This window comes from Rhizobium sp. Root1212 (genome assembly GCF_001424985.1).
In the GTDB taxonomy this organism is placed as follows: domain Bacteria; phylum Pseudomonadota; class Alphaproteobacteria; order Rhizobiales; family Rhizobiaceae; genus Pararhizobium.
Genome location: NZ_LMDA01000007.1, coordinates 1 through 90,484 on the forward strand (window position 1 = coordinate 1; position 90,484 = coordinate 90,484).

88 protein-coding genes, 1 tRNA gene and 2 pseudogenes are annotated in these 90,484 nt (G+C 58.2%); 39 read left to right on the top strand and 52 right to left on the bottom strand.

The window, feature by feature from the left end; translation table 11 throughout:
• The first annotated feature begins 167 nt into the window (after positions 1-167).
• Positions 168-2,468, top strand: a complete 2,301-nt coding sequence (locus tag ASC86_RS09850; RefSeq protein ID WP_056319898.1) for a hypothetical protein — start codon at positions 168-170, stop codon at positions 2,466-2,468.
• Between the two features lie 5 nt (positions 2,469-2,473).
• Here the strand turns inward: ASC86_RS09850 and ASC86_RS09855 are convergent, their stop codons facing one another.
• Entirely contained in the window at positions 2,474-3,961 is a 1,488-nt protein-coding gene (locus tag ASC86_RS09855) for a DUF6035 family protein (RefSeq protein WP_056319900.1), read from the bottom strand.
• Between the two features lie 103 nt (positions 3,962-4,064).
• Between ASC86_RS09855 and ASC86_RS09860 the strand changes: the two genes are divergently transcribed.
• The 3 genes from ASC86_RS09860 to ASC86_RS09870 all read left to right on the top strand — a co-directional run bounded on the left by ASC86_RS09860 (position 4,065) and on the right by ASC86_RS09870 (position 8,898).
• The gene (locus tag ASC86_RS09860) at positions 4,065-4,853 is read left to right on the top strand and encodes a hypothetical protein (protein WP_056319903.1); all 789 of its coding nucleotides are present in this window, start codon (positions 4,065-4,067) and stop codon (positions 4,851-4,853) included.
• 104 nt (positions 4,854-4,957) lie between these two features.
• The gene (locus tag ASC86_RS09865; protein WP_056320110.1) at positions 4,958-7,093 is read left to right on the top strand and encodes an AAA family ATPase; all 2,136 of its coding nucleotides are present in this window, start codon (positions 4,958-4,960) and stop codon (positions 7,091-7,093) included.
• Positions 7,093-8,898 carry an ATP-dependent helicase gene (locus tag ASC86_RS09870; protein ID WP_200943796.1) on the top strand — a complete coding sequence of 602 codons (1,806 nt, stop codon included), beginning with the start codon at positions 7,093-7,095 and terminating at the stop codon, positions 8,896-8,898. Before ASC86_RS09865 ends, ASC86_RS09870 begins: the two co-directional genes overlap by 1 nt.
• 37 nt (positions 8,899-8,935) lie before the next feature.
• On the opposite strand, the gene ASC86_RS09875 is transcribed toward ASC86_RS09870, so the two are convergent.
• Entirely contained in the window at positions 8,936-10,075 is a 1,140-nt protein-coding gene (locus tag ASC86_RS09875) for an RHE_PE00001 family protein (RefSeq protein ID WP_056319905.1), read from the bottom strand.
• A 179-nt stretch (positions 10,076-10,254) separates the two neighbouring features.
• Here ASC86_RS09875 and ASC86_RS09880 point away from each other — a divergent pair, with 179 nt between their 5' ends.
• From ASC86_RS09880 to ASC86_RS09890, 3 genes are all read left to right on the top strand, one after another.
• On the top strand, positions 10,255-10,548 hold the full coding sequence (locus ASC86_RS09880) for a type II toxin-antitoxin system prevent-host-death family antitoxin (RefSeq protein ID WP_056319908.1): 294 nt from the start codon (positions 10,255-10,257) through the stop codon (positions 10,546-10,548).
• Positions 10,545-10,922, top strand: a complete 378-nt coding sequence (locus tag ASC86_RS09885) for a type II toxin-antitoxin system VapC family toxin (RefSeq protein ID WP_056319910.1) — start codon at positions 10,545-10,547, stop codon at positions 10,920-10,922. Before ASC86_RS09880 ends, ASC86_RS09885 begins: the two co-directional genes overlap by 4 nt.
• A gap of 107 nt (positions 10,923-11,029) precedes the next feature.
• Entirely contained in the window at positions 11,030-12,172 is a 1,143-nt protein-coding gene (locus ASC86_RS09890) for a site-specific integrase (RefSeq protein ID WP_056319912.1), read from the top strand.
• A 131-nt stretch (positions 12,173-12,303) separates the two neighbouring features.
• On the opposite strand, the gene ASC86_RS09895 is transcribed toward ASC86_RS09890, so the two are convergent.
• Both ASC86_RS09895 and ASC86_RS09900 read right to left on the bottom strand, forming a co-directional pair.
• Entirely contained in the window at positions 12,304-12,663 is a 360-nt protein-coding gene (locus ASC86_RS09895) for a hypothetical protein (protein ID WP_112840516.1), read from the bottom strand.
• Between the two features lie 167 nt (positions 12,664-12,830).
• Complete coding sequence (locus tag ASC86_RS09900) at positions 12,831-13,103, bottom strand: helix-turn-helix transcriptional regulator (RefSeq protein WP_056319919.1); 273 nt, start codon at positions 13,101-13,103, stop codon at positions 12,831-12,833.
• Positions 13,104-13,150: 47 nt separating this feature from the next.
• Here ASC86_RS09900 and ASC86_RS09905 point away from each other — a divergent pair, with 47 nt between their 5' ends.
• From ASC86_RS09905 to ASC86_RS09915, 3 genes are all read left to right on the top strand, one after another.
• A complete protein-coding gene (locus ASC86_RS09905; RefSeq protein ID WP_082510020.1) occupies positions 13,151-13,666 on the top strand; it encodes a hypothetical protein in 516 nt (171 codons plus the stop codon).
• A 33-nt stretch (positions 13,667-13,699) separates the two neighbouring features.
• The gene (locus tag ASC86_RS09910; protein WP_056319921.1) at positions 13,700-14,017 is read left to right on the top strand and encodes a single-stranded DNA-binding protein; all 318 of its coding nucleotides are present in this window, start codon (positions 13,700-13,702) and stop codon (positions 14,015-14,017) included.
• A gap of 430 nt (positions 14,018-14,447) precedes the next feature.
• Entirely contained in the window at positions 14,448-15,296 is an 849-nt protein-coding gene (locus tag ASC86_RS09915) for a DUF932 domain-containing protein (protein ID WP_056319922.1), read from the top strand.
• A gap of 658 nt (positions 15,297-15,954) precedes the next feature.
• Here the strand turns inward: ASC86_RS09915 and ASC86_RS09920 are convergent.
• Positions 15,955-16,356, bottom strand: coding sequence for a type II toxin-antitoxin system VapC family toxin (locus ASC86_RS09920; RefSeq protein ID WP_056319926.1), 402 nt, complete (start codon positions 16,354-16,356; stop codon positions 15,955-15,957).
• Positions 16,356-16,592, bottom strand: coding sequence for a type II toxin-antitoxin system VapB family antitoxin (vapB, locus tag ASC86_RS09925; protein WP_056319928.1), 237 nt, complete (start codon positions 16,590-16,592; stop codon positions 16,356-16,358). Before vapB ends, ASC86_RS09920 begins: the two co-directional genes overlap by 1 nt.
• 578 nt (positions 16,593-17,170) lie before the next feature.
• On the opposite strand from vapB, the gene ASC86_RS09930 reads away from it, so the two are divergent.
• From ASC86_RS09930 to repC, 5 genes are all read left to right on the top strand, one after another.
• A complete protein-coding gene (locus ASC86_RS09930; RefSeq protein WP_056319931.1) occupies positions 17,171-19,090 on the top strand; it encodes a ParB/RepB/Spo0J family partition protein in 1,920 nt (639 codons plus the stop codon).
• Between the two features lie 934 nt (positions 19,091-20,024).
• Positions 20,025-20,342, top strand: a complete 318-nt coding sequence (locus ASC86_RS09935) for a DUF736 family protein (RefSeq protein WP_056319933.1) — start codon at positions 20,025-20,027, stop codon at positions 20,340-20,342.
• Positions 20,343-20,637: 295 nt separating this feature from the next.
• Complete coding sequence (repA, locus tag ASC86_RS09940; RefSeq protein WP_056319937.1) at positions 20,638-21,852, top strand: plasmid partitioning protein RepA; 1,215 nt, start codon at positions 20,638-20,640, stop codon at positions 21,850-21,852.
• The gene (repB, locus tag ASC86_RS09945) at positions 21,849-22,853 is read left to right on the top strand and encodes a plasmid partitioning protein RepB (protein WP_056319940.1); all 1,005 of its coding nucleotides are present in this window, start codon (positions 21,849-21,851) and stop codon (positions 22,851-22,853) included. Before repA ends, repB begins: the two co-directional genes overlap by 4 nt.
• A 199-nt stretch (positions 22,854-23,052) precedes the next feature.
• Entirely contained in the window at positions 23,053-24,267 is a 1,215-nt protein-coding gene (repC, locus tag ASC86_RS09950; protein ID WP_056319942.1) for a plasmid replication protein RepC, read from the top strand.
• A gap of 20 nt (positions 24,268-24,287) precedes the next feature.
• Here the strand turns inward: repC and ASC86_RS09955 are convergent, their stop codons facing one another.
• Positions 24,288-24,668: a hypothetical protein gene (locus ASC86_RS09955; RefSeq protein WP_046612393.1), complete on the bottom strand. Its 381-nt coding sequence runs from the start codon at positions 24,666-24,668 to the stop codon at positions 24,288-24,290.
• A complete protein-coding gene (locus ASC86_RS09960; RefSeq protein ID WP_156386977.1) occupies positions 24,665-25,543 on the bottom strand; it encodes an AAA family ATPase in 879 nt (292 codons plus the stop codon). The genes ASC86_RS09955 and ASC86_RS09960 overlap by 4 nt, the downstream gene beginning before the upstream one ends.
• 315 nt (positions 25,544-25,858) lie before the next feature.
• Here ASC86_RS09960 and ASC86_RS09965 point away from each other — a divergent pair, with 315 nt between their 5' ends.
• From ASC86_RS09965 to ASC86_RS09980, 4 genes are all read left to right on the top strand, one after another.
• A complete protein-coding gene (locus ASC86_RS09965; RefSeq protein WP_156386978.1) occupies positions 25,859-26,200 on the top strand; it encodes a hypothetical protein in 342 nt (113 codons plus the stop codon).
• Entirely contained in the window at positions 26,190-28,751 is a 2,562-nt protein-coding gene (locus tag ASC86_RS09970) for a relaxase/mobilization nuclease domain-containing protein (protein ID WP_056319950.1), read from the top strand. The genes ASC86_RS09965 and ASC86_RS09970 overlap by 11 nt, the downstream gene beginning before the upstream one ends.
• 215 nt (positions 28,752-28,966) lie before the next feature.
• Positions 28,967-29,263: a hypothetical protein gene (locus ASC86_RS09975; RefSeq protein ID WP_056319951.1), complete on the top strand. Its 297-nt coding sequence runs from the start codon at positions 28,967-28,969 to the stop codon at positions 29,261-29,263.
• A 134-nt stretch (positions 29,264-29,397) separates the two neighbouring features.
• Positions 29,398-30,123, top strand: a complete 726-nt coding sequence (locus tag ASC86_RS09980) for an LssY C-terminal domain-containing protein (RefSeq protein WP_056320120.1) — start codon at positions 29,398-29,400, stop codon at positions 30,121-30,123.
• A 42-nt stretch (positions 30,124-30,165) separates the two neighbouring features.
• On the opposite strand, the gene ASC86_RS09985 is transcribed toward ASC86_RS09980, so the two are convergent.
• The 7 genes and pseudogenes from ASC86_RS09985 to ASC86_RS10015 all read right to left on the bottom strand — a co-directional run bounded on the left by ASC86_RS09985 (position 30,166) and on the right by ASC86_RS10015 (position 39,010).
• Positions 30,166-30,933 carry a transporter gene (locus ASC86_RS09985; protein WP_244477579.1) on the bottom strand — a complete coding sequence of 256 codons (768 nt, stop codon included), beginning with the start codon at positions 30,931-30,933 and terminating at the stop codon, positions 30,166-30,168.
• A 69-nt stretch (positions 30,934-31,002) separates the two neighbouring features.
• Positions 31,003-31,794 (bottom strand): annotated as a pseudogene (locus ASC86_RS09990) (hypothetical protein).
• A 45-nt stretch (positions 31,795-31,839) separates the two neighbouring features.
• Positions 31,840-33,066: an alpha/beta hydrolase gene (locus ASC86_RS09995; RefSeq protein ID WP_056320122.1), complete on the bottom strand. Its 1,227-nt coding sequence runs from the start codon at positions 33,064-33,066 to the stop codon at positions 31,840-31,842.
• 80 nt (positions 33,067-33,146) lie between these two features.
• Complete coding sequence (locus ASC86_RS10000) at positions 33,147-35,384, bottom strand: tetratricopeptide repeat protein (RefSeq protein WP_056320125.1); 2,238 nt, start codon at positions 35,382-35,384, stop codon at positions 33,147-33,149.
• 92 nt (positions 35,385-35,476) lie between these two features.
• Complete coding sequence (locus ASC86_RS10005) at positions 35,477-36,220, bottom strand: hypothetical protein (RefSeq protein WP_056319953.1); 744 nt, start codon at positions 36,218-36,220, stop codon at positions 35,477-35,479.
• A 28-nt stretch (positions 36,221-36,248) separates the two neighbouring features.
• A complete protein-coding gene (locus tag ASC86_RS10010; protein ID WP_056319954.1) occupies positions 36,249-37,262 on the bottom strand; it encodes an HAD family hydrolase in 1,014 nt (337 codons plus the stop codon).
• Between the two features lie 83 nt (positions 37,263-37,345).
• Positions 37,346-39,010, bottom strand: coding sequence for an arylsulfatase (locus ASC86_RS10015; protein ID WP_056319956.1), 1,665 nt, complete (start codon positions 39,008-39,010; stop codon positions 37,346-37,348).
• Between the two features lie 317 nt (positions 39,011-39,327).
• On the opposite strand from ASC86_RS10015, the gene ASC86_RS10020 reads away from it, so the two are divergent.
• The 5 genes from ASC86_RS10020 to ASC86_RS26220 all read left to right on the top strand — a co-directional run bounded on the left by ASC86_RS10020 (position 39,328) and on the right by ASC86_RS26220 (position 43,338).
• Positions 39,328-41,211, top strand: coding sequence for an ATP-binding protein (locus ASC86_RS10020; RefSeq protein ID WP_082510026.1), 1,884 nt, complete (start codon positions 39,328-39,330; stop codon positions 41,209-41,211).
• Positions 41,208-41,843 (top strand): response regulator, encoded by a 636-nt coding sequence (locus ASC86_RS10025; RefSeq protein WP_056319959.1) that lies wholly within the window; start codon positions 41,208-41,210, stop codon positions 41,841-41,843. The genes ASC86_RS10020 and ASC86_RS10025 overlap by 4 nt, the downstream gene beginning before the upstream one ends.
• Before the next feature lie 94 nt (positions 41,844-41,937).
• The gene (locus ASC86_RS10030) at positions 41,938-42,327 is read left to right on the top strand and encodes a response regulator (protein ID WP_056319962.1); all 390 of its coding nucleotides are present in this window, start codon (positions 41,938-41,940) and stop codon (positions 42,325-42,327) included.
• A gap of 143 nt (positions 42,328-42,470) precedes the next feature.
• A complete protein-coding gene (locus ASC86_RS10035; RefSeq protein ID WP_056319974.1) occupies positions 42,471-42,896 on the top strand; it encodes a cysteine rich repeat-containing protein in 426 nt (141 codons plus the stop codon).
• A gap of 25 nt (positions 42,897-42,921) precedes the next feature.
• Positions 42,922-43,338 carry a hypothetical protein gene (locus ASC86_RS26220; RefSeq protein ID WP_200943797.1) on the top strand — a complete coding sequence of 139 codons (417 nt, stop codon included), beginning with the start codon at positions 42,922-42,924 and terminating at the stop codon, positions 43,336-43,338.
• 167 nt (positions 43,339-43,505) lie between these two features.
• On the opposite strand, the gene ASC86_RS10045 is transcribed toward ASC86_RS26220, so the two are convergent.
• The 15 genes from ASC86_RS10045 to ASC86_RS10110 form a co-directional block, all read right to left on the bottom strand.
• Positions 43,506-45,593: a type IV secretory system conjugative DNA transfer family protein gene (locus tag ASC86_RS10045; protein ID WP_056319976.1), complete on the bottom strand. Its 2,088-nt coding sequence runs from the start codon at positions 45,591-45,593 to the stop codon at positions 43,506-43,508.
• Positions 45,590-46,588 carry a P-type DNA transfer ATPase VirB11 gene (gene virB11, locus ASC86_RS10050; protein WP_056319978.1) on the bottom strand — a complete coding sequence of 333 codons (999 nt, stop codon included), beginning with the start codon at positions 46,586-46,588 and terminating at the stop codon, positions 45,590-45,592. Before virB11 ends, ASC86_RS10045 begins: the two co-directional genes overlap by 4 nt.
• Positions 46,585-48,009 carry a type IV secretion system protein VirB10 gene (gene virB10 / locus ASC86_RS10055; protein WP_056319981.1) on the bottom strand — a complete coding sequence of 475 codons (1,425 nt, stop codon included), beginning with the start codon at positions 48,007-48,009 and terminating at the stop codon, positions 46,585-46,587. The genes virB11 and virB10 overlap by 4 nt, the downstream gene beginning before the upstream one ends.
• The gene (locus ASC86_RS10060; protein ID WP_056319983.1) at positions 48,006-48,788 is read right to left on the bottom strand and encodes a TrbG/VirB9 family P-type conjugative transfer protein; all 783 of its coding nucleotides are present in this window, start codon (positions 48,786-48,788) and stop codon (positions 48,006-48,008) included. Before ASC86_RS10060 ends, virB10 begins: the two co-directional genes overlap by 4 nt.
• Positions 48,788-49,522: a VirB8/TrbF family protein gene (locus ASC86_RS10065; protein WP_056319984.1), complete on the bottom strand. Its 735-nt coding sequence runs from the start codon at positions 49,520-49,522 to the stop codon at positions 48,788-48,790. The genes ASC86_RS10060 and ASC86_RS10065 overlap by 1 nt, the downstream gene beginning before the upstream one ends.
• Positions 49,523-49,696: 174 nt before the next feature.
• Entirely contained in the window at positions 49,697-50,068 is a 372-nt protein-coding gene (locus tag ASC86_RS10070; RefSeq protein ID WP_156386979.1) for a hypothetical protein, read from the bottom strand.
• Positions 50,069-50,083: 15 nt separating this feature from the next.
• Complete coding sequence (locus ASC86_RS10075) at positions 50,084-50,317, bottom strand: hypothetical protein (protein ID WP_156386980.1); 234 nt, start codon at positions 50,315-50,317, stop codon at positions 50,084-50,086.
• Between the two features lie 54 nt (positions 50,318-50,371).
• Positions 50,372-51,391 carry a type IV secretion system protein gene (locus tag ASC86_RS10080; RefSeq protein WP_056319994.1) on the bottom strand — a complete coding sequence of 340 codons (1,020 nt, stop codon included), beginning with the start codon at positions 51,389-51,391 and terminating at the stop codon, positions 50,372-50,374.
• Between the two features lie 4 nt (positions 51,392-51,395).
• Positions 51,396-51,569 (bottom strand): hypothetical protein, encoded by a 174-nt coding sequence (locus ASC86_RS25685; RefSeq protein ID WP_156386981.1) that lies wholly within the window; start codon positions 51,567-51,569, stop codon positions 51,396-51,398.
• A gap of 6 nt (positions 51,570-51,575) precedes the next feature.
• Positions 51,576-52,352 carry a type IV secretion system protein gene (locus ASC86_RS10085; protein WP_162244990.1) on the bottom strand — a complete coding sequence of 259 codons (777 nt, stop codon included), beginning with the start codon at positions 52,350-52,352 and terminating at the stop codon, positions 51,576-51,578.
• The gene (locus ASC86_RS10090) at positions 52,303-53,466 is read right to left on the bottom strand and encodes a transglycosylase SLT domain-containing protein (RefSeq protein ID WP_056320001.1); all 1,164 of its coding nucleotides are present in this window, start codon (positions 53,464-53,466) and stop codon (positions 52,303-52,305) included. Before ASC86_RS10090 ends, ASC86_RS10085 begins: the two co-directional genes overlap by 50 nt.
• Positions 53,459-55,870, bottom strand: a complete 2,412-nt coding sequence (locus ASC86_RS10095) for a VirB4 family type IV secretion/conjugal transfer ATPase (RefSeq protein WP_056320004.1) — start codon at positions 55,868-55,870, stop codon at positions 53,459-53,461. Before ASC86_RS10095 ends, ASC86_RS10090 begins: the two co-directional genes overlap by 8 nt.
• A complete protein-coding gene (locus ASC86_RS10100; protein WP_056320007.1) occupies positions 55,867-56,157 on the bottom strand; it encodes a VirB3 family type IV secretion system protein in 291 nt (96 codons plus the stop codon). The genes ASC86_RS10095 and ASC86_RS10100 overlap by 4 nt, the downstream gene beginning before the upstream one ends.
• Before the next feature lies 1 nt (position 56,158).
• Entirely contained in the window at positions 56,159-56,482 is a 324-nt protein-coding gene (locus ASC86_RS25055; protein WP_162244991.1) for a TrbC/VirB2 family protein, read from the bottom strand.
• Between the two features lie 46 nt (positions 56,483-56,528).
• A complete protein-coding gene (locus tag ASC86_RS10110; RefSeq protein WP_056320013.1) occupies positions 56,529-57,086 on the bottom strand; it encodes a lytic transglycosylase domain-containing protein in 558 nt (185 codons plus the stop codon).
• Positions 57,087-57,173: 87 nt separating this feature from the next.
• Between ASC86_RS10110 and ASC86_RS10115 the strand changes: the two genes are divergently transcribed.
• Positions 57,174-57,791, top strand: coding sequence for a hypothetical protein (locus ASC86_RS10115; RefSeq protein WP_056320021.1), 618 nt, complete (start codon positions 57,174-57,176; stop codon positions 57,789-57,791).
• Positions 57,781-58,290: a hypothetical protein gene (locus tag ASC86_RS10120; protein WP_056320024.1), complete on the top strand. Its 510-nt coding sequence runs from the start codon at positions 57,781-57,783 to the stop codon at positions 58,288-58,290. The genes ASC86_RS10115 and ASC86_RS10120 overlap by 11 nt, the downstream gene beginning before the upstream one ends.
• Here ASC86_RS10120 and ASC86_RS10125 read toward each other — a convergent pair.
• Together ASC86_RS10125 and ASC86_RS10140 are read right to left on the bottom strand one after the other, a co-directional pair.
• A complete protein-coding gene (locus ASC86_RS10125; protein WP_056320026.1) occupies positions 58,276-58,497 on the bottom strand; it encodes a hypothetical protein in 222 nt (73 codons plus the stop codon). The genes ASC86_RS10120 and ASC86_RS10125 overlap by 15 nt on opposite strands.
• Before the next feature lie 1,684 nt (positions 58,498-60,181).
• Positions 60,182-60,258: transfer RNA gene (locus tag ASC86_RS10140), tRNA-Ile, on the bottom strand.
• A 357-nt stretch (positions 60,259-60,615) separates the two neighbouring features.
• On the opposite strand from ASC86_RS10140, the gene ASC86_RS10145 reads away from it, so the two are divergent.
• The gene (locus tag ASC86_RS10145; protein ID WP_056320034.1) at positions 60,616-60,816 is read left to right on the top strand and encodes a hypothetical protein; all 201 of its coding nucleotides are present in this window, start codon (positions 60,616-60,618) and stop codon (positions 60,814-60,816) included.
• A gap of 279 nt (positions 60,817-61,095) precedes the next feature.
• On the opposite strand, the gene ASC86_RS10150 is transcribed toward ASC86_RS10145, so the two are convergent.
• Positions 61,096-61,467, bottom strand: coding sequence for a hypothetical protein (locus ASC86_RS10150; protein WP_056320037.1), 372 nt, complete (start codon positions 61,465-61,467; stop codon positions 61,096-61,098).
• Positions 61,468-61,577: 110 nt separating this feature from the next.
• Positions 61,578-61,973, bottom strand: a complete 396-nt coding sequence (locus tag ASC86_RS10155; RefSeq protein ID WP_156386983.1) for a response regulator — start codon at positions 61,971-61,973, stop codon at positions 61,578-61,580.
• A gap of 225 nt (positions 61,974-62,198) precedes the next feature.
• Here ASC86_RS10155 and ASC86_RS25060 point away from each other — a divergent pair, with 225 nt between their 5' ends.
• The 7 genes from ASC86_RS25060 to ASC86_RS10185 all read left to right on the top strand — a co-directional run bounded on the left by ASC86_RS25060 (position 62,199) and on the right by ASC86_RS10185 (position 69,969).
• Positions 62,199-62,558: a BA14K family protein gene (locus ASC86_RS25060; protein WP_244477577.1), complete on the top strand. Its 360-nt coding sequence runs from the start codon at positions 62,199-62,201 to the stop codon at positions 62,556-62,558.
• 319 nt (positions 62,559-62,877) lie between these two features.
• Positions 62,878-63,636, top strand: coding sequence for an ImuA family protein (locus ASC86_RS10160; protein WP_056320041.1), 759 nt, complete (start codon positions 62,878-62,880; stop codon positions 63,634-63,636).
• Positions 63,554-65,068: a DNA polymerase Y family protein gene (locus ASC86_RS10165; protein WP_200943798.1), complete on the top strand. Its 1,515-nt coding sequence runs from the start codon at positions 63,554-63,556 to the stop codon at positions 65,066-65,068. Before ASC86_RS10160 ends, ASC86_RS10165 begins: the two co-directional genes overlap by 83 nt.
• Positions 65,065-68,325, top strand: coding sequence for an error-prone DNA polymerase (locus ASC86_RS10170; RefSeq protein ID WP_056320047.1), 3,261 nt, complete (start codon positions 65,065-65,067; stop codon positions 68,323-68,325). Before ASC86_RS10165 ends, ASC86_RS10170 begins: the two co-directional genes overlap by 4 nt.
• Complete coding sequence (locus ASC86_RS10175; protein ID WP_056320051.1) at positions 68,322-68,636, top strand: hypothetical protein; 315 nt, start codon at positions 68,322-68,324, stop codon at positions 68,634-68,636. The genes ASC86_RS10170 and ASC86_RS10175 overlap by 4 nt, the downstream gene beginning before the upstream one ends.
• A gap of 6 nt (positions 68,637-68,642) precedes the next feature.
• On the top strand, positions 68,643-69,296 hold the full coding sequence (locus tag ASC86_RS10180; protein WP_056320054.1) for an SOS response-associated peptidase family protein: 654 nt from the start codon (positions 68,643-68,645) through the stop codon (positions 69,294-69,296).
• Positions 69,297-69,324: 28 nt separating this feature from the next.
• Positions 69,325-69,969: an SOS response-associated peptidase family protein gene (locus ASC86_RS10185; RefSeq protein WP_056320059.1), complete on the top strand. Its 645-nt coding sequence runs from the start codon at positions 69,325-69,327 to the stop codon at positions 69,967-69,969.
• An 80-nt stretch (positions 69,970-70,049) separates the two neighbouring features.
• Here ASC86_RS10185 and ASC86_RS10190 read toward each other — a convergent pair whose 3' ends face one another.
• Both ASC86_RS10190 and ASC86_RS25065 read right to left on the bottom strand, forming a co-directional pair.
• Entirely contained in the window at positions 70,050-70,679 is a 630-nt protein-coding gene (locus ASC86_RS10190) for a hypothetical protein (protein ID WP_056320062.1), read from the bottom strand.
• A 94-nt stretch (positions 70,680-70,773) separates the two neighbouring features.
• Complete coding sequence (locus ASC86_RS25065; RefSeq protein ID WP_082510036.1) at positions 70,774-71,103, bottom strand: hypothetical protein; 330 nt, start codon at positions 71,101-71,103, stop codon at positions 70,774-70,776.
• A 172-nt stretch (positions 71,104-71,275) separates the two neighbouring features.
• Between ASC86_RS25065 and ASC86_RS10195 the strand changes: the two genes are divergently transcribed.
• From ASC86_RS10195 to ASC86_RS10210, 4 genes are all read left to right on the top strand, one after another.
• A complete protein-coding gene (locus tag ASC86_RS10195) occupies positions 71,276-71,497 on the top strand; it encodes a hypothetical protein (RefSeq protein ID WP_056320064.1) in 222 nt (73 codons plus the stop codon).
• 156 nt (positions 71,498-71,653) lie between these two features.
• Positions 71,654-71,833 carry a hypothetical protein gene (locus ASC86_RS10200; RefSeq protein WP_056320065.1) on the top strand — a complete coding sequence of 60 codons (180 nt, stop codon included), beginning with the start codon at positions 71,654-71,656 and terminating at the stop codon, positions 71,831-71,833.
• Positions 71,830-72,636, top strand: coding sequence for an exodeoxyribonuclease III (xth, locus tag ASC86_RS10205; protein ID WP_056320069.1), 807 nt, complete (start codon positions 71,830-71,832; stop codon positions 72,634-72,636). The genes ASC86_RS10200 and xth overlap by 4 nt, the downstream gene beginning before the upstream one ends.
• Complete coding sequence (locus ASC86_RS10210; protein WP_056320071.1) at positions 72,626-72,838, top strand: hypothetical protein; 213 nt, start codon at positions 72,626-72,628, stop codon at positions 72,836-72,838. Before xth ends, ASC86_RS10210 begins: the two co-directional genes overlap by 11 nt.
• A 648-nt stretch (positions 72,839-73,486) precedes the next feature.
• Here the strand turns inward: ASC86_RS10210 and ASC86_RS10215 are convergent.
• The 16 genes and pseudogenes from ASC86_RS10215 to ASC86_RS10280 form a co-directional block, all read right to left on the bottom strand.
• Entirely contained in the window at positions 73,487-73,792 is a 306-nt protein-coding gene (locus ASC86_RS10215; protein ID WP_056320074.1) for a hypothetical protein, read from the bottom strand.
• A complete protein-coding gene (cysG, locus tag ASC86_RS10220; protein WP_056320077.1) occupies positions 73,792-75,276 on the bottom strand; it encodes a siroheme synthase CysG in 1,485 nt (494 codons plus the stop codon). The genes ASC86_RS10215 and cysG overlap by 1 nt, the downstream gene beginning before the upstream one ends.
• A complete protein-coding gene (locus ASC86_RS10225) occupies positions 75,248-77,902 on the bottom strand; it encodes a nitrate reductase (RefSeq protein WP_156386985.1) in 2,655 nt (884 codons plus the stop codon). Before ASC86_RS10225 ends, cysG begins: the two co-directional genes overlap by 29 nt.
• 215 nt (positions 77,903-78,117) lie before the next feature.
• A complete protein-coding gene (nirD, locus tag ASC86_RS10230) occupies positions 78,118-78,447 on the bottom strand; it encodes a nitrite reductase small subunit NirD (protein ID WP_056320080.1) in 330 nt (109 codons plus the stop codon).
• Positions 78,448-78,475: 28 nt separating this feature from the next.
• A complete protein-coding gene (gene nirB, locus ASC86_RS10235; protein WP_056320083.1) occupies positions 78,476-80,926 on the bottom strand; it encodes a nitrite reductase large subunit NirB in 2,451 nt (816 codons plus the stop codon).
• A 14-nt stretch (positions 80,927-80,940) separates the two neighbouring features.
• Positions 80,941-82,194, bottom strand: a complete 1,254-nt coding sequence (locus ASC86_RS10240; protein ID WP_056320085.1) for a nitrate/nitrite transporter — start codon at positions 82,192-82,194, stop codon at positions 80,941-80,943.
• A gap of 311 nt (positions 82,195-82,505) precedes the next feature.
• Complete coding sequence (locus ASC86_RS10245) at positions 82,506-83,720, bottom strand: CmpA/NrtA family ABC transporter substrate-binding protein (RefSeq protein ID WP_056320088.1); 1,215 nt, start codon at positions 83,718-83,720, stop codon at positions 82,506-82,508.
• Positions 83,717-84,319 carry an ANTAR domain-containing response regulator gene (locus ASC86_RS10250; RefSeq protein ID WP_056320090.1) on the bottom strand — a complete coding sequence of 201 codons (603 nt, stop codon included), beginning with the start codon at positions 84,317-84,319 and terminating at the stop codon, positions 83,717-83,719. The genes ASC86_RS10245 and ASC86_RS10250 overlap by 4 nt, the downstream gene beginning before the upstream one ends.
• A 167-nt stretch (positions 84,320-84,486) precedes the next feature.
• Positions 84,487-84,990 carry an ATP-binding protein gene (locus ASC86_RS10255; protein ID WP_056320093.1) on the bottom strand — a complete coding sequence of 168 codons (504 nt, stop codon included), beginning with the start codon at positions 84,988-84,990 and terminating at the stop codon, positions 84,487-84,489.
• 159 nt (positions 84,991-85,149) lie between these two features.
• Complete coding sequence (locus ASC86_RS10260; protein ID WP_056320096.1) at positions 85,150-85,668, bottom strand: DUF4142 domain-containing protein; 519 nt, start codon at positions 85,666-85,668, stop codon at positions 85,150-85,152.
• 142 nt (positions 85,669-85,810) lie between these two features.
• On the bottom strand, positions 85,811-86,506 hold the full coding sequence (locus ASC86_RS10265) for an FAD-dependent oxidoreductase (RefSeq protein WP_244477578.1): 696 nt from the start codon (positions 86,504-86,506) through the stop codon (positions 85,811-85,813).
• 49 nt (positions 86,507-86,555) lie between these two features.
• Complete coding sequence (locus tag ASC86_RS26225) at positions 86,556-86,717, bottom strand: hypothetical protein (RefSeq protein ID WP_200943799.1); 162 nt, start codon at positions 86,715-86,717, stop codon at positions 86,556-86,558.
• Positions 86,710-87,192, bottom strand: a complete 483-nt coding sequence (locus tag ASC86_RS10270; protein ID WP_056320098.1) for a DUF2243 domain-containing protein — start codon at positions 87,190-87,192, stop codon at positions 86,710-86,712. Before ASC86_RS10270 ends, ASC86_RS26225 begins: the two co-directional genes overlap by 8 nt.
• A pseudogene (locus tag ASC86_RS26560) lies at positions 87,189-87,290 on the bottom strand (DUF982 domain-containing protein); the annotation flags it as partial. The pseudogene ASC86_RS26560 and the gene ASC86_RS10270, both read right to left, overlap by 4 nt.
• A 136-nt stretch (positions 87,291-87,426) precedes the next feature.
• Positions 87,427-87,837, bottom strand: a complete 411-nt coding sequence (locus ASC86_RS10275) for a hypothetical protein (RefSeq protein WP_056320101.1) — start codon at positions 87,835-87,837, stop codon at positions 87,427-87,429.
• 194 nt (positions 87,838-88,031) lie between these two features.
• Entirely contained in the window at positions 88,032-89,057 is a 1,026-nt protein-coding gene (locus tag ASC86_RS10280; protein ID WP_244477580.1) for a YihY/virulence factor BrkB family protein, read from the bottom strand.
• Between the two features lie 232 nt (positions 89,058-89,289).
• Between ASC86_RS10280 and ASC86_RS10285 the strand changes: the two genes are divergently transcribed.
• Positions 89,290-90,099: a mechanosensitive ion channel domain-containing protein gene (locus ASC86_RS10285; RefSeq protein WP_056320108.1), complete on the top strand. Its 810-nt coding sequence runs from the start codon at positions 89,290-89,292 to the stop codon at positions 90,097-90,099.
• The last annotated feature ends 385 nt before the right edge of the window (positions 90,100-90,484 follow it).

The window sequence follows — 90,484 nt, forward strand, 5'->3', positions numbered from 1 at the left end:
GCGGACGCGGACTTCAGGAGAAAATTTGTTCGTCGTTTTGCTTGTCATAGACCCTACTTCTCACGAGTTGGGGTCTCCGGCAAAGCCGGGGCGGTTCAAAGCTGAAACCCGCAGGCTCCTCTCTCCGAGATAAAGTAGCTGGCCTCTTAAAATGCATCCACGCTGACGTGGAGCTCGAAAAAGGTCTCGCAGTTACCACTGCAGACGTCTTCTTCATTGATGAAAGCAGTCAGCTTTTTCCCAAGAAAATCGCCGTTGAGTGCAAAGACTGGAAGAAAGGTCTCGCCTCTTCTGACATCGCGGAAATTTATAATCTCTACAGGCCGTCACTCGACAGCGGTGAAATCGATAATTTACTGATCATCGGGGACAAGGAGCTTTCACAACAGCCATCAAGGTCGACCTCAGCATTGCGTGATGTGACGTACGTCTCATTTGAGCGGTTTGTCACGACACTGATGAATTTTAGCTATGTTCTTCAGGACAACATTGCGGCTTATCACAATCACGATTCCTCGAAGAACTTGATCCACACCAACGTAAAAGGGCAAAACAAGAGCTTGGAGCAAGCAGCTCTCGATTGGCTCGCATCAGACGAGAATATCCTGCTGACTTATGGTGGATACGGCGTCGGGAAGACCAGTTTTAGCCTATATTTCTGCAAATTGATGACCAAACGGCACCGATCGGGGGAATTCGATAGGATACCAATCCGGCTGACGCTTGGGGACCTGTTCACCAAACAAGACCTCAAAGGTGTCATATGCTCAGCGTTGACCGGCGCCGATGGGGGCGCCGCCGTCCAAAACTTTTCCTACAATCTCTTCCTTCAGATGAACCGTGAGGGATATTTCCTTCTGATCTTGGACGGCTTCGACGAGATGCGTCACGCCATGACGCTCGACGATTTCAAGTTCATATTCGAGGATATGGCCCTTCTTTTCGAAGGCAATTCCAAAACAATTATACTTGGCAGACCGGACTCCTTCTTCTCGGCGGAGGAAGAGAATGCTGTCATCGACGCGATCTTAACGAATGTGCTCGGTGATTTGCGCCGCCTTCGAAAAGTGGAAGTTGACCTGTCGCGCAGGGATCAAGTAGCCACTTACCTCGACAACTTTCTCGCACGGAAAGCCGCTGATCCAAACATCAGCCGGCTAAGGCAATTCAAAGACCGCGCGCTGGAAGACGAGCTCGACATTCTGTCGAGGCCCGTCCAGCTGAATATGTTCACGACAATCATGAGCAGTGCCGCAGCGCCGGAGGGCAAATTCAGCCGATATGATCTCTATTTTCAATTCATCTACCGTTTTGTCCATCGTGAGCATTCGAAGGCGAGCCGCAAGCTAACTGTTGATCAGCTGGGGGATTCATCCATTGGATACAGCGACCCCCGTACAATATTCATGCAGAGGTTGGCGTGGTGGCTTCTAACCGAGAAAAAGGAAAACCGATTTAGAGCTAGTGAAGTGCCGGCTGATTTCGTCCCGCAATCAATACGAAATTCGCGCAGCAGCGACGCAGCACTCAGAGAGATCATCGTCGGATCTGTGGTGGAGCACGTTGGCGAGCCCACCGTACTTGGGACGAAGGGGCCGCGGATCTACTATTTCCCCCACAAGAGCTACGTCGAGTTCCTGGTCGCAGAATTCTTCTGTCGAGAAAAATTCAGCATCGAAATGTACACTACCTTCTTCCGCTACATGAATAGCGAGATCCTGTCGTTCATTGCGGAAGGCCCAGCAGAGGCAGTTTCGAACATGCGCTCCGGGCTTGAACACGCCAAAGGCACGATCAGTCAAGAGGTCCTCATGATAACTGCGCGGGACCCGGCGATCGAGCAGGAAGAGAAGACACTGGCGGAGGGCAATACAACGCCTGGCCGCCTGTACGTCTATTACCAGTACCTTATGAAGAATGGGAGAGCTCAGCAGGAGATCGAAAGCTTCATATTCAACACTTTTTCGAGGGCGACTCCCGTAAACCGAGTGGGCGTAGCTTACGCGCTATCCGCCGACTACCTTGGACGATCAAAATGCGAGCCTTTATTGGAACGTCTCATTGCTTTCATTTTCAACAAGGTCGGGATCTTCAAGCTCAGGGAGATGCTGGCGGGTGGTTCGTCGATTTACTCCGTCGATGGGCCGGCCGCGCACATGATCTTTCTTTCGACATGCGTTTCGATTGAAAGAGGGGCAGTCTCAGTGGATTTGCGTGAGATGAAGCGATTCGCCCGGGATGCCTGCCAGAAAACCCTGTATGTTAGCGGTTACGACGCCGCACCAAGCAAAGACACAAAAATCTACACCTTGAAACTCGGCTCCATCAGAGGGCTCTCCGCCGAAATAAGAGAATTTCTTCACTCGTTACCCCCCAAAACTTTGCACAGGTTCACCGCACAGGTGCACGGTAGGGCTGACGAACCTCTGGCGGGTGCTTCGGACACGTTTCGACCGATGAGAAACTGACCCCATCAGAGCATGATCTCTGTCCTCTGGGGTAGGTTTTCCGTCGTTGCGATGGCGCCGACATCGACCTCAAAAGTTCGACTGGGCGAGCCGCGGGGCAAGGAATCGCTCGATCTTTTCACCACCTCGGGAAACATAAATTTCAAAAATGGCAGTGTATCCTGATCAGGCAGATAGCGCTGATCACCGGCGCGGATTGCCTCCTTCAATAAGCGGGCGCGCTTATCCCACTTCTTGCTCTTGTCTTGAGACACCAACAATTCTTCGCACCCGTATATGCGAAGCGCGAAACCCATCGCCAACGCATGCTCGGGATAGCCGTCACATATTCGGTGTGCCACCTCGACGAGGTGCTTGAAGTCCCAGCCGACCGGCTCTTTCTCGCGAGCGCTTAGAATTCCGTTCATGAGACCGGTTACTGCTCGATCATATCTCTCGTTGGCCGGGGGCGTTACGCCCCGGGCCGACAATTCTCCAATCAAACTGCGCCAAGCTTCCTCGGTCGACACGCCGCCAGGCGTGTGGTGGTTCCTCCCGATCCAAAGGGAACAAAACCGTTGGCGCAAGTCGTCGTCGCGCCTCTCAGCGCTTTCCTTCTCCTGCTTTAGCAGCTGTTCCGACTGGCCTGAGTAGTCAAAGGCCCATGCCGTCTGTGTGTCGAGATTGGCGGTGAGGTCCCGAAAGGCTATGAATTCTGACTTCCATCGGTCTTGTATGGCGCCTGAAACAATTTCCGGGACGCGAAAATGCGCCCGAAGATAAAATGTCCCGGTGCTTTCAGAGAGAGCCGTAGTTTCCTCATCGACCACAAGGATGTTCGAGTTGTTGGGAAACAACAAATCATCCGTCGTCAGCCGGCGGTAATCAGGGTCGAATTCGGCCATTATCCAAACAAGCAGTGCGCCTTCGTCGCGGTAGAAGGTTCGCCGACCAGCGACGACGTCCAGAAAGGTTGTTGAAAGTTGTGCCTCGAACGCAACGCGCCCGTGCACGGTGATGGCTTGGACATCAGGTTGCCGTCGGCTTGCTGGATCTCGTATGGAGCGCCAATGCTTTTCGACCAGGATCTTTTCGTTGGACGGGTCCGCGGATAGACTTCGCACGATCCGCTCCTTCACCACTCGATGGGCAAGGCTCTCCCGCTGGCCTCGATATTTCAGAGCTTTGATATCATCCCGGCTCAATAGAGATCTGGTAACGGACGGACAGGACCCATCCTCGCGACTGTGCCGGAAAAAAAAGCGTTTCTCTCGTGAAGCTACGAGATAGACCGGAGTCACACACAGAGCGCACCCATACCTCGGCGCGTTGGCGAGACTTTCGCTAATCGACACCCTCTCGGAAATGAGGCGGTCATATCGGCGCCCTGAGATGAACGAGACAACATCGACGAAAGCGCCAGTTTCGAGATCGATGAGCTCGCTGATTTCGGGATCCTTCACAGGCTCGGCGAAAGCGAGAGGATCGAACGTAACGTTTCCTTGCACTGCCATGACCTTCAACTTGGAATCTCTGCGAGACTACGGAGATTCGGTTGCATTTTCGAACGCAAAATGAGCAAATCCACTGGTCGAATTGCGTTGTTGCGGAGGGGAAATGGAACGATCCTTTTCAGATAGGCACGGCTACAGCGGAGCCGAGCCGGACATTTCCATTCGGGAAGATGCACCCGACTTTCTCCGTTTTCAGGTCGCCAGCATCGCGGAAAAATGCGACCTCAGGCCCAGCGAAATTCGGTCCATCGTTTGCAACGTCCTCTTGGAGGTACCGGATTCCAGGAATTGGAGTGAATATCCGAACATTTGGGACGAGGTTCTTGGGCTCCTCCAGCACTGCGATTGGTATAAAGTTTATGACGTCGCCGAAGCCATCTGGCGGTCTCTCGATCGCCGACCTGATCAGCAAACTCGATTTGGAAGCGAACTAAACCGCGTATTTCGTGAGAAAGGCATCGGGTGGGAGCTGAAGCATCCGGACGGTATTGTCTTTCGAGGCGGCCAAACGTTCAAGGTTGCCACCGAGGAGGCCGTCGCCACCTTTGCAAAGAGTGGGAGATATACGGCAGCAGGGGAGATCCGCGAAGCCTTAAAGGATATTTCACGCCGACCCGAACCCGATCGCACCGGCGCAATCCAGCACTCTATGGCAGCGCTCGAATGTGTCGCTCGGGACCTATCCAACGCCCCAAACATGAACCTGGGTCAGCTCATCAATGGCCTCGCCCTCACGGCCCCGTTGGGCGAGGCGTTACACAAGCTCTGGGGATATGCTTCGCAAAATGGTCGACATGTACAGGAAGGGCGCGATGCAAGTGCTGCCGAGGCTGAGCTCGTTGTCAGCGTTGCGTGCAGCATCGCCGTCTTTCTCCTGAAGCGATCAGTATAGCACGCTACCCTTCAAAGGTACGCGGCCAAAAAGATTGGAAGCAACGGCTCTTCACGGTCCATATCAAATTCGTACGCCTTATGGCGATTCACAAAGGGTTCCCGATGCATATCTCGCGCGTTCAGCTCGTTAACTATCGAAACTTCGAGCGCGCAAGTTTTCATTTCAACAAAGGCATAAACACCGTCATCGGTGAAAACGGATCGGGCAAGACCAATCTGTTCCGCGCGATGCGTCTCATGCTGGACGACGATTTCCTTCGCTGGGCCTATCGCATGGAGGAAAGCGATTTTCATCGCGGGATCGGCAACTGGCGCGGTCATTGGATCATCATCAACATAGAATTTGGGGAGGTGTCTCAGGACGAAGCCGTACAAGCACTTTTCCTGCATGGGACCGGAGTTATCGAAGACGAAGCGATTGCTCGGGGAACCTACAATCTAATTTTCCGACCGAATGCCGCGATCCGGACGCGTTTGGCGCAACTCGATCAAGACGATCATGCGGGTTTGGCTGCGATCTTGAATGCGGTCACATTGGACGACTACGAGACCGTCTTCACCGGCAAAAGCACCGCGGACTTTTCTGATCCAGCCGTGTACCAGGAACTCGTCGGAAATTTCGAGACCGTGCAGTTTCCGGCAGAGCTTCATCCCGCGACCCTCGGAGGAAGAGTTCCAGGCATAATGTCGGTCAGCAAGGAGGTTTGCTTCACCTTCATCCAAGCCCTTCGTGACGTAGTCAGTGAGTTCCAAGGCCAGAGAACAAATCCCCTTTTGACGCTCCTCCGCAGCAAAAGCGGGGATCTGGATCCAGCGGTGCTTGCGCCGATCACTGATCGGGTGAACCAACTGAATAGTGAAATCGAAGCAATTCCCGACGTCGGAGAAATCCGGGCCGACATCCGCCAAACGATCCGGGATGCTGCCGGCGAAACTTACTCGCCAGCGAGCCTCGCAGTGCGATCGGCTGTCCCGGGTGAAGCGGATCGGCTTTTCCAATCTCTAAAATTGTTTGTTGGCGAGACCGATGATGAATACGAGGGAGCCATCAACGAGCTGAGTCTCGGCGGCGCCAACCTCATATTTCTCAGCCTCAAACTTCTCGAGTTCAAGTATCAGAAAGCAAAGCAAGCCTGCGCGAACTTCCTAGTCATTGAAGAACCCGAGGCCCACATTCACACCCATATTCAGAAGACCCTTTTCGACAGATTGAATTACCCCGACACCCAGGTGATATACTCCACGCACTCAACCCAAATTTCCGAAGTTAGCAACATTGAGAATGTCAACATCTTGGGCCGGAGCGGTTCGCGCTGCGAAGCGTTCCAGCCGAGTGCTGGCCTGGAAGCACCAAAAATCCGTAGCATTCAGCGCTATCTTGACGCCGTCCGCAGCAATCTACTGTTCGCGAAAAGCGTGATCCTGGTAGAGGGCGACGCCGAAGAAATCCTCGTGCCGGTGCTGGTGAAAGAGGTGCTGGGTGTGAGCCTCGACGAACTGGGCATAAGTCTGATCAACATCCGCAGCACTGGCTTCGAGAACGTCGCAGTTTTGTTTCACGATGATCGTATTCGTCGACGTTGCGCAATCGTGACGGATCTGGACGCCACCTTTTTCAACACTGACCCGCATCCGGACGATCCTGATACGTTGAAGAGTGCCAAAGAGAAGGCGCTTGGCTCGCAGGCAGCTGGTGTCGCACGACGCACTCGTCTGACGGCCTTCAAGGATGGAAACGACTGGATTTCGGTCCACTACGCGCCGCGCACGTTCGAAGTCGATTTCGTTGCAGCCGGGAACGTCGAGCTGACAGTTTCGGTGCTCAACTCCGTCTACAGCGACGCCGCAACCATTGTTGCTGCGACCGAGGAGCTGCGGTCCGGCGATGTGGCAATCTACGGAAAGCGAATCCTCGCAATGGCGAGCTATGCCAAGAAGGGCTGGCTGGCAATTCAGGTTGCTAAAGTGGTGACAGGGACAACGCGAATCCCCAGCTACCTGGTTGAAGCGATTTTTACCGCACACAAACCACTGAGCCGACGAGTGCTAGCGAACATGATTGAGCACCGGCTGAAATTCCACACGGATCCGGCCGTTATTTCCGAGGCGCAGGTTTTGGCGTTGCGTACGCAAGTCGAGGCATTCCGTGTCGGCGATTTGGAGATCGAACCGCTTCGAGAAGCGATCATCGTCGCAATGGCAGGAGACGTCATCATCGACGTTCTGGGGTACGCTTGATGGTGTTTGTCTGGGAAGACGGCGACCTCAATGAAGAGCAGGTTGACGCCATTGAGCACGACGGAAGCGTGTACCTTGCCGCCTGCCCCGGAAGCGGCAAGACCAGAGCATTGACCGATAAAATCGCTTTGGAGTTATCCAAGCTCGAAAGCAAACGTCATTGGGTGATTGCCATCACCTACACACACCGCGCGGCCGAGGAAATCTCCGAGCGGATCGAGCGATTAGGCGTGGGAACGGACCAGCTCTGGATCGGCACAATCCACTCGTTTTGTCTTGACTGGATCTTGCGGCCTTACTCCGTCTATCACGAAAAACTGCAAAACGGATTTCGCGTGGTGGACCAGCATGAAACCGAAGCAGTTCTGGACCAACTATGCCATCAGTCACCGTATCAAGTTCGAGCACTCGATTGCAGATATTATTACTCGACAGCCGGGTGTCAGCTGGAAAATGCGAACCCGAACAGGCGCCTGGCTGCGCTTTCCGTGTTGAACGGATACTGGCACCATTTGGAAGAGAACCGGCTGATTGATTTTGAGATGATTTTAGGGTGCGCTTATGACCTCATCGTCGCCCAACCCTCTATTCCCATCCTGCTCGGCAAGCTGTTCAGATACATCCTGATAGACGAGTATCAGGATACAAAGGAAATCCAGTACGCGATCGTCGCTGCGATACTCAGCGCCTCGGCTGGGAATACAGAGACGTTCATCGTTGGCGATCCTAATCAGGCCATCTACGGATCGCTAGGCGGCTTCGCCATGGGCCGCTTGGACTTCGCCGCTCTGGCAGGCATTGCACTTGCCGACAAAAGCCTTTTGAGCAACTACCGCTCCTCGGACAGGATCGTCGACTACTTTTCCAATTATTGCGTCGTCCCAGCGGTCATCGAAGCTGTCGGTCCTGACAAAGAATATCCGAGCGTGGTCTCGTTCAATCAGGAAATCAATCAGCAGGAGCTGGACGACGAAATCGTCCGGCTCATCCGCTACAATATCGAGACGCTTGGCATTCCCCCTCACGAAATCTGCGTGGTTGGACCGCAGTGGATCCAGCTCGCTGCCGTCACGAGGCGCCTGGTTGCAGCGCTTCCAGAGTATAGCTTCGATGGCCCCGGCATGGCCCCTTTCTCTCGTGACCAAGACAACATCTGGTTCAGGATTTCACGTCTCGCCCTGACCCGTCCAGATCCTCAGCTCTTCGTCCGACGCACACGATGGGCCAAAGAGATTTTGGATCACCTCAGATCCGCGGGTGTCGACGTTTCAAAAATCTCGCCGCGTGATCTGCTGCGCCATTGCAATAGCATCGAGATCGCTGTGGAAGATGGGCTGGAGTATCTGGAGTTGTTCTTCGCGGAACTGCTGTTCGTACTCGACATTGAGATCGATCTTTTCCCACCACTCCAGGAGCACCACGTCGCCTTTTTCGAACGGTCCCGGGTTCAAATCCAACGACTGGAGAATGCCGGCGTTCAAGGCGTATCGAGCATTGCCATGTTCAGACGTGTGTTCGCCACCCGAGCTGGCATAACGGTTTCGACGATTCACGGCGTGAAGGGAGCAGAGTTCGATACAGTGATTGCCTTCGCTTTGCTTGAGGGAATGGTTCCGCACTTCTCAGAACCGAACGCGGCAGAGAGCGCCAGCAAACTGCTCTATGTTGTTGCCTCTCGCCCCCGAAAAAACCTGCACCTTATCGCTGAAACCGGCCGGATCAGCGGGATTGGCGTGCCTTATGAAACCACTCAGGTACTTGCTGAGCACGGCTTTGCTTATGATCTTATAGATGGTCCCGGCTAGCCAAAGGTAGTCTGGCTTGAACAAGGTCGCGCCTCCATCACAACACCCCCCATGCCCGAAACCTCCCCCTCCCGGTCATCTCGCGCAGGCCCAGCTCCAAAACAATCCGCCGCGCCGCCTGCGGCGTGACTTCCAGAGTCTTGGCCACCATCCCGGCCGACACCAACGGCTTGGCCATCACCAACTCAACCAGTTCCGGCAGTTTTGAAGATGTCCGGCGCCCCTCCAGCTTTCGCTCCATCAGTGTTCGAGCCAGCGCCAGCCTGTCATGCTCCTTGAGTCCGGTCTCCGCGGCCGCAAGCAGGCCATGGGCGATGGCAAGCAGCCGGGTCTCCCGGTCGCGATGCCGTCGGCGATCGACGGGAATGGTTTTTAGGCCAAGGTTGATAGCGGCCAGATGGGTGCCGGTGGTAACGCCGGCCTGGCGCAGGATCGAGGCGGCCAGTAGCCGGCCAAGCCAGGGTGCATGCTGCAGGACGGCCAGCTCGTTCCAGGCATCGAGGGCGACGATCGCCTGCAGCACCGCCGGTAAGTTTTCGGCCTGCCGCAACACAGCGCGCCATTCCTCGAGCCGGGCACCCTCGTCCCAGTCAAGATCATAGACCAACGGATCCTTTTCCGCCGCGCCGCCACGGTCGGGCCGTGTTGCGTTCTCGATCGCCGCTTCCGATCGGGCCAGAACCGCATCGATGGCGGCGTAATCGACACCGGGGAGATTCTCGATGTCGTCGACATCTTCCCCCTGCCCTTCCGGATCGATCGCAACCGCCGGCCTCATAACTCCGGCCGTCGTCGCCTCGTCCCCGCCGCCCGACCCGATCTCCGAGGCTTTCCTCAGCGAGCGGATGCCCTCGGCAGAGAGCGCCCAATCCGGGGATTGGCCGGCGATCCGCCGACGAGTGCGCAGGACGTCGCGGGCGATGGTCAGCTCGTGGGTGGGTGTGCGAATATCGCGGGTATGGTCGTGGAGGACAAGGTCTTCGAGATGGACGAGTTCGCCGTCGATCCACAGCGAGGCACAGGCATCGGTGAATTGGCTGCGCTCGATAAAGCCCTGCCCGACCGGTGACCGGGCGATACGCTCGTCGAGACGCGTCAGGGCGAGACCGGCGTCGAAAGCCGGCCGCATCAGGGCTGTCATGCTGATTTTCGCGAGATCGTAAGCCATTGAAAGCATGGTAAATGATTTGCTAAAAGAACTCCATATGAATATTGCAGTTCGCTACATGGTATGACTGGCTGTTGACCCTCTAACCATCGATAAGTGATGCTTATCGGAAGGTATATGTACGCGCGGCTTGTACGCACCTGAAACTGGTGATACGGTGCACTTCACGGCCAAATTCGGAGCTTACGATGCCCCAGACTAGCTACAAGATCAGCGAAGCCCGCAAGAATTTCGCAGAAGTCCTCGAACGCGCCAACCAGGGCGAGGAAATCGTCATCATGCGCGGCAACGAGGTTTATGCTCGTATCGGCCCTGCGGCCGACGGCGGCAAGCGCCCTTTCGGCCTCTTGCGCCAGCGTGGCCTGCCCGACGACCTGTTCGACACGACCGACGCAGAACAGGCCGCGATCGACGCCGGCGATTGGAATGACGACACCGGCATCTGGCAAGGCAAACCCGGCGACAGCGACAGCACGCAATGAAGATCCTACTCGACAGCCATGCAATCTACTGGTGGACCATCGGCAGCGATCGGCTCTCCACGAGGGCACGAACGTTGATCGAGGACAAGGCCAACAGTGTCCTCGTCAGCGCAGTGTCGTTCTATGAGCTGGACAATAAGATGCGCCTGAACAAGCTCGACCTCAAGCCGCAGGAACTGCGAGCAGCCGTCACAGCCAGCGGACTGCAGACCCTTGCCATCTCGGATCTGCATGCCGAGCTCGCAGCCGCGTTCGATTGGGATCACCGCGATCCGTGGGACCGCATTCTTGCGGCCCAGGTGCGGCTGGAGCATTGCACCTTCATCTCGACCGATCTGGCGTTCGACGCGATTCTGCACGAAAGGGTCTGGTGAAGGGCAACAGCGTTGGAGATATTGATTGAGATGGCCGTGGGAACACCTGCGAATAGTGACCAGACTTCGAACCACAAAGAATTTTATGACGAGAACGGACTGCCGAAATGACCAGATCGTCGCCACGTTCGATCGAAAAACGCACCGAAACGTTGGACACCATCGCAGCCGTTCTGCCGCTCGAGCGGCGCGATGAGCTTGCGGAGCTATTGACCGACCAGGATGTCGAGACGCTTCGCCATCTCGTGAATGAGGGTATGGGCGAAAACACGCTGCGCGCTCTGACTTCTGACCTTGCTTACCTACAGGCATGGTCGCTCGCCACGACGAAAAACTCTCTCCCCTGGCCGGCGCCTGAAGCGCTGCTCCTGAAATTCGTCGCCCATCACCTGTGGCAGCCACGACAGCGGGACGCTGATCCTGACCACGGCATGCCGGCCGGAGTCGAGGAGAGCCTGCGTGACCAAGGGTTTCTCCGCACTACCGGACCACACGCGCCCGATACAGTACGCCGGCGTCTGGCCACCTGGTCGACGTTGACGAAATGGCGTGGGCTGGCCGGTTCCTTCTCCTCGCCTGCTCTGAAATCGGCAATCCGGCTGGCCGTACGCGCAACACCGAGACCACGCAAGCGCAAGAGTGCCAAAGCCGTAACCGGGGATGTGCTGGCCAAACTGCTCGCTACATGTGCCAGCGAAAATCTTCGCGATCTCCGCGACCGGGCCATTCTCATGGTCGGTTTTGCCTCTGGAGGTAGACGCCGCAGCGAGATCGCCGGTCTGCGCAGGGAGCAATTGACCATTGAGGCTCCGGTGACTGCCGAAGGCGGATCTTCGCTCCCCTCTCTGTCGATCCATCTCGGCAGAACCAAAACCAGCGGTGCCCAGGATGATGAGGTCGTCTATCTGACCGGCAGGCCGGTTGATGCGCTCAATGCCTGGCTTGTTGCCGCGAGAATTGAGAGCGGCACTGTGTTTCGGGCGATCGATCGCTGGGGCAACGTTTCGAAGCGCGCTATCGATCCGAAAGCGATCAACGATATTGTCAAACAGCGGGCTGCCATGGCCGGGCTGGAAGCATCGGAGTTTTCTGCACATGGGCTGCGCTCGGGATATCTAACCGAGGCGGCAAACCGCGGCATTCCCCTCCCCGAGGCGATGGAGCAGTCGCGACACCGGTCGGTACAGCAGGCGTCGAGCTATTACAATAATGCCACGCGGCGAACGGGACGCGCTGCGAGAATGCTCTAGCTGAGCCATAGACATCCAGTGATGTTAAATTGTCCGCCTCTTGGATCAGGATGACGACAAGCCTAATAGTCGTAAAAAACCTAGACTTCGGTGCGAAAGACGCTGCGCCACCACCAGCTTAGACTTGGCCGTCACTTTTCTGGCGCGCAGATCAATGGCCGTAGCTCCTGCACGATCACACCGACCCCCGGCGAAACCATGGCCCCGGTCCAGTTGTCGGAAAAGGTCCCTCCCCCGTCGGCGGCCGAAAGCCAGACTACTTCGTTTGTCGCCAGTTCGATTTTCACTTCGCTGCCGATCGGACTGCCCGCGACCGTCTGGACATAGTGACGCTTGATGGGATGGCTTCGCCCCGTTTGATCGACAAGACTGTTTTCTTGGTAGTTCAGGTTTATCGTACCGTGATCCGGATGGGAGGTGCAGTCGGTCGATCGTTCACAGCGAATGGCCGACGAGAACGTGCATGTCCATAGCAAGCCGCTGCGCCACATGGGATTATCCGCGGCGCTTGCGGTTGTTGTCGCCAGCAGTAGGACGGCGATAAGCGGGTGCTTTGAGGCCACGGTCACTCCCATCATTGTCCGGATGAACCGCATCCGAAGCGGACAGATGGAAGGAGTAATTATAGTTTCTTAAGATCGCAAGGCAGAATGATCGATCAGTCCACTTTGACTTCGGCTTTTTGCCCCATCATCAGCGCTTGCAAGGGGATCTTCAGATTTGTGCTGATCCGCGTGATGACCTGCAGCGACGGGTTGGCGGAACCGTCGAGAATCTGCAGATAGTAAGGCGAGGTGATCTCGCACAAGCTCGCCATTTCCTTTTTATTGAGGCCGCGCTTCTCCCTCTCGCGCTCCATGGTCATCGCCATGTTTCGCAGGATCATCGTTCCCAGATCAGTATCGGTCTTCTTACGCTTGCTCGTTGCCATCGGATTAATTATATTTAATTGTCCATTGTGTGATGTGAGAGGTGCCCATGTTGGTCAAAGTCAAACGAATGAACGTCGTCATTGGAATTCTTCTGTCTGTATCGGCAACTGTGTTCGCTGCTCCGGCAGCGGGGAGCGAATGGGGCTGCGAAGTGTTGCTGTGCGCAGCGTCGTCCAATCCGTCGTGGCGGGGCGTTGCCTCCTGCCATCCGCCAATGAAGCGGCTGATCTCGGCGATGAAGAAGCCCGGCTTCGATTGGCCAACCTGCCCGGCAGCAGGCACAGGCTCCCCCGGCTTTGAGCGTTATGCTGCATGCCCGAAGGGATATCAGGTGGGAAGTCGGCAGGATCGGAACGGTTTTGGCAGAGAGCAGAACCTCTGCGTAAAGACAGTGAACATGTGCCAGGACAGGACGCACGGCTTCTATAACTCTGATCGACAGCAAGGCTGCATACAAACGGTCTCCATATCCCGACCGCTCAAGTCAGAGCCCTATTTCTTTGACATCAAGAATGAAACCTCAGGTCAAACCGAGCGGCATTGGTTCGAACTCCACAAATAAACGCATTTTTCCGGTTAAGGAAGGTTTAAATCGATGCGACACGTTAATCGTCATACTATTCTCGGCCACGTTGGAAACCTCGTGGAACTCAAAAATGTGCTGAAGGTCAACATTGCCGCGAACCGTGAGTGGCAGGCCGACGGGGAAAAGAAAACGGCCACCGATTGGGTTCAGGTCACCATTCTCGACAAGAAGCAGGTGGAGTGGATCACACAGAACGTCGTTTCGGGCGATCTCGTCTATGTCGAGTCCCGGATATCCAATTCCAGCTACGAGCGCGACGGCGAACAGGTCTACACCACCGATATCATTGCGCAGCTGTTCAACCTGGTGGCCAAGAAAGCCGCTTGAGCTGATGTGAGCCTTTTAGGCCACCGGCCGTTCCGGCCGGCCGCGCTCTATGCCGTTGGCACGAAGCCGCCTGTCGCCGTCTTCGCCGTTGCCGGTAACGATCGCTTGTCCAATCGGTCGCTTGGCACCCGAAATCGAGGCCCGTAAGGGCCGCATGTCTTTTGCGCCCCATGACATCGTCCCCCAGCCCGGTCAAGCGGCCCGTGAAGTCGGGTCATCTTCCGAACCAGCCCGCCCTGTGGTCGGGCCCGAGAAGATGCCCCGCCTTCCGCGCCACGCCACTTGACAGTCCCGTTTGCCGCCGTGGGGCGGGCTATCGCCCTCCCCCCTCTGTCCGGGGGAATGTCAGAGGCCATTCCCCCGGAAAGACCGGGGAGGCTTCGCCCGACAGGGCTCCCCTTCGGGAAACGGGAATTTAGGAGACAGACCCATGAGCATTTACACCCAGACCGCCCGCTTCGATACCGGCCGCGCCATGACCGAGACCGAGATGCGCCAGATCGCGCCGTCCATCTTTGCCGTCAGCGCCCATGAGAGCCGGTCGGAACGTTTCAAGCCGATCCCGACCATTGAGGTTCTGCGCGGCCTCATGAAGGAGGGTTTCGTGCCGGTCGGCGCCAAGCAATCGAACAGCCGCATCGAGGGCAAGGCGGATTTTACCAAGCATCTTATTCGCATGCGACGGATCGACGATGGCAAGGTCTATAATGTCGGTGATACCGTCTGCGAAATCCTGCTGAAGAACGCCAATGACGGGACCAGTGCCTATGAACTGATGGCCGGTCTGTTCCGTGTCCGCTGCCTCAATTCTCTGGTCACCCAGACCGGCACGATCGATGCCATCAAGGTGCGCCATTCCGGCGACGTTCAGCACAAGGTTATCGAAGGCACCTACCGCGTGCTGGGGGAGGCCGAACGCACGCTTGCTGCTCCACAGGACTGGTCAACCCTTCGGCTCAATAGGGAGGAATCCAATATTCTCGCCGATGCCGCCCATGTGCTCCGGTTTGGCGACAGTGAAGGCGAGACGAAGACGCCAATCAAATCCGAGCAGCTGCTTCTTCCCAGACGTCATGATGACCGCACTGACGATCTTTGGACGGTTTGGAACGTCGTTCAGGAAAACTCCATCAAGGGCGGTTTGCGCGGCGTCGGCCGAGACGATCTCGGCAGGCCGCGCCGTGTGAAGTCCCGCGCCGTCAACGGCATCGATCAGGATATCAAGTTGAACAAGGCGCTTTGGCTTCTGGGCGAACGGATGGCAGCGCTGAAGGCTTGAACCTTCCCGAGTAAGGCGTCGTCGGTAACGGCGGCGCTTTGCCTCCCCTCCTTTGGACGCCGTGTTAGCTGCCCGGCCGCTATCGACGCGGCGGGTCAGCTTCGAGGGGTGCCCCAAAGCCCCACCCCTCGCTCTCCCCTCCCCTGCCCGAAGATTTCGCGCTGCGGCTAGTCCAGCATTATGGTGTTCTTCTGCGGTATTGTGGACCGTTTTCCAGCCGCAGCGCCGTCAGACGGCGCGCCCGCGGCCGGAGCGAGCCGCAAAGGCGAGCGCAGCCAAGCGGAGGAAACCCGCGCTCCCACATAGCGCCGTAGGGTTTTCCGGAGCTTGGTGGAAAACGGTCGTTTTTGGCGTTTGGGTTTTTCTTGTTTCTGCCCCATGCAAACGGTGCGAAGCGTGCGGCGGCAGTCGATCCCGCCTCCCCTTCGGGCCACTATGTTGAGGCTCCTGCGGCTGCCTTTTTCCCGCTCCCTGCGCGTCGAGAATTCCCGAAATCCCGCCTGGGAGCGGCGCTATGCTGATTTCTCCGATACTCTTCATTTTCGCTGATCGTGCCTTGGTCGTTGGCACTCGCACCGGCACGAACGCCGGCAAGGTCCCCCTCCCTGCCCGCCCCTCACGGCATAGCCGCTGGGACGGGTTAATTGGTTTCTCTGCGTTACGCGTCCAGCCAGTTTTCGAGCTTCAGTCCGGTATACGCCAGGAAGTCGCGCGTGTTGTTGGTCACCAACACCGTGTTGAGGGCGATTGCATGCGACGCGATCAGTTTATCAAGATGATCTTTCTTCCGGTCTCTTGTCGCCATTCGAACCGGACCATAGGCACGCGCTGCTGCAATCCCAAACGGTTCTACCGTGATCAGTTCGGCCAGGGCTGCGAGATTATCAAGTTCCCGTGCGGGATCATCAGATGCGGATACACCATACTCGAGTTCGGCGAAGGTGATGGCGGACATGACCACGTCTCCCACATAGCAACTGGCAAAGCGGCGGGCGACCTGTTCCGGCTGGTTTTTCATCAGGTAGATACACATGTTCGTATCGAGCATGTAGCGCGCCATCAGATCTTATCCCGCTCGTCTTGCTCATGGGTCTCTCTTCCGTCACGCATAAAATCCGGAGAGAAGCGGGCGAATACATTCAGAACGCCGGCCAGGGAGCGATGCACCGGACGGATGCGAAGCTCGTCGCCGACGCGCTCGATTTCCAACTCGACATCGGTCCGCTCAAACGCCAGTTCGGCGGGGATACGCACAGCCTGCGAATTTCCATTCTTGAAAGCTTTGGTGGTGTGCATGTCATCATCCTTGTGTGTACGTGGATGTACAATGGCCTTTTATTGTTCAAATGTACATCCCTCGTGTGCACACTGACGATGTGTTTTTGGCTGTGCTGGCGCATAACGCACGAGGCGGGCTCAACTGTGCCGCATCGTGTTCTGCTCGACCGAACCCCCAAACGGGTGCGGCCCATTCGGGGTTACGATCTCTTACACGGCGCGTTCTCGTGCAAAAGGGCGAGAAGTTGAGAGCGCGACCCGCGCTCACATCTGGAAGGAGCATCCGCGAGAGGCGTATGCGCATCTTCTCCGTAACATGCCGCTCTTACGATAGGCCGGTGCTCGCGCCAATGGGCAAGCGCGCTAGGGCGCTGTCGGCCGTGAAGAAAAAACGGCTTTCACCGCCAGGGCGTCAAACCTTCCGTTTTTTCTCCCCGTCCGACCCATGACCCGATCCCCGCCCTACCGGGAGCGGGCTTACGCCCCCTCCCTTCGTTCCGAGGAACGTGTGAGCACGTCCTTCGGACCAAAGGAAGAAGGCTTCGCCCACTGCGGGTTCGAAACCCAAAGGAAACGGGACATCAGGAGATCATACCATGACGACGACCATCATCATCGAACTGAGCAAGCTTGAGGCAGACCCGAAGAACGTCCGCAAGACCTATTCCGCGGAAAGCATTGCAGCGCTTGCCGCATCGATCAAGGTCAACGGCGTTCTGCAAAACCTTGTCGTGCGGACCGGTGACAAAAAGGGAAGGTACTTTGTCACGGCTGGCGAACGCCGCAGACGGGCATTGTTGCTGCTGTTGGAGCAAGGCGAAATTCAGAAGAACCACGCGGTTGAGTGCAAAGTGCGCGACAGCGAGGATGCCACGGAGATCAGTCTAACGGAAAATGTCATGCGCGAAGATATGCACCCGGTGGACGCTTACGAGGCGTTCAGCGCCTTGGCGGAGCAGGGAAAGGCGATCCCCGACATTGCCGCACGGTTTGGAACCACGGAAATCATCGTGCGCCGCCGTCTGGCGCTGGCGAAGGTCTCACCCAAGTTGCTGGACCGTTACCGCAAAGAGGAAATGACCTTCGAGCAACTTTCCGCCTTCACGGTTTCCGACGACCATGAGCGACAGGAACAGGTCTGGGATGGCCTATCCACATGGGATCGCCACGCCAGCCGGATTAAATCCAACCTGTTGGCGGACGAGGTTGCCAGCACGGACCGGCGCGTGAAATTCGTCGGGGGGCTGGATGCCTATGAGGAGGTAGGCGGAACCATTCGCCGCGATCTGTTTGACGCGGATGGCGGAGGTTATGCGCTTGATGTCGCGTTGCTCGACAGGCTCGTATCCGAGAAGCTGGAAGAAGCCACGGTGCCATATCGTCAGCAAGACTGGAAATGGGTGGAAGCGACTTCCGAACGCCCGGAATGGATGTTCAATGTACCGCGTATCTATCCGGTGGAGGTCGAGCTTTCTGACGAAGTTCAAGCTGAATACGACGCGCTTTGCCAAGAACATGACGAATTGGCAGAAACGATCAACAACGAGGCTGAGGAGGAGGGGGCACTCGAGCGCGTTGATGCGATCAACCGGCGGCTGGACGAGATTTCCGAAAGCAAGGAAACCTATTCGGCCGAAGACAAGGCGAGAAGCGGCATCGTGCTGTATGTCAACTATCACGGCAAGCTCGAAGCGGCGATCGGCATCATCAGGAATGAGGACGAGGCCGGAGACGCGGACGACGGCGAAAACGGGAACGCCCCCGCAAGCGTTAAAGCCAAGGATGACACCCCGAAACTTACCCACCCGGCAACCCTGATTGAGGATTTGACGGCACAGAAGACCGCAGCGTTTCGCGTCGAACTGGTCCACAATCCCGATGTAGCGCTTGCCGCCGTCGTTCACGCTATGCTGCTGCGTGTTGCTTACACCGGCTATGTGTCAGAGCAAAGCGCCCTGCAAGTGTCCCTGACATATGAGCGAGTCGAAGGGTCGATGAAATCGCCAGAGAGGTGCAAGGCGGTTACCGAGTTCGAGAGCGTACAGGAAAATTACGGGCATAAAATCCCCGGAAACCCTGCCGACCTGTTCGAGTGGTGCCTTGCACAGAGCCGCGAAGAACTGCTGCTCCTGCTGGCCTATGCGGCAGCCCACTCCGTCAACGCTGTGGAGAAGAAGTTCACTGACCGCCGATCTGGTATCGAGCAGGCAAACCAGCTTGGTCGTGCGCTCAATGTGCGGATGACGGATTGGTTCGAGACGACCGCCGACAGCTATTTTAATCACATCAATCGGCAAAGCATTGCTCTCGCTGTGGCGGAAGCCAAGGGCGAAGACGCAAGCCTATCCGTGAAGGCAGCGGGTAAGAAGACAGAGGCCGTGCTGATCGCGGACAGGCTGGTTGTGGGAACCGGCTGGCTCCCGGCTCCGATCCGTATTGCAGCCGACCCCAGCGCGGAGGCAAACGTCGAGATCAAGGGCGACGAGGCCCAGTCCCTTCCGATGGCAGCGGAATAACTCCGCCGTTGCAATCCATCCGGTCGCGCTTCCCCTGCGCGGCCGTTCCCTAATTAGGAGAGCCACCCAATGTTAGACGAGATATTTGCGCCTACCCTAGACATTTATCGCCCGCGAGCGCGGGCCAGGGCATCGAACCCCGGCCCGCGCTTTGCTTCGCAAGGCAGGATCCGCGCAGCCTGCCGATAGGTGCAGGCACCAGAGCGCGTGTCTCGCGCTAGGCCATATTTCCGGTAACGATCGGCTGCATGAGGCGCGCTGATAGGAAAACCGTGGTGGGGCCGAAGGATGTGCCTTGTTGTTGAACCGCCCGCGATTGATTTTCCACTTACTGACCAAGGAACAATCCTGCAGCTCGGCTGCGGGTGATCGTGCCAGCCAGCCTCGCGCAGCCGCGAAACGCCAGCGCAGTCCGTTGTTCCTTTTGAAACCAGCGATCTTGACAGGGGAGGCCACCGAGGATGGATAGAGGTGAAGCCGGTCTTGATGTTTCGAAGGGCGCACTCACTGCGGATTGGTCGTCTCCCGGATGCCTTCGAATATTATTCGGACATCGCTTCGGGGTCTTGTAAGGGATGTCGTCGCGAAGATGCCTGTGCCCCTCCTGCTAATTTACGTCTCTGCGCCAGGTCGGTTTAAGCTGGACTGCGTCTGGGTGTTTGGGGCTCTCGATGCCGGTTGCGGTGAAACGGATAAGTATTAAAGCCGAAACCCCTGCGCTGATCGCCTTTTGTTTGCGATGCCTTCAGATGGATCACTAAGGCCGGTCGTCACGCCCGCAACCCTCGACCGGAACGATTTTCCCCGATCCCATGGATCTCCTCGCGCAGCAAAATCGATCCGCTCTTAGGTGGTGCGCCCCTCCGGGTGCGGACGCTCCTGCTCCCGTCCTTTTGTCGTGTCCATCGGCAACGCTAACAAAGGAGATACAGCAATGTCCGACCTCGTAAACTTCATCCGCTTCAACGAAACCGGCCTCTCGGGCAACATCGCCTCCATGGCTTATGACATCGATCTGGCCGGCGAAAAAATCAGCAGCACCAACCCGAAGGCGCCCGTTTACCGACTGCTCGCGCGAACCCCGAGGGGCCGCTCCGTGGAAATCGGCGGCATCTGGAAGAAGACCAATCAGACCGGCGGTGACTACTACACGCTCTCGGTCAATACCGGATACGGGCGCCTCAATGCCAATCTCGGGCGCTTCCCCGGTCAGGACGACGATGATCTGATGGCCGTCATCCCCTGGGACTGAGCGAACGAGGTGCGGCCCCTGTGCGGGGCCGTACCTGAACGATCGCCTGAGTCGTCCACCTGACCTCGGTGTCGAAAGCTTGTGGTGGCGCGGGTCGAGGTCGAGGTGGCAAACCTTCTCGCCGGCCCAAGTGGGAACTACAGGTCGCGCTGAACTTTACAACTGTAAAGTCCTGCCCCGGTGATTGGTGGTGTTAACTTTTCATTAACGAAAAACTCCTTGAAGAATCGGAGTCTCTCTGGCATTTCTGACGGTAAGGGTCGCGTATCGTGACCATAACCGTCAAGGGGATTTAATGCTTTACTCGGCTTCTCATAACGTCAGAGATACCGCATCGAAGATCCAGGCGTACACGTCGAAGCTTTCGGCGGAGCTTCAAGATATGCGCGAAGCAGTCTATCCGCCAGCCGCACGAAAAACATTCGCGAGAACATTCTCGACCCTCGATCTGGTACGATTGCTGGGAGTACCTGAAAGCACCCTCCGGCAACTAACGATCGAAGGGAAGGGACCTGTACCGGAGCGCGCCGAGAACAATCGGCGCACCTATACGGTAGACCAGGTGAAAGAGCTGCGCTCATTTCTCGCTACCCTTCGTCCGGATGATGCCGGTGAGCTTTTGCCGTACCGCCGTGAGGGCGAGAAGCTGCAGGTTATCGCCACTGCGAATTTCAAAGGGGGAAGTTCGAAGACGACGACCTCGATGCATCTGGCCCATTTCCTCGGCTTGCAGGGCTACCGGGTGTTGTGCATGGATCTGGATCCACAAGCGTCCATGACGGCGCTTTTTGGTATCCAACCGGAATTTGATCTCGGCGAAAATGAGACTGCCTATGCGGCGATACGCTATGACAACGAGCGCCGAGCCTTGGCAGATGTCATTCGACCTACTTATTTCCCAGGCGTCGATCTGGTGCCAGGAAACCTCGAACTCATGGACTTCGAGTTTGACACCCCTTCCTACCTTACACAGAGGAATAGGGACGACCTCGGTCTCTTTTTCGAGCGGCTCAGCAATGCGCTGGCTCGTGTGGAAGATCGTTATGACATTGTCATTCTCGACACACCGCCATCACTTGGCTACTCGACGCTCGCAGCACTGTATGCTGCGACGTCGCTGATCGTGACGGTTCATCCAGCCATGCTCGACGTGGCGTCTTGCAATCAATTCCTCATCATGATTTCCGATCTTTCCGAGACGCTGGGCCAGTTCGGCGCCCAGTTTGAGCATGATTTCTTCCGGTTCCTTCTGACACGTGTGAATCCGAACGACGGACCGCAGAAGTACATGTCTGGAGTCATGCGACGTCTTTTTGGTGATGACGTACTCGTGTCGGAGGCTCTGGAGTCGACTGCTATTGCTGGCGCAGCCGTCGCTAAAAAAACGCTTTACGAGCTTGAAGTCGGCGAGGTTGGTCGGGAGGCGCTGAAGCGAGCGATCGAAAGCGCGGATCGTGTTAACTTCGAGATCCTTCACCTGATCCACAAGGTTTGGGGGCGTAGCGTATGAAAAAGAGCATACTTCAAAGAATGGCAGCGGATGCCGAAAACCGCGGTGATACGGCCCAGGTCCCTGAAGCGCTGGACAAGGCTTTACCTTCTCGACGCCACTCATCGCCGGTCATTTCAAACGTGGGAAGAGTGCTCTCGCAGTTGACCGAAGACAGCATTATTTCCCTCGATCCCGCGAAAGTGGAGCGCTCTCCTTACAAGGATCGCTTCGAAAATGACGAAGAGGCTGACAAAGAACTTGAAGCGCTGAAGTTATCGATTGCAAGCGAAGGGCAGAAAATACCCATTCTTGTCCGACCGCATCCCACGAAGAGCGATCATTATCAGTTGGCCTACGGGTACCGTCGCTGGGCGGCTGTCAAGGCGATCATGGCGGACGCCGAAAGACCGGAGGCCGTTAAGATCAAGGCATACGTCCGTGATCTCACAGATCGCCAGCTTATTGAGGAGCAGTCTCTCGAAAACGGCGTTAGGGAGAACCTCACCTGGATTGAGCAGGCTATGTGGGCCGTGCAGCTAAAAAGCGCAGGGCTCTCTCATCGTGCGATATGCCCCATCCTTGGTTTGTCTGAGGCGTCTATTTCGCACCTGTTCCGGGTCACCGACATCGTGCCTGAAGATATTGTCTACGCTATTGGTCGTGCAAAGGGCGTGGGCCGCCCCAAGTGGACTGCATTTGCGGACCTCTTGAAGAGTTTGAACAAGGCGGAGGCTGTGCGCCGGATTGTTAAAACACCAGAGTTTAAGCAAGCCGATGGAGCGGAGCGGATCGCGCAGGCAATCAGAGCTGCAAGTGAGATATCTAAGCACGGCGAAGGGAAAGCGCAGGATGAGATCCGCGACTTCGCTGTTAACCAAAGAGTTTTCGGGCGTATGAAGTCTACGTCTTCTGGGACGACCGTAATCATTCCCAAAAAAGAAGCAGCATTTGCGCGCTGGCTGGCGGATCGAATGCCGGATCTGATGCGCGAATATCAATCGGCCGACCCCGCGCAATAGGGCGGGGGGTCACAGCAAGAGTTAAGCAAGGTCGAAGGAGAGACAAACCGCAAAAGAAAAAGGCCCCCAAACGTTTCCGTCGTGGAAGCCTTCCTCACATGTAGCAATCTGAGAATCGCATTTTCACGAATCACAGTCAAGAGTCTTTGGCATCGTTTTGGTGAGCGGATTTCTTTTGCCTTTTGAGAGGTGAAGGAAAATGCAGAGTGGAAGTGTGACGACGCCCTTTGGGCGGCGGCCGATGACGCTTGCCTTGGTCAAAGGTCAGCTGGAAACAGCAGAGCGTAGCGAGAGCAAGCCCGTAGATAAGTGGAAAGTCTTCCGGGATCTCTGTGAGGCGAAGGACGTCTTTGGCCTTCAGGACAGATCTCTCGCAGTGCTGCACGCGTTGCTGAGCTTCTATCCGGATACTGAGCTCTCGGACGACAATGGTCTTGTCGTATTCCCGTCGAACACGCAGCTGTCGATCCGGGCGCACGGCATCGCCGGCACAACACTGCGGCGCCATCTCGGTGTGCTCGTTGAGGCTGGCCTGATCCAGCGCCGCGATAGCCCGAACGGTAAACGTTATGCGCATCGGAGCAGGGGAGGGGAAATCGAGGACGCGTTCGGCTTCAGCCTGGCACCGCTACGTGCGCGTGCTGCCGAGCTGGCTGGTCTTGCCCAGCAAGTTGCTGAAGAGCGCGTGCAGTTCAAGCGTGCCAAGGAAGCTTTGACGCTTTGCCGGCGCGATGTGCGCAAGCTGATTTCCGCTGCCATGGAAGAGGGCGCTGACGGCGATTGGGCAGAGATCGAGGCGATGTATGTTGGCCTTATTGCGCGCCTTCCGCGCGCGCCGAGGCGCCACGATGTCGATGCCGTGCTAGAAGACATGCGAATGCTTCGCGAGGAAATCGTCAACGTCCTGGAAATTCAGCTAAAAGCAGAAAAAACCGACGGCAATGCTATCCAGGATGGATGCCACATACAGAATTCAAATCCCGAATCCACTTCTGAACTTGAACCTCGCTCTGAACAAGAGCAGGGCGAAAAGCCGGAGACAAAACCGAAATGGGTTGCCGAGCCGTTGAAGGCGTTCCCGTTGAGCATGGTGTTGAGGGCATGCCCGCAGATGGCGGATTACGCCCCAGGCGGCCGGATAGACCATTGGCGTGAGTTGATGTCGGCCGCCATTGTGGTCCGGTCGATGCTCGGCGTCAGTCCTTCGGCCTACCAAGAGGCCTGCGAAATTATGGGGGCCGAGAATGCCGCGGTTGCGATTGCCTGCATCCTCGAACGGGCAGGGCATATCACCTCGGCCGGCGGTTACTTGCGTGACTTGACCCGAAAGGCGGCGCGCGGAGAATTTGGCCTTGGTCCGATGCTGATGGCGGCGATCAGGGCGAACGCCGGGGATGAGAAGCGGAGCGCATGAGGAGCCCCGCATCCACCTGGTCAGGAAATGTCGGGGATCCGATCCGCGATCTTTTCGAGATAGTCGTCGATCGCTTCTTCGATATAGGCGTTGAACTTGCGGCGCTCTATCGCGGCAAGGATCTTCAGCGTCTTGTGAACGTCGGCGCGGATATGGATTCCGGTGGTGACCTTTTCGGTGTCTCGGAAGCGCTTGCCGGCGATCGGATCGCGGCTTTCGCCCTTGGCGACCATGTCGCGAAGCTGATGCCGGCCAATCGGCGGTTTCGAAGTCGAGGCTGGATGTTCACGCTCGGTTTGCGGAGGAGGGGAGGCGATCTGCTTTTCGCGCACGGTCGGCTTTTGACGGTTGGTCGAAATCAGCCCGAGAACAAGGTTCTTGCTGTCTGGTCCATCACTCATGCCTGAACTCCCTCGGCGGTGGATCTGTAAAGAGTGAGGATCTCGCCAAGCAGCGTTTCCATCTCGGCAATGGCTTTCGGGTCGGGAGTTGCAACTGTCTGAAGCGTGCCGGCAGCGCCGATCGATTGATAGCAAGAGCGCCGTGCGATGGGCTGTGAGGCTAGCGCAACGCCGCTTTCCCGCAAGATTTCGCGAAGCGGTGCATGCGCCTTAGCGCGTCCGGTGACGAGATCGTGTTGGTTTATGACGATCAGAGCGGGAAGTTTTCGCTTTTGGTCGTCTTCGACGACGGGGATATGATTGAGCGCCAGTTGCATCCCGGCGACCACGTCGTCCTGGGTGGTCTGAAGGGGAATGAGGACGACGTCGGCACAATAGAGACCCGCGAAGAGATTTTCATTCGTCGTCCCCTCGATGTCGACAAAGACGATTTTCCCCTCGCGCTGTCGATCCAACGCCATTTTGTAGATGCGATCTGGATCCAGGCAACTTTCTGCCTCAAGCCTGTCGGGCCAGACCTCCATCTGCTTCGACATCGTCACCCATCGCATTGTGTTGGCACGGCTGTCGGCGTCGATGAGAAACACGTCGTTTCCGGCATGGGCGGCGGTTCCCGATAGCGCCCGCACGAGCGTGGTTTTCCCGGTCCCGCCTTTTGGGTTTGCGATGGTGACGATCATGAAAGCTCCTTTCATTTCCAAAATGAAACTATAATTAACCGTGCGCAGCTCTTCTTGCAACGCTTCAGTTGCCCGTTGCTGATTGGCCGCTGATGATTGATGATCGACAATTGCCAGCTGTTCATCATCAACGGGGAACGACCCATTGATGATTGCCATTGAGCAGTTGATGACACGTTGTTTGATGATTAACAACGGTTATCTGAGCATTACCCGTGCACTAACGGGCACTGTTTCAATTAACAATGGGTAATTGCCAGCGTTTCAATTACCCATTGTCGGTCGCCGTCCATAGACGGCATGTGCGTCTCACTTGCGAGTGTGAATTGACAGTGCGAAGTGGAAACTATAATTAATTTTCTGTGGCAGGATAGTCAAGTTTGTGGTACAAACTCGACGACGCCCCGCCACCGGCGGTGCTGGTGTTCGCGCCATATGGCGCTCTGTGGCGCCTCCGGCACCCATGGCAATGAAGAGGAAGCGATGCGAAGCGAGGTGGTCAGGGTCCGCATGAAGCCGGAAGAGCGGCAAGCGCTCGCGGCGCTTTGTGGAGAAACACGGACCGCAAGTGACGTCATCCGGCTGCTGTTCCGCGATCAGGCCGGTCTACCATTGCCAGTCGGACCGATCGAAGCCGACCATCTGCGGGGCACGAACGAGGAATTGCGTCGCGTCGGCATCAATCTCAACCAGGCTGTTCGGGCCATGAACGAAGGCCGCGTCGGCTATGAGCCGCATCTGGATGCAGCGCTGCGAAAGCTTCTCGACGCTGTGTTTCGGCTGAGGGCCGACGTCGATCTGATGCTGCGGATCAGCCGGCAAGAACGGAGAGGGCGCGGACATGGCCTATGAGTGGGCAAGCCTGCTGGGTGAAGTCGACACCTACTCGGCGCGCCGGACCGCATCGCTGGTGGACGACGATGAAAAGCGGCGCCGCGGACGGGCGAGTGGTCCCGCCGTGACCGGTGATCGTGCTGAGAAGCGGTATCTGCCAACAGGGATTGCAGCCAAGGTCGCTATGATCTCTGTCCCGTTGGGGGAACAGACTATCGCCTCCATCCTGCAGCCGCCGCCCTCCTCTCAACAGGACGTCATCGCGCTCGTCGGTGCGTTAGCTTCACGCATGGGGCCGGAAGAGGACGACGAATTGCGCAGGGGCGGGGGAGGCGGCGGTAGCGCCGCACGTCAAGCCAACCCGCCGATCGCCACTCGGCGTTCATTGAAAGACAGGGTGTCGTCGGAGGTTGCCAGCCGGGCAGCGCTTGCTGCCGGTGCCCAGCCGGTTGTGATCAAAGTCACATCAACGGTTTCCAGCCGCGCTTCCGCCGCGGGCCTGCTCACCTATCTTGGAACGCGGGAGGTCGAAACTGAAAATGGGCAAAAGGAGAAGGTGGACATCTCCGTCGTCGATCAGGACGGGATAGCCATCGCAACCAGGGAGGCGCGCGCGGCCGTTCTATCCGACTGGATCGCTGAGTTCCGGGAGCCCTACGCCGTAAACGCGGTAGCGAGCATCTCGATTAAGTTCGCCGAACCTGTTGGAGACGACGATCTTCATGAGGCACTGAACGCTGCCTTCGGCTCAAAGCCGTTCCTTTATTCCCGTCGCCCGCACGGGGAGGTTTCTGTCTATACGGTCACGGACCTGCCGGCGGGAAAACTGGCTGTCGCTTTGAAAGCCCGTGAGAAGGGCGACGGTTCGGTGCGGTTGGCGGAAACTGCCGAAGCGGATCTTGCGGCTCGGTTGGTAGAGGCTGGCAGCCGGGCCGATGTTCGCATTCTCGGGGCTGCGGCTTCGGAAAAGTCGGGCCGCTATTTCCTCGAAAAGTTTCTTCATGCCGAAAGACCGGTCACCTCGAGTGCCGGCGAAGCGGTAAAGCACGGATCGTCTATCAAGAACGCAGCAGATGGGATTTGGCAGAGTTGGTCTGAACATATTCGCACCGTCGAGCCGCGCAATGCTTTCCACGTCATTTTCTCAGCCCGCGCCGGCACAGATGGTGAGGCGATGAACCGCGCGGTGCGCGATTTTCTGAGCGAGCAGGTCGCGGGGCACCGGTGGGTCACAGCCCATCATCCTGAAACCGGGCATGTGCACGTCCATGCAATGATTTCCGCCCGCGATGATGTTGGCAAAGCGCTGCGGTTGACCAAGCCCGAACTTTATCAATGGCGAGAGCGGTTTGCGGCAAAGGCGCGTGAGCATGGGATCGCAATGGTGGCGACCCGCCGGGCCGACGTCGCGGCAACGCGGCCGTACAGCCAGGCGCAGGCCGGCGCGCATCAGCGTGGTGTCGCCGATCCTCATTATCTCAAAACGTCCGCAGTCAATAAGCGTGTCGAGCGCAAGCGGGCCGCCATCGCGGATCGCTCCTCGCTCGTCAGCGGCAGTCTTGCGTTGGCCCCGCAATGGCGAGCGACTGTAGACGCTCTTAAAAAGGTGGGCGCAGAATCCACAGTGATAGACGCGGCCAATCGGTTTGCCGCTGCTGCCGCGGAGAAACCGCCAAAGCTTCCACCACAAAATGAAACGGGCTTCGTGCTTGTGCGGCTGGAAATCAAAAATGCCAACGACCCTACTTCCGTGTCGAAAACTGTCGAGCGCGCCCTGAAAGTCGACTCTCGGTTCGTTTCTGTGAAAGCCGGAACAGTGTTGCTGTTGGCGCCGACCGTAGCGAGCATCAGCAAGGTTGAGCGGGAGCTGAAGAGACAGAAGGAAGTTGGCCGAGGCGCGGAGACCCTTGCGGTGGTCAAGACTATCGAGCGCCAGATGTCCGAACAGGGGCTCAGTGCGGCCGTTTCGGTCAAGGCGGCCGGCGCTGCCCAGAATGGGGCGCCAACGCCATGGCTGCAGAGCCGCTTTGCAAAATCGGCACAGAGAACGGCTTCGGATCCAGCCACGCCACTGGCGAAACTCATGACTTTGGTCTCAGACATCAAACATCGAAAGGAAAACACTATGCCCCTATCGCTGGAACAGTTCGACGAGCGCGTTGCACGCGCCAATAAATCGATGGACCGCCTGGAGACGATGGTCGACAGCAGTGGCGAGCGCCAGGCCGTCGAGGAAATGCGGCGTGAGATTTCTGCACTTTTTGCCGAGCAGCGCCGGGACATCGAATTGCAGCAGATGCCGTCAGCCCTTCATCCTTCCGGGGGAGGCGCAACACCACCGGCTGCTCGAGCGGGCAACGGCCATGATCAGAACCGGAAGACGCCGGCAAGTGTCGATCCCGCAATCGCGGTCCAGCAACACGCTATTGCTGCGGGTCGAGCGGCCCGCGCAGCACGCGAGCAGGCTGGAAGCGCGAAAGGAGCGCAGGACAAACAGCGCCGGGAGCGCGTTCGCCAGACCGAGCAAGAGCGTCGCCACGACAATGGCCGGGACGAGCTCGAGCGCTAAGCGAAGGCTAAATGTTGTCAGGGCTAGAGCATCCTTGAATGAGACTGCTTTGCGCCTTCATTCCGGTCATCCACACCGCCCGAATCAGATCCTGAGAGCAGCCGGTCTGCTGTTTGAGTAGTGAAATACTGCGACCCGCATTGTTACCGTAACGTACCTTTTGAGCGGCGCTCCAGACGTATACCGTTCGGCAATCCAGGGAGGCCGTGTAGCCGATGAGCAGCGTGGAGACTTCCGCAATTTCGCCTCCGGGCGCGGCTCAACGCGGCCTGCGGAGGCTCATGTTGAAACTGCCCGAGGTGCGTGGAGATCTGAAGATCATAGCGGCAAAACGGCCGTTCTTGACCGATCTCTGTGAGGCCTACGAAGACGCATGTGTGAAGCTGCAGCGACTCCGGATTACGCCTGGCAACGCCAATTGTCCGATGATTGAGGAATATGAAATGATCGGCGCGGAGATCGAAGCGGAGATCATCGCCTGTTGCACCGAGCATCGGTCCCATCAGTGGTAGTGCACCCGTCCTTGCCGCAGACGCGACACCGCGAACACACATGTCGGCGTGCTTTTCAACTTGCACCTTCGGGAAGTACCAACGGTCGGTTTGCATGGTAGTATTCCGGTTGCTCGGAGGGTGCAAGCATGTTGATGACGGTAGACAGAACGCCAAAAAGCATAACAAAGATCGTTGCAGGCGCCGCCCTCTCCGTGGTCTCGACATACCTGCTGGTCTGCTACTTCCTTATTCCCGAGCTCTGGATATTTCATGACAGTCGGCGTATGGCGGACTTCAGCAAGATGGTGACCACCACGGAACAGGACATTCCGGGTGATCCCATCAATGTCGGCCTTGTCGGCAAAAAAGAGCAAATCATCCGGGCATTTACAGCGGCCAAGTGGGATCCGGCTGACAAGATCACGTTGCGCTCCTCAATCGAGATCGGATTGAGCGTCGTGCTCGACCGCCCCGACCTAGACGCCCCGGTCAGCGCGTTGCTGTTTGACGGTCGCAAGCAGGACTTGGCGTTCGAAAAGCCAGTGGGCCGCAGTGCGGACGAACGACATCATGTGCGGTTCTGGATGACGACAAGTCTCGAACCCGATGGGCGGCCACTTTGGCTGGGTGCCGCCAGTTTCGACCGAGGCGTCGGCGTCAGCCATGACACGGGCGAAATCACCCATCACATCGGACCCGACCTCGACGCCGACCGCGACCTTGTTATCGGAGACCTCTTGAAGACCGGGCAGGTGTCGTTGACATTTGAGCGTGCGGGTGTCGGGGAAACAAAGACGGGTAGGAATGGTGGCGGTGATCCGTATTTCACTGACGGGCAGGTCCACATCGGCGTTCTACACGACAACCCGTCTGAGTAGCGGGTGTCGCACACTGATGTCGTCCGTGTCAGGCATGTTCCCCTATTTTGGAAACAAAAAAGTGACAGCCAAGCGGACCCCGAGACCTTCCGGACCGTTGTCCGGTGCAGCCGCCCAGTAGCGCAACCCGGCCGTCAGGCTAATCGGCTGCTCTTCGATCTTCACAAGCTTGGAGACTGTAAAGTTGATGGGGACGGACCACTCCTCAGACTTCCAGTCATAGGTCGACTCGGTGTTCAGGGCGAACGTCCAGGCGTCCGGGGTGGTGTAGGATACGAACGGCTGCATGAAAGTGCTGCTGATGTCATTCCGCTCGTCGCTGCCCGCGAAGGACCAGATGTGGTTGGCAAGCACGCCGACCGTCCATGGCCCGTCCTGTTTGAGTGCGACGATCGTGGGACCTGCCCCCCATTTCTCCCCGCCGAGTAGATCATCCGTCGCGGTGGGGATCAGGAACACGGGACCCGCACCCCAGATGATGCCGCTCTCGGTCGGTTTTGCCGGAGAGAGGAAGAAGCTTTGGACGGTGTCGCCGAGACCGAACTGCGTTCCGGATGGCCCTGCAATGTCGTCTTGCCAGGTCACAGGTAGGATCGTGCGCGAGATTAGGTTCCAGTTCTCGTTTAAGGAGATTGGGATAACGGGTTGAATGTTGAGCGTCGTCTTGTCACCGTCCAGCGGACCATAGCCATGGTCGTAGTTGAACTGGAACGGAACGCTGATCAAAGAAGCGATCGGGTTCGACAGCTTCTTTGCCAGGTCGGAACTGGACTCCTGCGCTTTCAGCGGACTTGCCATTCCAAGCAGCATCAGTAAGCCAACGACTTTCCAGGATACGGATAGTGTCATGGTCGAACCCCCAAGGTTTGTGCGAAGGCGCTAGAACTTTATCGAGACACCGAGGATCGGCCCCTGCTGGACGGCATCGAAAAGGAAGCCGTCGTCACTGTAATCGACGCCAAGGGCGCGGTATCCGGCGATCGCCGATATCCGTTCGTTGAAGTCGTAACCAAGGCCGAGCGCTACATCCCAGTCGAGGTCGGCCCCGCCCGCCCCGATCAGGCCCCAACCTGTCAGGTAGATTTCCGGCGTGAGGGAATACTTACCCCGTAGCCCGACCATGCCATCGACCCATGTGGCGCCGTCTTCTCATTCGATGCCTCCGAGAATGCCGCCGTTGAACGAAAGCATCGTATCTACCGACCAGACCTTCACGCCGCCGACTACGTCGAGGTGCCCCTCGGGACCGTCCAGCACGGCGTAACCCAAACCAAGTAGACCGGAAAAACTCGATGTCGTCACATCGACATCGTCTGCCAAGACCCCGAATGGCGTCTCGCCGTTGGCGGACAGCTTCGTATAGATAACGTCGCCGATGACGCTGAAGCGGCCGTTGCGCGCTTCTCCTGCGGCCATGAACGCAAAATCGAGATTGCTCAGGATATCGCCGAAGTCAGCGTCCATGTGGACGGTTGGCAGTCCGAACTGTGAAGTATCGCCGGAGAGCCCCGCCATCCAGAAGTAAGGCGCAACATTGAATTCCCAGCCAGTCTCGGACACGGCCGTCTGAGGCTCCTGTGTCATCAGGGGAGAGACGTCGGCCGCATGAGCGCCGCCACACAAGATGGCCCCGACTGCCACGGAGAGCGCGAGTGTCCTGTAGTTTATCATTGCCTGCTCCTTTTCGTTTCGCGGGCGCGGACGCCCGACCGTCCGTTATTGCCGCAAGGGATGACATCCGGCCTTTGCACTGGCCGCCTCGTTCATACCACATGGTCGATTCGCTGCCGACTTTGTTCCGGTCAGGTTATTGAGATGGTGGCCATAGTGATCGCGCGTGTGCGGGTCGATGACCGCCACAGGGGCTGCGAGTATCAAGCCCGCCGCACTGCCAGCCGCCACTGCCACTCCGGTGGTTCCCGCAATGAGATGATCGCCGAGACCCAACCTGCTGTCTGTCAGAGACTGACCTTCTGAAATACGAGCGCCGATAAGTTGGACGACCTGTGGCGATTCCGCGAACTTGCTGTGATGGAGTCCATCTCCAGCTTTCACCTTGGTGAGATCGATGACCGTGATCTTGTTGGTTTCCATCTCTTCCTTGTAAGGAGCCCGTTCCGGATCGATCGATCCCAGCCGCGGAACGTCGCCCCAAATCCGGCGAGAGAAGGCCAGCGCCCGGTCATCGGCGGATACGAATAACGTAAACCTCGGCCGATGTTCCCCCATGTCCTCGATCTGCGATCGGAACACATCGACGTCGACGTCGGGAGCCGCAAGCATGACGTTCTTGAATTTCGCAGGCAGACCGTCGTTGCGGATCGCCATTTGCCGCAAGCCCTCCAGCGCCAGCCAGTTGCCCATCGAATGGGCGAGAATGGAAACTTCTTTCACCTCCGGATCGGCTGCCAGGTACTGAAAGAGCGCCTCCAGCGTGTTGCGGGTGTAATTGGTGCTCTCCCGGTCGTAGCCATACGCAAGCAGACTACCGCGGGAAGGCCAGGTCACCAGGATAGGGGCGCTCTTCACACCGGAATCATGAACGATCTGCGCAAAGCGGTAGACGGAATTTTCGAACCGGTTGTTGAACCCATGGATGAAGACGAGGACGCTTCGATCGGGGCTTTTCCTGACCGTCGCGTTCAGCCACAACTTGGCGGCATCCTTCGTGAGTTGCTCGGCGTTCAGGGTGGCAAAGTCGGTCGCCGGATCAGAGGGAAGCTTTTTTGGCCAGGCGACCTCACCGATCTTGCGTTCAGCGGGGATCGATACGGTGATATCGACGAAGGCAGGTGCGCGAGCGCGTTCCCCTGTGAACATCTCCCCCGCGTCATCGGAGCGACCACGCGTGGTCGCCACCAGCATGGTGACCCGGCTTGTCGTCGGGATGGTATCCGCGACTGGCGTCAGCACATTCTTGGGATGCCCGCCGCATCCTGACATCACCGCAAGTGCGGCGAACACAGCGATCCAGCGCGTGGTCCGCGATCCGACAGTGTTGACTGGGGTTGCCGTAAGCGCGCTCATTTGCTTTCCTGACTTACTGCCTGCAATTGTCTCACGAGTTCTGCAATCTGTGGATTGTTCGGCTGCAGTCGAGCCAACGCAGTGGCAAAATTGAGCGTCTCGGAGTAGCGGCGGAGTTTGAGGCCGAACTGAATGGCAGTGCCGAGCAGATCGGCGTCGGTAACGCTCTCTGCGTAAGCAGGATCAAACAGGGCAAACGCCTGCTCCGTTTGCCCGACCGAATCCAGGGCGACTGCGGCTGTCATCCGATACCGCGCGTTGGCTGGCTCCAGCCGGAGCGCCATATTCAGTTCGCTTATCGCTTCTTCCATCGCCTTCTGCCTCACGAGAGACAGACCATGGCCGAAGCGAAGGCCGGCTTGATTCGGATTGGCTGCGACTGCCTCGGCGTAGGTCTGTTCGGATTTCTCGCCATCGCCTGTAGCGCGGTAGAGTTCCGCCAAATTGATGCGAGCCCCTGGAAGGCTTGGATCGAGTTCGATTGCTTGGCGAAGCGTCTTCTCCGCTTCCTGTGGGTGGCCCTGTTCAAGCAGGAAGGTGCCATGGGTGCTTTGGATTTCGGCGACATCCGCATTGGCCTCGACATAAGCCTTCAAATCGGCCACGGCGCGCTCGAAGTCACGACGCTGATCGCCGAGGAAGTCCAGCGACTGCGTGCTCCCAAGCGCCTTAGCTACGGCCACCCGGACTGCGCGCTTCTCGTCGCCGAGGAGATTGCCGATGGCATCGAGCCTCAACTCAGCGGGCAGGTTTAAAGCCGCCTCCGCTGCGCCCAACCGAAGCAGTGGGTCGGGGCTTTCCGATGCCGCCTTCACATCCGCTGCGGCGTCCGCTCCGGTTCGCCTGCTCATCTCGGTTATGGCGCTTCCTCTAACAATCCCTGACTGCTTCGCGTCTTCGACAAGTGCGCGCAGAGCGTCGAGAGATGCTGCATCGCCTTGCACCGTGTCTCCAAAAGCGTGGGCGATGGTCTGGCGGTCGCGCCAACCTGTGCCAAACCATGAGTCGAGCGTTTGCGAGGCCCACGCGTTGGTCTTTCCCTCGTGACAGGAGATGCAGGCGTTTGGCGTTCCATATCGGTCCGAAAGGTCGGGACGGGGAATGACGAAGGAATGGTCGCGGCGGGGATCGATCTTCATATAGGTCCGCTCGGGCATATGGCAGTTGGCGCAGAGTGCGCCGCTTGAGCCTTCGGGGTGATGGGAGTGGGCAGGCGTATCGAAGTGGCCGCTTGGATCGTTTGCAGTGAAGCGCTCTTGCTTTTCCGGCGTGTGACATTGCGTGCATAGCGCGTTTCCAACAGCCTTGACGCTTCCTTCGTGCGGGCGATGGCAGTCGAAGCAGGTCACGCCCGCGCGCGCCATCTTGCTCTGCTGGAAAGAGCCGTATTCGAAGACCTCGTCGAGGATCTGCCCATCGGGGAAGTAGAGGTCGCTGCGTAGCATGGCCGGGGAAAAGTTGTCGAGTAACGTCCCTCCCGGCTGGTAGTCGCCGACGAGCCGTGTCCGCCGCGAGTGACAGGCAAGACAGGTATCCATGCTGACCTCTGACAATCCCGCCCGTGGCAAGGGCGTCTTTTCGGATGCCTCGGATTGCGTTGTCGCCCATTCGACATGTTTAGCGCCGCCGCCGTGACAGGACTGACAGCCGATGCTGGTCGCGACATAGGACGATTCATAAGTGTTGGTCTGGGGCCGGAAATTGGTCTGCGGATCGGTGGAATGGCAGTCGATGCAGGTGCGGTTCCACCGATAGAAGGGACCTGTCCAGTGAAAGGTCGATCCGGGTTTTGCTGCCGATCCCGCACCAAGCCAGAACCACTCGCGCTTTTTCGTGTCCCAAGCGATGTCGAGCGTCTGCAGTTTGCCGCCGCCGAGATCGATCAGGTATTGTTGCAGCGGCTCGTAGGCAAACGTGTACTTGACTTCGAAGTCTGCCTGCTTGCCATCCGCTCCTTCGGTGCGGACGAAGAACTGTCGATCCTTGCGGAAGAACGTCGCCTCGACGCCGTGCCCCTCGAAGCTGGCGTTATCGAAATCACCCCGCACCGTGGCGTCGCTGGCAACGGCCATTGCCTGCGCATGATGAGACGTTGCGAACGCCGCCGTCTGACCGGCGTGGCACGAAGAACAGATTTTCTCATCGACGTAGCCAGGGTGGGTGGCGATCTGTGGGTCGGGAACGACGGACTTCACACCTTCGGCTGCCGCGGTCGCAGGTGCGAGCGCGAGCATGGCCCAGATCAGCAGGGCGGCGCGAACCATTGCTATTGGAGAGAAATGCACTCGCAATCAGGCGCTCCTGCTATGCGTACCTCGCATCCACATCAGTAGCACGGCGGAAGGGGATAGTATCCGCACTGCGGCTGGTTGTAGTACGAATTCGCAGCCGCCGCGCCGATCACCGCACCCGCAGCCACTCCTGCGGCAACAGGCGCGCCGTACCAAGCCCCGTGATAGGCTGGCGCGTGATAATAACCTCCTCCGACATGGGCGACACTAACGTCGCCAACCCGTGCATAGCCACCGTGAAAACCACCGCCGCCAAAGCCACCACCACCGAAGCCGCCGCCTCGGAAGTTATCGATAAAGAGCGCTGCCGGCCCCGACGATCCGGCAAGACTTCCTTCCAGAACCGCGATGTCGAAGGTAAGGGTGGTTCCTTCGAGCTTGGGTGACTTCAATGTGACGACGGCATCGTTTACGTCCGATCCATCGCCACCGAGCACGGACACTGTGGCATTCGGTGGGTCTACAGCAAAGTTGTCCTTGCCCTCGTCCCACTGCATGATGAACTGCGTGGTCGCGACGTGGCCCGCCGCCCGCACGGGTCGGTCGGCAAAGACGATCGAGCTTGCCGCCACCCCAGTCAGGATCAGCTTGTCACCTTCGATCTTCGCGCCCGCCGAGTTGATGACGGCAAGCGAAGGAACCGGACCGGTCGGCTTGACGGACCCAATCGTCTTCTCCAGCGGAACATGCGGTTTCTTGGCATCTTGAGCAAGCGCTCCAGTGGCCACTACCGCGACGCCGAGAGCCAATGTCATCAGTCTAATGCGTATGTTGGTCATCGTGATATCCTTGCCGTTCGGCGTCGGTTTATTTGCCAGGAAAAATCTGCTTCCAATCGGCCTTCATGTCGACGACCGTCCAGCCATTGATGGGTGCGATATCGAGCGCCTTGTCGAGCCGGCCGAACGCGCTGTCGCGGTCATAGGCGTATTCACGTTCGGCATCCGTGTGATGAACGATTAAGCCGAAACGGGGAGTGGAACCTCCGAGCGTTGTCCACTGCAGCATTTCCAGATCTCCGTCGGAATTGCCGAATGCAGCAATCGGACGGCGGCCGATATACTGGTTGATTGCCACAGGCTTGCCGACCTTGTCGTCGATGAAGTCGACTTGCGGCAAACGCAGGAGCGTCGGCACATCGCCACGCATTTCGAACTGCGTCTTGATGGTGGATCCGATGACCTGTTCTGGAGGAATCCCGTAGACTTGTTCCGCCCATGGCCTGACGAATTCGACACCGCCGCCGGAAACGATAAACGTCTTGAAGCCGTTCGCGCGCAGGTAGCCGAGAAGTTCGAGCATCGGCTGGTAGACGAGTTCGGTATAGGGCTTCTTGAACTTGGGATCGCGGGCGCTGGCGATCCATTCGGTGGCGATCTTCGCGAACTCATCGCTGGTCATTCCGGAATGGGTCGCCATGATCAGCTCGAGCAGACCCTTTTCGCCAGCGGCGGCGAGCGCCTTCATGTCGTTGTCGAGGACGGCCTTGAATGGTTGCGTGTCTTTCCATTCCGGGTGCTCCGGGGCGATCGTCTTGACACGGTCGAGCGCGAACGCGAGTTGCACATACATCGGATGCTCGGCCCAAAGGGTGCCGTCATTATCAAAGACCGCGATGCGTTCCAGTTCGGGTACGAAGTCGGGGGTGTTCTCCTTTGTCACCTTCTCTACGAACGCGACTATGGCTGCCTTCGAAGCGGTGTCATTCCAGGAAGGCAATGCATCCGTCTGAGCGAATGCCGACGCAACGGCAAGCAGGCTGAACGCCGTACTGAGGGCGATGTCGCGGGAAAATTCGAGGAAATTACGTGCCGTCATCATTGCAGGCCTCCGTCGAGCAGTGGTCGAACTACAGTTCTGAAAAAGAGAAGGGACCCCGGATCACTCCGGGGTCGCAGCTTTCCTTAGTTTCCGGTCGGAGCCGTGATATTGACGCCTTCGGTCTTAAGCTGTTCGCGAACCGACTCGAGCATCTGGTACTTCGACAGCTCGATCGGGCCGTCGTAACCCATGCTCTGCAACTTGCGCGGCGGATACTCGATGTAGGTCTTCATCAGGTCCTTTATCGCCGCGGAGATGGAGACCAGCGTCCAGGTGTGTTCGGTATAGTTGTTCATGAAAACGTCGTAACGTTCCTGCGGATCCTGCAGCAGGTCGAACACCTGCGGCACGATGGCGACGTAGGACTGAGCACCCTTCCAACCGAGGTTAGTGTCGACGGCCAGACCACCCGTGGCCTGCCCGTTGTCACCACGTAGGTTGAAGACGGCCTTATAGTTTCCGACGCGGGCAGCACCCGGTGTCAGTTCGTTCTCTGTGAAGTAGAACCAGTTCTTGCGGGCCGACTTGCCATTGCCAAGCAGGATCGGCGTCATGTCGTAGCTGTCGAAGACAATCGGCTTGTCTTCGCGGTCATTCGTCGGCAGCGGCACGCCGCCCGTTGCAGCGAAGGTCGCCATCAGATCAAGACCGCCGACGATGTCGTGGTTCTTGGTGTCCGGCTTGATCTTGCCCGGCCAAACGGCGATTGCCGGAACACGGTTGCCGCCTTCGCGGACAGTGCCCTTAGTCCCGCGGAACGGTGTGTAGCCCGCGTCGGGATACACGTCCTGCCATGCGCCGTTGTCAGTCGTGTAGAACACTAGAGTGTTCTTGTCCTGCCCGGTTTCACGCAGCTTGTCCATGATCCGGCCGATACGCGTGTCGAGCTCGACGACCGAGTCGGCGTACTTGCTCTTCGAGATCGACTTGCCCTGGAATTCAGGTGCAGGAAGGTTGGGCTGATGCACCTTCATGAAGTTGACGTTGATGAAGAACGGCTGGTCCGGCGTCTTTGCCGCAGTGTCGAGGAACTCAATAGCAGCCTTTTCGACATAACCGTCGAAGAACGGAATTCCGACGACGCCTTCCTTGCCGTCGATCACCGGCGTATCGACGTACTGGCCGTTGATCTTGAAGTCTTCCTTGACCTCGCCCCCGGCTTTTCCGGACAGCGAACCCTTCGTCACCTTCTGGAACAGGGCGCGGGTTTCGGCATCCATATCCGGGAACCAGGTCGGGTCGGCGTATGTATAGGCGTTGAGGTGATAAAGGCCGACGTATTTCATCTCGTCATAGCCCTGCGCGATCGGCAACGCGTAGTCCGCCTCGCCCAGATGCCATTTGCCGGTGAAATAGGTGTGGTAGCCGCCGCGCTTCAGCACCGAAGCAAGAGTCCATTCGGCCGCAGGCAGACCCCCGCCCTGGCCCTGGAAGGCTACCGTGGTCATGCCGCTGCGGTTCGGTATGCGTCCGGTTTGCATCGCCGCGCGACCTGGGGTGCAGCTCGGCTGGGCATAGAACGAGAAGAAGGTCATGCCTTCATCGGCCAGCTTGTCGATGTTCGGCGTCGGCATGCCGCGGCCTTCACCGCCGCCATACGGACCAAGATCACCGTAGCCGGTGTCGTCGGAGACGATGAAAAGAATGTTGGGCTTGGATGCCGATTGTGCGAGCGTGGGGGACATGGCCCCTACGAGAAACGTTGAAGCCGCAAAGGCTCCGAACGAGTAGACGAGACGGAAATTCATCTGAAATCCTCCAGTGAGGTTTGGGTCCGCAGCCGCCAAGCGCGGAAAATCGCTTCCGGTACGTGCCCGTTTTCAATTTACCAAAACAATAAATCTGCAAGCCAATACGGTGACGCCTTTCGAGGGGATCGGGCGTCACTGGTGAGCGGCCGGGATTGGAACGCCCACTCAGGCAGGGAAGCTATCCGAGGTCTCGCACCAGCGATATTGTCCTTTTGGGCAAAATCATCATTTTTCGACAGAGTCGAAACTTAAAGCGCTGGTTGAATTAGTGATTGCGGCTTGCTAGGTTCTGCTATCCTTTCGGGGGAAAAGTGATGGGTGTTCTGCGTAACTCGGCCTGCCTGCGGCAGTGGCTCACAAGGGTCGGCGGAATCTGTCTACTCCTGTTCGTGACAGTCCCAGCAGCGGTCGGTCAGGCATTGACCGAAAACCGCTCTCCACGCGTTTTGGTCCTCTATCCCTATGACGAGCGGATTGCAGCTACGACCGTGGCCGGCGAGGCGATCCGGGCGCGGCTGCTGGATGCGACGGGCGCCAAGATCGATCTTTTCTCCGAGTTCCTCGATCTCGCCCGCTTTCCCGACGAAGATTATATGGACCGGATGGCGCAATTTCTGGTGACCAAATATTCGGGACGAAGCCCGGACGTCGTCATCGCTCTGGGAGAGCAGTCGGCCAAGTTCGTCGTCACGCATCGCGCCACGCTTGCCGGGGTCGCGAAGATCATCGTTGCGGGGTTCAACAAATCGACTGCGTTGAAGTTAAAAATGCCGCCCGATGTAATCGGTGCGTTCACTGAGTTCAATATAACAAAGACTGCGGAACTCGCTCGGCGTCTTCACCCCAGCGCGCGACATCTCTTCGTGCTGGGCGGGTCATCGGAGTTCGACAGATGGTGGTTGGAAACGGCAAAAGCCGACCTGGCCGAGTTCTCGAAAGACTACGACACCACCTATCTTGAGGACCTGACCATCGAAGAGTTCGTCGCTCAAGCTGCGGCGTTTCCGCCGGACAGCATCGCGCTGGCGTTGACGATCTTCCAGGACCGCAGCGGGCGAAACTTTATCCCGCGGGACGCCATCAAGCAGATCACCGCCACGGCAAGCGCGCCCATCTTCGGCCCGTACTCGACTTACATCGACTACGGATCGGTTGGCGGAAACGTCGTGACATTCGAGGCGTTGGGAGAGAGTGTCGCGGATCTGACCCTTGACGCCCTACACGGAAAGCCCATCACCCACATCCAGGCTCCGCACTTCGACGTCGTCGATGCCCGGCAATTGAAACGCTGGGGGCTGTCCGAACGCAATCTGCCGCCCGGTACCTTTCAGATGTATCGGCAACCGACTTTTCTGGAACAGTATTGGTTGACGGCCCTCGTGGTCTCGGCAGTGATCACTCTCCAGAGTGTCTTCATCATCATCCTTCTATTTGAACGACGGCGGCGTCGCACGGCGGAGGTGGAATCCCGGCATCGTCTGCTGGAGGTTATCCACCTGAACCAGTCGGCCACGGCCGGCGCGCTTTCGGCATCCATCGCGCACGAACTCAATCAGCCGCTCGGTGCGATCCGCAGCAACGCGGAAGCCGCTTCGATAGTCCTGAGGTCCGCGTGCCCCGACTTGAAGCTGATCGAACAGATTCTAACGGACATCCAGGACGACGATCAGCGCGCTCACGACATCATTTCCCGGATGAGAGGCCTTCTCAAAAAAAGAGCCGAAATCGAATGGCAAGAATTCGATCTCAGCGAACTAACCGCAACGGCAATCAAGATTCTTAAAGGGGAGGCGGTTCGCAGGGGGATCGAGGTAAGCTCGACGCCCGCTAGAGAGCCGTTGCTCGTCCGCGCGGACAAGGTTCATGTGCAACAGGTGGTTCTCAACATCGCCATCAATGCGATGGATGCGATGACGAAAGCGGGTAAGGAAAGAAAGCTCACTCTTGAGACGCGGTTGACGAAAGACGCTAAAGCCGAGCTTTCGATTTCGGATTCCGGCGAAGGCATCCCGGACGGCAAGTTCGCTGCGATCTTCGAACCGTTCTACACAACGAAGCCGTCGGGGACGGGCCTTGGCCTCTCGATCGCCCGCACGATCGTTGAGACCTATGGGGGAAGAATAATGGCCTCCAACGGGGGCGACGGCGGGGCCGTGTTCCGCGTGATATTACCGTTGGCAAGAGCGGAGGCCAGATGAACCCGGTGATCCATATCGTTGATGATGATCATTCATTCAGGACCGCCGTGGGTCGGCTTTTGTCCGCATCCGGCTATGGGATCGCTCTCTACGGGTCGGGCGAGGAGCTTCTTGCACGCATTCACGACACCGTGCCCGATTGTTGCATACTGCTCGACCTCGACATGCCGGGGTTGGACGGGTTGGCGCTGCAGGAACAGCTCATGCAGCAAGCACCACTCCTCCCTGTCGTGTTTCTGAGCGGACATGGGGACATCAAAGCCAGCGTCCGGGCCATGAAGGCGGGCGCGGTCGATTTTCTGGAGAAGCCTCTGAATGGCACGATCCTGCTCGAGGCCATTGGTCGGTCTTTGCAGCGCGCCGTCGCACGACGAGAGGAATTCGAACGCAACCACGCCGCCCGGATTAGGCTCGCCAGCCTGACACCGCGAGAAGTCGAAGTTTTGCAACTGCTCGTCCGTGGAACCCTCAACAAACAGATCGCCCACGCTCTCGGCACGTCGGAAAGGACGATCAAGGCACATCGACACAATCTCATAGGGAAGTTGGGCGCGAGGAATATCGCCGAAGCGGTTTCCATTGCCGAGAGGTATGGGGTTATAGCGGCTGCCGACGAACACTCGCAGCTTTGAGCTTCCCCAAAGGACAATAGCGGCAGCTTCACACTCGTCATAGGATAGCTGAAGAAACGGGGCGGGCTCAGTGTCGATTTGACCCCGGAAAGGCATGCCTTTGGAAACTTCACCCCGTGTCGTGGCTGTGGTCGATGACGATCCCAGCATGCTCAGGAGCGTCCAACGCCTCCTCAATGCCAATGGTTTCTCAACGGAGGGCTATCCTTCCGCAGAGACCTTCCTCGTCCAGGCTCCACTACAAAACCTGGGCTGCACGATTTTCGACATCCAGCTTGGCGGCATGTCGGGTGTCGAACTTTGGCAGCATCTGAAAGAGAGCGGAAGTGACCTTCCGGTGATCTTCATCACGGCACTGGAAGACGAAACGCTGGAGCGGGCTGCGCTCGAAGCCGGGTGCGTCGCCTATCTGCGCAAACCATTCCCGGCAAAATCATTGATCGCGGCGGTCAACACCGCGCTGGTTAGCTTGCCTCCGGGTTGACCGCAAATGCGAGAAATGTGCCCCGACTTCCCCAAAGGACAATAGACGAAACTTCGATCTTGGCTCACACATCAGCACAGCGCGGACGTTCCGTCCGGCAGAGGAATGCACTCGACCCACCAATTCGGATCGGATACCCGCCTATGCACACTCGTCTTTCATTCGTGGCAGGAGCCACACTTCTCGCACTTCTTTCTTTGACCTCGGCCAGTCGGGCGGAGACCATCAGCTTCGCCGATGCCGTCACGACGCTCGCAACTGACTGCGGCTCCGACATCAAGAAGCACTGCAAAGGGCTCAATCTCGGAGAGGGAAAGATCCAGGCCTGCCTCGAGAAGAACGCCGGAAAGGTCTCACCGACCTGCACCGCGACGCTCGCTAACGTCACCGCCTCGATCAAGCAGAGGCTTGCGGCCCAATCGTCGTTCGTAAAAGTGTGCGAACATGACGCCGCGCAATACTGCAGCGGCGTGAAGGGAGAGGGCAACCTGCTTTCATGCCTGGTGAAAGCCAAGCGCGTGAACGAACGCCAGTGCGGCCAGGTCATCACAGATGCCGGATGGCGTTGAGCGTCCAGACGAAGGGAACGTCCACATGGATAAAATCCGTATCACCGCGATGCTTTCCGCAGGCCTGATGTTATTAGCAGGTAATTCACTGGCCCAGGATCTGAGCGACAAGCAACTCGTCCGCACGCTTGGCCGGGTTGAGGGGGCCGCTCCGGCGATCGACATCGCGATCCTCGTAGAGGAAGCATCCGCCAGCGCTGGCAAGGGCGTCGCCAGCCTGCCGCATTGGAAGGAGCTATCGAAACTGTCCCAGCTCATCGTCGAGATCGACTTCGAGAACGATTCAGATGTAGCAGGATGCGCAAAAGATCACGATGCTCTTTCACAGCGCGACAGACAGCCGACAATAGAAATTTTGGCGGAGCTAAAGGACGCCGCGCTGAAGGCTAAGCGGCCGCTACCCTTTTTAAATCCATCAGCCCGCAGCACCCTGCAAGTGTAGGAACGTGGGCGTCTGCTTTCCGCGTTGAGCGTATGGCAGCCGACAGTCCGCAGGCGGCCCCATTTCGGTCATTGTCAAAGGCGACAGGCCCAGACTTGTTCACCGCAGATGGTTGACAGGCTTGAACTTGTTTTGCGATCGACCCACACCAATCGTCTGAATTCAGATCATTCATAGCTCAATGCCTCTGAAATTTCATTCCGCAGCTTTTTGATTGCGCGCTTCTTCGCCGGTGTGGTCTCAAACAAATTGAGAACTCGTTCGATTGCCTCGTCTGCCTCGCTTTGACGACGAGCGCTTGCATTGACTGCGGCCCTGAAATCCGGCTTCCCATCTGATGGCGTCAGCTCTTTGCTGCTACTTTTTAGGTTTCCTCCGTTTGGCATCCTGATCGAGGCCGCGACGTGAGCGAGGGGGGCCTTCAGCGCAAACTTTTCGCCTGGTGCCACCTTGCTCGGCGCGACCTGGTTTGATGGATACGGGTCTGTGTGCTCTACCACCACCTCCGGAGTTCTTGTCATCCGGTGTTGTTCATCGGTTGCGGCTATTGGCAACCAAGCCCGCTTCATCAGCTCGTTATCCGCATAGTAAAAATTGCGAAGGCCGAATATGGGTTGCTGATTTCGCAACTTGATGATGCAGCGTGTCTCGTTCATCGATCCCAGTTCGTCCGGCCGCATGAGCGGGCGCGTCGCCGTCCTGTGCGACATGGTTGCCCCCTTGCGATCAAACAGCGTGGTCCCTGTCGAAACTGCCTTGTCAACAGTGACCTCTTTGCGCTCACCAAGCAGCTGCGAGACATAACGCTGATCCTCAGGATCCTGGGCCCCGAGGAAGATTTGGGCGCGGGCGGAGTTGACCAGCGTTTGTCGACCTTCGCGCGTGTAGACGTTGTCGATGGATCGGAGCGATTGGACGAAGAACCAGCATGGTATGCCGTAGCCGCCGAGAACAGTCGCGACGGTGAGAGCATTCTCCAGCTTTCCGAGGTTCTGAAACTCATCGAGCAGCACCAACACACGGCGCTCGCCGCGCGTCATCATGGTGCGCGACATGTATTCCATGAACTGGACCATTAGCACGTTGAAGATTGGACCGATGGAGGCAACCTGCTGGATCCGGAAGTCCAAATACAGGCTCATGTTCTCACGCCGCATCGCGCGGATGTCGAAGGTCGATCGCGCAGTCGCCCGCAGAATTCGATTGTTTTTAAACGGCCGGACGGCTGCAGCAAGCGAGCCGTAGACCCCGTCGAACTGTTTGCCCGCCATAACCGCAAAGCGCGCAATCGTCGTGTAGGTGAAGGAACTGATCCATTCGGCGCGAAGCTCCGGATTGGCAACCTCCTCCAGCCATTGGCGCAACGGCTGGTCACCGCCTTCCACGACATTGAGCACCGTTCCGAGGTTCTTCTCGTTGTCGGCGATGTCAGGGTTTTCCAGGACCCAGGAGGTGACGCCGGCAAACAGCGCCCGTGCGTCGGAAATCCAGTAAGCGTCGCCCTTCGGCGTTGGAAGAAGAGCGGTGGCGATCGAATTTATATCGATGTCACGCTGATCGGGATCGATGGCAACGAAGTCGAGGGGATTGTAGCATTCCGTATCGCCATTCTCGTCGGCTGGCGAAAAGCGCAACACGCGGGAGATTTTCGAGCGGTAGCCGGCCGTCGCCTCATAGGTTTCGCCACGCATATCGAGAACGACGATGCTGTCTGGCCAGAGCAGGCAATTGGGAACGATCAGGGAGGCGCCCTTGCCGGAGCGCGGCGGGCCGATGACGAAGCCGCCGACGTCATCACCATCGATCCAAAGCTTTTTGCCGCCGAACAGCTTTGGTTTCGTCAGCCGCCGCCTGCCGGAACCACGCTGGGTGAAGCCACCGGGAACTTTGATAAGGTTGCCGCCGATCCTGCCGACGAACACGCCACCAGTGCGCGTGAGACCAAGGGCACGAGCCTCCATCGTGCCGAGGAAGCGTGCGTCAGTGGATCTCTTTTTCCCGGTCAAGAGCGTGATCAGCATCGCGGCGCCGGCGACAAGGCCAGTAACGGCTGCGATTGCTGGCCGATGCCATGCACCAGCATAGAGATCAAGACGTGCCGCTTTGTACGAAGCTAGAAGGTCGTCTTGCAGGGCCTGAAGCATCCAAGTCGAATTGTCGAAAGTGTAATAGAGGCCAGCATAGGCAAGCGACGCCACAAACGCCGCCGTTGCTACGGCGATGAGACCACCGAAAAGCAGTAGGGCCGGGTTCATAGCGCGTCTGCCTTGGTGAATACGATCTCCGATACCACGCGGCGTCCGTCCGTCAAGCGCGCGAGCTGAACCACGATCGGAATGACCTCCTTTAGGTAGTCGATGATCTCCTGTTTTTTGAGGTCCATGCCGCTTTGCATGACCATCAGCGCCAGGCGCTCATAGGCCGATCGACCGGAATTTGCGTGCACTGTCGTGAGCGAGCCGGGATGGCCCGTGTTGATCGCCTGTAGAAAGGAGAAGGCTTCCGCACCGCGAAGCTCCCCAAGCATCAGACGGTCGGGACGCATGCGCAGCGAGGCTTCGAGAAGTTGCTGTTGGGTCACCTTGGCGCGGCCCTGGTCGCCTTTGGAGGCGAGCAGGGCGACCGTGTTCGGTGTGATCGGCTTCAGTTCGCGGGTATCCTCGATCGTGACAATGCGTTCTTCTTCCGGGATTTCCTTCAAAAGCGCGTTGAGAAAGGTGGTCTTGCCGGTAGAGGTGCCGCCGGAAACAACGATGGAGACCCGCAAGCGCACGGCTGCCCGAAGGAATTCCATGGCATCGACATCGCCTTGCATCATAGCGGCAAGCTCTTCTTCGGCGGCCGAGAGCGAAAGCTGGCGCCCGACGCGCGTGTGCTCGAAAGCGCCGCGCTGCTGATAAACGTCGAGGCCGATGTCATGAATGACCTGCTTGCGGATGGAGAGGGCGCCGCCCTCTGGTGCTGCCGGCGGTAGCACGCATTGGAAACGCTCCCCGGCTGGCAGCGATGCGGAGAGGATCGGGTGCTCGTCATTGACGACCTGGTTGGTGGAACCCGCGACCCGCTCGCTCAAAGTCCGTATCCATTCAGCCGTGAACTGAGCGTCCTCCACCCGTTCCATGCTGCTCACCCCAACGCGCTCGATAAACAGCTCTCCGGGGCGATTGACCGAGATTTCGGAAACGCGGTCGTCCGAGAGAAAGGGCTTTAGCCGTTCAAGGGTTTTTTCGAGAAACGGGAACGCGCTCATTTGTAGGCCGGCGCGATCGGGTAATAAGGCGTGGGGTCGACATCCCGGCGGATCTGCCCACCGCGCTTCAGGCGCATCATCTCCTGCCGGACGGGATCAGCATAGAAGTCGGAGAAGTCGAGATCACGCCTGAGATACACGATCACCGGCTCCCCCTGAGCAACGTAGATCGTTGGCGGAATTTTCGAGCTTTCCTTAAACGCTTCGTTGGCGATCTCCTGGAGGATGGATGAGGATTTTTCGGTCGCAATGGCGCGCGCCTCCGCGGCTGTTTGGCTGGGTTCGGTGGTCACCGTCGTGACAGCGCCAGTGACTGGATCGACGGTGGAGATCGAGCGCGCACTGTTGGTCGGGGTCTGGCCGAGGGCGGAAACGTATTCCGCAGCACCACCGATCACCGAGAGCATGATCGCAGAACCAAACCGCTCCCAGAAATGCGTGTCGATCTCGCCGGTCAGGCCACCGCGACCAAGCCGGTCGGCGCCGGGCGAAGCGATCTCGACCGACAGTCCGTCGGAGCGGATCACCCGCGACCAAACGACGAAGATCCGCTTTTGGCCGCGCGCCAGCCCGGACTTGTACTCCCCGATCAGGCGAGAGCCTTTTGGGATCAGGATGCGTCCGCCGTCGAGCGAGCGCACGTCTTCGCGCACAACGGCCCGTACCATGCCGGGAAGGTCAGTATTGATAGCTGTTTCCAAGAAACCGCGGATCATCGTGCCCTGCGCAACGAGTGCGTCGGTGCGGTCAAAGCGGGTCGCCTTGACGATGCCAGCCGTCTGCTTCTCCGATTGAGCCAAGAACGCCTTGTTCGCGTCGGTTTCGGCCCCTGGCACGGTCACGAGCTGGCCATCATCAGCGATGGTCACCGACTGGTCGCTCCCGGCTAAACTCTCACTGTTTGACCCATCGACAATGATCTGCTCCGAACGCAACCGCTCCCAGCGGGCTTTTTCTTCGTCCTCGCGCCGCTTGGCTTCCAGTTGCGCCAGCCGCTCGTCTTCTTCCGCGCGTCGGCGTGCCTCTTCCATCCGGCGCCGCTCTTCCTCGGCCAGGCGGCGAGCTTCCTCGATCTGTCGCAGTTTTTCCAGGTCTTCACCTTGGTTGACCGTGACATCAACTGTCGCAGCATCCACTGGCTTTTTCTCCTCGACCATAGGGATCTGCACGAGGTTGGGATCGGCTGCCTGTTTGACCGGCTCCTCCGGGAAATTACGAATGCTGGTATTCGATGTTTCGAAGGTTTCGGTTGCGCCCTCGTTGAGGCCGGGGTTCTGAGGACCCGTCGGCCAGTTGACGTAGGCGAGCACGCCCGCACCGACGACGAGGAGGAGCGGAAGCGCCAGCTTGCCGAGACGGCCGTTGCGGGTGCTGGCGACACTGCTTTGACCATCGAGGTGGTCGAAATCGATCCTACTCATCGCTGGCTGCCCTCCTTGGGGTCAAGGTTCTTCGGACCATAGGCATCCTCGACAAGATCGAAGGACCGGCGGTTGGCCTGCCGGTTATAGAGGCACAGCCATTTGTCGCCGGCGCGTAGCGTGAATTGGGCGGAGATCTTGTCGACCACGACGTATTTACCTTGGGTGCGCAGGTTGACGAGCGACTCCTGACGCTTGCCTTCGACAACGAAGATCGCCAGGATTTCATCCGGAAACTCTAGGTACATGTGGGTGCCGTCGTCGAAGGCGACGCGCGGCTTCAGGCTGGTGTCGCCCCGGAAGACATAGTCGTAGTTGAGCCGGCTCGGATCGAGGCCTTTCAGCAGTGGATCCTTGGCACTATCCTGGGCAGCCGCCAGAAGGCGGGCGTTCACGTCTTCGTCGGGATATTTGAAGCGCACCTGGAACGCAGCTCTGAGATCGGCGGCGGCCGAGCCTTTCAAAAGAAGAGCATAGACCCGCTGGTTGGTGACGATGTTGACGTTGGTCTCGGCGTTTTCGCGCAGCGGTTTGACGAAGAGGATGCTGGATCCCTTCTTCGGCACGATAGACCAGCTGGCCGTGTCGCCAGCCGAAATCGTCTCGATCACCTCAGAGCTCCCAAGCTGAATCATCGTAGACACACCGAGCCCGGCGGGAACGGTAACGACGGCATTATTGTTGAACGTGATGTAGCGGATGCGAGGATCGGCGGCCGCCAAGGGTTTTGCCATGATCAGCAGTGACAGAGCGCCGAGGAGGAAACGGGATTTCTGCATCAGCGTGCCGCCTTATCAGCCGGCAGGACTTCCGGAAGTGACTCCTGGTCGCGCCGATACTCGACGACCTGGAAACCGAGCGGGTTGTCGAAGCGATATTCGTTCTTCAGTGGCGCGGTCGTGTAGCGGAAGCGGACAACAGAGACCCAGTGCTCGCGCCGCAATGTATTGTCGCGGCGCGTTTCCGTCGAAAAGCGCACTGTCGCCGTCGATGCATTGAGAAACGACACCGACTTGATCGTCACGGCGATGCGCGTGTCTCGGCCGAGCACCTTATCCCTCGACTGCGGGTTCGATGGCTCGAATTCGTGGCGCAGGTCGACCGAGGCCTGTGCCGTCGAATAAAGCTGGGCAAGGTCGTAATTATCCTTCAGTCCTCGCGGATCATAGGTTTCGCGCGCCCTGATGTAGCGGACGATGTTGGCGGTCTTGATCGCATCGTTCTCCGAAAGCTTGCTCTCATCCAGCGAGCGTGCGACCTCAACGAAACCAGTGGTCTTGTCGGCCACCACCACGACGGCCTCGAATTGTTTTAGCGGAACGAGGAGATTGAGGGCCGATAGACTGAGCAGCGTCGAGACGCTCGCGATCGTCGCGACCGTCCATGCGATTTTGCGCGATCGGCGTTCCTTGCGATAGAGTTCCGCCTCCCACGATGCACCCGCATGCCAATAGGTGCTCAGCTCCAGGTGAGGGGTGTTGGGGTGCTGTTCAGTCGTGTCTGCGTTGGCCATATCTGCTTCCAATGCGCCGCTTTCGCGGCGTGATAAATTATATTTAATTCTAAGGGCGTGGAGAGGCCCAGAACGATTTCCCGGCGTCGTTACGGGCGTGATCGTCGGCTAGAAAATCAGCGTCGCTAGCTCAAAAAGCTGCTCTTGTCCCGACGGGGTTGCATAGTTCGAAACTTAGCTGCACCACCGCATCAGCGTTCTCTCGGACGCGGAATTGGAGAAATAGAAGCTCCTGTCGTCCTTCACCTCGATCCGGACCGTATCGCGATCGCCGTCCGCTTTGTCTGCCCCAGCCTCAATCCAGAGGACATCAAGCACGTAGGAAGCGCCGTCCTTTTTGGCCGATGTCACTGTCCCGGTGGTTTTATTGGCGGCGATACTCTTATCCTCGATATAGATAAAGGCGGCCGCTGCTGTGTTGCAGCCGCCTTCGGCAGGGGCATAAGCGCCAGTCATTACCGGAACGATCGAGCTTTTTGACTGCGCCATCGCCATGGTGGGAAACAGCATGCCGAACATTAGGAGCGCTGCGAAAGTCTTATTCATCAGGATCTCCATGGCTCAAAAGCCAAACATTCCGGGTAGGCCGTGGAGGTAGCTCGTACCAAAGCCGTAAAGTTCGATGGAATATTCCGCGAACGGTTTGAAGAAAATGACAGCGCCAAGGAACAGCAAGTAGCCGAGGCCACCGCGAGGCTTAGCACCGGAGCGATCAGCCTCAGCTAATTCTTCGTTGAGGCGGTTCTGCTCATCTATGGCGGCGAAACGCCGACGATCGTCTTGCCAAGGGTGCATAGTATGCTCCTTCCGAATAACTATATTTATCAAACACATTGCTGGGACGACACCCTAAAGCTGCCCATTTTTTTCGGTTTCCCTCTGAATCGCTCGAGCCCGGGCTGCTTGCACATCGGTCGGCGTTCGGCGACTTCGAAGGCCAGACCGCATAATTCGGGCCCGTCCGCTGACCTGTTGTTCGGCTAGCGCCAGCGATCGCCGCCCTCCAATAAACGCTGTATCACCTTGTCCCAGCATCGTGCCTCCCACGATGGCTGCTGCGAAGGACGGAATAAATCTGAACACCACGATACCGAGGAGGCAGACAATCACGAATGGCGCCACGTAGGATAGCTTGCTCTCCGTAGCCGTATTATTGGCCGTGTTAATTGCGAGCTCAATAAGTTGGTAGAGGAAGGCCAGAAACGACATCATCAGCGTCTGCGTCACCATCAGGTTGACCATCAGCAGCAACCAACCGTCTGTGAATCGGAAGGTCCAGCGGTACAGCGCAAGAATGATGAACACCGGCGCCAGCGCCAACGTGATGAACAGCATTAGCTTGGCGGCAAGGATCGCGGCAGCCGCGACCGCAATGAAGATCATCGCGACGACGAAGACCACGGCGCCAATCAGAGCGCCAACATATTCGAAGGTGCCGGTCGCTACCTGCTCATAGACTTTGCCCGCCGTTTCAAACACCGCATCGAGAATTTTAACAACGCCGGTCGTATCGTTGGTTCCCCCGTCGAGGATCCCGCCTGAACCTGCAATCGACTCCATGATTGTGTCGGAGATGAGGTTCGGCACTGCTTGCACAAGCTGGTAGAGCGTGGCGGAAAAGGCGTCCCAGTTGGTCGCCATGTAATAGATGAAGAAGGCGCGCCCGAGTCGCCAAGCCGCTTCCGGCACCGAAAATCCGTCCCGGCCGGCAAGAATCATGTAGCCCCACCAGATGACATAGAGTGTCAGCATCGACCCGAACAGGACGGTGACTTGAAGGGCCAAGCCTTCATAGGCGTTCGAGATAAAGGTCTCGCCGATATTGTCGAGCTTCTCGAAGATGTCCGAAATGATCGTGGTCGCCGCCATCTCGTCATTCCTTCAGGACGGACGTAAACACGTCATTGACCGGAAGGGCAGGGCCACACAAGTCGTCGGCCGGCCCATATCCGGAGATCGGCGGGCAGGGGGCTTTCTTCTCGCCCTTTGTCTGGCAGCCGGCAACGAAGGCCAGCCCGACCAGCATTGTCATCACGAGCAATCGCATGCGGTCTCACTTGAACGGGTTGATGTCTTTGTATTGCAGCATCTTGGCGGTCTCAGACTGCTGCGTCAGTCGCATCTGCATCTCGGTATTGAGAGCCGAGACCGCGCCGTTCGAAACGCCGATCAACTCATTGATGGTGCGCGCCGTCTCCAGCTGCATGCGGGTATTGGCGTCGACCGAGCCCTTCACGTCTTCGGATGAGCCGATCTGGCCAGTTGCTGATTGGAGCGACTGTTCCCTCTTGGAGATCCCTTGCGTCGCCTGCTGCGTCAGTGCCGAGAGCAGCGTGACGGTGTTCACAGCTCCGGAGAAGGCACTGTTCATCGCGCCCGCATCGTCGCCGTCAACGATTGCCTTCACCTGTTTGACGAGCTGAAGGCCGTTGATTAACGTCGCCGCGATATTCTGGGAGTTGGCGTCGAGGCCGCCAAAGGACAGGGTTCCACCGTTCATGATTGATGAGAAGGACGGTGCTGCGGAAACTGACATATTGCCGCTTAGGCCGGTCGAGGAAATGCCCATCGACCCGTCGCGGCTGCCGGAGAGGGCGCCAAGGATCGCCTTGGTCTTTTCCAGGATGTCGGTGTTGGTGTTCATGATTTTGCCGGTGTTTTCGGCATTCTTTCTGGCGATCGTCAGGTTGGCATTGTCGATGACCGGAACGTCGGCAAAAGCCGGCGTCGAGACGGCAAGTACGGCGGCTAACGCAAATATCGTTCTCATAAAAACCTCTTTAATCGGCCGCTTCGGCGGCGTTCTGGATGGACAGAAGATTGTCGGCAATCGCGCTGTCGGAATTGCCAGACGATTGAACCGATGTTTCACCTTCGGCTCCAGCGACGACAGCGCAGCGTGGCCAGTCGGCGCGCCGCACCTTCATCTGATCGAGAATGACGGGATCGCAGCTATAAGGATTGACGTTAGGATCGGACTTCATGGCCTTGGCGGTCTCAGAGGTCTTTAACAGGTTCATCTGCAGCCGCGCCTGCAACAGCTCATTGAAGAGGTTACGTGCGGTCATCAGGTTGTTCAGCAGCTCGGCATTGACGGCGCGTGCTTGCGTGTTGTCATCCCAGGCATCTTGGTAGATTTCCGAAGCGCCGACCGATGACGACAGGGCATCGATCCGTCGCCCGGCTTCCTGCACGCGGGCAGAGCTCCTATCGATCCCGGAGATCGCCCTGTCGACGGAGCCAGCGGCGGCACGATTGGCGTTGCGCGTGGCCTCGGATCCGTAGTCGACAGTGGACTTGTAGGATGGCGAAGAGATCTCCTCGATATTGGAGCCGCCAGCATAAGCGTTGAACCATCCATGGTTCCGACCGACCTTGCCGGCCCAGTTCTTCTGTTCTGCCGCAGTCGAGCCATTGTACCAGGAGGCAAGGCAGGCATAGTCTGTCGTCCCGCACTTGTTGACACCGAGACCCAGATATTTGACGCCGCCCTCGATATTCTCCTCGTTGATATCGCGGTCGAAACCCATGCCCTTGCCGGTGCGTTTCGTCAGCTGCATCACGCCCTTGACACCGGTCGGTGAGCCTGAGCAGGTAGAAATCCCGGACTCCGCATGCGCGACAGACAGCGCCAGGCCGACGGGAACATTGTATTTGTCGGCATAGTGCTTGATCAGCTCGACATTGCTGGTGTCTTCATTCACTGCCTGCGCCGGCGATCGATACAAACGCCGGTTCTTTTCCTTCTGCGAGATGTTGCAGCTGGTGACGGTCTGCTCCTCGAGCTGGTCGTCCTGCGTGTCTTTGTCGGTTGCCGAATGGCTTTCTTCCTCGGAGCGCTTTTTCTTCGCGTCGTCATCGATCACAGGAACATCCGCCCAGGCAGACAGCGGTGGCGCAAGGGTTAGCCCTGCGGAGAGCAAAAGAAGAATGGCTTTATGCATCACTTGCCTCCGGTATCGTCCAACCGCAGAAGTGCGGAAGCCAGGCGGCCGGCTCCTCGCCATACGTCTCTCGCAAATTCTCGCACTCGCGAACCGTTTCCGGACGCCCGGACAGCACCTTCACCAGGTCGGGCATGGCGGAGAGGTCGAGGCGGGCGATGATCGAGTCCTGCGCATGCTTGACCAGGAAGGTACGGCTTGCCTTGTCTGCCTGCTTGATGAACCGGAACTCTTTCTCCGACAGTCCGAAGGCTTTGCGGTAACTCTCCTCATCTGCCGATGCGTTTGGGAAGAAGATGTTCGTCATCGTCTGCTCGATGATGGTGTTGCGCAGATCGGAGCGCACGACGTCGGAGGCGGACTGGGTTCCGAAGCCGACGATGCCGTTCATCTTTCGAATGGTTTTTAGCCAGTCCTTGATGAAACCGGAAAACACCTCGTCGTCGAGCAGGCGCCAGCCTTCGTCGAGGAAGATCATCGACGGCCGGCCATCAAGGATATCCTGGATGCGGTGGAACATGTAAAGGAGTGCGGCCGAGCGGGTGCGCTTGTCGGACAGGATTTCTGTCATGTCGAAGCCGATCACCGAGCCTGAGAAATCGAGCTTGTCCTCGGCATTGTTGAAGAGCCAGCCCTTATCGCCGGTCGTCCATTCCTTCAGCCGGTCCGCAAGATCGCCAATACCGGATCGCATCCGGCCCTTCAGCGCCTCCGCTAGCATGTCGAGCCGGCGCTGCGGTCTATCGAAATCGGTATAGATGCTATCGACCGCGTCGGAGATCACCGCCATCTCCTCGGCGTGAAGCACCCGGTCCGCCGGCGTGACCAGATAGGAAATCAGCGTCTTGCCGAAACTGCGATTGGCCGGCGTATCGTCAAGCTGCAGGGGGGCAAACCCGGTCGGCTCGCCGGGAGACATTCGCTCGTAGCGTCCGCCCATGGCGCGCACAAAGATTTCGCCCCCACGGTCCTTGTCGATGAACACACAGCGCGGCCGCGGCTCAACGCGCATTCCTTGGGCAAGGAGGAACGACAGTGCTACCGTTTTACCTGAGCCAGTCGGCCCAATGACCGTGAAATTGCCGACATCGTCTTCGTGGAAATTGAAGAAATAGGCGGTCTGGCTTGTCGTCTCGAGCAGCGAAACGGGTTTGCCCCAATGCACCTTGTGTGTCTGGCCGGATGGGAAATTGTGTGCGGAAAACAGTCCGGCAAAGTTGACCGACGAGATCAACCCTTGTCGGGCGACATAGGCAAAGTTAGCTGGCAGCTGTGCCCACCAGGCTGCTTCCTGATTGAGATCTTCACGTAAAGCGACGACGCCCATGCGGGCAAGTTCAGCCGTGACGTCGGCAACCGCTCGGTTGAGACCGGCAGGCTCGCGGGCCAGGACCGCGACGGTCATATGATGTTTGCCGAAAACGACCTCGCCGGAGGCAAGACGATCGCGGGCGGTCTCGACATCGTCCTCAACGGCCGTGCCGCCGTCGTCGGAATTGGAAATCTGCCGGCTGATGGTCGCAATGGCTTCAGTAACGGACGTTCGGTCTTCCGGGGCGAAGGAATGGGTGACGATGAACTCGTAGGGGAGACGCAGCAGCCCGTCGAGCTGGCCCGGCGTCGTCATCGGCGGATATTCCTTGATCGACACCATTGCCGCGACTTTGGAAGTGGCGCCGTCGTCTGACCAGATTTCGGTCGCCTTGCGACCAAACAGAATGCGACCGGTTCCGACATAGTCGGCAAGCGACATGCGGGGCAGGGGCATCGACCGCTCGTCGCCGGCGGCAAGGATTTTTGCAAAAAACTCTGCCGGTTCCGAGAAGATGCCGCCCTCTCGGGTCACACAGGACAGAAGCTCCGGACGATAAGTGCGGAAATCGCCGACGATCCCCGAAACCATATCCTTCAAATCGCGTAGCGCTTCCCCTTTGGCCTCAATCTCATTGTCCGCCATGCGGAAGACGTCGAACATGCGGTCGACTTTGCCGGCACGGCCGGTCATTGGCCGTCGAATGACGGTCAGATAAAGCTCGTTGACGAACATGGTGCGGTGGTTGAGCCCCTCCATGTAGCGAGCGTTCAGCTCGTCGGCGAACGGATTGTCGAACTCCCCGTCGATTGCAGGGATAATTTGGCGGCGGATAATTGTTGCATAGAGGGCAAAGCGGGAGGATCCGAGCGACCGGACCGTCATGTTGCGGTTGGCAAGACGCGCATTGATCTCTGCCTGGTCCATTGTCTGGTAAGGAAGCCCTGAAAGCTTGATGACCTGAAGAAGCATGCCGGTCTTGGTGACGATGGTCTCTTCATCGACATGGCGCAGATAGGGAACATGGGTGCCGATGCCAATTTCGCGAGCGCGTTCGCGCCCGAACTTCAAATCGTGATTGACAACGTTCATGGGCTATAGCTCCCGCCTCTCCAAAACCGCCTGTTGCGGATCGCCCTGCGCATCGACAAGAAAACCTGGACCACGCGAACGATGTGGACGTCGCGCTGGCAAAGGTAGAGACCGATGAAATGAATGGGCAGGACAATGAGCGGCGCCAGGAAGCTTGAGGTTGCAATGAAGAGGACGATCCCGAACAGTCCGTTGACGACGAAGACGATGATGTCGACACCAAAATACATTGGCGGCCGGGTCAACGGCAGGATCAGCGGTTCCACATCGGGAGCGTCCTCGCGCATGTTAAATGCCCGCCGACGACTTCATGGCATCGACGAGCTGGGCCGCGCCGAAGATGATCGCGATACCGATGACGATGGAGATCGCTCCCTGCCAGGCCATCCGACCGGTCAAAAAGAGGAAGCCGAGAAAGCAAACGGCGATAATCGCCAAAGATCGCGCGACATTGCCCTGAAGTACGCCGACGAACCATTCGAGGATACCTTCGACGGGAGCGGCGGACTGCGCATAGGCGAGGTCCGGCGCGAGTGCCAGCCCGGCTGTGAGAAGGGTAAGGCATACCGTCGCCTTCAAAGGGGAACGTGGTGCGATCGAACATATGGTCATGCGAAAGTCCTCTGGATGTTGAAGGGAATGTTTGGGAACGGTCGATCTATTCGCCGTTCCAGACGTGTTCATCGCGCCAAGGCGAAGGTGCCGATGCGACCATCTGTTTTTGAGTTGAGTGGCCGCCGCCGCGTCGCTCTTCGGCAGCCAATGCCTTGGCATTGAGTGTCCAACGGTTCATCACCTTGACGACGTATTGAGCGGTTTCGTTGAACTCGGGAATGCCGCCCTTTTGGTAGACCCGCTCCGGACCGGCGTTGTAGGCGGCGAGCATCAGCAGCGGATCGTCGAACTCGCCATAAAGTTTCTTCAGGTAACGGACGCCGGCGCGAATGTTTGCCTCTGCGTCGCAGCGGTCCGTAACGCCGTAGTCAGAGGCCGTTTCTGGCATCAGCTGCATGATACCGACGGCGCCGGCGTCGGAGACCTGATGCTGTCCACCTGCGCTTTCGACGTCAACCACAGCGAGTGCGAGAGCCGGATCCAGCTGCTCTTCCATAGCTATCGCTTTGACCATCGCAAGCGTACTCGCCGGATCGACTGGCTCGCAGGCGTTGGCCGGATAGGACGCTGAAAAGAGGAGAAGGAGCGCGATCTTTTTCATTGAAAGGTTCCGGTTGCGGCGTCTCATAATTAAATATAATTAATTCGCCAGGGATCCCCGTGTCAATTCCAAAACGGAGAAATTTCCATGTATCGACAACTCAGGGTCTGCGGCCTGACGATTTTACCGATGTTGCCGAGCGCGTCTTTCGCGATCGAAATGGGCGAACATCCCTATGAGGAGCCGATGCCATCGTATCTGCGCGAGTTCGCCAAGGAGGGTGGAAAAGTCTTCGTCCTCGAACGATTTGATGCCGAGGGCAGACTGGTCGATCGCTCCATAGATCGGGTCAGCGGCGAAATCACAATCACCGGGGCAGTGGAGCGAAGAATTGCCGAGCACGACATTCAGCTACGAGGCTTGAACGGCTGCCCAACGAAGACGGTGACCTACAACCGGGTGCAGACATGGACGTGTATAGACGCCGTTCGTGACTATGCCGGAGCGATTTACAACAGGCGGGCGCACGTCATCCTCTGCAAGACCCTGATGCTCTCGACCGCGCAAGGCCAGACTATACCAGCGTCCTGCTTCGCCCTCGTTGGTGGCGACGGCGAGCCCTACCGCACTGTCAATGACGATGACAGCATGGTGTTTCTCGGTCTCGCAGAGATCGGAAAGACGCCGGCCGGTCGACTACGGCGTCCCGATCTTGAACACGCGCAATCGCTTTCAAAAAAGATGGAGTTTCAAAATGCGGATTGAGCTAACGCTGCTTTTTGCACTTATCGTCGGGTCAGAGGCCAGTGCCGAAGCCAAGACCATCCCGTTTTCCTCGGATGTCACATTCGAGACCGGAGATACCTGGAGGCACGAAGGCAGGAGATACAGGCTGTTCGGCGTTCAATCCTGCATCCGGGGCACAAGCTATCGCGCACCTGACGGGCAGGAAGGTGATTGCGGAATGCGCTCACTCGCGTCTTTGGCGGCTCTGTTTTCAACTGGCACAGTCGGATGCCAGCCGATCGGGAAAGCAAAGGACGGAGCAAGCTTTGTCATCTGTGCGGTAAAGATCGGTGACAGCACAGTCGATGTCGGTACAGCGATTATATCAGCAGGCATTGCCTTTGCGGCAACGTTGCCTTCGGGATCACCGGTATCGACCGCCTACGCAGTGGCGGAACTGGCGGCGCAGGACAACCAAAATGGCTTGTGGGCGGGTTCATTTGAACATCCTGCAACGCGGCTTTCAGCGGGGCGATGAAAACAAATCGCCGATGTCGACATCGAGATTTTGTGCAATTGCTCCAAAGTCCATGATCGTCAGATATTCCCAGGCGCCCGTCTGAAGAAGTTCCAGCCGGTCTTCGGTGATGCCGGCTCTTTGCGCAAATACTTGGGGCTCTATTCCGCTACGCTCAAATTCCTCCGCCAGAATTTGCATTAGCTCGGGAAAGCTTTCAATGGCCATTTGCGGTCATCCTTTTTCACAGTCTGTGCATGGTGAGCGACAAGAGTAAGGGGGATACTTCAGGGATCGCGATAGTGCTGCGCCAAGGCGCGCCGATAGGGTCCCGATTATTAGTCGATGGCTCGGCAGCAGAAATTGGGGTAACCAATTTGCGGACAAGCAGAGACTCATATTTAAATGATCTGTTGCGTCGCTGATTAAATATAATAAATCAACAGCTGTCGACTTACCACTTTAGATGAGCAGGTTGTAACAGTCGTGTCTGACTCCCTCGCGAGGCCCTGATCTTCACATTGACAGGTGCTCTAGCGGTGAAATTGCGCTCGAATTGGCTGATGACGCAATCGAGGCGATTAGTTGAGTATTCCCACCGCCGTGTCACTCATCACAATCATGCTTGCCTGGGTTTCGAAAACAAAAGCGCTCCGCTCATTATTTCCCTCATCATTATTTGCAAGAGAGGCGACCATTGACGGACCCTGTATGACAACAGTCACGTCCGAAGACTGCAAATCCGATGCGACTTCACGCTTCACCTGCCAAGCGTATCGGATTGCGTCTTGCATGTTTGCCAACTCAGTCCCTAAACGATCTGTGTCGCGGGTTGTACCTGCATGGATGTGGAAAAAAAATCTCAACGTATCGAGCCTCACGCTATGAACGACGCGACGTAATTAGCTTTCGGCCGGTTATCCGGAAACCCCTAGAATTATTGTGGTTTTGACATTTTTTTTAAAAAGCACATAATATCAGTAAGATCGGGAATAGTTTTTTGTGAATTTGCGTTACATCGAAATCTTGATCTACGTCATCGCACGGCTCCTGACGCCCGTCGGCGAAGATGGCTGCCGCGTGCAAACGCCAGTTAATCGAGCACTGGTGCGACTTCCGTGCTGAATTCCGGCATGACCGTAGGTTGTCCCAAGGGATGGAGCTTTGCCTTCACAGAACGACAATCTGGGGGGAAGGAATGGAATTAGGAAAGTGCACGCGCGGGTCTATCGGAGGCGTTCAAACCGTAAGCTGCCGAGTGTATGTGGCCACGAGAGCGAGGATGCACTGATACGTTCCTCGTTGAATTTGAAAATGGAATCTACCGTTTTCCGTGCTGCCGATATCTTCATCGCCGCCGTCCACCGTCGGGACATGGTCAATGTCGACTGGGCGAACGCGCTGTGAGCCGCTCCCAAACCGGCGGCGAAAAACGGGTACGTACCTCACGATGTCGAACGCGCTTTTGCCTTGTGCCACTGAGACTTTTGTCTGAGTATGGTCATGCCGGACGTCGCGAGGAGGCGGCTTTACGGCAAAGTGTCAATTCCTTGGGAGGAAAATGATGCATATTTCCGATACAGCAATACCGCCGAAAGATCTCACAATGCTCCAGACTGTTCTGGATGCTTGGTGTACTCAGCACAGCATCGCGCGCCGTGATGCGACGGCGGAGGCCAGGATACTGATCAGTGAATATAAGCGCGGAAACCGCTCACAGATCAGGCTTATTGACGCCCTTATTAACAATACGCCGCATTAGTCGTTCTTAACCCTGTGCTAAGGCCCGGACAGATTGAACTGCCCCCGGGATTTGGGGTTTCAAATTCGGGGGTCTGCCCGTCGAGATGCACCTATGCTTAGAGCTATGAGAGCTCAGCGGATGGACGGGCATAACGCATTTGTGGATCTTTGGTGGGCCCGGCAGGACTTGAATCTGCAACCAATCGGTTATGAGCCGACGGCTCTAACCAATTGAGCTACAGGCCCGGCAGCCGTCTTCTAAAACATATGCAACACGACAGCAAGGCAAGTCGAAGGCAACAGTGTGAGGAAGCGCATCGACGTGAGAACGAGGACGACGCCAGTCCGTCGAACTCCAGTCCGGCAGACAAAAAAACCTCCGAACGAAATACAAATCGGAGGGTTTCTGAGATGTCCACCGGATGCAGCTCAGGTCAGCCGGCCACATCAAAATGGGTCAAACGTCTTAAATTTTGATGACCCTGAAGTGGGGCGCGGTGTCACTGGCCGAGTTCAGCCTCACTCGGTACCTTGATCTCGATGCTGACCTCGGAATCGAGGACGATGTAAAGATCCCTGACCATCCGCTGCGTGGAGAAGGCCATGATGCCATTCTTCGCGAGGGACCTTCAATGCGCCGGCTGCGACCGTTCGCGGGTAGATGAGCGCGTCACGCCCGATGATGGGTACAATACCAATCTGCGCCCGCATTTCGACAATGGTCGCGATTGCCCGATCAAGCAGGCGGCTGACGTCGATACCGGTAAGCTTCTCGGTTTCATTCGCTGCCCGAACCAGCTCTGAAACAAGCTGCGGTATTCCGTGCATTGCACCATCTCCCACGCGCCCGACTCGCGCAAATCTCCACCGGCACAAGCTCAACAAGATCAGTCGGTTCAATCTGCGAAAGTCCAGCTTTCCACTTCGCGGTCCTTCAAGGCAGCGCGCCCACATTCTCGATGCTAAAAGGGGTTGGCATCCACTTTCGCCAACCAATCTCACTTTGGGCCTTTAACCCCGTGCCGGCCAGCAATGGATGATATCTGAAAAAATGACGAGCTTTCGAAGAAAGCCGTCACACCTTTATCCGTTGATCTTGAGGTCTTGGATTTTGCTTTTGGGATGGCCCGATTGCTGAAGAAGGAATACCGCCTCACCGAAAATCTCGCGCCGTCGCCGAATTCTGGCTTTGACGGCGCGATCATGTTCACCAGGCGTTTTCGTTGCGGGAGGCGTGACCGACCCCTCATTCTCAAGCATGTCGATCAACAAGTTGCGCATGACGCAGTTTTGTTCCTTCAGATGTCCAAGCTCAATAGCCATTGGCGACATCGACAGCTTACGGGCAATTGCTGCCTCGATCGCCTGCTCGACCAACCGGGTTTTCGCCGCGAAAAAGCGCCCCACGAAAAACGTGCAAACGATGATAGACATGGCAACGATGACATACAGCATGGTGGGGCTCCGATCTCTGGACTGAAGTCGTGATGATGAAGCGCATTTTCAATGGGACGGCTTTGCCGATCAGTTAGCCCGGTGGCTTCCCGCAATACATCGGTCGTCCGTCATCCCCTCTCCTCCATGTCCTTCTGGAATTCTCCCAGGAGCAGCAGCTCTTCAACGTGCTTCGTTACCAGGGTGGGGTCTGCAGGCTTTCGTATCCATTTGACGTTTTCAAAGACCGAGGCGGCATCCGATGGCGCCGAACCGGAATAGACGATGAACGGGACGTGCTGGCTGGCCAGGTGCATTGCGACCCTCTCGCTCGACCCTTCCCGCAACCCGATATCGAGGATCGCCAAATCTGGCTTGTGTGTAGAAAGCCACGTCAGCGCGCCGGTGTTCGAGAACTGAAGCTCGGTTGAAAACCCCGCTTGGTCGAGGGCATGTTCGAGGTCCATCGAAATCAAGGGCTGATCTTCGACAACCAAAATCTGATGGGAATTGTTTAAACGGGACACGGCTTCACCTGCATTCGATTTTGGAGCGCGCTTGTCGCCCCAGTGGTCGTCGCCGCATGTTCTTGTGCGAGGCCGACAGCCTGACGATAGGCTTGATCGCCAGCAGTTCAAATTAAGTATTTCAAAGTGTCACTGCCCCTTCGTCGTATGGAGGATCACGTTTCACGGCTGGTGATGATCTTTGGCTATAGACTGTCAGACCGCTGTGGGTGCCACGGGGAGATCTTGGAACAAATTCCGGAACGCTTTCGTTTTCAGGTCAGATGGATGATCGGATCTACCATGCCTCGGAAACTAAAGCCCTTCGCCTCACTTGTCTTGGCCGGTCTGATGCTGGGATCAACAGTGACGCCTGCAAGCGCATTTCACATCATGGAAGGTAACGCTCCTGCTTCCGGCGCCGACGGTGTTGTGGCCTTCGCCGGCGCTCCTGCTCATTCGGTGCAAGCTGATACGTCGATACTGTCGCCCGAAGACATCCTTCACATCCGCTGGTGTGCAACACGCTATCGGACCTATCACGCGACAGACAACTCCTACGCCAGTCCCTCCGGTCAACGTGTTGCCTGTCGTTCGCCGTATTAAATTGCCGAGGTGAAATACTACACCGGGCGAATACACGGTATCAGCGTTTGGAACTGGTGGCTTCGCCGCCTTCCGCCCAATCCGTAAATTTCCGGCCAAGTCTCCGCAGCCTTTTGAAAAGTCCACCGCACCAGCGGCCCCATCGAGACGCTTAGATTCCTGATTCATTTCGATTTTCCGCCCATTGGCTTTTTGCGATGACAAAAAACCCGAATCTCGCCGCCTTGACTCTTCTGCTTGATCGGAACAGAACGGGAACGTCAACTGTTTTCGGGGACATGAAGCCCCACCCAACGCGAGCCGAGGAGGCCTGTGAACGATGCCGCGCGCCTATTATACTCGGGTCATCGATGATCTCAGGCAGAGGATCGCGCATCTGGAAGGAGCTGCCTCCAGAAAAGCGGTCGTTCTGCCATTCGGTATTCCCGAAATGGACGACCGTCTTCCGGGCGGCGGCCTTTCCTTTGGTGCGATCCACGAGATCGCCGGCGGCGGCGCCGGGACCGTGGACGGAGCAGCGGCCGCTCTTTTTGCGGGAGGGATTGCCGCGAGGGCGAAAGGCAAGGTCCTTTGGTGTCTGACCCGTCCCGATCTGTTTGGTCCTGCACTGTCGCAGGCAGGCTTGCATCCTGACCGCGTGATCTACTGCGAAGCCGACCGGGAAGAGGATGTCCTGGCATCGATGGAAGAGGGACTGTCCTTTGGCGGTCTTGCGGCTGTGGTGGGGGAGCTGGTCAGGCTGCCGATGACACAGTCGCGCCGCCTCCAGCTCGCTGCTGAGAAAACCGGGACGATGGGGTTGATCGTCAGAAGGTGGCGGCGGCAGTCCGAGGCCTCCGACTTCGGAAACCCCTCAGCGTCAACGACACGGTGGCGCATCAGCGTTCTCCCATCGGAGCCTTTGCCAACTGTCGGCGTCGGACGGGCGCGATGGCTGGCCGAGTTGATGCGCGTGAAAGCAGGCGAGTGTGCCGAGTTCGAACTGGGAGCCTGTGATGCCAAGGGTCGTGTGTGCCTATTTCCCGTATCTGGCGACGGATCGGATACGCAAGCATGGAGAGGGAGTCGTGCCATCTGACCAGCCGATCGTCGTTATCTCGAAATCCGGATCGAAGCGATGGGTATCGGCTGCGGATCCTGCCGCACGGAAACTCGGCCTTCGTATCGGCATGGCGGCCAGCAAGGCGCAGGCCGTCATCGCTGGTCTTACCATGATCGATGCAGATCCGGCCGCAGATGCCGCGGCTCTCGAGCGGCTAACGCTCTGGGCGCTCAAACAGTATAGCCCGGTCGTCGCGGTCGATGGCACGGACGGTCTCGTGATGGATACGGAAGGTGCCGACCATCTTCGAGGCGGCGAGACATTGATGATCACGGGCCTTGTCAATTTGCTTCGTGGAAAAGGCCTGACCGTCCGGGCCGCGGTGTCAGACACCTGGGGTGCTTCACACGCAATTACCAGGCTTGTGTCTGCGGAAACGACGATTGTTCCAATTGGCGGTGTCTCGAAGGCCGTCGTGGGATTGCCGATCCAATGCCTACGCCTACCGCCCGACACGATCCATGGCCTGCGGGTTCTCGGTGTGGAAACCGTGGGCGAGTTGTCGGCCATGCCGCGCGCGCCGCTCACCCTACGCTTCGGGCTGGAGGTTGGGCGGCGTCTGGACCAGATCTTCGGTAGGGTGGCGGAGCCGATAGAGCCGCTTCGTACGCCGGAGCTGGTCGAAGTCTCGCGCAATTTTCAGGAGCCGATCGGCGCGGCGGACACGATCGCGAAATATATCGGCAAGCTCGTCATCCAGCTGAGCGCCAAGCTTGAGGAGCGCGGTCTTGGCGTCCGGCGATCCGACCTCGTCATTCATCGGGTGGACAACACACGGCAGTCGGTACGCGCCGGCCTTCAAAAGCCTGTTCGCGACCCGCGACGCCTGACAAAGCTGCTCTGCGACCAGATCGAGAAGATCGATCCCGGCTTCGGCATCGAGAAGATGATCCTTGTCGCTGTCATGGTCGAGCCGCTGGAAGAGCGGCAGGTTACGTCGTCGCTGATCGAAGAAGAGGTGGTCGATGTCACACCGCTCATTGACGTTCTGGGCAATCGCGGCCAACGACTGTACCGTCTGACACCGGTGGCCTCTGACGTTCCGGAACGCTCAGTCAGACGCATATCGCCAGTCGCGGATGAAACGGGAGCCGACTGGGCCGTCAAATGGCCCCGGCCGTCACGGCTGTTCGCCCATCCCGAGCAGATCGAGACCTTGGCCGTGCTGCCGGACCAGCCGCCCGTGGTGGTGACATGGCGGGGAAAACGCCGCAGCATCGTCCGGGCGGATGGACCCGAGCGCATCTTCGGCGAGTGGTGGTTGCGTCCACGCGAGATGGAGGCAGTGCGCGATTACTTCGTTGTCGAGGACGAGCAGGGCGAGCGCCTCTGGGTCTATCGCGCAGGCGACGGCGTGGATTTAAGCACCGGATCGCACCGGTGGTTTCTGCACGGGATTTTCGGATGAGATACGCCGAACTCCAGGTGACGACGCATTTCAGCTTTCTTCGGGGAGCGTCGAGCGCGGAGGAATTGTTTGCCACCGCCGCCGCCATGGGCATCGACGCTCTTGGCATTGTCGATCGCAACTCTTTGGCCGGGATCGTGCGCGCCTGGGAGGCGGCAAAAGCCACGGACGTTCGCCTGGTTGTCGGCTGTCGCCTCGACCTCGCCGACGGCATGGCGATCCTTGTCTACCCGACTGAGCGCGCTGCCTATTCACGGCTGACGCGCCTGCTGTCTCTTGGCAAAAGCCGGGGCGGCAAGGGAAAATGTATCCTCCAGCTTGAAGACGTCGAAGCTTATAGCGAGGGCCTGATCGCAGTCCTCGTGCCAGACGAGGCGGATGACGTCTATGCCGGGCAGCTGCGCAAAATCGCTGCGATCTTCGGCGACAGGGCCTATGTCAGCCTGTGTCTGCGCCGCCGCCCGAACGACAGGCTCCGTCTTCACAACCTTTCTCACCTGGCTCTCAGGCATGGTGTGAAGACCGTTGTCACCAACAACGTGCTGTTTCACGATCCCGGCCGCCGTCAGCTGCAGGATATCGTCACCTGCATCCGAAACCGCACGACCATCGACAGCGTCGGTTTCGACCGCGAGCGCCATGCCGACCGCTTCCTGAAAGACCCCGAGGAAATGCATCGCCTGTTTTCCGAGTATCCGGAGGCGCTGGCAAGGACGCGCGAGGTCGTGGAGCGCTGCAAGTTCGATATGAGTGAACTGCAGTACCAGTACCCCGAGGAAGCGATCGTTCCGGGGCTCGATGCCCAGCAGTCACTGGCCAAGTTCGCCTGGGAAGGCGCAACCGAGCGATATCCCGAAGGTCTTCCGGAAAAGGTCCGCAAAGCCATCTTGCATGAGCTCGAGCTGATCCGGGTCATGCGATACGCGCCGTATTTTCTGACGGTCTACTCCATCGTCCGGTACGCCCGGTCAAAGGGCATTCTATGCCAAGGGCGCGGAAGCGCCGCCAACTCGGCCGTCTGCTATTGTCTTGGGATCACCAGTATCAATCCGGAAACCTCGGACCTGCTCTTCGAACGCTTCGTGTCGATGGAGCGGAACGAACCACCTGACATCGACGTGGACTTCGAGCACAACAGGCGCGAGGAGGTCATCCAGTGGATCTACGAAACCTACGGGCGTAGCCGGTCTGCCCTCTGTTCGACAGTGACACGCTATCGCGCCAAGGGCGCTCTGCGTGATGTCGGCAAGGCGCTCGGCCTGCCCGAAGACCTCATCGGTCAACTGTCGTCGGGGATCTGGGGATGGTCGAAAGACGGGGTCGGCGAAAAACAGCTCAAAGAAAACAACATGAACACGTCGGATTACCGACTGCGCCTGGCGCTGGACCTCGCGGGTCAGCTGATGGGCGCACCGAGGCATCTCGGCCAGCATCCCGGAGGTTTCGTGCTGACGCAGGACCGCCTGGACGACCTGGTGCCGATCGAGCCGGCGTCGATGAAGGATCGCCAGGTTGTCGAATGGGACAAGGACGACATTGAGGCGCTGAAGTTCATGAAGGTCGATGTCCTTGCGCTGGGCATGTTGTCGTGCATGGCGCGATCCTTCGAGATGCTGGCCTCTTATAAAAACGATCCAAAGGGCCTTGCCGATATCCCACAAGGGGATGCCAGAACCTACGCCATGATCCGTCGCGCCGATACACTTGGCACCTTCCAGATCGAAAGCCGGGCGCAAATGGCCATGCTGCCACGACTGAAGCCACGCGAGTTCTACGATCTTGTGGTCCAGGTGGCGATCGTCAGGCCCGGTCCGATCCAGGGCGACATGGTTCATCCCTATCTGCGCCGCCGCGAAGGCAAGGAGAAGGTCGAATATCCGACGCCGGAACTGGAGGCCGTGTTGGGGAAAACCCTGGGCGTTCCGTTGTTTCAGGAGAGCGCCATGAAGGTGGCGATGGTCTGCGCCGGGTTTTCTGCCGGCGAGGCCGATCAGCTGCGGCGCGCCATGGCGACTTTCAAGTTCACGGGCGGTGTCTCGAAGTTCAAGGACAAGCTGGTCAGCGGCATGGTGAAGAATGGATACACACCCGAGTTCGCCGAGAGGACCTTCACACAGCTGGAAGGCTTTGGTTCGTACGGCTTTCCCGAAAGCCATGCGGCGTCGTTCGCTTTGATCGCATATGCCTCGTCCTGGATGAAATGCCATCATCCCGATATCTTCTGTGCGGCGCTGATCAACAGCCAGCCGATGGGGTTTTATTCCGTGGCGCAGATCGTCACCGACGCCCGCCAGCACGGGGTCGAGGTCCGTCCTGTCTGCGTCAACGCGTCCCGCTGGGACTGCACTCTCGAGCGCATCGGAATTACGGACCGTTTCGCCGTGCGTCTTGGGATGCGGGTTGTCAAAGGGGTTCCGATTAACGACGTCGCGCGGTTGGTGTTGGCGCGGGCAGAGCAGCCGTTTGAGAGTGCCGACGACATGTGGCGTCGCTCTAGCGTGCCGACGGCCTCTCTGGTCAAGTTGGCCAAGGCAGACGCCTTCCTGCCGTCGCTGGGTCTTGAACGGCGCGAAGCGCTCTGGGACATCAAGGCGCTGCGCGACGAACCGCTGGAGCTGTGGGCGGCGGCTGCCGCGCGCGAAGCAAAAACCGTCGCCGAACTGCAGGAACCAGATGTGACACTGAAGTCCATGACGGAGGGACGAGAGGTCATCGAGGACTACACCAATACCGGGCTAACCCTGCGCGCTCATCCGATGTCGTTTCTCCGCAAGGACCTTCAAGCCAAACGCATTGTGACCTGTGCGCAAGCGATGAGTGAGCGCGACGGCAGATGGCTCTGGACGGCTGGCCTTGTTCTTGTGCGGCAAAGGCCGGGATCAGCCAAAGGCGTGATGTTCCTGACGCTGGAAGACGAAACCGGCATCGTCAACGCAGTCGTCTGGCCTTCGCTGTTCGAAAAGCAGCGAAGGGTGCTGATGACAGCGTCGATGATGGGTATTCACGGCAAGATTCAGCGAGAAGGCGAAGTTGTCCATCTGGTTGCCCAGAAGCTGTTCGACTTCTCAAGCGATCTGTCGAGCCTTGGCGATCGGGACAGCGCATTCGTGCTCCCGCACGGCCGCGGCGACCAGGTCAAAAGTGGCGGCGGCCCGGACCCGCGCGACACCCCGAAGCCTGCGGTCCAGACAAGGGACATCTATATTCCCGATCTCCATATTGATACCTTGCGGGTGAAATCGAGGAATTTCCATTGAGCGGCGTGCAAGCAAACGTATCGACGGATATCGTCACGACGCTTGAGACCGCGGCCAACACGATCCATGGTGTCACGCTCAAAGAACGGCGCCGGCTGATCGAACAAGGTATCGAGGCCGCCACCAACGAGCGGGCGCAACTCCTGGTTCGCGGAGAGATCATTCCCCTGGAGCCTGCCTTCATGGTGGATATGCCCACACTGGCCGAGACGGCCGGCCACAGCGATACCGTTGCCGTCATCGTCAGCGCCGGCATGTTGATGCTGGCCGCGGAGATCGGCCGGCTTCGTCGCCTCATCGTCAGAGGTTAGTCACAGATGTCCCGTCTGTTCGCCATCACCAGGAGTATTGAGGAGGTCGTCTCGGAATTCGCGGTCGACGTTCAATCGGCAACGGACGTGCCGAGCGAGACGATCGAGGGAATGCCGGGCCTCGTCGTCTTCAAGAAGAATGGCGTGCGCGTCCTCAAGTCTGTTCCGTGGGGTTTCCCGCGCAAGTCACGCGATGGTCCGCCGACCCGGCTTGGCCTTGTCGCCGATCTGACCAATGCCATGTGGGAGCAGACGGTCGTCGATCCACGTTATCGATGCCTGATCCCGCTGACGCATTTTGCCAATCCTGACGGCCCGAAAGGCGGAAAGACGAGAACCTGGTTCAGCCTTCATCGACAGCCGCTCGTCGCCTGGGCCGGTTTTTGCAGAAATACGCCAGAGTTCGGAGCTGTGTTCGCGGGCATGACAGGCGAGGCGAACGAGAAGGTACGACCGCTGAACGACCGCATGCCTGTCCTTTTGAGGCCCAACGAGTACGAACACTGGCTGACCGGTGACATTCAGGACGTCATCAAGTTCCAGTTCCGCGAGCCTTTGCCCGCCGAAGACTTCGATGTTCTGGAAACACGAGACCGCTGGCAAAGCGGCAGCCCGCCGGGAACAGCTATTCTACGCCGCTCAAACCGCTCTATGTTGTAATCGATCCGCGCCAATCCGAGGAAACCGCATGTGCAACCTGTATACCCTTCGCAAGACAGCCGCAGAAGTCGCCGCGTATTTCGGCGTGCCGAACCCGACCGCATCCAACGCGGCCGACGAGGTTTATCCTGGGACACCGGGCATGGTCGTAACCGAGAACGACGGCGTACGTGAGCTGAGGTCGATGACGTGGGGCTTCCCTTTGCGGCTGAAGACTATGAAGCCGGAGGCAAAGCCCAAGCCCGTGAACAACATCGCCGACCTGGCAAAGGGCATGTGGATCGGGCTGGCGCGCAAACCGCAATGGCGGTGTCTGATTCCGGTCACCCATTTCGCAGAAGCTGAAGGCGAAAAGGGGAAAATGACCCGAACGTGGTTTTCCCATCGGGATGAACCGATCTTCGCCTGGGCGGGCTTGTGGCGGGTCAGCGATGAATGGGGGCCTGTCTACAGCGGCGTGATGACCGATGCGAACGAAGCGATCCAGCCCGTCCACAACCGGATGCCGGTCCTGCTTCAGTTGCGTGAATACGATCAATGGCTCCGTGGAAGTTTCGACGAAGCCTACGCGTTTCAGAAACGGATTTTTCCACCGGAACTCATCGTCATGGACCGCACTGACGAACTCTGGGCCAAGAAAAAGGTGGGTGCGGAAACGCCGTTGCTTCTCTAAACCGGACGATCTGTGCCTATCGGCTATTGCCCGCATACCGCCAACGTTTCAGGAAGGACCCCTCCACGTATGACGGACAATCACCGCAAAAAGCCGTCGCGTCCAAATTCCTCCCAACCGGTCAGTTTCGTGCTGTCCTCGCCCAACCCTTTCTTTGCAGGTGTTGGGGTATTCGCTCCCTTCTTCAGCGAGCGCGTTAATTTCGCCTTGTAAGCGGCCCGCCGTCGGTTTTCAGCCGCCGCCACAAGGTCGTCTTCCCGCCATTCGTCAACCGCACCCCGATCGAGCAAGTCCTCCACCACGCGAGGATCAAAGACGTGAAACGTGATCTGCCTCGCGCGACCTGCCAACCGGACCGTGCGCGTACCAGCACTGGGAAGCCGACCGTCCGCGAGCCAGCGGTGTCTCTCGCCTGGCTTGATCGTGAGAATATCCTGTATCTCACGAGGGATGACAGGCAGGCTTTCGATATCCTTCATGCCGGCAGAGACAATGCCAGCTGCTGCGTTAAATTCCGTCTTTGCAGTGGCAGGCATTGCCAGGACGAGCTCACCGGCTTCGAGAACGAGCGACTTTCGCAAAGACTTCGGAAGGCGCGCCCGCATTTCCAAGAGAATGCCTTTTGCACGCACGGAAGATCCAAGCGTGGCTGCGGGCGCAAGGGGCCAGGTCCTCAGGAGTTCGATGTCATTCTTCTCTTGTCTTGGCATGTCAGGTAGATGGGTCCCGCGCCGCGCCAAGTCAATCTAATGCAGGCCGTCGCGAACGGACAAAGGTGGCCGCAAGACGCAATTATGTGACCGTTCAAAGGCTTGCGAACCAACGTGCATACGGGGTGTTTTTCGCCATGTGCCGGTTGTAGTCCGGCTGGCCATCATTCCACCAGGCCGGACCGCGTTCGCCAAGGCCGATTTTGGCCAGATCAACTTGGCTGCGTGCTTCCGCTCTAGCAGCGCTACCCACTTGCGTGTCGCGGACAGTCCGTCGTGCAGACATCAGGTCTTTCACCAGTCTGTCCCGCTCGTCTTCGCTCAATGCTGGATTGCTTTTCCGCCACAGGCGTCCCCGCACAACAAAGTATCGGCCATCGGGCGTGTCCAGATATTTGTGTTGATCGTCTGGCTTTCTCGTCATTGGACAGGAACTTTCAGACACAACATTGGTTTCAAACGCGAGGTCGCGGTGTGTCAATCGGACATGACGGGGATGGTGGACGCAGCGGTTTTTCCGATTTCTCGCTGCGGGCAACGAAACGCCAGGCGAGCGCCCAACCCGTCCGCCGCGTCCTTAACTCAAGGAGTAGCCAATGATCGATCCACCGACAGCCGAGCCAGGAAGCGGGGAACGGAAGGTCGAACTCGATCAAACCGTGGACTACGCTATTCAGCTCCTGATGGAGGAAGCCCACACACTCGGTTGGCAGCGGGTCGAATTCCTGACAGCAATCATGGATGCAGCGAAAAATCGCATCTCCGCAATGGAAGACGAACGCGAAATCGAAGATGTGCCACTTCTCAAGCCCAACTGAGGCGACGCAGATGGCCGGTTCGAGATTTCGACCTGAGAATGATCCCCCATTTTTCATCTGATAAGTCTGTACGCGCAGCTTCACGGCCAATCGCCATCCATCTGTAACTTTTTGCCTTTTCGCGCGTTTCGAGAACAGGAACCAACGGAGGCTGCCATGTCCAAGCGCGAACTGATCGATACCGGAACCGATAAACGCTATGTGCGCCGTGATGAGGACGGCAGGTTCAAGGAGTCTGTCGATGTCGGTCGCTCGCTGTCGGCAGACAAGCGGCACGAGGCGAAAACCGATGCCAAGCCTGGCGAAGGCGATAAGGGCGACCATAAGTCAAGGTGAAAATCGCCACCTACAACGTCAACGGGGTCAACGGTCGTCTCGCAGTCCTACTGCAATGGCTCGAAGAGGCATCCCCCGATATCGTCTGTCTTCAGGAGCTGAAAGCCCCGAACGCCAAATTTCCAGCCAAGGCGATTGAAGCCGCCGGGTACGGCGCCATCTGGCACGGGCAGAAAAGCTGGAACGGTGTCGCGATCCTGGCAAGAGGAAATGAGCCGCTACTTACCCGCAAGGGCTTGCCGGGCGATCCCGACGACACCCAAAGCCGATACATCGAAGCGGCGATCGAGGGCATGGTGATCGGCTGCCTGTATCTGCCCAACGGCAATCCCTATCCCGGCCCGAAGTTCGACTACAAGCTCGCTTGGTTTGAACGCCTTGCGATATATGCTGCGGAACTTCTTGAGCTTGATGTGCCCGTCATCCTTGCCGGCGACTACAATGTCATGCCGACGGAGCTCGACGTCTACAAGCCTGAACGCTGGATCGACGATGCGCTGTTTCGCGTTGAGGTCCGCGAAGCTTACAAGCAACTGTTAGGCCAGGGATGGACAGATGCCATCAGGGCACTTCATCCCAGCGAGCGGATCTACACCTTTTGGGATTATTTCAGGAACGCTTTCGGCAGGAATGCTGGTCTCAGGCTCGATCACTTTTTGCTCAGCCCGGATGTCGCCGCGCGCCTCGTCAAGGCCGAGGTGGACAAAGACGTTCGAGGTTGGGACCACACGAGCGACCATGCGCCGACATGGATCGAGCTTTCCGACAAGGCAATCAAAAGGAGACGAAAAAATGGAAGATGACTGGCGCGCTGAGGTCAGGCTGGGTCTGGAGGCACTGATCGACAAAGCCGTGGTAACAGGCGCAATACAGGTGGAAGTTTTTGCAGTGGTTAAAGACGAACTTGCTCGTCTGCGCGCCGCCATGGAACGTGATCCGGATCCGTCAGAAGACGACATCAAAACGGCTGAGGAGCCTGCCAACGATTGGCCCGGTGCATCTTAAAACTCTTTCGGGCTGCTTAGAGGGGTTCTCACGATATTCCGCTCCGGGTTGTCGACGGGCGGTAGGTTACCTTTTCATAAATGGTCTGCTTAAATTATACGGCCTATTATTATGGTATAACATATCGCATAACCATATTTATGGAACTTGTGGATGTTCGTGCCAGTGCCGAACCGTCGGGCTCAGAGATGGGGTCATCCTGTGGTCCGACAGGACATAAGGTGTTTTCGGTTGTCCCAGTTTAGTCAACCAGACAAGCGCTTATTGAAGTTATCTCGATCAGTGGATAAACCAGGCGCAACAACTGAAGCCGCCCATCACGTGTCGCTGCGGGCGACGCGACCCGGCTTGTACGAAAACGTCCGCCTTCAGGCACGGGCAACGATGCTCCTATGTTCGATCGACGGCAAAGTCGCCTTTAGGCGTGAACGGTAGTCGGCTTCGCAAGGTACTCTGCTGTTGTCTTCGCCTTGAAGGATCCAGATCAGGTTCAAATCACGAAGGATGATTGGGGAGAGCCGGTCATAGATTTCTTATCGGCAAACATACCCAAATCCACCGAAGAGGAGGCGGGTGTTGTGTCTGCCTGTGCGTGTACAACAGGACCAGCCCCAGCTTCGAAACGAATCACTCGGTGCGAATTACGGGTCAGACTGATGTCGATAACAGTTGAAGATAAACGCCGAAACTAGTGGATGCGAAAGCCGTCATTAGCGGAGATGGATGCGCCGGAAGAACCTTTGCCAGGAGCGTGCCAAGCGAGATTAAAAGTATGCCGGTCCAGAGGCCGTGGTTGGCGCAAACCAGTCCAATAGCGGAAATATTGAGGGCGCTGGCGATCATTGTCTCCGGCGACACCGCCACAGCGCTCGGCGTGGCAGAGTGAAAAATCCTGGTGAACCGCACCCAGCTCAGAGCGATTGTCAAAATCAAAAATACGGGAGCGATGGACATCACCAGCGCCCCTTCCCTGTCATGGGAATATTCTCTTCCGCATCGTTTCCACGAGAAAGACGTTTAGCAAATACGTCGCCGATCGCGATCAGCACGGGGCTTTCGTAGCCGATCTCCGCGATACCTTCTGCAATGGTGAAAAGCGTGCCGTGCCACTGCCGCTCCGTGGCCCGACTGATCTCGCTGACGATAACGGCCGGCGTTTCGGCTTTAAGGCCTTCCGCCATCAGTTGCTCGGCAATCAGCGGTGCAGTGCGGCCGCCCATATAGAAGATGTTCGTCGTGCGTGGATCCGCCATAGAGCGCCAGTCGATGTCGGCCGGCAGCTCACTGTGGCGGGAATGGCCTGTCGTGAAGCGCACGGACTGGGCGTGGTCGCGGTGCGTGAGCGAAATGCCGAGGCGCGAAGCCATGGCACTTGCCGCTGTTATGCCGGGAATGACATCGACGGGGATGCCTTCCGCCTGCAGATGGGCGATTTCCTCGCCGGCCCGCCCGAAAACCATCGGATCGCCGGATTTCAGCCGCACCACGCGCTTGCCCGCCTTGGCGAGCCTCACCATCATCGCGTTGATATCCTCCTGCTTGCAGCTTTCGCGATCGCCGCGCTTGCCGACCAGCATGCGCTTGGCTTCGCGGCGAGCAAGTTCCAGCACATCGTCGGAGACCAGATCGTCGAACAGGATAACATCGGCCGCCTGCAAGGCGCGCATAGCCTTCAATGTCAGAAGCTCGGCATCGCCCGGCCCCGCGCCGACAAGCGTCACGCGGCCACGGTCGGTGGTGGTGGAGAGCGTTTCCGCCTCGCGGATCAGTTCGACCGCCGTGGCCTCGTCGGGCGTTTCGGCCTTGGTGAAGGCGCGATCGACGAATTTTTCCCAGAAGGCGCGGCGTTGCGGGCCTGGCTCCAGCCAGAGATTGACGCTTTCGCGGACGGACCGGGCTAGGGCCGCCCATGCCTTCAGGCTGCGCGGCAGAAGCGTCTCGATCCAGCGGCGGATGGCCTGCGCAAGGATGGGGGCCGCACCATCCGTCGAGATCGCGATGATCGCCGGCGAGCGGTTGACGATGGAGCCGAACTGGAACTGGCAATAGGCCGGCTTGTCGATGACATTGACCGGCACGCCCGCAGCGTGGGCTGTCATGAAGAAAACCTCGGCCTCGTCTTGCTCCTCAAAATCACCGATTACGAGCGTTGCGCCTGCAAGAGCTTGTTTGTTCCAGAGTTCCGGTCTGTGGGTCAGCTTGGCGGAAGCATGGACCACTGGGCGGGCGAGCAGGGCCTCGAAGGTCTCGCTGAGTGTTTCTGCAAAAACCTCGACATGGGCGCCGCAGGAGGCGAGCAATTCCGCTTTCCACGCCGCTGCATCTGAGCCGCCGACGATGACGCACCGCTTGTTCTCCAATGCCCAGAAGACCGGCAGCTTTGCCATGGCCTCCATACGGGCGGGTGCTTCATTCCGCGGCTGCTGCAAGACATCCATCGATGATCCCCCTGATTTCCGCGCGGCAGGAGCCGCAATTGGTTCCGGCATTGAGTTGCCTGCCGACAGCCTCGACGCTGTGGCAGCCACCGCGCACGGCGGCGACGATCTGGTTGACGCCGACGCCGAAACATGAGCAGACGGTGGCGCCGGGATCGGGACGACCGGCACCGGGACGCCCGGCGACAAGCGTGAAGCGCTTGCGCAGGTTGCCGTGTTCGACTGTGAGCTGCGAAACCGCCCAAGTGCGGGCAACGGCCACCGGCTCGCGCGCCAGAAACAGCGCGGCGAGCAGCCTGTCGCCATCGAAGAAGGCAAGCCGGAGGTCTCCGGTCTGGTGATCGGCATAGCCCAAAGGCTCGACATGTCCATCAATGCCGAAGGTGGCGCGGCACCATGCGGTCCAGTCGGCAGGCACTTCGGCAAAAGCAAACTCGATCCGCCATCCGCCATCCGCCTTGGCCAAAGCCCAGTAGTCTGCTTGCGGCTGCACCGGCTTTGCGGCGGACACGGCGAAACCATAGAGGGCGGCGGCGAAGGGTTGGGCTGAAATAGCAACGTTCTTGGAGGCTGGCTGGCCTGACACGGGATCGGTAAGGGGCGGCACGACGGCATCGATGCGAGCTTTAGTGGCAAACTGGTCGTTCCAGTGCATCGGAACGAAGATACTGCCGCGGGCCTGCCGCTCGGTGATCAGGGCTCGAGCCAAGCTTTTGCCGTGGGGGCTTTCGATCTCGACCAGCCCGGCGCTACGGACGCCGATGGTCTGTGCATCGCGGGGATGGATTTCGGCAAAGGGCTCGGCGATATGGGCCGAAAGCCGGGCGCTTTTTCCCGTCCTCGTCATCGTGTGCCACTGGTCGCGGATACGGCCAGTGTTGAGCGTGAAGGGGAAATCCGTTGTCGTGCGGTCCGTTTCCGGCGGATAGACGGCGATGAAGCGCGCCCGTCTGTCGGGGTGATAGAAGCCGCCGTTTGAGAAAAACCGGGTCGTGTCGCAACCTTTTCCCGCCGGCTGCGGCCATTGGAACGGCGTCATCGCCTGATAGGCGGCATTCTCGACACCGGCATAGGCGCCGATATCGAAGTCGCGATCGCCCTTGTTTTCAAAAGCGGAAAGGGCTGCGTGCTCGGCAAAAATCTTCGAAGGCGCGGAGTAGTCGAAACCGGCAAAGCCCATGCGATCAGCAACTTCGCAAAGCTGCCACCAGTCGGCCTTCGCCTTTCCGGGCGCGGCCAAGAAGGGACGCTGGCGAGAGATGCGGCGCTCCGAATTGGTCACCGCGCCATCCTTTTCGCCCCAGCCGAGTGAAGGCAGCAGCACATGGGCGTGGCGGGCGGTATCCGTCGTCTTCAGCACATCCGAGACGACGACGAAGGGACAGGCGGCAATAGCCGCCTCGACGGCATCCGCATCCGGCATCGAGACGACCGGATTGGTCGCCATGATCCAGAGTGCCTTGATGCGCCCGTCGGCAACGGCGCGGAACATGTCGACGGCCTTCAGCCCGGCATGATCCGCGATGGCCGGCGACTGCCAGAAGCGCTGCACGCGGTCGCGATCTTCAGGGTTTTCGATCGCCATATGGGCCGCCAGCATATTGGCGAGACCACCGACCTCGCGGCCGCCCATGGCGTTTGGCTGGCCGGTCAGCGAAAACGGCCCCATGCCCGGACGTCCGATGCGGCCGGTCGCCAGATGACAGTTGATGATGGCATTGACCTTGTCGGTGCCGGACGAGGACTGGTTGACGCCCTGACTGTAGCAGGTGACGACCCGCTCGGTTCGTTCGAACAGGCTGAAAAACTGACGCAGTTCGCTGGCGCCGAGCCCGGTGCGTTCCATCAATTCGGGAAAACGCAAGGTGCCCGCAGCGGCAAAGGCATCGGCAAAGCCGTTGGTGTGGGCGGCCACATAGTTTTCGTCGATGGCGCTCGTCTTGGCGAGATGGGCGAGCAGGCCGTTGAACAAGGCGATATCGCCATCCGGGCGGATCGCCAGATGCAGGTCGGCGAAATCGGCCGTCATCGTCCGGCGCGGATCGATCACCACCACCTTCATGCCCGGCCGGGCAGCTTTTGCAGCGGCAAGGCGCTGGTAGATGACCGGGTGGCACCAGGCGAGGTTCGAGCCGGTAAGGATGACGAGATCGGCAAGCTCAAGGTCTTCATAGGTGCCCGGCACCGTATCGGCGCCGAAGGACCGCTTGTGGCCCGCCACCGAAGACGACATGCAAAGCCTTGAATTCGTGTCGATATTGGCGGAGCCAATATAGCCCTTCATCAGCTTGTTGGCGATGTAGTAGTCCTCGGTCAGAAGCTGGCCGGAGACATAGAAGGCGACGGAATCCGGGCCATGTGCTGCGATCGCTGCGGAGAAACGCGCGGCGACGAGATCGAGTGCCTCGTTCCACTCTGCCGGCTTGCCGTCGATCTCCGGCTCCAGCAGGCGGCCGTCGAGATCGATGGTCTCCGCCAGCGCCGATCCCTTGGAGCAGAGGCGGCCGAAATTGGCGGGGTGATCGGGATCACCCTTCACCGAAACCTTGCCATCCTCATCGACCTTGGCGATCACCCCGCAGCCGACACCGCAATAGGGACAGGTGGTTTTCGTTTCAGCCATGATATCCGGCTCCCGATACAAGCAGTGTTTTCGTGATGCAGAAGCGACGATCTCCCTCTTCTCCCCAGCGTGGACAAGATGCCCGCTGGGCAGATGAGGGGGCCTTGGCCAGGAGCTCAAAACCTGCCGCCCCCTCATCCGACGCTACGCGCCACCTTCTCCCCGCTGGGGAGAAGAGGGAGATTGCCGCAGCTTCCTGCACGATCCACGTCATGCCGTTACTCCGCCGCCATCATCAGGCTTTCCAGCGCGATGAAGAGTTCGCCGTCCTCGTTGCGAAGAGGGATGGTGCGAACTTCGCCTTCGTCCGCCCCCAGCGCCTTGCCGGTTTCGAGCGAAATCACCCAGTTGTGCAGCGGGCAGGTCACGGCCTTGCCGTGAACGATGCCCTGCGTCAGTGGTCCGCCCTTGTGCGGGCAGTGGTCCTCGATGGCGAAGACCTCGTTTTCCGCCGTGCGGAAAACGCCGATCTTGCCTTGCGGCGTCTTCACGCAGCGCGCGCCCCGGAGCGGAATGTCGGCGATGTTGCCGATGGGATGCCAGTTCATGTCTCTTTCCTTTCCCAGATCACTCAACTCACTCGGCGGCCTGGCTGAAGCCGACGGATGCCATCGGCCGGAACTCGTGCTTGTCCTTGCCGGAGACACGCTCCGACCACGGATCGACCTGGGCGAATTGCTGGCTGAAGACGAAGCGGTCGTAGTAGGCCTTGCGCTTGTCGGCATCGCCCATGATCTGGCGGCGGATTTCCTCAAGGCCGATGCGCTTTGCCCATTTGTAGATGCGCTCGAGATAGCGGGCCTGCTCGCGGTACATCTGGGTCAACGCCACGATATGCTCCAGCGCCTCGTCCTCGCTCTTCACGAGACCGAGAACCTCGGTGCCCTTGATGTCGAGGCCGGCGGCGCCGGCGAAATGGATCTCGAAACCACTGTCGACGCAGATGACGCCGATATCCTTGCAGGTCGCTTCCGCGCAGTTTCGCGGACAGCCGGAAACCGCCATCTTCAGCTTGGCCGGCGTCCACGAACCCCACATGAATTTCTCGATGCGGATGCCGAGCCCTGTCGAATCCTGCGTGCCGAAGCGGCACCAGTCGGAACCGACACAGGTCTTCACTGTGCGCAGGCCCTTGGCATAAGCCTGACCGGAGATGAAGCCGGCCTTGCCGAGATCGGCCCAGACGGCTGGCAGGTCTTCCTTCTCGATGCCGAGCAGGTCGATGCGCTGGCCGCCGGTGACCTTCACCAGCGGGATCTCGAACTTGTCGACGACATCGGCGATGGCACGCAACTCGCCCGAGTTGGTGACGCCGCCCCACATGCGCGGCACGACGGAATAGGTGCCGTCCTTCTGGATGTTGGCGTGCACACGCTCGTTGATAAAGCGCGACTGGTAATCGTCGGCATATTCATCCGGCCAGTCGCAGACGAGGTAGTAGTTGAGCGCCGGGCGGCATTTGGCACAGCCGCAGGAGGTTTTCCACTCCAGTTCCTGCATCACGGCCGGAATGGTCTTCAGCTCCTTCGCCTTGATCAGGCGGCGCACGTCGTCATGGCCAAGCTCGGTGCAGGTGCACATCGGCTGGACGGCGGCGGGGTTGTAGCTGTCGCCGAGCGTGATCGTCATCAGCTTCTCGACAAGCCCCGTGCAGGAGCCGCAGGAGGCGGATGCCTTGGTGTGGGCGCGCACGTCATCCAGCGACGTCAGACCCTTGGAAGTGATGGTCGAGGTGATCTTGCCCTTGCAGACGCCGTTGCAGCCACAGATTTCCGCGTCATCCGGCAAGGCTGCAACGGCCGCCATAGGGTCCAGCGGCGACCCTCCCTGATAGGCCTGCCCGAAGATCAGCGTCTCGCGCATGTCGGAGATATCGGTCGCCTTCTTCTTCAGGTCGTTAAACCAGGCGCCATCGGCGGTCTCACCATAAAGAACGGTGCCGATGATGCGGTTTTCCTTCAGCACGACGCGCTTGTAGACGCCGGCCGAGGCATCGCGCAGCACGATCTCCTCGCGGTCGTCTCCATCGGCGAAATCGCCGAGCGAGAACAGCTCGATACCCGTGACCTTCAGCTTGGTCGGCGTATCGGAATGCACGAAAGCCGGCGAACGGTCGCCCGCCAGATGGGAGGCGGCAATGCGGGCCATCTCGTAGAGCGGCGCGACGAGGCCATAGACCATGCCGCCGACTTCGGCGCATTCGCCGAGCGCCCAGATGTTGCCATCCGACGTCTGCATGCCGTCATCGACGACGATGCCGCGGTTGACGGCAAGGCCGGCTTCCTTGGCAAGACCGACGCTCGGGCGGATACCGACCGCCATCACCACCAGCGTCGCCGGGATGATGCGGCCGTCGTCAAGCTCGATGCCCTCGACCTTGCCATCGCCGATGATCGCCTTGGTGTTGGCCTTGCAGATGATCTGGATGCCGCGGCCTTCCAGTTCCTTCTGGAGAAGGTAGCCAGCGGCGGGATCGAGCTGCCGATCCATCAGGGTCGGCATGACGTGCAGCACGGTCACGTCCATGCCGCGGCCGGCAAGGCCGGCGGCGGCTTCGAGACCGAGCAGGCCGCCACCGATGACAACGGCCTTTTCGCGGGACTGGGCGGCGAGCAGCATGGCCTGCACGTCGTCCAGATCGCGATAGGTGATGACGCCGCGCATGTCGTTGCCCGGAACCGGGATAATGAAAGGCATGGAGCCGGTGGCGATCACCAGCTTGTCGTAGCTCTCGGTGACGCCATGATCGGACGTCACGGTCTTGGCGATGCGGTCGATCGCAACGATCCTGTGGCCCTTATAGAGAGTGATGCCGTGTTTGATGTACCAGCCGTCACCATGGATGACGATCTCTTCGAATTCCTTCTCGCCGGAGAGAACCGGCGAGAGCATGATGCGGTCGTAATTGACGCGCGGCTCGGCGTTGAAAATGGTGACCTGATACTGGTCAGGCGCTTTGTCGAGCAGGTGCTCCAGCATGCGCCCCGGCGCCATGCCATTGCCGATGATGACGAGTTTTTCTGTCATGGATTTTCCCCGGTTCAGGCGGCGACGGCCGAGATGGAGAGCGCATTGCGCTCGATCTTGCGGATCGACAGGTGCATCCAGATCATCGACGCGGCGACGACGGCAAAGAGCAGCAGGAAGCAGCTCGACCAAAGGCCGGTCATATCCTTCAGGAACCCGAAGGCGATCGGCAGGATGAAGCCGCCGAGGCCGCCGACCATGCCGACGACACCGCCGACAGCGCCGATGCTATCGGGATAGTAGGCCGGGATATGCTTGTAGACGGCGGCCTTGCCGAGGCTCATGAAGAAGCCCAGCACGAAGATCACCACGATAAACACGGCGGGCGTGATGCCGAAGCCGGCACCCGCTGTTGCGGCCGGAAGCGACAGGATGAGGGTTGCAAGCGCCGAGACGGCGAGAACCCAGTACATGACAGTGCGGGCACCCTTGCGATCCGAAAGCATGCCGCCGAAGGCGCGAAAAATGCTGCCGGGGATCGAGTATGCTGCGGCGATCATGCCGGCATGGGCGATGTCGAAGCCATAGACGCCGACGAGATAACGCGGCAGCCACAGGGCGAGCGCAACAAAGCCGCCAAAGGCAAAGAAATAATAGAGCGAGAAGCGCCAGACCTGCACATTCTTGAGCGGCGCGAATTCCTGGACGAGGCTGCGCGGTGCGGCGCCACGCTCGCGCCGTGCTTTGAACGACGGATCATCGGTGGTGGTAAACCAGAAGACCACGGCCATGACAATGAGGCCGAGCGCCCAGATCTGGGCAACGGCCTGCCAACCCCAGGCCAGCAGCACCAAGGGGGCAAGAAACTTGGTGACGGCCGCGCCGACATTGCCGGCGCCGAAGATGCCGAGCGCCGTGCCCTGCTTCTGCGCCGAAAAGAACGGCGAGACATAGGCAACGCCCACGGCAAAGGAGCCACCCGCAAGGCCGACGCCGAGACCGGCGAGTAGCATCTGCGGGAAGGTCGTGGCGTAGGAGAGCAGGAACGTGGAAAGGGCGGCGGCAAGCATGGTGAGCGTATAGACAATACGGCCACCGTAACGGCCGGTCCAGATGCCAAGCACGATGCGTACCAGCGAGCCCGACAGGATCGGCGTGCCGATCAGCAGGCCGAATTCGGCCTCGCTCAGGCCCAGATCCTGCTTGATGCGGATGCCGATGATCGCAAAGATCGTCCAGACGGCAAAACAGATGGTGAAGGCCAGTGTGGACATCCACAGGGCTTTGGCAGGTTCTCCCGGGGAGATGGCTTTGGTGTTTTCAGACATAGTTTCTCCGAGGCCCGACAAGGTCGTGCCGCTCCAATCTCGGGGTTGAAAAACAAAAAGCCGCTGGTCAGGTGTGCAGACACGCGGATGCGTGCGCTTTTCCTGATCAGCGGCTTTGCTGGAGGCGCCCTTCGTTGGACGCCGATATCGTGACCCGAAGGCCTGCTATTTACAAAGCAAGAGGCGTGCCAGTTTTTCTGACATCAAATTTTTCAAATACTTGGAAGGTTTTGGATCAGGATGCCGCTGATCGGGTCATCGCAAACGCGCAGGATAGGCATCAAATTTTGTGCACTGCGCATAAAATAGGCTCACGCTAAATGCTTCGCTTGCGCTGCGATATAGTCACCCACCGCATCCGGATCGAAAAGCCCGCCATCGAAGAAGCCGTCAGGGCCAAGGCTTAATGTGCCGGAGGAGCCGACGGGTGTCTCTACCGTCAGTGCCCCTTCCACCTTCGCGCTCGCCGAAGGCATGACGACGCCCTGCGCTTTCAAAACGTTTCGATAGAGATCCGGTCGATAGGTCTCCGCCGCGATCTGCTGATGCGACAGGGAATGCTCGATCTGCCCCCAGCGCACCATCTGCGTGTAGAACCAGAGCGCATGGCTCTTCCACGGGAAGGTGGCGGCCTTGGCCTGGGGCACGAAGAAATCCTGGACAGCGCGGATATCGCCGCCGCCGACGGGCAGAAGACCGGTCAACGCTGGCAGCAGAAGCGCGCTGTCACGCCCGACATAGGCTGGCCTTGAAAGAATATCCGCCAATTCCGCATGATTTTCGGCTCGCCCGCACCAGCGCGACGCTTCCTCAAGCGCGACAATCAATGCCGAAAGTGCCTCTGGATGCGCTTCTGCCCAGCCTGCATTGACACCAAGCACCTTTTCCGGGCTGGATTTCCAGATCGCGGCCTTGGTGGTCGCGAGATGCGCTCCGCGATTCAGGACCCCATAGGTATTCCAAGGTTCGCCGGCGCAATAGCCATCGATCAGGCCTTCGGCAAGCGCATCGCCCATATCCGGCGGCGGCAGAACGAGGATTTCGATATCGCGGTCGGGATCGATACCGCTTGCCGCCAGCCAGTAGCGCAGCTCGTAGTTATGCCCTGAATAGGGATGGACGACACCGAAGCGAGGTGGATCGGAGGGTTTGGCGGCAATAACCCCGCGTAGCGCTTGCCCATTGTTGTACGCATCGAGGTTTGCCATTGCCCCCTGCCCTGCCATCGCCCGCCAGAGCTTTGCCGAAACAGTCACTGCATTGCCGCCGAGCCCCAATGCCATCGGTACGATCATTTTCGGGGAAAGAGGATCAAGGCCCAGATTGAAGGCAATCGGCATCGGCCCCAGAATATGGGCGACATTGAAATGGCTGACCGCCAGCCGGTCGCGGATCGAGGCCCAGGAGCGTTCGCGCACCAGCGATAGCGCGATGCTGTTCTTCTCCGCAAATCCCTTTTCCCTGGCGGCGACCAGAATAGCGCTATCGAGCAACGGCACGAAACCCGCTGTAATCTCGTATGTCATTCGCTTGCTCCCGGATCGAGCAGGCTTGCGGCCGTGACGAGGCTTTGGGCGATCTCGACGATCTTGCGGTTCTGGTTCATGGCCGCCTTGCGCAGCAAGGCATAGGCCGCCTCTTCCGACAGCCCGCGCGAACGCATCAGCAGGCCCTTGGCACGATCGATGATCTTGCGGTTTTCCAGCTCGCCGCGGGTTTCATCCAACTCGCGGGAAAGACGGGAGAAGGCGTTGAAACGGCTTATCGCCATCTTCAGAATCGGCCGCACCCGCTCCTGCTTCAGCCCGTCGACAATATAGGCGGAGACGCCCGCATCCACAGCCGCCTCGATGGAAGCCTCGTCGGACTTATCGACAAACATGGCGATTGGCCGCTGAATAGCACGGGAAATCTGAAAGAAGCTTTCAAGCATGTCACGGTTTGGATTTTCGAGATCGATGACGATGACATCCGGGTTGATTTCGGCAATGCGCCGCGCCAGCCCGTGCATGTCGTCGATGATCCTCACCTGATCATAGCCGCCTTCACGCAGGCCTTCCTCGATGATCGACGCGCGAATGCGGTTTTCATCTATGACCAGTACGGTGAGGCTACTTGATTTCATAACACCAACAACAGTTTCGGCGCGATGCCGCCAACGGCACACGAAACCCCCAAGCCGCACATGACCGAACCTATCCGGGAAATCAAGCAGAAAACCTAGTCCGCCTTTCTGTCTTTGGGTCGCATGCATCAAAAGTTAACGCTTGCGATCTCGTCAGCTTTCGTCCTTCAAATTGATTTCCATAACTGCACTGCCGCGGCCTCGTTGACGAAAATAGGTTCTAACCCGCCGCTGATCGGCCCGACGTCCACACTGTCGAGATGATCTTCGTCCTGCCGCACTCTGCGAAAATGGAGCTTGATGGTCGTGCCATGCCCGACTTCGCTGTAAATCTTGATGTGACCGCCAGATTGTTTGACGAAGCCATAGACCATCGAGAGACCCAGACAGGTGCCTTTGCCCACGGGCTTCCTCGAAAAGAAGGAAGACCTGATCGATGATCTTCTGTGGCATGCCGTCACCTCATCATGCTGGCGTGCGTAATCGTCGTCGAGGAAAGTGTTCTCCACGTCGATGGTCCGCTTGCCCTGGCCGTCTATCGCATTCCGGGCATTGATCGCCAAGTTGAAGATCGCATTCTCGACTTGCACTGGATGGACCGATGCATTCCGGAGACCACCGCCGCGGATGGTTTCAATCTCAACACCTTCTCCGAGAGTCCGGCGTGACATCTCCTCGATGTCGGCAATAAAGCGCGCCGTATTTACGACCTGGGTCCCAACGGATCAAGCCGAACCCATCGAGGCGCGGCATCATGATGTCTGGCAGCGGCATTCTGCCCGCGCCTCCCTCACACGGATGAGACCCGTAGCTGGCTTTTAGGAAGCATCTTACTTCTTGGTCAATCCGTGGATGCGAACGTTATGGGCTCGAAGGGTTCCCAAAGTTTTTTCAGCAAACGATTTCAGGGCACCTGAGTTGTTGCTTTGCGCATATTCGTCAAAGAGCTTAACCGCCTCTTCGTGAGCGAGAACCTGGGTCGAGAGATAGGCCTGATCGAAATCCGTTTCCGAAGCAGCCTTAAGAGCATCAAGCTGCTTGCGGTGCTGCTCGTCCAGCGTCACATCAACTTGGATATTGTCTTCCTTCGCTGCCATGGCGAGAGCCAGTCCGGCGTTCTCGTGATCCGAGATCATGTCTTTGGCGAAGGTCCTCGCTGCTTCATCCTTCGCTTTTTCCATCGCGACCCCATCGGCCTCGATCTCGAACGTGTTTGAAGCGGCGGCCGTGTCAGCGAATTCCTGAGGGGACAGCGCATTGTCTTGGGCACTGCCGGTGATAGGAAACGAGTTGAAAGCGAGTGCCGTGACGGCGACGATGGCCAGACGAATTGTTGAGCTTTGGGTCATGTGATCCTCCTGGCCAGTAATCTCACATCTGAAGTTTTGTTCCGCTTTCATTTCCGAGCCATCCAAATCGCGATAACATGCGCCCAACGGCCGTTCTTGGCTGCAGGTCGATACACATGATATTCTCGAGATAGGACTTCGCCTATGCAAAAAGATGCTCGGGAAAGGCGGCGAGTATGCGTGGGCCCGCCTCCACGAGGATCACTTTCAGATTGTCGGGCTGCAGGTTTCGGAAATCGCGGCTGATCATGAAGCGACCAAGTTCGGAGATCGCGCCCGCCATTTCGACGCCCGTCGGCCCACCGCCGATGACGATGCTGGTGAGCAACGCCTGCTTCTCAGCTTCGCTCTTCGCTCGCTCAGCCCGCTCGAATGCCAGAAGCAGTCGATGACGGATCTGCCGCGCCTCATGAATGCTTTTCAGACCGGGCGCGAATTCTCGCCATTCATCATGGCCGAAGTAGTTGTAGTCGGAGCCGGTGGCGATGACCAACTGATCGTAGGAAAGCGAGTCGCCATCAGACAAGGACACCATGCGCGACGACGGGTCGATGCCGACCACCTCTGCCATGATCATGTTTATGTTCTTGAAACGGGCAAGCGTTTTGCGAATTGGTTCGGCGATGTCTGCCGGCGACAGGGCGGCGGTCGCCACCTGGTACAGCAGCGGCTGGAAGAGGTTGTGATTGCGGCGGTCAACGACCGTGACATCAATATCTGGGGCGTTGCCCAGTTCCATGGCACAGGCCAGGCCGCCGAAACCGCCGCCAATGATGACGACACGACGGGAAACACGGTGTTCGGCGTCAAAATCACGTCGGGGGTTGAATACGGTCATAGCCCGCTCCGTTAGTTTGTGCTCGGATGTGTTCTGCCTGACCGATGCGTCATATCGGCAAGCCGAAGCAGCGCAGTGAAAGCAGGTCTTCAAGCGTGAAGTTGGGGCCGAACAGAAGAAACGACCATACCGGACGGGTCGCGAAGACAAGACCAAGACCGAAAGCAGCCCAGATCAACGCAGTGCGGGCTTCACGCAGCGTCTCAGCCATTGCGTTTCCTCATGATCAGCACGCCAGTGGCGACCATGGCCCCACCCCAGGCAAGAAACCCGAGGTCCCAGAAGAGCCACTCCCCGTGAGGAACGGTTTCGTTGACGTGGTGGAGGCCGAGCACCTGGTGGTCGATAACGCCTTCGACAAGGTTGAACGATCCGAAGCCGATGAGCATCGTCGCCACGAGGTAGCCCGTCGACCAGCGGAAATGGCTGAGACGGCCGGACCGCCACAGGATGAAAAGGCCGGCCAATACGAACACGTAGGTACCAGAATGGAAGACGCCGTCCCAGAAGGTGTTCAGTTCAAGGTTTTCGATCGTGGTGATCGGGTACCAGGAACTGACCATATGGTGCCATTGCAGAAGCTGGTGCAGAACAATGCCGTCGAAGAAGCCTCCAAGGCCCAGGCCTAACAGCAGGCCGGCGGATAGCGGGAAGCTTCTTGTCGGCCGCCGATCTCGTCCTATCATGCGAGTACCTTGGCCGAGACCGCCGCTTCAACAAACGTGACGCGGGCAAGCTCCGAGCTTCCGTGACTAGCTATAGCGTCGACGCAGCGGCGCTTAGCCGCTCAGAATACTTCGGAATTCATCAATGCTATGTCTCAAAGCCGAAACCTCCAAGGACGCTCTCGACTAAATACAAACACTCGGTCCCCGTATCGATCATTTTACGCTTTGTCATTTTGCATTTCCTCTTGAATTCTAAGGAAGGCCCGGTTCAGAGCCATCCGACACCACTTCCTCTCCAAGCGCAGAAAGCCGCGCGTCGACGGAATCCATCATCGAGTTGAGAAACTCGACCCGCTGCCACCCTATGAGATGCGCCTCCTCATGCAGCATTTGGACGGTGTAATCTGCCGCCTGGTCCAGTTCGACCTTCCGCTCCTGCTCTCCAAGCTGTTTGGTTGGGGGATCGATCAAGCTGCCCCGACAAGTGGTTGAGATCACGGCGGACGGGTTGGGCGCTCGCCTGGCATTTCGTTGCCCGCAGCGAGAAATCGGAAAAACCGCTGCGTCCACCATCCCCGTCATGTCCGATTGACACGCCACAATCTCGACATTTGGAACCACGGGGGGGCGTAAAGGTTCCACGATTCCCCACACCATCATCATGGGCACGCATCCTCGCCGGCTCAATTGACGACTGGGTTGAGGTGAACTCATGCGAAAAGACCCGATATCTGCGGCCCGCCAGCGGCTACGGTGTGGGGTGGCGTCAGCGATCAGGCCTCGGAAGAGCTTTTGTGATTTCTCATCGCATTCGCGAAATGATCACCATCGCCGTATCGTTCAGAAAGTAAATCGGGTTACCGACGAAAGGATTCACCGACTGTGTCGGCGACGTATGCTCCCCTTACGCCCATGGGTAGCGCGGGCCCGGTCGTCGTATCTTTCTCCGTCTGACGCTCCAGTTCGGCGTTAAGTTCTCCACCGATGAACAGAATGGCAATCGACAACCATAGCCAAACCAGAAAACCGATCAGGACTCCAAGCGTTCCGTAGGTCGCGCTGTAGTTTGCAAAATGGTCAAGGTAGATCGAAAATCCGACGGACATGCCGCACCAGCCGAGAGTGGTGAGAGCCGCTCCCCATGTAATCCATCGCAATTTCGCCGGTTGGCGGCTTGGTCCAAACCGATAAACGGCCGAGGATCCGACAAGCACGAATGCCAACAACAACGGCCATCGCAAGATCAAAGCAGCACGTTCAATGTCCTGATCGAGCCAAACGTACGTCAACGCGACGGGCAATACGGCCACGAGCCCGACCATTGCAACGGAGGCAAAGATGCCCGCAGCCGTGAAAGCAAGGCCAAGAAAGTTCAGCCAGATAAACCCGCGCTTCTCCTTCTCTTCATAAGCGATGTTCATCGCGTCAAAGATGGCCATAGTACCTCGATGCGTTCCCCAAATTGCAACACCGAGACCAATGAAGAACGTCAATCCCAATGTATTGTCGTTGCGCTTCGCCAGCACCTCGATCTGATCCGCGAAAAGCTGAAATGCTCCGGTAGGCAGGAATACGCCCACGTCGCGGAGATGGAGAGAGATATCTCCGGGATCAGCGATCAGGGCGTAGAGCGAAACCAGACCCGCAAGTGCCGGGAAAATTGACAGGAAGAGATAAAACGCAACCCCCGCTGAAACAAGCATCACCCGATCATCCAGAACCTCGCGGTAGGTCCGATAAATAACGTCGAGAAGGCCTTTTGCGGGTATCTGCTCAGGCGTTTCGGCTCGTCTGCCGCGTTCCTGCTTGTTTGCACGGCCAGGGTCAACTTCATTGGGCGCCGACCGTGAGAAGGCCCATATCGATATTCCGATGACGAGCACACCCGCGACGGCCTGCACGAGTGTGGCATTCCTAAGCCTGCTCAATTTTAACCATCTCCTGAAATACCGTGCACGTCGAGAAGTGGAACCGGACTTGGAACAGTCAAGGCCCGTCCGTAGGCATGTCCGCGGCGCGCAAGATCGGAAAGCCTGAATTTGTGGAACAATATCAAAAGGTCGGGGTTGGAAACGCCACGAAGGTTTTGTTATTTCGCTTATACCGGGAGCCCACATGGAAGAGCAGACTTCCGCCGCTATCGCTAACTCTCCGACGGCTCTTGCCCAACTTGGCACCCTCGCAATTCATTACGGACTTTCACTCGTCGGCGCCATTGTACTCCTTATAGTGGGTTGGATCTTATCCGGCATCATTAGCCGATGGGCTTATAAGGGTCTGGCCCGTATCCACGGAATCGACGAAACGCTCGCGCGCTTTTTCGAGAATGTTCTCCACTACGGTTTGCTTATTGTCGTCTTGGTGATGGTGCTTGGCCAATTCGGTGTTCAGACCGCTTCCATTGTCGCTGCGTTGGGAGCTGCTGGTCTCGCGATAGGTCTCGCGCTGCAAGGAACCCTGCAGAACATAGCAGCCGGCATTATGCTATTGGTGCTACGCCCTTTCAGACTTGGCGACTTCATTGAAACGGCAGCACTCAAGGGGAAAGTCATCGAGGTCGGGCTCTTCGCAACCGAATTAAGAAACACAGATGGTCTCTATCTTCTCGCGCCGAATTCAACACTCTGGAATACGCCGATCATCAATCACAGCCGTGAGCCCGAGCGCCGCCAAGAAGTTGCTGTAGCTGTGGCGAATGACGCGGATATCAATCTTGTGAAGCACATTATGTCAGAGATCATTTCCGCCGACCCGCGCGTACAGAAAAATCCTCCCCCCAGAGTCGTGATTGAGGACATAGCAGGCGAAAAGGTAACAGTTAAGGCCGAGTACTGGGCGGAGACCGCGCAGTGGACCGAGACGCGTTTCGATGTCGTCGAACGCGTCAAAACGCGCCTTACGGAACGAGGGATCACCATCAAATAAGAACCATTGGAGGAAAGCTTTGCCCCTGGTTTGTTACGCCGAGGAACATGACGGTGGATTCGACTACCAGGTCAACAATCTATGGTCTGAGCCATTTCCGCACCATGACACCGCACTTGCGGCCGCAAAGGCTGCCGCCCAAAGGGGCAACTCGGTGGCGATGATACGGAGATACCTTCTAAACAGCCGATGGGCCGTGACGTACTGAGCACGCTTCAGGTGGCGATCGCCCAGAAACGCAGGTTTATCGATGACAGTGCCGAAAGCGCAGAGGATCGCGGGCCAGGTGAACCGCCCCGACTTTGCCGGAGACCGTTTGGTTTAAGTTATGCGGCCATAGCTGGTGCGTCCAGCGTGGCGTAGTATCGTTCTTCTGCCTCTGCAG

What these genes read in the sequence shown, in the direction of transcription:
- ASC86_RS10270 (WP_056320098.1), bottom strand. Translation starts at nt 87,192, where the DNA reads ATGATAGGACGAGATCGGCGGCCGACAAGAAGCTTCCCGCTATCCGCC.
- ASC86_RS10010 (WP_056319954.1), bottom strand. Translation starts at nt 37,262, where the DNA reads ATGATGACGGCACGTAATTTCCTCGAATTTTCCCGCGACATCGCCCTC.
- ASC86_RS09915 (WP_056319922.1), top strand. Translation starts at nt 14,448, where the DNA reads ATGAGCATTTACACCCAGACCGCCCGCTTCGATACCGGCCGCGCCATG.
- ASC86_RS10195 (WP_056320064.1), top strand. Translation starts at nt 71,276, where the DNA reads ATGATCGATCCACCGACAGCCGAGCCAGGAAGCGGGGAACGGAAGGTC.
- virB10 (WP_056319981.1), bottom strand. Translation starts at nt 48,009, where the DNA reads ATGAGTAGGATCGATTTCGACCACCTCGATGGTCAAAGCAGTGTCGCC.
- ASC86_RS09880 (WP_056319908.1), top strand. Translation starts at nt 10,255, where the DNA reads ATGCCCCAGACTAGCTACAAGATCAGCGAAGCCCGCAAGAATTTCGCA.
- ASC86_RS10025 (WP_056319959.1), top strand. Translation starts at nt 41,208, where the DNA reads ATGAACCCGGTGATCCATATCGTTGATGATGATCATTCATTCAGGACC.
- ASC86_RS10150 (WP_056320037.1), bottom strand. Translation starts at nt 61,467, where the DNA reads ATGCTGTATGTCATCGTTGCCATGTCTATCATCGTTTGCACGTTTTTC.
- ASC86_RS09855 (WP_056319900.1), bottom strand. Translation starts at nt 3,961, where the DNA reads ATGGCAGTGCAAGGAAACGTTACGTTCGATCCTCTCGCTTTCGCCGAG.
- ASC86_RS09980 (WP_056320120.1), top strand. Translation starts at nt 29,398, where the DNA reads ATGACGGTAGACAGAACGCCAAAAAGCATAACAAAGATCGTTGCAGGC.
- ASC86_RS10065 (WP_056319984.1), bottom strand. Translation starts at nt 49,522, where the DNA reads ATGGCCAACGCAGACACGACTGAACAGCACCCCAACACCCCTCACCTG.
- ASC86_RS10035 (WP_056319974.1), top strand. Translation starts at nt 42,471, where the DNA reads ATGCACACTCGTCTTTCATTCGTGGCAGGAGCCACACTTCTCGCACTT.
- ASC86_RS10210 (WP_056320071.1), top strand. Translation starts at nt 72,626, where the DNA reads ATGGAAGATGACTGGCGCGCTGAGGTCAGGCTGGGTCTGGAGGCACTG.
- ASC86_RS09975 (WP_056319951.1), top strand. Translation starts at nt 28,967, where the DNA reads ATGAGCAGCGTGGAGACTTCCGCAATTTCGCCTCCGGGCGCGGCTCAA.
- ASC86_RS10090 (WP_056320001.1), bottom strand. Translation starts at nt 53,466, where the DNA reads ATGCATAAAGCCATTCTTCTTTTGCTCTCCGCAGGGCTAACCCTTGCG.
- nirD (WP_056320080.1), bottom strand. Translation starts at nt 78,447, where the DNA reads ATGAACTGGCATCCCATCGGCAACATCGCCGACATTCCGCTCCGGGGC.
- ASC86_RS09860 (WP_056319903.1), top strand. Translation starts at nt 4,065, where the DNA reads ATGGAACGATCCTTTTCAGATAGGCACGGCTACAGCGGAGCCGAGCCG.
- ASC86_RS10185 (WP_056320059.1), top strand. Translation starts at nt 69,325, where the DNA reads ATGTGCAACCTGTATACCCTTCGCAAGACAGCCGCAGAAGTCGCCGCG.
- ASC86_RS10240 (WP_056320085.1), bottom strand. Translation starts at nt 82,194, where the DNA reads ATGTCTGAAAACACCAAAGCCATCTCCCCGGGAGAACCTGCCAAAGCC.
- ASC86_RS10245 (WP_056320088.1), bottom strand. Translation starts at nt 83,720, where the DNA reads ATGACATACGAGATTACAGCGGGTTTCGTGCCGTTGCTCGATAGCGCT.
- ASC86_RS10030 (WP_056319962.1), top strand. Translation starts at nt 41,938, where the DNA reads ATGCCTTTGGAAACTTCACCCCGTGTCGTGGCTGTGGTCGATGACGAT.
- ASC86_RS10080 (WP_056319994.1), bottom strand. Translation starts at nt 51,391, where the DNA reads ATGGCGGCGACCACGATCATTTCGGACATCTTCGAGAAGCTCGACAAT.
- ASC86_RS10160 (WP_056320041.1), top strand. Translation starts at nt 62,878, where the DNA reads ATGCCGCGCGCCTATTATACTCGGGTCATCGATGATCTCAGGCAGAGG.
- ASC86_RS09870 (WP_200943796.1), top strand. Translation starts at nt 7,093, where the DNA reads ATGGTGTTTGTCTGGGAAGACGGCGACCTCAATGAAGAGCAGGTTGAC.
- ASC86_RS09875 (WP_056319905.1), bottom strand. Translation starts at nt 10,075, where the DNA reads ATGCTTTCAATGGCTTACGATCTCGCGAAAATCAGCATGACAGCCCTG.
- ASC86_RS09970 (WP_056319950.1), top strand. Translation starts at nt 26,190, where the DNA reads ATGGCCTATGAGTGGGCAAGCCTGCTGGGTGAAGTCGACACCTACTCG.
- ASC86_RS10070 (WP_156386979.1), bottom strand. Translation starts at nt 50,068, where the DNA reads ATGAATAAGACTTTCGCAGCGCTCCTAATGTTCGGCATGCTGTTTCCC.
- ASC86_RS10255 (WP_056320093.1), bottom strand. Translation starts at nt 84,990, where the DNA reads ATGTCACGCCGGACTCTCGGAGAAGGTGTTGAGATTGAAACCATCCGC.
- ASC86_RS10275 (WP_056320101.1), bottom strand. Translation starts at nt 87,837, where the DNA reads ATGATGATGGTGTGGGGAATCGTGGAACCTTTACGCCCCCCCGTGGTT.
- ASC86_RS09965 (WP_156386978.1), top strand. Translation starts at nt 25,859, where the DNA reads ATGAAGCCGGAAGAGCGGCAAGCGCTCGCGGCGCTTTGTGGAGAAACA.
- ASC86_RS10265 (WP_244477578.1), bottom strand. Translation starts at nt 86,506, where the DNA reads ATGACCGTATTCAACCCCCGACGTGATTTTGACGCCGAACACCGTGTT.
- ASC86_RS10060 (WP_056319983.1), bottom strand. Translation starts at nt 48,788, where the DNA reads ATGCAGAAATCCCGTTTCCTCCTCGGCGCTCTGTCACTGCTGATCATG.
- ASC86_RS25055 (WP_162244991.1), bottom strand. Translation starts at nt 56,482, where the DNA reads ATGACCATATGTTCGATCGCACCACGTTCCCCTTTGAAGGCGACGGTA.
- ASC86_RS10165 (WP_200943798.1), top strand. Translation starts at nt 63,554, where the DNA reads ATGCCAAGGGTCGTGTGTGCCTATTTCCCGTATCTGGCGACGGATCGG.
- ASC86_RS10115 (WP_056320021.1), top strand. Translation starts at nt 57,174, where the DNA reads ATGTATCGACAACTCAGGGTCTGCGGCCTGACGATTTTACCGATGTTG.
- ASC86_RS10015 (WP_056319956.1), bottom strand. Translation starts at nt 39,010, where the DNA reads ATGAATTTCCGTCTCGTCTACTCGTTCGGAGCCTTTGCGGCTTCAACG.
- ASC86_RS09910 (WP_056319921.1), top strand. Translation starts at nt 13,700, where the DNA reads ATGCGACACGTTAATCGTCATACTATTCTCGGCCACGTTGGAAACCTC.
- ASC86_RS10170 (WP_056320047.1), top strand. Translation starts at nt 65,065, where the DNA reads ATGAGATACGCCGAACTCCAGGTGACGACGCATTTCAGCTTTCTTCGG.
- ASC86_RS10075 (WP_156386980.1), bottom strand. Translation starts at nt 50,317, where the DNA reads ATGCACCCTTGGCAAGACGATCGTCGGCGTTTCGCCGCCATAGATGAG.
- ASC86_RS09920 (WP_056319926.1), bottom strand. Translation starts at nt 16,356, where the DNA reads ATGGCGCGCTACATGCTCGATACGAACATGTGTATCTACCTGATGAAA.
- ASC86_RS10260 (WP_056320096.1), bottom strand. Translation starts at nt 85,668, where the DNA reads ATGACCCAAAGCTCAACAATTCGTCTGGCCATCGTCGCCGTCACGGCA.
- repC (WP_056319942.1), top strand. Translation starts at nt 23,053, where the DNA reads ATGCAGAGTGGAAGTGTGACGACGCCCTTTGGGCGGCGGCCGATGACG.
- ASC86_RS25065 (WP_082510036.1), bottom strand. Translation starts at nt 71,103, where the DNA reads ATGACGAGAAAGCCAGACGATCAACACAAATATCTGGACACGCCCGAT.
- ASC86_RS09985 (WP_244477579.1), bottom strand. Translation starts at nt 30,933, where the DNA reads ATGCTGCTTGGAATGGCAAGTCCGCTGAAAGCGCAGGAGTCCAGTTCC.
- virB11 (WP_056319978.1), bottom strand. Translation starts at nt 46,588, where the DNA reads ATGAGCGCGTTCCCGTTTCTCGAAAAAACCCTTGAACGGCTAAAGCCC.
- ASC86_RS10000 (WP_056320125.1), bottom strand. Translation starts at nt 35,384, where the DNA reads ATGCTCGCGCTCGCACCTGCGACCGCGGCAGCCGAAGGTGTGAAGTCC.
- ASC86_RS10045 (WP_056319976.1), bottom strand. Translation starts at nt 45,593, where the DNA reads ATGAACCCGGCCCTACTGCTTTTCGGTGGTCTCATCGCCGTAGCAACG.
- ASC86_RS10005 (WP_056319953.1), bottom strand. Translation starts at nt 36,220, where the DNA reads ATGACCAACATACGCATTAGACTGATGACATTGGCTCTCGGCGTCGCG.
- ASC86_RS10100 (WP_056320007.1), bottom strand. Translation starts at nt 56,157, where the DNA reads ATGCGCGAGGACGCTCCCGATGTGGAACCGCTGATCCTGCCGTTGACC.
- ASC86_RS09930 (WP_056319931.1), top strand. Translation starts at nt 17,171, where the DNA reads ATGACGACGACCATCATCATCGAACTGAGCAAGCTTGAGGCAGACCCG.
- ASC86_RS10250 (WP_056320090.1), bottom strand. Translation starts at nt 84,319, where the DNA reads ATGAAATCAAGTAGCCTCACCGTACTGGTCATAGATGAAAACCGCATT.
- ASC86_RS10020 (WP_082510026.1), top strand. Translation starts at nt 39,328, where the DNA reads ATGGGTGTTCTGCGTAACTCGGCCTGCCTGCGGCAGTGGCTCACAAGG.
- ASC86_RS10285 (WP_056320108.1), top strand. Translation starts at nt 89,290, where the DNA reads ATGGAAGAGCAGACTTCCGCCGCTATCGCTAACTCTCCGACGGCTCTT.
- ASC86_RS10215 (WP_056320074.1), bottom strand. Translation starts at nt 73,792, where the DNA reads ATGTCCATCGCTCCCGTATTTTTGATTTTGACAATCGCTCTGAGCTGG.
- ASC86_RS09935 (WP_056319933.1), top strand. Translation starts at nt 20,025, where the DNA reads ATGTCCGACCTCGTAAACTTCATCCGCTTCAACGAAACCGGCCTCTCG.
- ASC86_RS25685 (WP_156386981.1), bottom strand. Translation starts at nt 51,569, where the DNA reads ATGCGATTGCTCGTGATGACAATGCTGGTCGGGCTGGCCTTCGTTGCC.
- ASC86_RS09885 (WP_056319910.1), top strand. Translation starts at nt 10,545, where the DNA reads ATGAAGATCCTACTCGACAGCCATGCAATCTACTGGTGGACCATCGGC.
- repB (WP_056319940.1), top strand. Translation starts at nt 21,849, where the DNA reads ATGAAAAAGAGCATACTTCAAAGAATGGCAGCGGATGCCGAAAACCGC.
- ASC86_RS09995 (WP_056320122.1), bottom strand. Translation starts at nt 33,066, where the DNA reads ATGTCAGGATGCGGCGGGCATCCCAAGAATGTGCTGACGCCAGTCGCG.
- ASC86_RS09900 (WP_056319919.1), bottom strand. Translation starts at nt 13,103, where the DNA reads ATGGCAACGAGCAAGCGTAAGAAGACCGATACTGATCTGGGAACGATG.
- ASC86_RS10180 (WP_056320054.1), top strand. Translation starts at nt 68,643, where the DNA reads ATGTCCCGTCTGTTCGCCATCACCAGGAGTATTGAGGAGGTCGTCTCG.
- ASC86_RS10110 (WP_056320013.1), bottom strand. Translation starts at nt 57,086, where the DNA reads ATGAAAAAGATCGCGCTCCTTCTCCTCTTTTCAGCGTCCTATCCGGCC.
- ASC86_RS09890 (WP_056319912.1), top strand. Translation starts at nt 11,030, where the DNA reads ATGACCAGATCGTCGCCACGTTCGATCGAAAAACGCACCGAAACGTTG.
- ASC86_RS10145 (WP_056320034.1), top strand. Translation starts at nt 60,616, where the DNA reads ATGATGCCATTCTTCGCGAGGGACCTTCAATGCGCCGGCTGCGACCGT.
- cysG (WP_056320077.1), bottom strand. Translation starts at nt 75,276, where the DNA reads ATGGATGTCTTGCAGCAGCCGCGGAATGAAGCACCCGCCCGTATGGAG.
- repA (WP_056319937.1), top strand. Translation starts at nt 20,638, where the DNA reads ATGCTTTACTCGGCTTCTCATAACGTCAGAGATACCGCATCGAAGATC.
- ASC86_RS09905 (WP_082510020.1), top strand. Translation starts at nt 13,151, where the DNA reads ATGTTGGTCAAAGTCAAACGAATGAACGTCGTCATTGGAATTCTTCTG.
- ASC86_RS09865 (WP_056320110.1), top strand. Translation starts at nt 4,958, where the DNA reads ATGCATATCTCGCGCGTTCAGCTCGTTAACTATCGAAACTTCGAGCGC.
- ASC86_RS26220 (WP_200943797.1), top strand. Translation starts at nt 42,922, where the DNA reads ATGGATAAAATCCGTATCACCGCGATGCTTTCCGCAGGCCTGATGTTA.
- ASC86_RS09955 (WP_046612393.1), bottom strand. Translation starts at nt 24,668, where the DNA reads ATGAGTGATGGACCAGACAGCAAGAACCTTGTTCTCGGGCTGATTTCG.
- ASC86_RS26225 (WP_200943799.1), bottom strand. Translation starts at nt 86,717, where the DNA reads ATGGCTGAGACGCTGCGTGAAGCCCGCACTGCGTTGATCTGGGCTGCT.
- vapB (WP_056319928.1), bottom strand. Translation starts at nt 16,592, where the DNA reads ATGCACACCACCAAAGCTTTCAAGAATGGAAATTCGCAGGCTGTGCGT.
- nirB (WP_056320083.1), bottom strand. Translation starts at nt 80,926, where the DNA reads ATGACAGAAAAACTCGTCATCATCGGCAATGGCATGGCGCCGGGGCGC.
- ASC86_RS10125 (WP_056320026.1), bottom strand. Translation starts at nt 58,497, where the DNA reads ATGGCCATTGAAAGCTTTCCCGAGCTAATGCAAATTCTGGCGGAGGAA.
- ASC86_RS10095 (WP_056320004.1), bottom strand. Translation starts at nt 55,870, where the DNA reads ATGAACGTTGTCAATCACGATTTGAAGTTCGGGCGCGAACGCGCTCGC.
- ASC86_RS10200 (WP_056320065.1), top strand. Translation starts at nt 71,654, where the DNA reads ATGTCCAAGCGCGAACTGATCGATACCGGAACCGATAAACGCTATGTG.
- ASC86_RS10120 (WP_056320024.1), top strand. Translation starts at nt 57,781, where the DNA reads ATGCGGATTGAGCTAACGCTGCTTTTTGCACTTATCGTCGGGTCAGAG.
- ASC86_RS10190 (WP_056320062.1), bottom strand. Translation starts at nt 70,679, where the DNA reads ATGCCAAGACAAGAGAAGAATGACATCGAACTCCTGAGGACCTGGCCC.
- ASC86_RS09895 (WP_112840516.1), bottom strand. Translation starts at nt 12,663, where the DNA reads ATGTGGCGCAGCGGCTTGCTATGGACATGCACGTTCTCGTCGGCCATT.